General features: G+C 60.4%; 107 protein-coding genes, 1 pseudogene and 1 riboswitch (2 of these 109 running past the window's edge). Of the genes and pseudogenes, 48 read left to right on the plus strand and 60 right to left on the minus strand.

Features of this window, described 5'->3' with window-relative positions:
* The 3 genes from BK665_RS07095 to BK665_RS07105 form a co-directional block, all read right to left on the minus strand.
* Window positions 1–383, minus strand: the 5' end (the start) of a protein-coding gene (locus BK665_RS07095) for a GMC family oxidoreductase (RefSeq protein ID WP_123404137.1). The gene continues 1,213 nt to the left of window position 1, outside the view; 383 of the gene's 1,596 nt are visible here — the first part of the coding sequence; the start codon lies at window positions 381–383; its stop codon lies off the left edge, out of view.
* A gap of 131 nt (window positions 384–514) precedes the next feature.
* The gene (locus BK665_RS07100; protein WP_123404139.1) at window positions 515–1,060 is read right to left on the minus strand and encodes a twin-arginine translocation pathway signal protein; all 546 of its coding nucleotides are present in this window, start codon (window positions 1,058–1,060) and stop codon (window positions 515–517) included.
* Window positions 1,061–1,088: 28 nt separating this feature from the next.
* Window positions 1,089–2,519, minus strand: coding sequence for a coniferyl aldehyde dehydrogenase (locus tag BK665_RS07105; protein ID WP_123404141.1), 1,431 nt, complete (start codon window positions 2,517–2,519; stop codon window positions 1,089–1,091).
* Between the two features lie 137 nt (window positions 2,520–2,656).
* Here BK665_RS07105 and BK665_RS07110 point away from each other — a divergent pair, with 137 nt between their 5' ends.
* Window positions 2,657–3,328 carry a TetR/AcrR family transcriptional regulator gene (locus BK665_RS07110; RefSeq protein ID WP_123404143.1) on the plus strand — a complete coding sequence of 224 codons (672 nt, stop codon included), beginning with the start codon at window positions 2,657–2,659 and terminating at the stop codon, window positions 3,326–3,328.
* A gap of 33 nt (window positions 3,329–3,361) precedes the next feature.
* Window positions 3,362–4,216, plus strand: coding sequence for a sulfurtransferase (locus BK665_RS07115; protein WP_123404145.1), 855 nt, complete (start codon window positions 3,362–3,364; stop codon window positions 4,214–4,216).
* A gap of 166 nt (window positions 4,217–4,382) precedes the next feature.
* Here the strand turns inward: BK665_RS07115 and BK665_RS07120 are convergent, their stop codons facing one another.
* From BK665_RS07120 to BK665_RS07155, 8 genes are all read right to left on the minus strand, one after another.
* Window positions 4,383–5,213, minus strand: coding sequence for an AraC family transcriptional regulator (locus BK665_RS07120; RefSeq protein ID WP_123404147.1), 831 nt, complete (start codon window positions 5,211–5,213; stop codon window positions 4,383–4,385).
* Window positions 5,214–5,216: 3 nt separating this feature from the next.
* Complete coding sequence (locus BK665_RS07125; protein WP_123404149.1) at window positions 5,217–6,215, minus strand: hydrolase; 999 nt, start codon at window positions 6,213–6,215, stop codon at window positions 5,217–5,219.
* Window positions 6,216–6,288: 73 nt separating this feature from the next.
* Window positions 6,289–7,740, minus strand: a complete 1,452-nt coding sequence (locus BK665_RS07130) for a M16 family metallopeptidase (protein ID WP_123404151.1) — start codon at window positions 7,738–7,740, stop codon at window positions 6,289–6,291.
* Window positions 7,733–9,079 (minus strand): M16 family metallopeptidase, encoded by a 1,347-nt coding sequence (locus BK665_RS07135; protein ID WP_123404153.1) that lies wholly within the window; start codon window positions 9,077–9,079, stop codon window positions 7,733–7,735. The genes BK665_RS07130 and BK665_RS07135 overlap by 8 nt, the downstream gene beginning before the upstream one ends.
* A 141-nt stretch (window positions 9,080–9,220) precedes the next feature.
* The gene (locus tag BK665_RS07140; protein ID WP_185076454.1) at window positions 9,221–10,459 is read right to left on the minus strand and encodes a M16 family metallopeptidase; all 1,239 of its coding nucleotides are present in this window, start codon (window positions 10,457–10,459) and stop codon (window positions 9,221–9,223) included.
* A gap of 156 nt (window positions 10,460–10,615) precedes the next feature.
* Complete coding sequence (gene rsmD / locus BK665_RS07145) at window positions 10,616–11,215, minus strand: 16S rRNA (guanine(966)-N(2))-methyltransferase RsmD (RefSeq protein WP_123404157.1); 600 nt, start codon at window positions 11,213–11,215, stop codon at window positions 10,616–10,618.
* Window positions 11,215–12,705 carry a M16 family metallopeptidase gene (locus BK665_RS07150; RefSeq protein ID WP_123404159.1) on the minus strand — a complete coding sequence of 497 codons (1,491 nt, stop codon included), beginning with the start codon at window positions 12,703–12,705 and terminating at the stop codon, window positions 11,215–11,217. Before BK665_RS07150 ends, rsmD begins: the two co-directional genes overlap by 1 nt.
* A complete protein-coding gene (locus tag BK665_RS07155; RefSeq protein ID WP_123404161.1) occupies window positions 12,698–14,053 on the minus strand; it encodes a M16 family metallopeptidase in 1,356 nt (451 codons plus the stop codon). The genes BK665_RS07150 and BK665_RS07155 overlap by 8 nt, the downstream gene beginning before the upstream one ends.
* Before the next feature lie 343 nt (window positions 14,054–14,396).
* Between BK665_RS07155 and ftsY the strand changes: the two genes are divergently transcribed.
* From ftsY to rpoH, 4 genes are all read left to right on the plus strand, one after another.
* Entirely contained in the window at window positions 14,397–15,890 is a 1,494-nt protein-coding gene (ftsY, locus tag BK665_RS07165; protein WP_123404163.1) for a signal recognition particle-docking protein FtsY, read from the plus strand.
* The gene (gene ftsE / locus BK665_RS07170; RefSeq protein WP_054044439.1) at window positions 15,887–16,558 is read left to right on the plus strand and encodes a cell division ATP-binding protein FtsE; all 672 of its coding nucleotides are present in this window, start codon (window positions 15,887–15,889) and stop codon (window positions 16,556–16,558) included. The genes ftsY and ftsE overlap by 4 nt, the downstream gene beginning before the upstream one ends.
* The gene (gene ftsX, locus BK665_RS07175; RefSeq protein WP_123404165.1) at window positions 16,555–17,577 is read left to right on the plus strand and encodes a permease-like cell division protein FtsX; all 1,023 of its coding nucleotides are present in this window, start codon (window positions 16,555–16,557) and stop codon (window positions 17,575–17,577) included. The genes ftsE and ftsX overlap by 4 nt, the downstream gene beginning before the upstream one ends.
* A 113-nt stretch (window positions 17,578–17,690) precedes the next feature.
* Window positions 17,691–18,545 (plus strand): RNA polymerase sigma factor RpoH, encoded by an 855-nt coding sequence (gene rpoH / locus BK665_RS07180; protein WP_003176698.1) that lies wholly within the window; start codon window positions 17,691–17,693, stop codon window positions 18,543–18,545.
* Window positions 18,546–18,726: 181 nt separating this feature from the next.
* Here the strand turns inward: rpoH and mtgA are convergent, their stop codons facing one another.
* Window positions 18,727–19,449 carry a monofunctional biosynthetic peptidoglycan transglycosylase gene (gene mtgA, locus BK665_RS07190; protein ID WP_123404167.1) on the minus strand — a complete coding sequence of 241 codons (723 nt, stop codon included), beginning with the start codon at window positions 19,447–19,449 and terminating at the stop codon, window positions 18,727–18,729.
* Between the two features lie 73 nt (window positions 19,450–19,522).
* Here mtgA and BK665_RS07195 point away from each other — a divergent pair, with 73 nt between their 5' ends.
* The 5 genes from BK665_RS07195 to BK665_RS07215 all read left to right on the plus strand — a co-directional run bounded on the left by BK665_RS07195 (window position 19,523) and on the right by BK665_RS07215 (window position 22,742).
* Window positions 19,523–19,903 (plus strand): DUF423 domain-containing protein, encoded by a 381-nt coding sequence (locus BK665_RS07195; protein WP_123404169.1) that lies wholly within the window; start codon window positions 19,523–19,525, stop codon window positions 19,901–19,903.
* 71 nt (window positions 19,904–19,974) lie between these two features.
* On the plus strand, window positions 19,975–20,175 hold the full coding sequence (thiS, locus tag BK665_RS07200; RefSeq protein ID WP_185076456.1) for a sulfur carrier protein ThiS: 201 nt from the start codon (window positions 19,975–19,977) through the stop codon (window positions 20,173–20,175).
* Window positions 20,176–20,235: 60 nt separating this feature from the next.
* Window positions 20,236–21,030: a thiazole synthase gene (locus tag BK665_RS07205; protein ID WP_008068101.1), complete on the plus strand. Its 795-nt coding sequence runs from the start codon at window positions 20,236–20,238 to the stop codon at window positions 21,028–21,030.
* 9 nt (window positions 21,031–21,039) lie between these two features.
* Window positions 21,040–21,765: a tRNA (guanosine(46)-N7)-methyltransferase TrmB gene (gene trmB, locus BK665_RS07210; RefSeq protein WP_123404171.1), complete on the plus strand. Its 726-nt coding sequence runs from the start codon at window positions 21,040–21,042 to the stop codon at window positions 21,763–21,765.
* Between the two features lie 185 nt (window positions 21,766–21,950).
* Entirely contained in the window at window positions 21,951–22,742 is a 792-nt protein-coding gene (locus BK665_RS07215; RefSeq protein WP_123404173.1) for a hypothetical protein, read from the plus strand.
* A gap of 54 nt (window positions 22,743–22,796) precedes the next feature.
* On the opposite strand, the gene BK665_RS07220 is transcribed toward BK665_RS07215, so the two are convergent.
* The 10 genes from BK665_RS07220 to BK665_RS07265 form a co-directional block, all read right to left on the minus strand.
* Entirely contained in the window at window positions 22,797–23,345 is a 549-nt protein-coding gene (locus BK665_RS07220) for an RNA 2'-phosphotransferase (RefSeq protein WP_123404175.1), read from the minus strand.
* A gap of 110 nt (window positions 23,346–23,455) precedes the next feature.
* Window positions 23,456–23,779: a DUF3392 domain-containing protein gene (locus BK665_RS07225; RefSeq protein WP_054044425.1), complete on the minus strand. Its 324-nt coding sequence runs from the start codon at window positions 23,777–23,779 to the stop codon at window positions 23,456–23,458.
* A 22-nt stretch (window positions 23,780–23,801) separates the two neighbouring features.
* On the minus strand, window positions 23,802–25,007 hold the full coding sequence (gene hemW / locus BK665_RS07230) for a radical SAM family heme chaperone HemW (protein WP_123404177.1): 1,206 nt from the start codon (window positions 25,005–25,007) through the stop codon (window positions 23,802–23,804).
* Window positions 25,004–25,600 carry an RdgB/HAM1 family non-canonical purine NTP pyrophosphatase gene (rdgB, locus tag BK665_RS07235; RefSeq protein WP_123404179.1) on the minus strand — a complete coding sequence of 199 codons (597 nt, stop codon included), beginning with the start codon at window positions 25,598–25,600 and terminating at the stop codon, window positions 25,004–25,006. The genes hemW and rdgB overlap by 4 nt, the downstream gene beginning before the upstream one ends.
* Window positions 25,597–26,031: a DUF4426 domain-containing protein gene (locus tag BK665_RS07240; RefSeq protein WP_123404181.1), complete on the minus strand. Its 435-nt coding sequence runs from the start codon at window positions 26,029–26,031 to the stop codon at window positions 25,597–25,599. The genes rdgB and BK665_RS07240 overlap by 4 nt, the downstream gene beginning before the upstream one ends.
* A 26-nt stretch (window positions 26,032–26,057) precedes the next feature.
* Window positions 26,058–26,678 carry a methionine biosynthesis protein MetW gene (gene metW, locus BK665_RS07245; RefSeq protein WP_123404183.1) on the minus strand — a complete coding sequence of 207 codons (621 nt, stop codon included), beginning with the start codon at window positions 26,676–26,678 and terminating at the stop codon, window positions 26,058–26,060.
* A 7-nt stretch (window positions 26,679–26,685) separates the two neighbouring features.
* A complete protein-coding gene (gene metX / locus BK665_RS07250) occupies window positions 26,686–27,825 on the minus strand; it encodes a homoserine O-succinyltransferase MetX (protein WP_123404184.1) in 1,140 nt (379 codons plus the stop codon).
* Between the two features lie 235 nt (window positions 27,826–28,060).
* The gene (locus BK665_RS07255; protein ID WP_123404186.1) at window positions 28,061–28,648 is read right to left on the minus strand and encodes a YggT family protein; all 588 of its coding nucleotides are present in this window, start codon (window positions 28,646–28,648) and stop codon (window positions 28,061–28,063) included.
* A 24-nt stretch (window positions 28,649–28,672) separates the two neighbouring features.
* Window positions 28,673–29,491: a pyrroline-5-carboxylate reductase gene (gene proC / locus BK665_RS07260; RefSeq protein WP_123404188.1), complete on the minus strand. Its 819-nt coding sequence runs from the start codon at window positions 29,489–29,491 to the stop codon at window positions 28,673–28,675.
* Window positions 29,492–29,526: 35 nt separating this feature from the next.
* Entirely contained in the window at window positions 29,527–30,213 is a 687-nt protein-coding gene (locus BK665_RS07265; protein WP_123404190.1) for a YggS family pyridoxal phosphate-dependent enzyme, read from the minus strand.
* 56 nt (window positions 30,214–30,269) lie between these two features.
* On the opposite strand from BK665_RS07265, the gene BK665_RS07270 reads away from it, so the two are divergent.
* Window positions 30,270–31,304, plus strand: a complete 1,035-nt coding sequence (locus BK665_RS07270) for a type IV pilus twitching motility protein PilT (protein ID WP_123404192.1) — start codon at window positions 30,270–30,272, stop codon at window positions 31,302–31,304.
* A gap of 130 nt (window positions 31,305–31,434) precedes the next feature.
* On the opposite strand, the gene BK665_RS07275 is transcribed toward BK665_RS07270, so the two are convergent.
* Complete coding sequence (locus BK665_RS07275) at window positions 31,435–32,055, minus strand: C40 family peptidase (protein ID WP_123404194.1); 621 nt, start codon at window positions 32,053–32,055, stop codon at window positions 31,435–31,437.
* Between the two features lie 250 nt (window positions 32,056–32,305).
* Here BK665_RS07275 and BK665_RS07280 point away from each other — a divergent pair, with 250 nt between their 5' ends.
* The gene (locus BK665_RS07280; RefSeq protein ID WP_123404196.1) at window positions 32,306–32,740 is read left to right on the plus strand and encodes an NINE protein; all 435 of its coding nucleotides are present in this window, start codon (window positions 32,306–32,308) and stop codon (window positions 32,738–32,740) included.
* Window positions 32,741–32,841: 101 nt separating this feature from the next.
* Here the strand turns inward: BK665_RS07280 and BK665_RS07285 are convergent, their stop codons facing one another.
* The 7 genes from BK665_RS07285 to gshB form a co-directional block, all read right to left on the minus strand.
* On the minus strand, window positions 32,842–34,113 hold the full coding sequence (locus BK665_RS07285) for a dihydroorotase (protein ID WP_123404198.1): 1,272 nt from the start codon (window positions 34,111–34,113) through the stop codon (window positions 32,842–32,844).
* On the minus strand, window positions 34,110–35,114 hold the full coding sequence (locus BK665_RS07290; RefSeq protein WP_053163287.1) for an aspartate carbamoyltransferase catalytic subunit: 1,005 nt from the start codon (window positions 35,112–35,114) through the stop codon (window positions 34,110–34,112). Before BK665_RS07290 ends, BK665_RS07285 begins: the two co-directional genes overlap by 4 nt.
* A 27-nt stretch (window positions 35,115–35,141) precedes the next feature.
* Complete coding sequence (gene pyrR, locus BK665_RS07295) at window positions 35,142–35,648, minus strand: bifunctional pyr operon transcriptional regulator/uracil phosphoribosyltransferase PyrR (protein ID WP_123404200.1); 507 nt, start codon at window positions 35,646–35,648, stop codon at window positions 35,142–35,144.
* A gap of 96 nt (window positions 35,649–35,744) precedes the next feature.
* On the minus strand, window positions 35,745–36,182 hold the full coding sequence (gene ruvX, locus BK665_RS07300) for a Holliday junction resolvase RuvX (protein WP_005792259.1): 438 nt from the start codon (window positions 36,180–36,182) through the stop codon (window positions 35,745–35,747).
* Window positions 36,182–36,754 carry a YqgE/AlgH family protein gene (locus BK665_RS07305; protein ID WP_123404202.1) on the minus strand — a complete coding sequence of 191 codons (573 nt, stop codon included), beginning with the start codon at window positions 36,752–36,754 and terminating at the stop codon, window positions 36,182–36,184. The genes ruvX and BK665_RS07305 overlap by 1 nt, the downstream gene beginning before the upstream one ends.
* A gap of 197 nt (window positions 36,755–36,951) precedes the next feature.
* Entirely contained in the window at window positions 36,952–37,851 is a 900-nt protein-coding gene (locus tag BK665_RS07315) for an energy transducer TonB (RefSeq protein ID WP_123404206.1), read from the minus strand.
* A gap of 77 nt (window positions 37,852–37,928) precedes the next feature.
* Complete coding sequence (gene gshB / locus BK665_RS07320) at window positions 37,929–38,882, minus strand: glutathione synthase (RefSeq protein WP_123404208.1); 954 nt, start codon at window positions 38,880–38,882, stop codon at window positions 37,929–37,931.
* 223 nt (window positions 38,883–39,105) lie between these two features.
* Between gshB and pilG the strand changes: the two genes are divergently transcribed.
* From pilG to BK665_RS07350, 6 genes are all read left to right on the plus strand, one after another.
* A complete protein-coding gene (pilG, locus tag BK665_RS07325; protein ID WP_008152601.1) occupies window positions 39,106–39,510 on the plus strand; it encodes a twitching motility response regulator PilG in 405 nt (134 codons plus the stop codon).
* A 60-nt stretch (window positions 39,511–39,570) separates the two neighbouring features.
* Window positions 39,571–39,936, plus strand: coding sequence for a twitching motility response regulator PilH (gene pilH, locus BK665_RS07330; protein WP_123404350.1), 366 nt, complete (start codon window positions 39,571–39,573; stop codon window positions 39,934–39,936).
* Between the two features lie 10 nt (window positions 39,937–39,946).
* Window positions 39,947–40,501 (plus strand): chemotaxis protein CheW, encoded by a 555-nt coding sequence (locus tag BK665_RS07335; RefSeq protein WP_123404210.1) that lies wholly within the window; start codon window positions 39,947–39,949, stop codon window positions 40,499–40,501.
* A gap of 141 nt (window positions 40,502–40,642) precedes the next feature.
* Window positions 40,643–42,700 (plus strand): methyl-accepting chemotaxis protein, encoded by a 2,058-nt coding sequence (locus tag BK665_RS07340; RefSeq protein ID WP_123404212.1) that lies wholly within the window; start codon window positions 40,643–40,645, stop codon window positions 42,698–42,700.
* A gap of 49 nt (window positions 42,701–42,749) precedes the next feature.
* Window positions 42,750–48,644 carry an Hpt domain-containing protein gene (locus tag BK665_RS07345; RefSeq protein ID WP_123404214.1) on the plus strand — a complete coding sequence of 1,965 codons (5,895 nt, stop codon included), beginning with the start codon at window positions 42,750–42,752 and terminating at the stop codon, window positions 48,642–48,644.
* Window positions 48,637–49,092 (plus strand): chemotaxis protein CheW, encoded by a 456-nt coding sequence (locus BK665_RS07350; RefSeq protein ID WP_123404216.1) that lies wholly within the window; start codon window positions 48,637–48,639, stop codon window positions 49,090–49,092. Before BK665_RS07345 ends, BK665_RS07350 begins: the two co-directional genes overlap by 8 nt.
* A 106-nt stretch (window positions 49,093–49,198) precedes the next feature.
* Here the strand turns inward: BK665_RS07350 and BK665_RS07355 are convergent, their stop codons facing one another.
* Window positions 49,199–49,570: a DUF6124 family protein gene (locus BK665_RS07355; protein WP_123404218.1), complete on the minus strand. Its 372-nt coding sequence runs from the start codon at window positions 49,568–49,570 to the stop codon at window positions 49,199–49,201.
* Window positions 49,571–50,235: 665 nt separating this feature from the next.
* Here BK665_RS07355 and mdcA point away from each other — a divergent pair.
* The 9 genes from mdcA to madM all read left to right on the plus strand — a co-directional run bounded on the left by mdcA (window position 50,236) and on the right by madM (window position 57,449).
* Window positions 50,236–51,906, plus strand: a complete 1,671-nt coding sequence (mdcA, locus tag BK665_RS07360; protein ID WP_123404220.1) for a malonate decarboxylase subunit alpha — start codon at window positions 50,236–50,238, stop codon at window positions 51,904–51,906.
* Entirely contained in the window at window positions 51,907–52,758 is an 852-nt protein-coding gene (locus tag BK665_RS07365; RefSeq protein ID WP_123404222.1) for a triphosphoribosyl-dephospho-CoA synthase, read from the plus strand.
* Window positions 52,758–53,057, plus strand: a complete 300-nt coding sequence (locus BK665_RS07370; protein ID WP_123404225.1) for a malonate decarboxylase subunit delta — start codon at window positions 52,758–52,760, stop codon at window positions 53,055–53,057. Before BK665_RS07365 ends, BK665_RS07370 begins: the two co-directional genes overlap by 1 nt.
* Window positions 53,050–53,892 carry a biotin-independent malonate decarboxylase subunit beta gene (locus BK665_RS07375; protein ID WP_123404227.1) on the plus strand — a complete coding sequence of 281 codons (843 nt, stop codon included), beginning with the start codon at window positions 53,050–53,052 and terminating at the stop codon, window positions 53,890–53,892. The genes BK665_RS07370 and BK665_RS07375 overlap by 8 nt, the downstream gene beginning before the upstream one ends.
* On the plus strand, window positions 53,889–54,677 hold the full coding sequence (mdcE, locus tag BK665_RS07380) for a biotin-independent malonate decarboxylase subunit gamma (protein WP_123404229.1): 789 nt from the start codon (window positions 53,889–53,891) through the stop codon (window positions 54,675–54,677). The genes BK665_RS07375 and mdcE overlap by 4 nt, the downstream gene beginning before the upstream one ends.
* Window positions 54,671–55,291, plus strand: a complete 621-nt coding sequence (locus BK665_RS07385; protein WP_123404231.1) for a malonate decarboxylase holo-ACP synthase — start codon at window positions 54,671–54,673, stop codon at window positions 55,289–55,291. Before mdcE ends, BK665_RS07385 begins: the two co-directional genes overlap by 7 nt.
* Window positions 55,288–56,199 (plus strand): malonate decarboxylase subunit epsilon, encoded by a 912-nt coding sequence (gene mdcH, locus BK665_RS07390; protein ID WP_123404233.1) that lies wholly within the window; start codon window positions 55,288–55,290, stop codon window positions 56,197–56,199. The genes BK665_RS07385 and mdcH overlap by 4 nt, the downstream gene beginning before the upstream one ends.
* A 67-nt stretch (window positions 56,200–56,266) precedes the next feature.
* Window positions 56,267–56,683, plus strand: coding sequence for a malonate transporter subunit MadL (gene madL, locus BK665_RS07395; protein ID WP_123404235.1), 417 nt, complete (start codon window positions 56,267–56,269; stop codon window positions 56,681–56,683).
* A gap of 1 nt (window position 56,684) precedes the next feature.
* Window positions 56,685–57,449, plus strand: a complete 765-nt coding sequence (madM, locus tag BK665_RS07400; RefSeq protein WP_123404237.1) for a malonate transporter subunit MadM — start codon at window positions 56,685–56,687, stop codon at window positions 57,447–57,449.
* Window positions 57,450–57,584: 135 nt separating this feature from the next.
* Here madM and BK665_RS07405 read toward each other — a convergent pair whose 3' ends face one another.
* Entirely contained in the window at window positions 57,585–58,499 is a 915-nt protein-coding gene (locus tag BK665_RS07405) for a LysR family transcriptional regulator (RefSeq protein WP_123404239.1), read from the minus strand.
* Window positions 58,500–58,712: 213 nt separating this feature from the next.
* On the opposite strand from BK665_RS07405, the gene trhA reads away from it, so the two are divergent.
* Window positions 58,713–59,330 (plus strand): PAQR family membrane homeostasis protein TrhA, encoded by a 618-nt coding sequence (trhA, locus tag BK665_RS07410; RefSeq protein ID WP_123404241.1) that lies wholly within the window; start codon window positions 58,713–58,715, stop codon window positions 59,328–59,330.
* Between the two features lie 103 nt (window positions 59,331–59,433).
* On the opposite strand, the gene BK665_RS07415 is transcribed toward trhA, so the two are convergent.
* On the minus strand, window positions 59,434–60,153 hold the full coding sequence (locus BK665_RS07415) for a 16S rRNA (uracil(1498)-N(3))-methyltransferase (protein ID WP_123404243.1): 720 nt from the start codon (window positions 60,151–60,153) through the stop codon (window positions 59,434–59,436).
* Window positions 60,154–60,306: 153 nt separating this feature from the next.
* Complete coding sequence (locus BK665_RS07420; protein WP_123404245.1) at window positions 60,307–61,713, minus strand: adenosylmethionine--8-amino-7-oxononanoate transaminase; 1,407 nt, start codon at window positions 61,711–61,713, stop codon at window positions 60,307–60,309.
* 222 nt (window positions 61,714–61,935) lie between these two features.
* Here BK665_RS07420 and BK665_RS07425 point away from each other — a divergent pair, with 222 nt between their 5' ends.
* From BK665_RS07425 to BK665_RS07435, 3 genes are all read left to right on the plus strand, one after another.
* Window positions 61,936–63,702: a flavin monoamine oxidase family protein gene (locus tag BK665_RS07425; protein WP_123404247.1), complete on the plus strand. Its 1,767-nt coding sequence runs from the start codon at window positions 61,936–61,938 to the stop codon at window positions 63,700–63,702.
* A gap of 267 nt (window positions 63,703–63,969) precedes the next feature.
* Window positions 63,970–64,521, plus strand: coding sequence for a cytochrome b (locus BK665_RS07430; protein ID WP_123404249.1), 552 nt, complete (start codon window positions 63,970–63,972; stop codon window positions 64,519–64,521).
* 31 nt (window positions 64,522–64,552) lie between these two features.
* Entirely contained in the window at window positions 64,553–65,146 is a 594-nt protein-coding gene (locus BK665_RS07435; RefSeq protein WP_123404251.1) for a YceI family protein, read from the plus strand.
* A gap of 662 nt (window positions 65,147–65,808) precedes the next feature.
* Here the strand turns inward: BK665_RS07435 and rhlE2 are convergent.
* The 4 genes from rhlE2 to ahcY all read right to left on the minus strand — a co-directional run bounded on the left by rhlE2 (window position 65,809) and on the right by ahcY (window position 71,380).
* Window positions 65,809–67,692, minus strand: a complete 1,884-nt coding sequence (rhlE2, locus tag BK665_RS07445) for an RNA helicase RhlE2 (RefSeq protein ID WP_123404253.1) — start codon at window positions 67,690–67,692, stop codon at window positions 65,809–65,811.
* A 223-nt stretch (window positions 67,693–67,915) separates the two neighbouring features.
* Window positions 67,916–68,731, minus strand: coding sequence for a substrate-binding periplasmic protein (locus BK665_RS07450; protein ID WP_123404255.1), 816 nt, complete (start codon window positions 68,729–68,731; stop codon window positions 67,916–67,918).
* A 212-nt stretch (window positions 68,732–68,943) separates the two neighbouring features.
* Window positions 68,944–69,789 (minus strand): methylenetetrahydrofolate reductase [NAD(P)H], encoded by an 846-nt coding sequence (gene metF / locus BK665_RS07455; protein ID WP_123404257.1) that lies wholly within the window; start codon window positions 69,787–69,789, stop codon window positions 68,944–68,946.
* Window positions 69,790–69,970: 181 nt separating this feature from the next.
* On the minus strand, window positions 69,971–71,380 hold the full coding sequence (gene ahcY / locus BK665_RS07460; protein WP_123404259.1) for an adenosylhomocysteinase: 1,410 nt from the start codon (window positions 71,378–71,380) through the stop codon (window positions 69,971–69,973).
* Between the two features lie 23 nt (window positions 71,381–71,403).
* Window positions 71,404–71,505: riboswitch (S-adenosyl-L-homocysteine riboswitch) on the minus strand.
* 198 nt (window positions 71,506–71,703) lie between these two features.
* On the opposite strand from ahcY, the gene BK665_RS07465 reads away from it, so the two are divergent.
* Together BK665_RS07465 and BK665_RS07470 are read left to right on the plus strand one after the other, a co-directional pair.
* Window positions 71,704–72,108 (plus strand): acyl-CoA thioesterase, encoded by a 405-nt coding sequence (locus tag BK665_RS07465; protein WP_123404261.1) that lies wholly within the window; start codon window positions 71,704–71,706, stop codon window positions 72,106–72,108.
* Between the two features lie 187 nt (window positions 72,109–72,295).
* A complete protein-coding gene (locus BK665_RS07470; protein ID WP_123404262.1) occupies window positions 72,296–73,183 on the plus strand; it encodes a formate/nitrite transporter family protein in 888 nt (295 codons plus the stop codon).
* Here the strand turns inward: BK665_RS07470 and BK665_RS07475 are convergent, their stop codons facing one another.
* Together BK665_RS07475 and BK665_RS07480 are read right to left on the minus strand one after the other, a co-directional pair.
* Complete coding sequence (locus BK665_RS07475; RefSeq protein ID WP_123404264.1) at window positions 73,184–74,449, minus strand: cation:proton antiporter; 1,266 nt, start codon at window positions 74,447–74,449, stop codon at window positions 73,184–73,186. It abuts the gene before it with no gap.
* Between the two features lie 151 nt (window positions 74,450–74,600).
* Window positions 74,601–75,770 (minus strand): MFS transporter, encoded by a 1,170-nt coding sequence (locus BK665_RS07480; RefSeq protein ID WP_123404266.1) that lies wholly within the window; start codon window positions 75,768–75,770, stop codon window positions 74,601–74,603.
* 285 nt (window positions 75,771–76,055) lie between these two features.
* Here BK665_RS07480 and BK665_RS07485 point away from each other — a divergent pair, with 285 nt between their 5' ends.
* Both BK665_RS07485 and BK665_RS07490 read left to right on the plus strand, forming a co-directional pair.
* The gene (locus tag BK665_RS07485) at window positions 76,056–76,889 is read left to right on the plus strand and encodes an EamA family transporter (protein ID WP_123404268.1); all 834 of its coding nucleotides are present in this window, start codon (window positions 76,056–76,058) and stop codon (window positions 76,887–76,889) included.
* Between the two features lie 41 nt (window positions 76,890–76,930).
* On the plus strand, window positions 76,931–77,314 hold the full coding sequence (locus tag BK665_RS07490; protein WP_123404270.1) for an MAPEG family protein: 384 nt from the start codon (window positions 76,931–76,933) through the stop codon (window positions 77,312–77,314).
* 120 nt (window positions 77,315–77,434) lie between these two features.
* Here the strand turns inward: BK665_RS07490 and mltA are convergent, their stop codons facing one another.
* Window positions 77,435–78,613 (minus strand): murein transglycosylase A, encoded by a 1,179-nt coding sequence (gene mltA / locus BK665_RS07495; protein ID WP_123404272.1) that lies wholly within the window; start codon window positions 78,611–78,613, stop codon window positions 77,435–77,437.
* A 128-nt stretch (window positions 78,614–78,741) separates the two neighbouring features.
* On the opposite strand from mltA, the gene BK665_RS07500 reads away from it, so the two are divergent.
* Complete coding sequence (locus BK665_RS07500; RefSeq protein WP_123404274.1) at window positions 78,742–79,191, plus strand: c-type cytochrome; 450 nt, start codon at window positions 78,742–78,744, stop codon at window positions 79,189–79,191.
* 176 nt (window positions 79,192–79,367) lie between these two features.
* On the opposite strand, the gene BK665_RS07505 is transcribed toward BK665_RS07500, so the two are convergent.
* The 4 genes and pseudogenes from BK665_RS07505 to BK665_RS07520 form a co-directional block, all read right to left on the minus strand.
* Window positions 79,368–79,763, minus strand: coding sequence for a DUF1090 domain-containing protein (locus BK665_RS07505; RefSeq protein ID WP_123404276.1), 396 nt, complete (start codon window positions 79,761–79,763; stop codon window positions 79,368–79,370).
* 98 nt (window positions 79,764–79,861) lie between these two features.
* Window positions 79,862–81,534 (minus strand): annotated as a pseudogene (gene ligB, locus BK665_RS07510) (NAD-dependent DNA ligase LigB).
* A 283-nt stretch (window positions 81,535–81,817) separates the two neighbouring features.
* Window positions 81,818–83,008: a methionine adenosyltransferase gene (gene metK / locus BK665_RS07515; RefSeq protein WP_123404278.1), complete on the minus strand. Its 1,191-nt coding sequence runs from the start codon at window positions 83,006–83,008 to the stop codon at window positions 81,818–81,820.
* 18 nt (window positions 83,009–83,026) lie between these two features.
* Entirely contained in the window at window positions 83,027–84,022 is a 996-nt protein-coding gene (locus BK665_RS07520; protein ID WP_123404280.1) for an ArsR/SmtB family transcription factor, read from the minus strand.
* A gap of 273 nt (window positions 84,023–84,295) precedes the next feature.
* On the opposite strand from BK665_RS07520, the gene tkt reads away from it, so the two are divergent.
* The 6 genes from tkt (at window position 84,296) to fba (ending at window position 90,672) form a co-directional block, all read left to right on the plus strand.
* On the plus strand, window positions 84,296–86,293 hold the full coding sequence (gene tkt, locus BK665_RS07525) for a transketolase (protein WP_123404282.1): 1,998 nt from the start codon (window positions 84,296–84,298) through the stop codon (window positions 86,291–86,293).
* Between the two features lie 150 nt (window positions 86,294–86,443).
* Window positions 86,444–87,508, plus strand: a complete 1,065-nt coding sequence (epd, locus tag BK665_RS07530) for an erythrose-4-phosphate dehydrogenase (RefSeq protein WP_123404284.1) — start codon at window positions 86,444–86,446, stop codon at window positions 87,506–87,508.
* Between the two features lie 17 nt (window positions 87,509–87,525).
* Window positions 87,526–88,689 carry a phosphoglycerate kinase gene (locus tag BK665_RS07535; protein ID WP_123404286.1) on the plus strand — a complete coding sequence of 388 codons (1,164 nt, stop codon included), beginning with the start codon at window positions 87,526–87,528 and terminating at the stop codon, window positions 88,687–88,689.
* Between the two features lie 34 nt (window positions 88,690–88,723).
* Window positions 88,724–88,948, plus strand: coding sequence for a hypothetical protein (locus BK665_RS07540; RefSeq protein ID WP_123404288.1), 225 nt, complete (start codon window positions 88,724–88,726; stop codon window positions 88,946–88,948).
* Window positions 88,949–89,004: 56 nt separating this feature from the next.
* Entirely contained in the window at window positions 89,005–89,337 is a 333-nt protein-coding gene (locus BK665_RS07545; RefSeq protein WP_123404290.1) for an MliC family protein, read from the plus strand.
* 270 nt (window positions 89,338–89,607) lie between these two features.
* Window positions 89,608–90,672 (plus strand): class II fructose-bisphosphate aldolase, encoded by a 1,065-nt coding sequence (gene fba, locus BK665_RS07550; protein ID WP_054044249.1) that lies wholly within the window; start codon window positions 89,608–89,610, stop codon window positions 90,670–90,672.
* 110 nt (window positions 90,673–90,782) lie between these two features.
* On the opposite strand, the gene BK665_RS34225 is transcribed toward fba, so the two are convergent.
* Both BK665_RS34225 and BK665_RS07555 read right to left on the minus strand, forming a co-directional pair.
* Entirely contained in the window at window positions 90,783–91,343 is a 561-nt protein-coding gene (locus BK665_RS34225; protein ID WP_148053197.1) for a hypothetical protein, read from the minus strand.
* A gap of 252 nt (window positions 91,344–91,595) precedes the next feature.
* Window positions 91,596–92,285, minus strand: a complete 690-nt coding sequence (locus BK665_RS07555; RefSeq protein WP_123404292.1) for a transposase — start codon at window positions 92,283–92,285, stop codon at window positions 91,596–91,598.
* 252 nt (window positions 92,286–92,537) lie between these two features.
* Between BK665_RS07555 and BK665_RS07560 the strand changes: the two genes are divergently transcribed.
* Window positions 92,538–92,939: a hypothetical protein gene (locus tag BK665_RS07560; RefSeq protein WP_123404294.1), complete on the plus strand. Its 402-nt coding sequence runs from the start codon at window positions 92,538–92,540 to the stop codon at window positions 92,937–92,939.
* Between the two features lie 86 nt (window positions 92,940–93,025).
* Here BK665_RS07560 and BK665_RS07565 read toward each other — a convergent pair whose 3' ends face one another.
* Both BK665_RS07565 and BK665_RS07570 read right to left on the minus strand, forming a co-directional pair.
* Complete coding sequence (locus BK665_RS07565) at window positions 93,026–93,310, minus strand: fructose-bisphosphate aldolase (protein WP_123404296.1); 285 nt, start codon at window positions 93,308–93,310, stop codon at window positions 93,026–93,028.
* A 647-nt stretch (window positions 93,311–93,957) separates the two neighbouring features.
* On the minus strand, window positions 93,958–94,626 hold the full coding sequence (locus tag BK665_RS07570) for a polysaccharide lyase family 7 protein (RefSeq protein WP_123404352.1): 669 nt from the start codon (window positions 94,624–94,626) through the stop codon (window positions 93,958–93,960).
* A 322-nt stretch (window positions 94,627–94,948) separates the two neighbouring features.
* On the opposite strand from BK665_RS07570, the gene BK665_RS07575 reads away from it, so the two are divergent.
* Genes BK665_RS07575 through BK665_RS07585 form a run of 3 tightly spaced genes read left to right on the plus strand, consistent with a single transcriptional unit; the run spans window position 94,949 to window position 97,917 of the window.
* Entirely contained in the window at window positions 94,949–97,072 is a 2,124-nt protein-coding gene (locus BK665_RS07575) for a putative bifunctional diguanylate cyclase/phosphodiesterase (RefSeq protein WP_123404298.1), read from the plus strand.
* Window positions 97,073–97,117: 45 nt separating this feature from the next.
* On the plus strand, window positions 97,118–97,609 hold the full coding sequence (locus BK665_RS07580) for a M48 metallopeptidase family protein (protein ID WP_123404300.1): 492 nt from the start codon (window positions 97,118–97,120) through the stop codon (window positions 97,607–97,609).
* A gap of 11 nt (window positions 97,610–97,620) precedes the next feature.
* Window positions 97,621–97,917, plus strand: a complete 297-nt coding sequence (locus BK665_RS07585; protein WP_123404302.1) for a winged helix-turn-helix domain-containing protein — start codon at window positions 97,621–97,623, stop codon at window positions 97,915–97,917.
* Between the two features lie 97 nt (window positions 97,918–98,014).
* On the opposite strand, the gene BK665_RS07590 is transcribed toward BK665_RS07585, so the two are convergent.
* A complete protein-coding gene (locus BK665_RS07590) occupies window positions 98,015–98,467 on the minus strand; it encodes a GNAT family N-acetyltransferase (protein WP_123404304.1) in 453 nt (150 codons plus the stop codon).
* 257 nt (window positions 98,468–98,724) lie between these two features.
* Here BK665_RS07590 and BK665_RS07595 point away from each other — a divergent pair, with 257 nt between their 5' ends.
* Window positions 98,725–99,462: a substrate-binding periplasmic protein gene (locus tag BK665_RS07595; RefSeq protein ID WP_123404306.1), complete on the plus strand. Its 738-nt coding sequence runs from the start codon at window positions 98,725–98,727 to the stop codon at window positions 99,460–99,462.
* Window positions 99,463–99,644: 182 nt separating this feature from the next.
* Here BK665_RS07595 and yccS read toward each other — a convergent pair whose 3' ends face one another.
* The 10 genes from yccS to betA all read right to left on the minus strand — a co-directional run.
* Window positions 99,645–101,828 carry a YccS family putative transporter gene (yccS, locus tag BK665_RS07600; RefSeq protein WP_123404308.1) on the minus strand — a complete coding sequence of 728 codons (2,184 nt, stop codon included), beginning with the start codon at window positions 101,826–101,828 and terminating at the stop codon, window positions 99,645–99,647.
* Window positions 101,829–102,186: 358 nt separating this feature from the next.
* Complete coding sequence (locus tag BK665_RS07605) at window positions 102,187–103,365, minus strand: BaiN/RdsA family NAD(P)/FAD-dependent oxidoreductase (protein ID WP_123404309.1); 1,179 nt, start codon at window positions 103,363–103,365, stop codon at window positions 102,187–102,189.
* 152 nt (window positions 103,366–103,517) lie between these two features.
* Window positions 103,518–104,903, minus strand: a complete 1,386-nt coding sequence (gene dbpA, locus BK665_RS07610; RefSeq protein ID WP_123404311.1) for an ATP-dependent RNA helicase DbpA — start codon at window positions 104,901–104,903, stop codon at window positions 103,518–103,520.
* Between the two features lie 187 nt (window positions 104,904–105,090).
* Window positions 105,091–106,518 (minus strand): multidrug transporter subunit MdtD, encoded by a 1,428-nt coding sequence (gene mdtD / locus BK665_RS07615; RefSeq protein WP_123404313.1) that lies wholly within the window; start codon window positions 106,516–106,518, stop codon window positions 105,091–105,093.
* A 155-nt stretch (window positions 106,519–106,673) separates the two neighbouring features.
* Window positions 106,674–108,011, minus strand: coding sequence for a TldD/PmbA family protein (locus BK665_RS07625; protein ID WP_123404314.1), 1,338 nt, complete (start codon window positions 108,009–108,011; stop codon window positions 106,674–106,676).
* Window positions 108,011–109,453 carry a TldD/PmbA family protein gene (locus tag BK665_RS07630; protein ID WP_123404316.1) on the minus strand — a complete coding sequence of 481 codons (1,443 nt, stop codon included), beginning with the start codon at window positions 109,451–109,453 and terminating at the stop codon, window positions 108,011–108,013. The genes BK665_RS07625 and BK665_RS07630 overlap by 1 nt, the downstream gene beginning before the upstream one ends.
* Before the next feature lie 230 nt (window positions 109,454–109,683).
* Window positions 109,684–110,028, minus strand: coding sequence for an AzlD domain-containing protein (locus BK665_RS07635; protein WP_123404319.1), 345 nt, complete (start codon window positions 110,026–110,028; stop codon window positions 109,684–109,686).
* Window positions 110,025–110,747 (minus strand): AzlC family ABC transporter permease, encoded by a 723-nt coding sequence (locus BK665_RS07640; protein WP_123404321.1) that lies wholly within the window; start codon window positions 110,745–110,747, stop codon window positions 110,025–110,027. The genes BK665_RS07635 and BK665_RS07640 overlap by 4 nt, the downstream gene beginning before the upstream one ends.
* A complete protein-coding gene (locus BK665_RS07645; protein ID WP_123404323.1) occupies window positions 110,747–111,739 on the minus strand; it encodes a hypothetical protein in 993 nt (330 codons plus the stop codon). The genes BK665_RS07640 and BK665_RS07645 overlap by 1 nt, the downstream gene beginning before the upstream one ends.
* 183 nt (window positions 111,740–111,922) lie before the next feature.
* Window positions 111,923–113,556: the 3' portion of a choline dehydrogenase gene (gene betA, locus BK665_RS07650; protein ID WP_123404325.1), read on the minus strand. Its footprint extends 70 nt past the window's final position; only the last 1,634 of its 1,704 coding nucleotides appear in the window; the start codon falls outside the window, past its right edge; it ends in the stop codon at window positions 111,923–111,925.

The raw sequence follows: 113,556 nt of genomic DNA on the forward strand, positions 1-113,556 counted from the left end.
TCCTTGGCCCAGTGTTCCAGGGTCGGGTCCGGGGTGCGAAAGCTCGAGGTCCAGTTGATCAGCGTGGTGCCGCCCACTGCGCGGCCCTGGAGGATGGTGATCGCGCCGTCCTTGCTCATGCGGCCGATGCCTTCCTGATAGAGGCTGGCGTAGGCCTGGTCTTCGAGCATCTTGAAGTCGCTGCTGGTCTTGAGCGGGCCTTCTTCGATCAGCAGCACCTTGTAGCCGGCGGCGCTGAGGATTTCGGCGGTGGTGCCACCGCCGGCACCGCTGCCGATGATGGCGACGTCCGTTTCGAGGGTCAGGTCCTGGGTCAACTGCGCGCCGTTGTAGGTTTTCCAGCCACGGGCCAGGCCTTCGCGGAACGGATCGGGTACGGGCATGTTCAGGTTCTCTTGTTATTTTGGATTCGGTGGTGAGGCGGCTGGCGCCTTCGCGGGCAAGCCTCGCTCCTACAGGGGAACGCGCAGCCTTTGTAGGAGCGAGGCTTGCCCGCGAAGGGCGCGACTCGGTCTCAAACCGTAGGCGGCCCGGGATACCCGCAATGCGCCCAGGATTCCGAGCGGCTGTACCACGCCATCATCACCAGTTGCAGCAATGAGCTATGCCCCATGCGCAGCAAGCTCAAGGAACTGTTTGCCCAACGATCAAGGAAGTGCCGGATCTCGTCGGCGGAGGTATTTTCCCAACTGCCCCAGATTCCAGTCAGCGGCCCACGGGTCACGGCCATCCCCAGTACATCGAACAATTGCCGGGTCAGCTTGAGCATTTCCGGGGACAGGTGATTGAGGCCGTTATCCAAAGTTTTCAGGGTGCCATCGACGGCGGACGGCATGTTTGCGGCAGCCACGGCGCCGTCGAGCATCACCGGGATCAGCGCCCGCAAAAACAGCAGGTCGCCGCTGCGCAGAATCGCGAAGCCGTCAGCGGAAATACTGGCGGAACAACCACTGAGGCTGGCGCCCAATCCCGCCGTGGCGAGAAAGGCGCTGGCGCCGAGGCTGAACTTGAGCAGGCCGCGCCGTGACAGCGCGGGGGTATCGGACAGGCTTGGGCTCATTATTGTTATTACCCGACGGTGAGCAGCGTTAACGGATAAACAGCTTCTGGATCAGTTTCTGGATCGTTTTGCCGTAGGGTGGATAGATCAACTTCGCCGCGTTGAAACGTTGTTTGATCAGCACACCCTTGGCTTTACTGAACGTGAGGAAGCCTTCGTGGCCGTGGTAATGGCCCATGCCCGAGGCGCCGATACCGCCGAAGGGCATGTCGTCCTGGGCCACGTGCAGCAGCGTGTCGTTCAGGCACACGCCGCCGGAATGGGTTTCGTGGAGCACGCGGTTTTGCTCGCGTTTGTCGTAGCCGAAGTAGTACAGCGCCAGCGGACGAGGTCGTTGATTGATGTAGGCAAACGCCTGGTCCAGGTCGTTGTACGGCACGATCGGCAGCAGCGGGCCGAAGATTTCGTCCTGCATCACCGTCATGTCGTCGCTGACATTCAACAGCAGGCTATGGCCCATGCGCCGGCCCTGGCCCTGGTCGAACAGCGGAATCAGCAGCGCGCCCTTGCTGGTGGCGTCGCTGAGGTAGCCGTTGAGCCGCGCCAGTTGTCGGTCATTGATGATGGCGGTGTAGTCCGGGTTGTCGGCCAGTGTCGGATAAAACCCGCGAACCGCGTGGCGATAGGCTTCGACGAAGGCGCCGATACGCTCTTCCGGCACCAGCACGTAGTCCGGGGCGACGCAGGTTTGACCGGCGTTGAGGGTCTTGCCGAAGGCGATGCGTTCGGCGGCGTCCTTGAGCGGTACGTCCCGGGAGACGATGGCCGGGGACTTGCCGCCCAGTTCCAGGGTCACCGGGGTCAGGTTCTCCGCCGCTGCGCGCATTACGTGTTTGCCGATACTGGTGGCGCCGGTGAACAGCAAGTGATCGAAACGCAGGCGGGAGAACGCGACGCCGACATCGGCTTCGCCCAGCACCACGCAGACCAGGTCCGCCGGAAAGATCCGCGCCAGCAGTTCCTTGAGCAGCGCCCCGGTGGCGGGGGTGGATTCGCTGAGTTTGAGCATCACCCGATTACCCGCCGCCAACGCCCCCACCAATGGCCCGATGGCCAGGTACAGCGGGTAGTTCCAGGGCACGATCACACCGACCACGCCCAAGGGTTGATAAACCACTTTGGCTGAAGCGGGTTGAAAGGCGATGCCGACCTTGCGCCGCGACGGTTTCATCCAGCCCTTGAGGTGCTGGCTGGCGTAATGAATACCGTGCAGGCTGGGCATCAGCTCGGCGAGCAGGGTTTCATCGGCGCTGCGGTGGCTGAAATCCTGGCTGATGGCGTCGATCAATGCCTGCCGTTCACTGCTCAACAAGTCCCGCAAAGCTTTCAGCCATTGCTGGCGCTGGGCCGCCGGCGGCATCGGGTTGGCGGCGTAGGCAGCCCGTTGTGCCTCGAACAAGGCCTGGAGCTCGTCCAAAGGCTGCTGTAGGTTCTGCAGGTAGGCGATGTCGGCAGTCATGGTCGGCTCCGGATTTATTGTAATGAAAGGCTTTTTAGAGTCTATGCTCTAGAAAGTCAAATGACAGCGTTGTTTTATCCTCCCCCGGATAGGCCGTAAGATGCTCCGTCATCGCACTCTGAATTAAAGCTCAAGCCATGGCCCCACGGATCAAAACCAGCGAGCGCATCGTGCAGAACAGCCTGGAGCTGTTCAATCAGCAGGGTGAACGCAGCATCAGCACCAACCACATCGCTGCCCACATGGAAATTTCCCCGGGCAACCTGTACTACCACTTCCCCAACAAGCAGGCGATCATCGCCGTGTTGTTCAGTGAGTACGAAACCCTGGTAGACAGCTTCCTGCGTCCACCCCAGGGCCGCGCCGCCACCGTTGAAGACAAGCGCTATTACCTTAAAGAGCTGCTGTCGGCGATGTGGCGCTACCGATTCTTGCACCGCGACCTCGAGCACTTGCTGGAAAGCGACCCGGACCTGGCGGCCCGTTACCGACGCTTTTCCCAGCGCTGCGTGATCCAGGGCACCGCGATCTATGTCGGCTTCGTCGAGGCCGGCATCCTCAACATGGATCGCGTGCAGATCGAATCCCTGACCATCAATGCCTGGATCATCCTCACGTCCTGGGTGCGTTTCCTGTGCACCACGCGGGAAAACTCCAATCACCTGAGCGAACAGGCGATCAAGCGTGGCGTGTATCAAGTGCTGGTGCTGGAAGCGGGTTTTGTCACCGATCAGGCGCGGGAAGAGGTGAACGCCCTGTTCGAAGAGTTTTACGTGCCGCTGGCCCAAGCCCTGGAAGAAGTGCAGTAGGATCAGACACCGACTTAAGCACAGGAGCCCGTTATGCCCATTGCGCAACTGATCAGCCCGCAAGCGTTGGACCTGAAAAAGGAGCAGCCGGGGCTGGTGATTCTGGATTGTCGTTTCGCCCTCGAAGACCCGGACTACGGTCAACGCAGCTACTCGGAAGGGCATATCGCCGGGGCAAGTTTTGCTGATCTTGAACGAGATCTCAGCGGGACCGTGGTCAAGGGTGTGACCGGGCGTCATCCGTTGCCGGAACCCGAAGTCTTGATCGAGCGCCTGCAAGCCTGGGGCATCAACCCTGACAGCGAAGTGGTTCTGTACGACGACGGTCCCGGTGCCTTCGCGGCGCGGGCCTGGTGGTTGCTGGCCTGGTTGGGCAAGCGTGATGGCGTGTTTATCCTCGATGGCGGGCTCAAGGCGTGGCACGCGGCGGGGTTACCGTTGAGTCTCGATGCGTCTTCGGTGATTCGTGGCACGTTCAGCGGCACGCCGGATGCTGCGTTGCTGCTCAGCGCCGAACAACTGCAGCAACGTCTCGGCCAACCCGCGCTGACCCTGCTCGACGCCCGCGCGTTGCCACGCTTCAAGGGCGAAGTGGAACCCATCGACCCGATTGCCGGGCACATCCCCGGCGCCCAGTGCGCGGCGTTCACCGACAACCTGGGCAGTGACGGACGTTTCCTGCCGGCCGACCAACTCAAGCAGCGTTTTGCCGCGAAACTGGGTGATCGCTCGCCGACAGAGTTGGTGGCGTATTGCGGCTCCGGCGTGACGGCTTGCCACAACCTGTTTGCGCTGTGCCTGGCGGGGTATCCGTTGGCGGCGTTGTATGCGGGGTCGTGGAGCGAGTGGATTAATGAGCCGGCGCGAGGCATCGCCACCGGCGAATAACCACGATCCAATGACAACCCAATGTGGGAGCGGGCTTGCTCGCGAATGCGGTGTGTCATTCAGCAATGATGTTGACTGACCGCGAATGCGGTGTGTCATTCAGCAATGATGTTGACTGACACACCGCATTCGCGAGCAAGCCCGCTCCCACAAGGGTTATTGGGTGTCAGAACAACCGGGCACTGCGATACGCCCCCGGCCCAACCCCATACACCTGCTTGAACTGCCGGCTCAGATGACTCTGATCGGCAAACCCCAATTGCGTCGCGACTTCCAGCGGCAAGCAGCCACCCTGTAACAAGGCCCGCGCCCGGGCGATGCGTTGTTGCATCAGCCAAGTGTGCGGCGGCATGCCGGTGGCGCGGCGGAACACCCGGGCGAAGTGGAAGGGCGACAGGTTCACCGCGCTGGCCAGTTCTTCCAGTGACGGTGGCGCCGCCAGTTGCGAGTGCAGCAAGTCCTTGGCGAGGGTCACCGCCCGGTGTTCCTTGCCGGGTTTGCCGGCAATCGGTATGGCGGCGTGACGTTGCAGCAGCGACAGCATCATTTCCCGCCACACCGTTTGCTGTTGCAACGCCGTGGACGGGCTCTCCAGCAAACGGTGCAACTGGCAGAAACCCTTCACCAGATCCGCGTCGCGATACAGCGTGGCGCCGAACGCCGGCAATTCATTGGTGGGCAATTCCAGTTCGGCCAAAAGCGAAAGAATCTGCCCGCTATCGGGATAAAACGCCCGGTACAACCAGCCGTCCTCCGTACCTTTATGTCCGGTATGCAGTTCATCAGGGTTGATCAACACCAGGGTGCCGCTGCCCGCCAGGTGTTCGGCGCCGCGATACCGATAGCGCTGGGCGCCGGCCATGATCATGCCGATCACGTAGCCGTCATGCACATGGGGCGCAAAGCGGTGTTCGATGTAGCGCGCCGACAACAACTCGACCCCGGCCAGCGGTGCCGTTTGCCAGAAGCGGATCGACTCGCCTTGATCGACGTCCATGGCCTACTTGCGACCCGCAGCGGCCAGCCATCGGGGAATGCGCCGTTCCAGGTAATAACCCGGTTGCCGGAACGAACCGTCGACGAAACCGACATGCCCGCCCTTGGCCTGCAATTCGAATTGGGTACTGGCGGACAACTCGCTGGCGTCGGGCAGGCTGTGAGGAAAGACGAAGGGGTCGTCGGCGGCCTGGATGATCAAGGTCGGCGTGCGAATTTCCCCGAGGAAATAACGACTCGAAGCGCGACGATAGTAATCCTCGGCGTCGACAAAACCATTCAGCGGTGCGGTGACCCGGCCATCGAAATCCCAGAAGGTGCGCATGTTCTCCAGCGAACCCAACGCCGCCAATGCCGCCAGGCCATCCTCGCGCCCGTCATGCTGGAATTGCCGTTGTTTGTTCTTGATGTAGGCCACCATTTCGCGCATGAAGTGCGCCTGATAGACCTTGGAAAACCCTTTGCCGATCCGGTCGGCGCACTGATCGAGACGAAACGGCACCGACACCGCCACCGCGCCCAGCACACCGCTGGCGCTACCGGTTTCGCCCAAGTGCTTGAGCAGCACGTTGCCGCCCAGGGAATAACCCACGGCATACAGCGGCGCGAGGGGGCGTTTGGCTTTCAGGTGTTTGATGGCTTCGGCCAGGTCTTCACTGGCGCCGGAGTGGTAGCTGCGGGGCAACAGGTTCGGTTCCCCCGAGCAACCGCGCCAGTTCAGCGCGACGCTGGCCCAACCCTGATCGCTGAGGACTTTTTGCAGGCCGGCGACATAGGGCGAATTCGACGAGCCGGTCAGCCCGTGCAGCACCAGCACCAACGGCGCATCGGCGGTGTGCGGGCCGTGCCAGTCGAGGTCGAGGAAGTCGCCATCGTCGAGCCAGAGCCGTTCGCGCGTGCGATCGATGTGCGTGGTTTTACGCCATAGCGGGCCCCACAAGGTTTGCAAGTGCGGGTTGCCGAGGCCGAAGGCCGGGGTGAAGCGTTCGCTGGGCTGGAGCACGGTGGTTCTCTAAAAGGTAAAACGTCGGCGGCGGGGCCGCAAAGCCTGACCCTGCCACCTATGTCCAATGAAACTAACTTGCCACAATCTCCGGCTCGGCGCGACACATGCGCTGAGCCGCGTCGCTGATCGGCAGGGGTAGCGGCTGCTGTTCCACCGTCGGGCCGACGGTCACCACCGACCATTGCTCAGGGTCGAAGTGTCGGTTCATGGCTGCTTTGACTTGCTCAACGGTCAAGCCTTGGGCCTGCTCGACGGAAAAATCCAGGTCCAGCGGCAGGTCGAATTGGTTGATGTTGACCAGTCGCCCCAGAATCTGTGCATTGCTGGCGCTGGTCAGCGCGGCGGTGCTGCGCAGGTGGCGCAGGGCATCATCGAGTTCCTCTTGGGTCGGACCGGTTTGCAAGTAGTCGCGATACATCGACTGCACGAGCTTCACTACACCGTCACTGAACTGCGGGCTGGTTTTCAGTTGAATGATCGCCGTACCGCCGCCCTTCCTGAGCGTGGTCTTCAGTTGTACGGTATAGGTCAGCCCGCGTTTTTCTCTCAACTGCGTCATCAACCGGGAAGAGAGTTTCTGCCCACCGAAAATCTGGTGGCCCACGGTCAGCGCCACGTAATCGGCATGTTGGCGCGACACGCCGAGTTGACCGAGCAGGATGTGCGTCTGGTTCAAGGAGCGCTCGATATGCCGCGACGGCGCATCGCCTGGATGGCGCGCCACAGGAGGCACCGGCACCTGTCGGGAGCCCGGCGGTAGCGCGGCGAACACCTGCACGCTCATGGCCTGGGCTTGTTCCATCGTCAGGTCGCCGACCAGCGTGATTTGCGCATCGGCCGCGGTATAGGCTTGCCGATGAAATGCCTGGACTTGATCGCGAGTGATGGCGGCCACGCTGGTTTCTGTGCCGAAGACCGGTTGGGCGTAGGGATGTCCCGGCATCAGCAAATCATTCATGGCGTGGGCGGATTGCGCTTCAGGGTCTTGTTGTTGGTTCTTGATAATAGCGGCCAGCTCTTTCTTGACGTGGCCCAGCGCGGAGTTGGTCAGCAGGGGTTCGCCGAGTATCTGGGTAAACAGTTGCAGCGCCGGGTCGCTATTTTCACTGACGGCCAGGCTGCGCAAGGAAAACGAAACCTGATCCTGATCGATGTTCATATCGTATTTGGCGCCCAGGCCATCAAAGGTTTCGGTGATCGCCGCCAGGTCCTTGCCCGGCACGCCCTCGTTGAGCAGGCTGAACGTCGCCGCCGCCAGCCCAGGATGTCTGCCGTCCAGCGCGCTGCCGGCGGGGAAGCTGACATGCAGGTCGAACATCGGCAGTTCCGGGGTGCGGATAAACAGCACTTTGCCGCCGGCCGGTGATTTCCAGCCGTGGATATTTAACGCGCGGGCGACTGCCGGCTGCTCCTCCAGCTCGGCCAGAGATTGCAAGCGTGGGGGCTCGGCGCCGGCAAACACCAGGCAACCTTGCAAGCCACTGATCAATAACAACAGCACCGCGCAGGTGAACTTATTCATGGCTTTTCTCCACGTGGACATGGGCAATGCTGAGGCGTTGGCGGGTCAGGTAGGTGATCGCGGCGTTCTGGATATCGGCGGGGGTCACCCGGCTCAGCTCTTGGGTGTCCTGTTCCATCTGGCGCCAGGAAAGCCCGATGCTCTCCAGTGCGCCGAGGTTATCCGCCTGGGTTTCGATGGCGTCGCGGTCGTAAACCTGCCGGGCGATCAATTGAGTGCGGGCGCGCTCCAGCTCGGTGGCCTCGGGCGGTGTGGTCTTGAGCTCATCCAGCAACGCCCAGATGCGCGCCTGGGCTTGATCCAGGGTTTCCGGGCGATGGAGATTGAGCTGGGCAGTAAGGGTGAAAAGGCTGTCGCCGCGATACACAGCGTTGTAGTCGGAGGCGATGGCAGAAAACAGCCGGTCGGTGAATTGCAGGCGTTTCGGCAGGCGTGCGCTGGTGGAGCCGGCCAGCAAGGTGTTTAGCAACCTTAAGGCATGTACCGAACGGCGATCTTCAGCGGAGGCCAGGCTCGGGACGTTGAACGACAGGATCAGCCGGGGGGCCGGGATTGCCTGGTGCAGGGTGATTTTCCGTTCGCCGGGCTCGGCCAGTTCCAGTGGCTGCGTCACGACGGCAAACGACTTGGCCGGCAGCACCCCGAAGTAGCGCTCGGCCAGGGGTTTGACCTTGTCCAGGGTGACGTCGCCGACAATCACCAGCGTAGCGTTACCGGGGGCGTAGCGGGTTTGATACCAATGGCGCAGGTCGTCGGCTTTCAGGCGTTGCAGGTCATGCATCCAGCCAATGACCGGCGCGCCATAACTGCTGGCGGGGTGGGCGATGCGCTTGAGGCGCTCGTGGGCGATCGCATCTGGATCATCGTCGGTGCGCAGTCGGCGTTCCTGCTGGATGACGGCCAGTTCCGGAATGAAATCCTCGGCGCGTAGCGTCGCCGTGGACATCATGTCAGCCATCAGCTCGAAAGCGACCCCCAGTTGGTGGGGTTGCAAGGTCTGGTAGTAGGTGGTCACGTCCCTGTCGGTAAAGGCGTTATGGGTCGCCCCCAGTTTGTCCAGAATGGCCGAGGCTTCACCGGCGCAGGTCTTGCTGCTGCCCTTGTAGAGCATATGTTCCAGGGCATGGGACAGGCCGGATTGTCCCGGCGGCTCGTCGCTGGAACCGACCTTGAACCAGAGTTGCGAGGTCACCACCGGCGCGCGATGGTCCTCGCGAACCACGACCTTGAGGCCATTGTTCAGCGTGAATTCGTGGGTGGGTGGTGTGGAATCTGCGATTGCCAGAATCGGTAGCAACAAGCAGCCAAAAAGCAGCATGGCGCTGCGGGGCGTGTTCATCCTTGAACGTCCTCAGTGGTTTGACGAAAAATCGTTAACCAGGATGAACGTTTGACGAAAGAAAAGTGCGGTAACTATGTACCGCACTTCAAAGGTTCTTTTGCGAGAGGCTGCCAGAGCATCCGCAATCACCTGGCCGTTTTACTTGTCCATCGGGAAAACATGCCCGACGGTGGCCCGCTCACGGGTAAGCCACATCTGCGCGGTCGATTGGATATCGGCCGGGGTAACGTTGCCTAATTGTTCCAGTTCAACGTCCAACAATTGCCGTGGGCAGCCGTTGGTGATCAGTTGGCCGATGGTCCTGGAGGCTCCTTCAAGACGGTCGATACGTTGCCCGGCATTGGCGCTGGCGGTCTGGATCGCGGGCTCGATCTCCTCGGTGGTGAACAACGTGCTTTTCACCTCATCCAGCCACGCCCAGAAATCAGCTTCCGCGGTCTGAGCTTCGCCTTCGAAGTAAAAGGCGAAGCTGAATCGAGAATCGCCGCGCATGAATTGCGGGTGGTTAGCGAAAGTGTGCGCAGGATTGAACCCTGGGGTAACCAGACGTTGCGGCGCTGCGTTAGTCAGCAGCGATGTCATGACCTGCAAGGCCCTGGCGGATTGCACGTCGGTGTTGGTGGCGAGACTCGGCACGTTGAAGACCACTAACATCAGGGGATGTTGAGTTTCCAGTTGCTGAGTAAGTTGGCGATAACCAGGGGCTGGTGGTGTTACGGAGAAATCACGGTATGGGACATCAGCCTGGGTGATCACCCCAAAGTGTTCTTCGGCGAGTGGCTTGACTTCATCCGGCGTAATGTCGCCCGTGACAACCAATACTGCATTGGCGGGCACGTACCAGTCGTTGCGCCACTGTTGGATTTGGTCCAGTGTCAGTTGTTCGAGACTCTGAGTCAGTTCATCCGGGGTAGAGTAATACCGGGTTCCTATTTCGATAAGCGCTTCCAGTTTTGAGCCGAAGGTAACAGCGGAGACAAAGTTTGAAGTTCGCCGGCTTATTGCCAGCTCATTCTCTTGATGCTGCTGGAATACGTCATCTTGCGGTGCTCTCATCATCATCGCGGCCTGGAGCTTGAACGCTGTATCCAGGTGTTCCCGGGGCAGCGATAACTGGTGAGTCATAGAGTCTTCGCCCCAGTGGGTCAGAAAATCGCCACCCAGCTCCTTTACGACTGCTTGCTCGTCGTTATTGAGCAGCGCTTGTGTAACAACGGAACTCAATCCCCGCTCTTGCGGTTCTTCATAAAAAGCGCCTACGCCATAAGTGACGGCGGAGCAAAACGCCGGCTTGCGATGATCCTGGCGTACAACGACTTTCAAGCCATTGTCGAGGGTGAATTCAGTAGTTACAGAGTTGTTAGTTGTAGTATTCATCCGATAAGGGCCCTTTGCGTCCATGCGAGTTAGTTCGCGGAGGCAAGAGTGACTTAATTGTTGGCGGAGGAGCTACAGTTGAAATATTGCTGTATGCAACAAACTTAAAGGACGCCCGGACAAGTGTTAGTTGTCCGGGTACGTTTCAATGAGTTATTAGATGCTGCGCTGCCACAACGCGTAGTAAACCCGCCCGGACTTCTGCTCCCGGTGCAGGCGCCAGTTACCCGGCAAGCCCAGCACCGACGGTGCGTTTTCGCTTTCGGTATAAACCCAGGCGTCATCGGCCAGCCACTGACGCTCTTCGAGCAAAGCGCAAACGCCGGGCAACAGGTTCTGGTTGAACGGTGGGTCGAGGAACACCACGTCGTAGGCCGTCGCTGGCTGGATTTCCAGGTAGCGCAAGGCATCGGCGGTCTGGACCTGGCCGGTGGTGCAGCGCAGGGTGCCCAAATGTTCCTTGATGCTGGACACCGCGATGTTGCTCGCGTCTAGCGCCTGACCCATGGCCGCGCCACGGGACAGTGCTTCGAGGAACAGCGCGCCGCTACCCGCGAACGGGTCCAGCACCTTGGCCCCGGCGATGTACGGCGCGAGCCAGTTGAACAGGGTTTCACGCACCCGGTCCGGGGTCGGGCGCAGGCCCGGCGCGTCAGGGAAGCTCAGCTTACGGCTGCCCCATTCACCGCCGATGATGCGCAATTGATTCACGCCGTTGTGCACGTTGTGAACGGGTTTTTTCGGGCGAGTGGCCATTAATGCTCCGGAACCCCGAGCGGCTGCTCGGCGGGTTTATCAGATGGGGCCGGTAACGGCTTTTGCGGCACGGTCGGGCCAGCGGTGACGATGACCATTTTGTCCGTGCTCAGGTGTTTGTTCAGTGCGTTTTTCACCTGCTCGACCGCCAGGCTCTGGGACTGCTGCATGAAGTCCTCAAGATAGGTCAGCGGCAGGTTGTAGAAACCCATGGCGCCGAGCTGGCCGACGATATCGGCGTTGCTGGCGGTGGACAGCGGGAAGCTGCCGGCCAGCTCACGCTTGGCGTCGTCGAGTTCTTTCTGGGTCGGGCCGGCTTTAAGGTAATCGGCGAGCACGTCCTGCACCAGTTTCAGGGTGCCTTCGCTCATTTCGGCGCGGGTCTGCAGGTTGATCATGAACGGACCGCGAGCCTGCATCGGCGTGAAGCCCGAATAGATGCCGTAAGTCAGACCACGCTTCTCGCGCACTTCACTCATCAGCCGGGTGCCGAAGCCACCGCCGCCAAGGATCTGGTTGCCCATGGACAGTGCCGCGTAATCCGGATCATCACGGTCGATGCCCAGTTGCGCGAGCATCAGGTTGGTCTGCTTGGACGGGAACTCGATGTGGCCAACGCTCGCCTTCGGTTCAACCGGTTGCGGGATCTTCGCCAGGGCCGGGCCTTTCGGTAGGGCGCTGGAGACTTGCGCGGCAATCGCCTCGGCTTCGGCGCGGGACAGATCGCCCACCAGAGCAATCACCACGTTGCCGGCGGCGTAGGCTTTTTCGTGAAAAGCGCGCAATTGGGCGAGGGTGATCGCCGGAACGGTTTTCGCCGTGCCGTCGCTGGAGCTGGCGTAAGGATGATCGCCGTACAGACGCTTCATCAGCTCGATGCCAGCCAGTTTGCCGGGGCTCTGCTTCTGGTATTCGAAACCGGCGAGCATCTGGTTCTTGATCCGTGCGAACGAATCGGCAGGGAAAGTCGGTTTCCCGATGACGTCCGAGAACAGCTTCAAGGCCGGTTCGCGTTTATCCGCGGCGCTCAAACTGCGCAGCGAGGCGATGGCCATGTCCTTATAGGCACCGTTGCCGAAGTCCGCGCCCAGGCCTTCAAAACCCTGGGCGATGGCGCCGACATCTTTGCCCGCCACGCCTTCGTTAAGCATGGCGTTGGTCAGCAGGGCCAGGCCCGGCGCGTTGCCGTCCTGACTGCTGCCGGCGGCAAAGATCAGGCGCATGTCGAACATCGGCAGTTCATGGGCTTCGACAAACATCACCTTGGCGCCTTCGGCGGTGTTCCAGGTCTGCACGTCCATGTTGCGATGGCTCGGGGCCTTGCCGTCGAGTTCGGCCAGGGACTGCAACTTCTGGGTGTCCTTGGCCTTATCGAGGGCTTCGCTGGCCTTGGAGTCGTCGGGGCGCAGCAGGTACACGGTGGCCGAGCCGATCAATGCCACCAGGATCAGTCCGATTAGCGCCAGGCGCGGTTTTTTACGCTCACTCATGAGTCGTCTCCTGTGGCAGTACATGGGCGACGCTGAGACGTTCGCGGGTGAAATACAGCTTGGCGGCTTTCTGGATGTCGTCGGGGGTGACGCTTTCCAGGTCGGCGAGTTCGGTGTCCATCAGCTTCCACGACAGGCCGACGGTTTCCAGTTGGCCGATGGCGGTGGCCTGGCTGGTGATCGAGTCACGCTCGTAGACCAGGCCGGCAATCACCTGGGCCCGCACACGCTCCAGCTCTTCAGCCGATGGCGCGGTGGTTTTCAGTTGTTCGAGCAGCTTCCACAGACCGGCTTCCGCCTGGGCCATGGTTTTCTTTTTCTGGGTGTTCGGGGTGGCCGACAAGGTGAACAGGCTGTCGCCACGGGTGTAGGCGTCGTAGCTCGACGAACCACCGGACACCAGCTCTTCGCCGCGCTCCAGTTGGGTCGGGATACGTCCGCTGTAGCCGCCGTCAAGCAGGGCCGAGATCAGGCGCAAGGCGTTTACCGAACGCTTGTCTTCGGCGGTGGCGATGCTCGGCACGTTGAAGGCCAGCATCAGGCTCGGCAGTTGAGTCTGAACGTGCAGGGTAATCTGCCGTTCCCCGGGCTCGGCCAGTTCCAGCGGGATTTTCGCCGGTGGCACGTCACGCTTGGCGATCGGGCCGAAGTAACGCTGGGCCAAAGCTTTGACTTCATCCGGGGTCACGTCGCCGACCACCACCAGAGTGGCGTTGTTCGGCACGTACCAGGATTTGTACCAGTTGCGCAGTTCCTCGATCTTCATGCGGTCGAGGTCCGCCATCCAGCCGATGGTCGGCGTGTGATAACCGCTGGCTGGGTAAGCCATGGCCTTGAAGCGTTCGTAGGCTTTGGACATCGGCTTGTCGTCGGTACGCAGGCGACGTTCTTCCTTAATAACCTCGATCTCGCGGCTGAACTCGTCGGCCGGCAGTTTCAGGTTGGCCATGCGGTCGGCTTCGAGTTCGAAGGCCACACCCAGGCGATCCCGGGCCAGTACTTGGTAATAGGCGGTGAAGTCGTCGCTGGTGAAGGCGTTCTCTTCGGCGCCGAGGTCGCGCAGGATCAACGACGCTTCGCCGGGGCCGACTTTCTCGCTGCCCTTGAACATCATGTGTTCCAAGGCGTGGGACAGACCGGTCTGGCCTGGGGTCTCGTAGCTGGAGCCGACCTTGTACCAGACCTGGGACACCACCACCGGCGCACGATGGTCTTCGCGCACGACGACCTTCAAGCCGTTGTCGAGGGTGAATTCGTGGGTGGGTTGTGGATCGGCAGCCAGGGCCGAGAGGGGCAGACAAACTGTGCTGAGCAGCAGGCCTGCGGCGCGGCGGGCTAGAGCATTCATACGTTTTTAAACCTGTTGAGCGGCCCGCTTGTTCTTAGCGTCAGCGGGCGAGAGGGTGCTAGGATACTGATCCGTTTTACTGGCGGCCACGCCTGTGAGCCTTTTATCGGTCCGCAGGTTGTATGGGTTCTCGGCAGAAGCTTTGAGTTTGTCAGCTAAACTCTGCGTTTTCGCCGACGATGCCGGTCCAGTCCTTCGTATTAGTCGACCTTTGAGGTGCCGTTGGCACTTCGACAAATTGTTGCGCGTGAACAAGCTGGGTCAATCGCAGTCTGTTCTGCATCGAATATTTATTTGCCGGGGCGCCCTTTGGCGCGTCGCTACCGTGAGATAGCCGTCCTCCATGTTTGGTTCCAACGACGACAAGAAGACCCCAGCTGCGGCTGGCGAGAAGAAAAGCCTGTTCGGATGGCTGCGCAAAAAGCCGCAGGAAACCGTCGTCGAACAGCCACAGCCCACTCCTGAGCCCATTCCCGCACCGGTAATAGAAGAAGAGCCGGCGCCAATTGTCCTGCCGAATGCCGAGCCGGTGTTGCAATCGGTGGTTGAGGCTGAACCTGAAGTCGTGGCCGAGTTGCCGCTGACGCCAGCCGCTGAGCCGTGGCTGACTTTGCCGGTTGCGGAAGAACCGGTGGCGTTGGTTGAAGACGAACAGGCACCGCACGTTACGCCGCCGATTCCAGCGCCGATTGCGTTTACGCCTGAGCCGGTGGTTGAGCCGATGGTCGCGCCCGTTTTCGTGGCCGAGCCTGAGCCGGTTATTGTGCCAGAGCCAGAAGTGCCGGCCTTCATCGCGCCCGTTGCACCGATTGTTCAAGCGCCGGCGCCGGTTGTCGCTCCTGTTGTCGAAGCCCCTGTCGCCCTCGTCGAAACCCCAGCCGAGCCGCCGCGCACCGAAGAAACCAAGGCCGGTTTCTTCGCCCGTCTCAAGCAAGGCCTGTCCAAGACCAGCGCCAGTATCGGCGAAGGCATGGCCAGCCTGTTTCTGGGTCGCAAGACCATCGATGACGAACTGCTCGAAGACATCGAAACCCGCCTGCTGACCGCCGACGTTGGCGTCGAGGCGACTTCGGTGATCATTCAGCGCCTGACCCAGAAAGTTGCGCGCAAAGAACTTGCCGATGCCGACGCACTGTACAAATCCCTGCAAGCGGAATTGGCAGCGATGCTCAAACCCGTCGAGCAGCCGCTGAAAATCACCTCGCAGAACAAGCCTTTTGTGATTCTGGTCGTCGGCGTCAACGGCGCCGGCAAGACCACCACCATCGGCAAACTGGCGAAGAAGCTGCAACTGGAAGGCAAGAAAGTCATGCTCGCCGCCGGTGACACCTTCCGCGCCGCCGCCGTGGAGCAATTGCAAGTCTGGGGTGAGCGCAACAAGATCCCGGTGATCGCCCAGCACACCGGCGCCGATTCGGCTTCGGTAATCTTCGATGCCGTGCAGGCCGCCAAGGCCCGGGGCATCGATGTGCTGATCGCTGACACCGCCGGTCGACTGCACACCAAAGACAACCTGATGGAAGAATTGAAGAAGGTGCGCCGGGTGATCAGCAAGCTCGACGCCGACGCGCCCCACGAAGTGCTGTTGGTGCTCGACGCCGGCACCGGCCAGAACGCCATCAACCAGGCCAAGCAGTTCAACCAGACTGTGCAACTGACGGGCCTGGCGTTGACCAAGCTCGACGGCACCGCCAAGGGTGGGGTGATTTTCGCCCTGGCCAAGCAGTTTGGCCTGCCGATTCGCTACATCGGCGTCGGTGAAGGCATCGACGACTTGCGTACCTTTGAAGCAGAACCCTTTGTCCAGGCATTGTTTGCCGAGCGGGAGCGTTCATGATTCGTTTCGAACAGGTCGGTAAGCGCTACCCGAACGGTCACGTCGGCTTGCATGAGCTGAGCTTTCGAGTCCGTCGGGGCGAATTCTTGTTTGTCACCGGCCATTCCGGCGCCGGTAAAAGCACCTTGTTGCGCCTGTTGCTGGCCATGGAGCGCCCAACCACCGGCAAACTGCTGCTGGCCGGGCAAGACCTGGGCACCATCAGCAACGCGCAAATTCCGTACCTGCGGCGGCAGATTGGCGTGGTGTTCCAGAATCACCAGTTGCTGTTTGATCGCACGGTGTTCAACAACGTTGCGTTGCCGTTGCAGATCCTCGGCCTGTCCAAGCCCGAGATCGCCAAGCGCGTGGATTCGGCCCTGGAGCGCGTGGCGCTCTCGGACAAAACCGATCTGTACCCCGGCGACCTGTCCACCGGTCAGCAACAGCGCGTCGGCATTGCCCGCGCCATCGTCCATCGCCCGGCCCTGCTGCTGGCGGACGAACCGACCGGTAACCTTGACCCGCGCCTGGCGGCCGAAATCATGGGCGTGTTCGAAGACATCAACCGTCTGGGCACCAGCGTACTGATCGCCAGTCACGACCTGGCGCTGATCGCCCGCATGCGCCACCGCATGCTGACCTTGCAACGCGGCCGCTTGATCGGCGACGGGGAGGCTGGCGTATGAGTGCGACACGCAGCCCCAAGGTTTCCGAGCGCGTGGCCCCGAAGGCTGCCGATCCGCAACCGCAAAAGAAAAAGCGCGATGACGACGACGGCCCGGATTTCGCCACGCTGCTGCGCGCCTGGATCGAAAGCCATCGCGCCAGTCTGTTGGACAGCCTGCGCCGATTGGGCAAGCAACCGATCGGCAGCTTCTTCACCTGCATGGTGATGGCGGTGGCCCTGAGTTTGCCGATGGGGCTGTCACTTTTGCTGAATAACGTCGAGCGACTGGGCGGGTCCTGGCAGCGTGCGGCGCAGATTTCCCTTTATCTGCAACTTGACGCCAGCCCGGAGCAGGGTGAGTCGTTGCGTGAACAGATCAAAGGCATGCCCGGCGTTGCTGATGCCGAATATGTCGGTCGCGATCAGGCGCTGGAAGAATTCCAGCAACAGTCCGGTTTGGGCGAGGCGCTCAAGGAGCTGCCGGAAAACCCGCTGCCGGGCGTCGTGCTGGTGACGCCGAAGGAAGTCGACAAGCCGACCCTTGAAGCATTAAGACAAAAACTTTCCGAGCTGCCGAAGGTACAGCAGGCACAACTTGATCTAGTCTGGGTCGAGCGTCTGGCCGCCATCCTCAAGCTGGGTGACCGGTTTGTCTTCGGTCTGACCGTGCTTTTGGTGTCTGCATTACTTTTGGTGATAGGCAATACCATTCGTCTTCATATTGAAAACCGCCGCACAGAGATAGAAGTGATTAAACTCGTCGGCGGCACGGACAGCTATGTGCGCAGGCCCTTTCTGTATATGGGCGCGTTATATGGCTTCGGTGCGGGGATTCTGTCCTGGGGCGTTTTGGCGTTCGGCCTGAACTGGCTGAACGACGCAGTGGTTGGTTTGGCCGGCTTGTACGGCAGTAATTTTGCGCTGGCCGGAGTGCCAGTTGCCGATGGTCTGTCGCTCTTGCTTGGTGCGGTGCTGTTGGGTTATATCGGTGCATGGATTGCAGTCGCTCGTCATCTCAGGGAGTTGGCGCCGAAGTAGTATCTTTTTGCGCGTATTGACCTTTCGGTTTTTATGGGAACTTGTCCAACGGTTTCCGGTCAATTTTCGCAGTGCTGAACTGCACGAGTTATGTAAGTCGGAGGTTTTTTCGTATGACCACTTCTTTGCAACCTGCTTATGCTCTGGTCCCAGGCGCAAACCTGGAGGCGTATGTGCACACGGTGAACAGCATTCCATTGCTGACGCCGGAGCAGGAGCGTGAACTGGCCGAGAGTCTCTATTATGAGCAGGATTTGGGGGCGGCTCGGCAGATGGTGCTCGCCCACCTGCGTTTTGTCGTACACATTGCCCGTAGCTATTCCGGCTACGGCCTGGCCCAGGCTGACCTGATCCAGGAAGGCAACGTCGGCCTGATGAAGGCCGTCAAGCGCTTCAACCCGGAAATGGGTGTGCGCCTGGTTTCGTTCGCTGTGCACTGGATCAAGGCGGAAATCCACGAGTTCATCCTGCGCAACTGGCGCATTGTGAAAGTCGCGACCACCAAGGCCCAGCGCAAGCTGTTCTTCAACCTGCGCAGCCAGAAGAAACGTCTGGCGTGGCTGAACAACGAGGAAGTCCACCGTGTGGCGGAAAGCCTCGGCGTAGAGCCGCGGGAAGTGCGCGAGATGGAAAGTCGCCTGACCGGCCATGACATGGCCTTCGACCCGGCCGCGGAAGCGGACGACGACAGCGCCTTCCAATCGCCGGCCAACTATCTGGAAGACCACCGGTACGACCCGGCCCGTCAACTGGAAGATGCCGACTGGAGTGACAACTCCAACCACAACCTGCACGAAGCGCTGGAAGTGCTGGACGACCGCAGCCGTGACATCCTCTACCAGCGCTGGCTGGCAGAAGAAAAAGCCACGCTGCACGACCTGGCGCAGAAGTACAACGTGTCGGCCGAGCGTATTCGTCAGCTCGAGAAGAGCGCGATGAACAAGCTCAAGTTGTCGATCGCCGCCTAACCGGCGCACCGGCAATAAAAAACGCCCCGATCAGCGATGATCGGGGCGTTTTTGTTTCTATGCTCAGTACATAACCCTGTGGGAGCGGGCTTGCTCGCGAATGCGGTGTGTCAGCCAGCAATGATGTCGACTGACACGGCCCCTTCGCGAGCCAGCCCGCTCCCACAAGGGGTCTTCGGTGTTATTGGGCCCAAGGCGCACGCCGCGAATCGTTGAGGCCAACAAGGTAGCTATCACCTCCGAGCTGGCTCATCTGCTGCCGAATCCACCCGGCCCGCCGCGCTACATAATTAGTCGGATGACTCGCGCTCCAAACCCTCGGATTAGGCAACACCGCCGCCAGCAAGCTCGCCTGTTGCCGCGACAACGACCGGGCGCCGACACCAAAGTGATGCCGCGCCGCCGCTTCCGCGCCAAACACCCCGTCATCCCACTCGACGCTGTTCAGGTACACCTCAAGAATCCGCTGCTTGGGCCACAACACCTCGATCAACCCGGTAAACCACGCTTCCAGGCCTTTGCGCAACCAACTGCGGCCGGACCACAGGAAGAGGTTTTTCGAAACCTGTTGGCTCAACGTGCTGGCGCCGCGGATCGAGCCGCCGCGTTCGTTATGGGCAAACGCTGCTTGAATCGCGCCGAAATCGAAGCCCCAGTGCTCAGAGAACTTCTGGTCTTCGCCGGCAATCACCGCGACTTTCAGGTCATCGGAAATCTGGTCCCAGGGTTGCCAGGTGCGTTGCAGGTCGATGGGTTCGCCGTCGAACCAGGATTCGACCTTGCGCTCGACCATCAGCGCCGTGCCCGGTGGCGGCACTACGCGGAAAATCAAGACCAGCACCACGCTGCCGCCCGCGAACCAGAGCAGGGCCTTTGTGAATCGTCGCAAAAATAAACGCAGCATAGAGATGGCTTGGCCGAACCCGTTGAGCGGGCCATTATACAGACCCTGTTGATCGAGTCTGACTGGAGTTCTCATGCTGCGTGGCTTTCTGATGCTGGCCGCTTTCTTCGGCTTCACCGGCGTGGCCCTTGGCGCGTTCGCGGCCCATGGCTTGAAAAATCGCCTGACCCCGGAATACCTGGCGATTTTCCACACCGGCGTCACCTACCAACTGGTGCATACCCTGGCGTTGCTGGGCGTCGCGCTGCTGGCCACGCAGATTCCGGGGCGCTTGATCACCTGGGCCGGGGCGTCGTTTGCCATCGGCATCCTGTTGTTTTCCGGCAGTTTGTACCTGCTGACCATCACCGGCATCAGCAAGCTCGGCATCATCACGCCGTTCGGTGGCCTGGCGTTCCTGGTCGGCTGGTTCTGCCTCGGCCTCGCCGCATGGCGCTTGCCGCTGACCGCTTGACGCTTGGTGCTGACCTTTAGGTCATGATCGGGCTAGAATGCCTGCCCCTAAAAATGATGGCGGCTTCTTGCATGCGCATTCAGTTGAACGGCGAATCCCTTGAACTGCCCGACGGTGAAACCGTTGCGGCCCTGCTGACCCGTCTGGACCTTACCGGACGCCGGGTGGCGGTGGAACTCAATCTGGATATCGTCCCGCGCAGCCAGCACGCCGACACCAGGCTGAACGACGGCGACAGCGTTGAAGTCGTGCACGCCATCGGCGGCGGCTAGTCGCCCGGCCCGCAAGGGCACAGAATTCTGCAAGAACCTCACCCCTACAGAGGATTTCCCATGAGCATCGTTCGTAGCGACAAGCCCTTCGTCCTGGCCGGTCGTACTTACCAGTCGCGTTTGCTGGTAGGCACCGGCAAGTACCGCGACATGGAAGAAACCCGCCTGGCCATCGAAGCCTCGGGTGCCGAGATCGTCACTTTCGCCGTGCGTCGCACCAACCTGGGCCAGAACCCGGGCGAGCCGAACCTGCTCGAAGTCCTGTCGCCGGATCGCTACACCTTCCTGCCGAACACCGCCGGTTGCTTCGACGCGACCGAGGCCGTGCGCACCTGCCGCCTGGCCCGTGAGCTGCTCGGTGGCCACAATCTGGTGAAGCTGGAAGTGCTGGCCGACCAGAAAACCCTGTTTCCCAACGTGATCGAAACCCTCAAGGCCGCCGAAGTGCTGGTCAAGGAAGGCTTCGACGTGATGGTCTACACCAGCGATGACCCGATCATCGCCCGTCAACTGGCGGAAATCGGCGTGATCGCGGTCATGCCGCTGGCCGGTCTGATCGGTACGGGTCTGGGGATCTGCAACCCGTACAACCTGCAGATCATCCTCGAAGAAGCCAAGATTCCGGTGCTGGTGGATGCCGGTGTCGGCACTGCGTCCGACGCCACCATTGCCATGGAGCTGGGTTGCGAAGCGGTGCTGATGAACTCGGCCATCGCTCACGCTCAGCAGCCGATCATGATGGCTGAAGCCATGAAACACGCCATCGTCGCAGGTCGCCTGGCCTACCTCGCCGGCCGCATGCCGAAAAAACTCTATGCCAGCGCCTCCTCGCCGCTGGATGGTCTGATCAAGTAAGAGCCATTGATGACTGAATCGAACGACACGCCTATCCAGACGGAAGAAGGCGAAGAACGCCAACACCGCCGCATCAAGAGTTTCGTGATGCGCGCCGGGCGAATGACCGAAGGCCAGCAAAAGGGCCTGGAGCAGGGCACGCCGCTGTTCGTCCTGCCATTGGCGGATGCGCCGGTGGACTTCGACCAGGTGTTCGGCCGCTCGGCCCCGCGTTCCCTGGAAATCGGCTTCGGCATGGGCCATTCCCTGCTGGAAATGGCTGCGGCTTCGCCGGAACAGGATTTCATCGGCGTGGAAGTTCACCGTCCGGGTGTCGGCGCGCTGCTTAATGGCGTGCTGACCCAGGGCCTGACCAACCTGCGGGTCTACGATTGCGACGCGATCGAAGTGCTCAACCAATGCATCGCCGACAACAGCCTCGATCGCCTGATGCTGTTTTTCCCGGACCCATGGCACAAGAGCCGTCACCACAAGCGCCGTATCGTTCAGGCATCGTTCGCTGAACTGGTACGCAGCAAGTTGAAGGTCGGCGGCATCCTGCACATGGCCACCGACTGGGAACCCTACGCCGAGTACATGCTGGAAGTGATGAACGTCGCGCCGGGCTACCGCAACCTCGCCGAAGACGGCAAATGCGTCCCGCGCCCGACCGAACGCCCGATCACCAAGTTCGAGCGCCGCGGCGAACGTCTTGGGCATGGCGTGTGGGACCTGAAGTTCGAAAAACAGTCCTAAGCCATAACGCTATAAAAACTGTGGGAGCGGGCTTGCTCGCGAAGGCGTCGTGTCAGTCGATATAAATGTTGACTGATAGACCGCTTTCGCGAGCAAGCCCGCTCTCACATTTGTTTTGTATGGCGTTCAAGATCAGCGTTTAGCCGCCGAAAGCTCTACGTCCCCACTGTAAAGGAAGACAGGTTTTGAAAGTCATCTTCGCCTGCACGCTATTTTTCAGTCTGTTGTTTTCTGCCGCTTGTGAGCGTGTTGTCACTCCCGATGAGTACTTTGCAATCGCCAAGAGAGTAGCCGCAAAGATCCAGCGCGAGGCCGATGAAAGGATCCGGCGGGAAGCCGCCGGGGAACCGGATATCACGTACAGCCCAGAGCAACTGCGCAATGCAGAAGGCGATGTTGCAGCGCTTGCAGACAATCTGAAACGAGCGTCGGATGGTGGCCACACTCTTGCAACGTACTTTCTGGCTAACCTGCAAGACAATCCGATGTTCTCTGAGCGCACGCGCAAAGAGACCTGTGGCCTCTACCAAAAAGCCATGGACCAAGGCTTGTTGGCGGCTGCAATTGGCTATTACCACTTGTGCGACAAGGCATACGAAAGGTTTGAGCTGCACAACGCGGATCACTTGAAGCTCTTGCAGTCGCTGGAACAGATGCTGCGGAAACCCGACGTCCATAGTGATGCTTACCCGTTAGCGGCCAAGCATTCCCTATGTTTTCTGGACGACGCAGAGCCCTTGCCGCAGCAGGGCAGGATGGCGGCCATACGGGCCCGCGCTGTCGCATTGGTCCTGACAGAGGAGCAATATCGGGCCGAGGCCAACTACATTCTGGCGCTGACGCGTGTAAACGCGAATGATCGGCCTGACCGTCAAAATATTGTTTATCTCGATGAAGCTGAAGCGCTGGGTTGCAATGACTTCCATGGGCTAGGCGCCATGATGCGCAACGCAGTCAACGCCTCCTCCAAGCAATAGAGGGCGAACGAATCTGCCAAGCCGTGACGCAATACAAAATAATGTGGGAGCGGGCTAAAGAGTCGTGATGAATTTCACGGGCACTTGTTCCGTCAGCCAGACGCCATTCTCGGCCTGGTAGAACGTGTAGCCTTGCTCCAGCATCTGCAATGCCGCGACCTTCAGAATGACCACCGTCCCATAACGCTGGCCCACGGCGCTGGCGGTTTCGACTTCTTGGGAAAGGTGCACGTGATGCCGTGAGCCCGCAATCAGCCCCTGTTCATTGATTGACGCCATGAACCGAGTCGCGGTGCCGTGATACAGCGTCGCGGGAGGGCGTTTTTCTTCGAATTGCAGGTCGACGGTTTTTGTCGAATGCCCCTGTACGGCGCGGATTCGCTGGCTGTCTTCGGATATCGAAAAGCGTTTCTTGTCACTGCTGTCGACGACTTGCTGGATCAATTGCCGATCCAGGGTTCTACCGTCGCGTGCCGCGCCGCTGATCAGCGCGTCAATATCCGCCCAGCCGTCGGTATCCAGTTCCAGGCCAATGGCCTGCGGTTCGTGACGCAGCACGTAGCTGAGAAATTTGCTTGTCTCGTCCAGCAGCTTTTTACTCATGATCTTCCCTGACTATNNCGAAGGCGTCGTATCAGTCACGATCATCATCGACTGACACGACGCCTTCGCGGGCAAGCCTCGCTCCTACGGGTTTGGTGGTGTGTTTGGGGTCAGCGGCGGTCGGCGACTACGCCAATCAGCACCAATACCACCAGCAACACCGGCGCCAGGCTGTAGTTGTTGAACTGGCTCAGGCCTTTGATGATCCACGGCGTGGCGTAGATCAGTGCGACGCCGCTGCCGACCATGCACAGCAGGGACATTAGCGGGACGCGCAGGGCGCCGGCGATGCCGCCCAGGCGTTGTTCGACCCAGCCTTTGATGTCGGCGCCGAACAGCACCAGCAGACAGCCCACCAGAGCCAGGGAGATTTCCGACAGGTTGCTACGGCTCCAGCGGGACACGGTGGCGAGCAGGTCTAGGATCAGATCCATTGGTTTTCCCTTAAGGCTGAAATCAGCTCAGAAATGTCTGCAGCAAGTCATTGAGAAACAGTTGTCCGCGCTCGGTGGCCGCCAGACGTGACGGTTCGACCTGCAACAAGCCGCTTTGTTCGGCTTCCCGGCGACCTTCGGCGAGGCTTTCCAGGGGCAGGCCAGTGCGCTCCGGATACAGGCGCGATTCCACGCCCTCGGTCAGGCGCAGGGCATTCATCAGGAAATCGAACGGCAACTCATCATTGGTCAGGGCTTTCTCGCCGGCCTTGAAGCTTTTGGCCGGATTGAGGTAATCCTTCGGCAGCCGGGTCTTCCAGGTGCGCACGATGCGCCCGTCCGGGTGACTCAGCTTGCCGTGGGCGCCGGCGCCGATGCCGATGAAGTCGCCGAAACTCCAGTAATTGAGGTTATGCCGCGCCGGACGACCGGGCAGGGCGTAGGCCGAGACTTCGTATTGCGCGTAACCATGTTCGGCGAGCAAGGCCTGGCCAGCCTCTTGAATGTCCCACAACGTGTCGTCTTCCGGCAGCGTCGGCGGCTGGTTCCAGAACACTGTGTTCGGCTCCAGGGTCAGCTGATACCAGGACAAGTGCGTCGGCTTCAGGGCGATGGCCTGGCGCAGGTCGCTGAGGGCGTCGTCCAGAGACTGATCGGGCAAACCGTGCATCAGGTCCAGGTTGAAGTTGTCGAACCCGGCCTGTCGGGCCATGCCGGCGGCGCGCACCGCCTCGTCACCGTTGTGAATTCGGCCCAAGGCCTTGAGTTTCTCTTCCTGGAAGCTCTGGATGCCGATCGACAGGCGATTGATCCCCAACGCCCGGTAGGCGAGGAACTTCTCCTGTTCGAAGGTCCCGGGATTGGCTTCCAGGGTGATTTCGATGTCGCTGGCAAACGGAATCCGCTGTTCCACACCCTTGAGCAAACGGCCCAGGGCCGCGGCGCTGAACAGGCTCGGCGTGCCGCCACCGAAGAAAATCGAGCTCAACTCACGGCCATAGACCGCATGCAAATCCTGATCGAGGTCGGCCAGCAACGCGTCGACGTACTCTTCTTCCGGCAGCACCGGGCTGGCGGTGTGGGAGTTGAAGTCGCAATAAGGGCATTTGCGCACACACCACGGGATGTGGATGTACAGCGCCAGGGGCGGCAGCGTGGGGAGCGCGGCCCGAGGCGATTGGGCGGCGCCGCCGAAGATCAGCGGCGACGCGGATGAGTCGTGGGTCATCTCAAGCCTAGACGCTGGCGCAGCAGATCCATTGCACGGGCGCGGTGGCTGATCAGGTTCTTTTCGCTTGGGCTCAGCTCAGCGCTGGAGCAATCCCGTGACGGCACCCAGAACAGCGGGTCATAGCCAAAACCGTGCTCACCACTGGCGGCGTGCAGGATGCGCCCATGCCACAGGCCTTCGCAAAGGATCGGCAACGGATCATCGGCATGCCGCACCAGCGCCAGGACGCAGACGAACTGCGCGCCACGCTCGGCTTCCGGCACGTCTTTCATGGCGTCGAGCAGCTTGGCGTTGTTCGCCGCATCGCCCTGGCCGTCAGCGTAACGCGCGGAATAAATCCCCGGCGCACCACCAAGGAAATCCACTGCCAGCCCCGAATCGTCGGCCAGCGCCGGCAGACCGGAGATGCGCGCGGCGTTGCGGGCCTTGAGGATCGCGTTCTCGACGAACGACAAGCCGGTTTCCTCAGGCTCGATGTTGCTGAACTCGCCGATCGAGCGCAGTTGCACCGAGGCGCCGAGCATGGCCTGGAGTTCCTTGAGTTTGCCGGCGTTATGGCTGGCCAGTACGAGTTGCGTGAAGTTCATCATTCGCCGGGGAAAAGCTCTTGGTTGAAGTTGATGGTGTTGATTTTATCGCCGTTCTTCACGTTGATCTCGAAGGTACGGGTTTCCTGCTGCTCGACCGGGTATTGCGCGATGTAGTAGACAGCACCTTGTTCCGTGACCTGTTTAAATTTCAACGCGACGCTTTGGCTGGTCAGGTCTTTGACCGTGCCGTTCACTTCAGCGGTCAGGGGCTTGCCATCCTTGAGCACGGAGACATTAATCACACCCTGGTTCTTGCTTCGGGTCAGACCGGCCGCTTTGGCGATGTCCGGTGTCAGGTAGGTGGAATTGAAGGTGTTGTAATGCACCGTCACATCGCCGAATTTTTCCTGTCGGTCACCTTTGATGACGTCGGCGGCCATGGCGGTGACGCTCAGGCAGGCAGTAAGTACAAACAGCGCTAGACGACCCATGATCGTTCTCCTTGGAATGGCGTGGTTCAGACCGCGATTTTGTGGTCTTGCAGCCCTGGGCTGCTGACGCGGTAGATACCGATCTCACCTAACAGGTTAGGCCATAGCTTACTGGCCCACCCGTGTCGGTGCTGTTGATCCACGGCAAGCCGATCAATGACCTTCGCTTCACGTTCGCGGCACAGTTCTTCAAAGTCGCCGAAAGTGCAGAAGTGGATGTTTGGCGTGTTGTACCAGGTGTACGGCAGGAACTCGGAAACCGGCATCCGGCCCTTGCTCGCCAGATACCAGCGACAGCGCCAGTGACCGAAGTTGGGGAAGGTGATGATGCATTGGCGACCGACCCGCAGCATTTCGTCGAGGATCTTGTCCGGGTAGTGCACGGCTTGCAGGGCCTGGGTCATGACCACGATGTCGAAGCTGTTGCTGGCAAAGTTGCCCAGGCCCTTGTCCAGGTCCTGCTCGATCACGTTGATGCCCTTGGCCACGCACTCGGCGATGTTATCCGGGTCGTTTTCCAGGCCATAACCGGTGACTTGCTTGTTGTCCCGCAGCCAGGTCAGCAGTTCACCGTCGCCGCAACCGAGGTCGAGCACGCGGCTACCGGCGGGAATCCATTCCTGGATGATTTCCAGATCAGCTCTCATGGCTTACTCACAACGAAATACGGTTCATGTAATTGCTGAACGCCTGCAAGTAACGCGGGATCGGAATCAGGAAGGCGTCGTGGCCTTGCGGAGCGTCGATCTCGAGGTAGCACACGTCTTTCTTGGCCGCCATCAGCGCGTCCACCAGTTCCCGCGAGCGGGCAGGGGAGAAGCGCCAGTCGGTGGTAAACGACATCACGCAGAACTTTGAAGTGGCGCCGGCGAAGGTTTTCGCCAGGTCATCGTCGAAGTTCGCCGCCGGGTCGAAGTAGTCCAGCGCCTTGGTCATCAGCAGGTAGGTGTTGGCGTCGAAACGCCCGGAGAACTCTTCACCCTGATAACGCAGGTAGCTCTCGACCTGGAACTCGACGCTGTGGAAGTCGTAGTTGAGCTTTTCGCTCTTGAGGCCACGGCCGAATTTCTCGCCCATGGAATCGTCGGACAGGTAGGTGATGTGCCCGACCATCCGCGCCAGCATCAAGCCACGCTTGGGGATCACGCCCGCTTCCTGGAACGAACCTCCGTGGAATTCGGGGTCGGTGAGGATAGCCTGGCGCGCCACTTCGTTGAACGCGATGTTCTGCGCTGACAGCTTGGGTGCCGAGGCGATGGCCAGGCAGTGCCGCACGCGGTCGGGATAGGTGATGGTCCATTGCAAGGCCTGCATGCCGCCGAGGCTGCCGCCGATCACCGCTGCCCATTGGCGGATGCCGAGCAGGTCGGACAGGCGCGCCTGGCTGTGCACCCAGTCTTCCACGGTCAGCACCGGGAAATCGGCGCCGAACGGCTTGCCGGTCTCCGGGTTGAGGCTGCTCGGCCCGGTGGAACCGTTGCAGCCGCCGAGGTTGTTCAGGCTGACCACGAAGAATTTTGTGGTGTCGATCGGCTTGCCGGGGCCGATGCAGCTGTCCCACCAACCGGGTTTACGGTCGTCGGGGCTGTGGAAACCGGCAGCGTGGTGGTGACCGGACAAGGCATGGCAGATCAGCACGGCGTTGCTCGCCGTGGCATTCAACGTGCCATAGGTTTCGTAGATCAGGTCATAAGCTGGGAGCGAACGGCCGCAGGCCAGGGCCAGGGGTTCACTGAAGTGCGCCACTTGCGGCGTCACCAGACCAACAGAATCGGCGGGAAAGGCAGTTGGCATCGACCCTGCTCTCGTTGAAATGAGGCGTAAGTCTAAAGACCGCTGCCCGTAGCAGCAAGCGACTACCCATGATCGTTCCCACGCTCTGCGTGGGAATGCCTCAATGGACGCTCTGCGTCCGCTTCGCTTGGGACGCGGAGCGTCCCGGGCGGCATTCCCACGCAGAGCGTGGGAACGATCACATCCTGTAGGAGCGAGGCTTGCCCGCGAAGAACGATGACACGGTCTGCCGGGGTCAGATCAGACCGAGCAGCCCATTCGGCATCAGCGCGTAGTACGCCAAACGCGGGATCAGCCAGCTCTGCAGCAACTGGATCAGGATAAACGCGAAGATCGGCGAGATATCCAGGCCGCCGAGGTTCGGAATGATCCGGCGGAACGGGGCGAGTACCGGTTCAGTGATTTGAGCGACCAGTTCGGCGCCCGGATTGTGGCTGCCCGGGGCGACCCAGGACAGGATCACGCTGATGATCATCGCGTAGAAAATGACGTTCAGGAACAGCGAGAACAGAGCGATCAGTGCCCACGGCACCAGGAACAGCCAGTCGACCATGAAGCCTTTGAGCAGCAGGATCACCGCGATCAGCAGCATCTGGATGAGCAGCGCCAATACCAGTGACGACATGTCCAGGCCGAACATGCTCGGGATGACCCGGCGCAGCGGCTTGAGCAGCGGTTGGGTGGCTTTCACGATGAACTGGCAGAGCGGGTTGTAGAAGTTCGCCCGGACCAGTTGCAGGATGAAGCGCAACAGCACGATCAGCAGGTACAGGCTGCCCAGGGTTTTGATGATGAAAATGGCAGCGTCATTGAGTCCAAGCATCATTGATTCCTTTGTAAGAGCTGATTAGCGGCCAAGTTGCTCAGCCATTTCGGCGGAGCGGTGCGCGGCGGCGCCGAGTGCGGTTTCGACCAGGGCTTCGAAGCCCCCGGCCTGGAATGACTTGATGGCGGCTTCCGTGGTGCCCGCCGGCGAGGTCACGCGCCGACGCAGTTCCGCCGCGTCGACATCACTGGCGACCGCCATGTGCGCGGCGCCGAGTGCGGTTTGCAGGGTCAGTTGCGCGGCAATGTCCGCCGGCAGGCCGAGTTTCACGCCCGCTGCGGTCATCGCTTCGATCAGCAGGAAGAAGTACGCCGGGCCGCTACCGGAAACAGCGGTGACCGCGTCCAGTTGCTGCTCCTGGTCCAGCCACAGGGCGAGGCCGACGGCGGACAGCAGCTCTTGCGCTTGCTGGCGTTGCTCGGCGTTCACTTCGGCGGTGGCGAACAAGCCGCTCACGCCCTGACGCAGCAGCGCCGGGGTGTTGGGCATGCAACGCACGATCGGCTGGGCGCCGAGCCAGTTGTTCATGCTGGCGCACGTGATGCCGGCGGCGATGGACACCACCAGTTGATGGGGTTTGAGGCTTGGGCGAATGGCTTCGCACACGGCTTTCATCGCCTGGGGTTTGACCGCCAGCACAACGACGTCGGCGTCCTGGATGGCATCGGCGTTGTCGGCAAATACTTCGATGCCGTGTTCAGCGGCCACGCGGGCGCGGGTTTCGGCGCCGGGATCGCTGGCGCGGATGTGGGCCGCGTCCAGACCCTTGGCGCGCAGGCCGCCGATCAGGCTGGCGGCCATGTTGCCGGCACCGATAAAGGCAATACGAGTTTTGCTCATGTCAGGTCCTTATAAAGAGAGGCGTCAGTCATTGATCAGGACTGACCATAGTCGCGGGCGCCAAACAGGGCCGTACCGATACGGACCCACGTAGCGCCTTGGGCGATGGCCGACTCAAGGTCGTGGCTCATGCCCATGGAAAGAGTGTCGAGGGGCAGATCGAGGCTGGCTTGCAGGCTTTGCACCGCAGCAAAAGCGGCGTCCTGGGCGGCGCGATCGTCGGTGGGCTCGGGGATCGCCATCAACCCGCGCAACTTCAGGCGCGGCAATTCGCTGATGGCATTCGCCAGGGCCGGCAGGTCCGCCGGGGTGCAGCCGGACTTGCTGACTTCACCGCTGACGTTGACCTGGATGCAGATGTTCAGCGGCGGCAAATCGGCAGGACGTTGTTCGGACAGGCGTTGTGCGATTTTCAAACGATCCACGGAATGCACCCAAGCGAAGTGCTCGGCGATAGCGCGAGTCTTGTTCGATTGAATGGGGCCGATGAAGTGCCAGATCAAGGGCAGGTCGGCCAATTCGAGCTGTTTGCCCAAGGCTTCCTGCAGATAGTTCTCTCCAAAGTCCCGCAGCCCGGCGGCGTGGGCTTCGCGCAGGGCCTCGGCGGGCTTGGTCTTGCTCACGGCCAGCAACTGAACGCTGTGCTCATCGCGGTGAGCCGCTTGGGTCGCAGCCTGGATACGCGAACTAACCTGAAGAATGTTGTCTGCTATCGTGGACATCAAGAGGCGCCGCCGGTCTGAAGGTTCGCGGCATTCTACTGGAATTGAGGAGCGCTATGGATATCACTGAGCTGCTGGCATTCAGCGCCAAACAGGGCGCGTCCGACTTGCACCTGTCTGCCGGCCTGCCACCGATGATTCGCGTCGATGGCGATGTGCGGCGCATCAACCTGCCGGCCCTGGACCACAAACAGGTGCAGGAACTGATCTACGACATCATGAACGACACCCAGCGGGTGGACTTCGAAAAACACCTGGAAACCGACTTCTCCTTTGAAGTGCCGGGTGTGGCGCGCTTTCGGGTCAACGCGTTTAACCAGAATCGCGGTGCCGGCGCGGTGTTCCGGACCATCCCCTCGAAAGTCCTGAGCATGGATGATCTGGGCATGGGAGAAGTGTTTCGCAAGATTACCGAAGCCCCCCGTGGCCTGGTGTTGGTGACGGGCCCGACCGGTTCCGGCAAATCCACCACCCTGGCGGCGATGATCGATTACCTGAACAACCATCGCCATCACCACATCCTCACCATCGAAGACCCCATCGAGTTTGTTCACGAATCACGCAAATGCCTGATCAATCAGCGCGAAGTTCACCGTGATACCCGTAGTTTCGCCACCGCCCTGCGCTCTGCGCTAAGGGAAGACCCGGACGTGATTCTGGTGGGGGAGATGCGCGATCTGGAGACCATTCGCCTGGCGTTGACTGCCGCCGAGACCGGTCACCTGGTGTTCGGCACCCTGCACACCACGTCGGCGGCGAAAACCATCGACCGGGTGGTGGACGTGTTTCCGGGTGACGAAAAGTCGATGGTGCGCTCGATGCTGTCCGAGTCGTTGCTGGCGGTGGTGTCGCAGACGCTGGTCAAGAAGATCGGCGGCGGGCGGATTGCGGCGCACGAGATCATGCTGGGAACGTCGGCGATCCGTAACCTGATCCGCGAGGACAAAGTGGCGCAGATGTACTCGTCGATCCAGACCGGGGGCAACCTGGGGATGCAAACGCTGGATATGTGCTTGAAGGACTTGGTGACCAAAGGCTTGATCAGCCGCGAACATGCGCGGGAGAAGGCGCGGTCGCCGGATAACTTTTGACAGATCCAGAAACGCCTTCGCGGGCAAGCCTCGCTCCTACAGGATTGAAATGCGCCGTGAACATGGCGCATGACCTGTAGGAGCGAGGCTTGCCCGCGAAGGGGGCCTCAAGAACGACGCAAGCTTCAAATCAGCGCTGTACGACGCGCATCTGCCCCGGCTCTTTCGGCAGAACCCGCTTGGCCACCACGTAGTGGCTTTCCCAATACGGCTTCTTCAACGTATCGATGGACACCGCTTTGCCACGGCGTGGTGCGTGGATGAAGCGGTCGTTGCCCAGGTAGATCGCAACGTGGTTGACCCGGCGGCTTTTGATGTTAAAGAAAATCAGATCGCCCGGCTTCAGATCCGCGCGTTCGACTTTCTGCCCATGACCGCTGGCCATGGCGTTCGAGGTGCGCGGCAGGTCGAACGTAGCGTCGTTAAACGCATATTTCACCAGACCGCTGCAATCGAACCCTTTACTTGGGCTGCTGCCGCCCCAACGGTAAGGAGTGCCGAGGACGTTCACTGCACGGCTCAACACGTTGCTGCTTTGCTTGGTCGCCATCGGCGGCACCAGCTTGCTGTTGGCGGTGGCCAGCGTGGTGGAGTGCTTGGCGTTGTGCTTGTTTTTGCTCGAAGGAGCAGAAACATGGGGTTTAGGGGTGTAACCATTAACGTTGGGAAGACGTTGCTCACGATTGGTGGCGTGGGCGGCCAGTGGCATTAATAGGCAAATGGTTAGCCATGTCTTGAAAAATGGACGCATTAGGCAAGGCTCATATGGGTTAGCGCGCAACTTTATAACAGCTTTTTTGGGCCTTCCGAGGCCGTTGGTCGATTGGACCTGGGGGTCAACGGAACCAAATAAGCGGCAAATTGACGCGATTGTCTGACAGAAGTCAGGTGGTATAAGGCTTTGACGGAAGTGAAGGTAGCATTTGCCATACGTCGGACGCATGTAAAAAAGTCACAAAGAATTCAACAATATTTATCTATCGTGTGATTCGAGGACCTTCATGAACACCTATCAACACCCCTCAACCTATCAAGACACCCACAGCAAACTGATCGGTTACCTGCTGTGGATTTTCGGGTTTACCGGGGCTCATCGCTTCTATTACGGCAAGCCGGTGACCGGGACGATCTGGTTCTTCACCTTCGGTTTGCTGGGGATTGGCTGGCTGATCGACCTGTTCCTGATCCCGGCCATGGACCGTGAAGCCGACCTGCGCTTTACCGCCGGGCCGATCGAATACAGCGTGGCGTGGATTCTGCTGACGTTTCTCGGGGTGTTCGGCGTACACCGGATGTATCAGGGGAAATGGCTCAGCGGGTTGCTGTACCTGGTGACAGGCGGGGTGTTCTTTCTGGGCGTGTTGTTTGACTTCTGGACGCTCAATACCCAGGTGTCCGTGGTGAACACCATCAGTAATCGGGCCGCCACCCGCTAAAGAGGTGCCTGTCAGTCAGCCTTCGCGAGCAAGCCCGCTCCCACATGGGAATACATTTCCCTGTGGGAGCGGGCTCGCTCGCGAATGCAGACGACGCGGTCTTAAGCCTGGTGGCTAATCCGCCCATCCACCAGGGTATATCGCACTACGCCCGGCAAGCTGTGGCCAATAAACGGGCAGTTTTCTCCTTTGGACAGCCAGGTTTCGCCGGCCACGGTCGACGCCGCAGGGTCGAACAGTACGATATCCGCAGCGCCACCCACCGCCAACTTGCCCGCCGGCAGGCGCAATGCCTCGGCAGGGCCGGCACTCAAGCGTGCGAGCAGGGTCGGTAGATCGAGCAGACCGTCTTCTACCAGCGTCATCGCCAACGGCAGCAATAGCTCAACACTGCTGATCCCCGGCTCGGTGGCCCCGAACGGCGCCAGTTTGGCGTCCCGCTCGTGGGGTTGGTGATGGCTGGAGATGGCTGAAACCACGCCAGACTTCACCGCCGCCCGCAGGCCATCACGGTCGGCTCGGGTGCGCAGTGGCGGCTGGACGTGATAAAGGCTGCTGAAGTCGATCAGCGCTTCGTCGGTCAGGATCAGCTGATACAACGCCACATCGGCGGTCACCGGCAATCCACGGGCCTGGGCCTGAGCAATCAGGGCCACGCCGCGCGCGCTGGTGAGCTGGCTGAAGTGCGCGCGCACGCCGCTTTGTTCGACCAGCAGCAGATCCCGGGCCAGGGCTACGGTTTCGGCAGTTTCCGGGATCCCCGGCAAGCCGAGGAAACTCGCGGTCGGGCCTTCATGCGCCAGGCCACCTTCGGCCAGGTCATGATCCTGAGAGTTGAAAATCACCGTCAGGTCGAAGGTCGCCGCGTATTCCAGCGCCCGGCATAGGGTGCGGGTATTGCGGAAGCTCTCCAGACCGTTGCCGAAGGCCACGCAGCCGGCATCGCGCAGTGCCACAAGCTCTGCAAGCTGCTCGCCGTCCAGGCCTTTGCTCAGGGCGCCAATCGGGAACACCTTGGTGTTGCCGGCCTCGCGGGCGCGGTCGAGGATCAATTCGGCGACAGCCGAGGTGTCGAGCACCGGTTTGGTCTTCGGCGGGCAGCACAGGCTGGTCACGCCACCAGCCGCGGCGGCGCGGGTTTCGCTGGCAATCGAACCTTTGCGGCTATAACCCGGCTCGCGCAGGGCAACGTTCAGGTCAACCAGCCCAGGGGCGGCTACCAGGCCTTTGGCGTCGATGGTCTGGACCGGAACAAAACCGGCCGGCGCAGCGCCAAGGGCAACGATCTTGCAGGCTTCAACGTGGATATCGGTAACTTGATCCAGACCCGAGGTTGGATCGATGACGCGGGCGCCGAGAATGCTGAGCTTCACTGGGCGTTCTCCTGCTCGAATTGGCGCTGGGCAGTCTGCCCGCTCATGGCCATGGACAGCACAGCCATACGAATCGCAATACCGTAGGTGACTTGGTTGAGGATCACCGAGTGCGGGCCGTCGGCCACCGCCGACTCAATCTCCACCCCACGGTTGATCGGACCCGGGTGCATGACGATGCAATCGGGCTTGGCCCCGGCCAAACGCGCGGTGGTCAGACCGAACAGGCGATAGAACTCGCCTTCGCTCGGTAGCAAACCACCGGTCATGCGTTCCCGTTGCAGGCGCAACATGATCACCACGTCCACATCTTTCAGGCCTTCAGCCATGTCGGTGTAGACCTTCACGCCGTATTGCTCGATACCGATAGGCAACAGGGTTTTCGGCGCGATCACGCGGATGTCCGGGCAACCGAGGGTTTTCAGCGCCAGCATGTTGGAGCGCGCCACCCGCGAGTGCAGGATGTCGCCGACGATGGCCACCGAGAGGTTTTCGAAACCGCCCTTGTGCCGACGAATCGTCAACATGTCGAGCATGCCCTGGGTCGGGTGCGCGTGACGGCCATCGCCGCCGTTGATGATCGCCACTTGCGGGCACACATGCTCGGCGATGAAGTGCGCCGCGCCGGAGTCACCGTGACGCACGACGAACATGTCGGCGGCCATGGCTTCCAGGTTGCGCAAGGTGTCGAGCAGGGTTTCGCCCTTGCTTGCCGACGATGTCGACACGTTCAACGTGATCACGTCCGCCGACAGGCGCTGGGCCGCCAGTTCGAAGGTGGTGCGTGTACGAGTCGAGTTCTCGAAGAACACGTTGCACACGGTCTTGCCGCGCAGCAACGGGACTTTTTTCACCGCCCGGGCGCCGACTTCGAGGAACGAGTCGGCGGTGTCGAGGATTTCCGTCAGCAGCTCTCGGCGCAAACCGTCGAGCGAGAGGAAGTGGCGCAGCTGGCCCTGATCATTGAGCTGCAGCGGGCGCTTGGTTTCTAGAGGCGTCATCGCGAGGGGGACTCTCAATAGGGCGAATTAAAGGGCGAGGTCTTGCAGTTCGAGCACCAGCGGTGACGGGCCGGACAGCTTCACCCGTTCGTGGGCGGCCAGGGCCAGGGTCGCGCCGACCACGTTCGGACGGATCGGCAGTTCGCCGGCGTCCAAGTCCAGCAGGCACACCAGCGTCACGCTGGCCGGGCGGCCGTAGTCGAACAGTTCGTTCATGGCGGCGCGGATGGTGCGGCCGCTCATCAGCACGTCGTCGATCAACACCAGATGCTGGCCTTCGATCTCGAACGGCAGGGCCGAGGGGCGCACTTGCGGGTGCAGGCCGTTCTGGCTGAAGTCGTCGCGGTAGAAGGAAACGTCCAGGGTGCCGAGGGGCGAATCGCTGCCCAATTCATCGAGCAACGCCTGGGCGACCCAGACGCCGCCGGTGCGAATCCCGATGTAGCGTGGTTCGCTGATGCCACGGTGTTCCAGGTGTGCCTTGAGACGGATCGCCATCTGGCTGATCAGTTCGGCGGGATTGGGCAGGCTCATGGTTGCTCCTTCTTGGGCCCGAGCCGGTGCATGCGGGGTTTGGCTCGGGTTGTCGCTATAGAGAGTCGCTTGCGGCGGCTCTTCAGGATTCGATGCTCAGGATTCAAACAGCGCGGTGTTTTCGTCGAGCCAGCCTTGCAGCAGCAGGGCGGCAGCGATGGCATCGACCGGGTTGTCGCGATAACTGCCTTTTTGCCCGCCACGATCACGCCGCTCACCCTTGGCTTCGAAGGTGGTCAAGCGTTCGTCGTGGGTATAGAAGGGCAGGTTGTAGCGGCCGTTGAGGCGGCGGGCGAACTTCTCGGCCCGCAGGCACATGTCGCTGGGCGTGCCGTCCATATTCAACGGCAGGCCGACCACCACGGCGTCCGGCTTCCATTCCTTGATCAGGGCTTCGACCTGATTCCAGTCGGGAATACCGTTTTGTGCCTTCAAGGTGCACAGCTCGCGGGCCTGGCCGGTAATCACCTGGCCGACCGCAACGCCGATCTGTTTGGTGCCGTAGTCAAAACCCAGGATCAGTCGCAAAGCCATCAGGCGTGGCCCGCCTGGCTGGTCAGCAGGCTGAGGTTGACACCTAAGTGCCGGGCGGCGGCTTCGAGGCGCGATTCGCTGCTGGTATTGAAGAGGATGTCGGCGTTGTACGGGCACGTCAGCCAGGCATTGTCGGCCAGCTCGGCCTCCAGTTGCCCGGCTTCCCAGCCGGCGTAGCCGAGGGTGATCACGCTTTTCGCCGGGCCAACGCCATCGGCGATGGCGAACAGCACATCCTGGGAGGTGGACAAGGACAACTCGCCTTCCAGATCAACGGTCGCCTGAAAGGTTTTCCCCGACGGATGCAGGACAAACCCGCGATCGGTCTGCACCGGCCCGCCGATAAAGATCGGCACGTGCTGACAGAGCACGGGTGGCTCGATGTCAGGGCGCAGTTGCTCGAGGATATCGGCCAGATTCAGTTCTTGCGGACGGTTGACCACCAGCCCCATGGCGCCATTGGCCGTGTGCTCGACGATGTAGGTCAAGGTGTGCGCAAAGTTCGGGTCGGCCATGTGAGGCATGGCGATCAGGAAGTGATGCTTGAGGTAGCTGGGGCTGACGTTCTTCATGAGCGCTAGTGTGGCGTTGGAGGGGCGAACTGACAAGCTGGGGATGTGTAGGAAATGCCTACGCGGGTGTGTTTTTGATCTGTGTTTGCTTGAGGGCCTCTTCGCGGGCAAGCCTCGCTCCTACAGGTACGGTGTTTCGTTTGTAGGAGCGAGGCTTGCCCGCGAAGGCGTCGGCCCGATCACCACAAATCCATCGGTCAGTTGCTGGAGAGCTTGTCGCCCCGGGCAAATTTCCAGGTGCGGATGATTTCCAGCCGGTCGATGTCCGACAAATCCCCGGTAAACGGCGAAAACGGTGCCGCCAGCCGCACAATCCGCTGGGCAGCCTGGTCCAGCAGCGGTTGCCCGGAGGACTCCAACACCAGCACTTCATATAACGAGCCGTCGCGGTTGATCGAGACCATCAAACGCAAGTTGCCGTAGATCTGCTTGCGCCGCGCTTCGTCGGGGTAGTTGAGGTTGCCGATGCGCTCGACCTTCTTGCGCCATTCGTCCTTGTACCAGGCGCCCTTGTCTTTCATGGTCGAGGCCGCGCTCAAGCGGTGGATGCGCGGGCGCTTGGCGTACAGCTGTTGTTCGTTGGCCAGTTCCGCTTCCAGGCTGGCGATGTCGCTGGACAGTTGCGAGCTGTCGAACGTCGGCGCGGCCACGGCAGGCTTGGGCGGGGTCTTGGGTTCTTCGTTTTTGGCCGGGGCTTTTTTCGGCTTCGGCGCGACGGTGGTCACCGCCGCCTTGGGCGCGGCTTCCTGAACTTCAGGCTTGGCCGCCGGCGGTGGCGTGACTTTCTGCACCTTGTTGTCCTGGAACGGCGCGACCTCGGTGGTCTTGGGGATCGCCTTTTTATCCAGGGTGCCGCTGCCTTCCTGATTCTCTTGCGCAAGAAAATCGGCTTTCTTCGGCTTGGTTTCGCTTTTGAAGGTGGCGAGGGTGATTTCCAGGGTTTTGCTGATCTGCTTGGGTTCGACCATGGTAAAGCCAACGCCCAACAGCAAGGCCAGGTGAATCAACGCCGCGAGAAACAGGGTAAAACCGAGGCGATCGGCCGGGCGCACGCCACGATGGGCGAGTTCAGCGGGCAGATCGGACGGGAGCGTCATAACAAGAAAACCAACATCGCGTTTTTCACAGGCCGCGGATGATAACGCAATGTTGGTCGTTTCTCGGCTGTTCTATATCAACGGGCCTTGAGCTTCTGATCGATGGCATCCATCAAGAGGCCGCCGATATCGGTGCCAAACGCATTATCAATCTCGCGAATGCAGGTCGGGCTGGTGACGTTGATTTCGGTCAGGCTTTCGCCGATCACGTCCAGGCCCACGAACAACAGGCCTTTCTCACGCAGGGTCGGGCCGACCTGAGCGGCGATCCAGCGATCCTTGTCGCTCAGCGGACGAGCTTCGCCACGGCCACCGGCAGCGAGGTTGCCACGGGTTTCGCCCGCAGCCGGAATGCGCGCCAGGCAATAATCCACCGGTTCGCCGTCGATCATCAGGATGCGTTTGTCGCCGTCCTTGATCGCCGGCAGGTAGGCCTGGCCCATGATCTGCTGGGTGCCCAGCGCGGTCAGGGTTTCGAGGATCACCGACAGGTTCGGATCGCCCGCACGGTGACGGAAAATCGAAGTGCCGCCCATGCCGTCCAGCGGCTTGAGGATCACATCGCCGTGCCTGGCGGCGAATTCACGCAACACGTCGGCGCGGCGGCTGACCACGGTCGGCGGCGTGCACTGCGGGAACAGCGTGGCGAACAGCTTTTCATTGCAGTCGCGCAGGCTCTGCGGCTTGTTGACCACCAGCACACCCGCGCGCTCGGCTTGCTCCAGCAGGTACGTGGAGTAGACGAATTCCATGTCGAACGGCGGATCCTTGCGCATCAGGATCACGTCCAGATCGCTCAGCAGCGCGTCGGTTTCGGCTTCCAGTTCGAACCATTTTTCCGGGTTGGCGAAGACTTTCAGCGGCCGCATCCGCGCCCGTGCTTCACCTTCGCCCTGGTACAAATCCTTCTGTTCCATATAGAACAGTTCCCAGCCGCGCTTCTGTGCGGCCAGCAGCATGGCCAGCGAGCTATCCTTTTTATAGGAGATGCTGGCGATTGGGTCCATGACAATCCCGACGCGAACGCTCATGGGTGTTTCCTCGAATTTGGGTAGGCACAAGGCCAGAAAAAGTGGCGTCAGAGTGGCGCTGAGTGTGTTCCCGGTCAAGGAAAAACCACTGCGCCGGCCGGCCGATAGATTGGATTTGGAGACTGTGCTAAAAAGGTCGCCATGTCGCGCTGGCCCTTCAGCATCAAGGGTTTGAAGCCGTCAAACGGACAAATTGATTCGCAAAGGCGACGGTAGAGCATTTATGGAACAGCATTCCAGCGCCTTGAAGGTCATGGTGATCGACGATTCGAAGACGATTCGCCGCACCGCCGAAACGCTGCTCAAGAACGTGGGTTGTGAAGTCATCACCGCCATCGACGGTTTCGATGCGCTGGCCAAGATTGCCGACAATCACCCCGGCATTATCTTTGTCGACATCATGATGCCGCGCCTGGATGGTTATCAGACCTGCGCTTTAATCAAGAACAACAGTGCGTTCAAGTCCACGCCAGTGATTATGCTGTCGTCCAAGGACGGGCTGTTCGACAAGGCCAAGGGGCGCATCGTCGGCTCCGACCAGTTTTTGACCAAGCCTTTCAGCAAGGAAGAACTGCTGAACGCGATCCAGGCCCATGTTCCGGGCTTCGCCGCCGTTTTGCCGCAGTAGGACACGCACAGTGACGCTCGGCCAACGGGCCCGGCGTCGACAAGAAGAATGGGGAAGACCATGGCACGTATTCTGATCGTCGATGATTCGCCGACCGAAATGTACAAACTGACCGGCATGCTGGAAAAGCACGGTCATGAAGTGTTGAAAGCCGAAAACGGCGCCGACGGCGTGTCCCTGGCCCGCCAGGAAAAACCCGACGCCGTGCTGATGGATATCGTCATGCCCGGCCTCAACGGTTTCCAGGCCACGCGCCAGTTGACCAAAGATCCGATAACCGCGCACATCCCGGTGATCATCATCACCACCAAGGATCAGGAAACCGACAAGGTCTGGGGCACCCGCCAGGGCGCGAAAGACTACCTGACCAAACCGATCGACGAAGAAACCCTGATCAAGACCCTGAACAACGTGCTGGCCGGTTGATCCTCCGGCCATGACCGAGTCGCTGACGGCTTTCGAACTGCTGCTGCAGATTGACCAGCGTTGTCGCGTGCTGGCGGCGGACTTGCCGTCCCAGCCGACCCGTCAGGACAACTGGAGCGGCATCGGTTTTCGCCTGGGCGAGCACTGGTATGTGGCGCCGATGGGGGAAGTCAGCGAAGTCCTGCATGAACCGCGCTGCACCCAACTGCCGGGGGTCAAGCCTTGGGTCAAGGGTGTGGCCAACTTGCGTGGGCGGTTGCTGCCGATCATGGATGTCTGTGCCTTCTTTTCGGATAAAGAGCTTGGGCATGAGTTGTCGGCGGTGCGCAAGCAACGGCGGGTGCTGGTGGTGGAATACAAAGACGTGTTTGCCGGGTTGATGGTCGATGAAGTCTACGGTTTGCAGCACTTCGCCCAGGACAGCCTGGAAGCGGTGCCGCCGAACGAACTGAGCGGCGCGATGGGGGCGTTCGTCCAGGGCCGGTTCCAGCGTGAACAGAGCTGGCAAGTGTTCAGCCCGTTTGCGTTGGCGCAGTCCCAGGATTTCCTGCATGTCGCGGTGTAGGCACCGCAATCCCGTAGGAGCGAGGCTTGCCCGCGAAGGCGTCGTGTCAGTCGACATAAATGTTGAATGAATAACCGCTTTCGCGGGCAAGCCTCGCTCCTACAGGGGATGGGTTGAATTGGGCAGTACAGGCGAGGACCGATGACAAAAGCAAAAACAGGTGCCCCGGAAGGGTCGCGCAGCCGTTCGCAGATCATCGTGCTGTTTATCGCGCTGATCATCTTCATCATGCTGCTGTTCGCCAACTTCGCTTACCTCAACACCCAGGCCACCTACGACAAACAGTACATCGGCCACGCCGGTGAGCTGCGCGTGCTGTCTCAGCGTATCGCCAAGAACGCCACCGAAGCCGCCGCCGGTAAGGCTGCCGCGTTCAAGTTGCTCAGCGATGCGCGCAACGACTTCGCTCAGCGCTGGGGTTACCTGAAGAAGGGCGACCCGAGCACCGGCCTGCCGCCCGCACCGTCCACCGTGCGCCCGGAAATGCGCGCCGTGCAGTTGGACTGGGAACGCCTGCTGAAAAACACCGACGCCATTCTCTCCAGCGAACAAACCGTGCTGTCCCTGCACCAAGTCGCCGCGACCCTGGCCGAAACCGTGCCGCAGTTGCAGGTCGAGTACGAAAAAGTCGTCGAAATCCTGCTCCAGCGCGGCGCCCCTGCGGCTCAGGTCGCGATGGCCCAGCGTCAGTCGCTGTTGGCGGAACGGATTCTCGGCGCGGTGAACACCGTACTCTCCGGCGATGAAAATTCCCAACAAGCCGCCGACGCCTTCGGCCGCGATGCCGCACGTTTCGGCCAGGTGCTCAACGGCATGCTCCAGGGCAACCCGGCGTTGAAAGTCAGCCAAGTCGAAGACAAGGACGCCCGGGCGCGCCTGACCGAAATCTCCGAACTGTTCGAATTCGTCTCTGGCTCAGTGGATGAAATCCTCGAAACCTCGCCGGAGCTGTTCAAGGTCCGCGAATCAGCCACCAGCATCTTCACCCTGTCGCAAACCCTGCTCGATGAAGCCTCGCACCTGGCCACCGGTTTTGAAAACCTCGCTGGCGGGCGCAACACCGACACCATCGGCGGCTACGTGCTGGGCCTGTTGGCGCTGATGTCGATCATCCTTATTGGCCTGGTGATGGTTCGGGAAACCAACCGCCAGCTCCAGGAAACCGCTGAGAAGAACGAGCGCAACCAGAACGCGATCATGCGCCTGCTCGATGAAATCGAAGACCTGGCCGACGGCGACCTGACCGTGACCGCTTCGGTGACCGAAGACTTCACCGGCACCATCGCCGACTCGATCAACTATTCCGTGGACCAACTGCGCGATCTGGTGGCCACCATCAACCTTACCGCCGGCCAGGTCGCCGCCGCCGTGCAGGAAACCCAGGCCACCGCCATGCACCTGGCCCAGGCCTCGGAGCATCAGGCGCAGCAGATCAGCGAAGCCTCCACGGCGATCAACGACATGGCTCAGTCCATCGATCAGGTCTCGGCCAACGCCGCCGAATCCTCAGCCGTGGCCGAACGCTCGGTGGAAATCGCCAACAAGGGCAACGAGGTGGTGCACAACACCATCCACGGCATGGACAACATCCGTGAACAGATCCAGGACACCGCCAAACGCATCAAGCGTCTGGGTGAGTCTTCCCAGGAAATCGGCGACATCGTCAGCCTGATCGACGACATTGCCGACCAGACCAACATCCTCGCCCTTAACGCCGCGATCCAGGCTTCGATGGCCGGTGATGCCGGGCGCGGTTTTGCCGTGGTTGCTGACGAAGTGCAACGGCTGGCCGAGCGTTCATCTGCCGCGACCCGACAAATTGAAACCTTGGTCCGGGCGATCCAGACTGATACCAATGAAGCGGTGATTTCCATGGAGCAGACCACCACCGAAGTGGTGCGTGGCGCGCGTCTGGCGCAGGATGCCGGGGTGGCCCTGGAAGAAATCGAAGGCGTGTCCAAGACCCTCGCGGCGCTGATCCAGAGCATTTCCAACGCCGCGCAGCAACAGACGTCGTCCGCCGGGCAGATTTCCCTGACGATGAACGTGATCCAGCAGATCACCACGCAGACGTCGTCCGGCTCCACGGCGACCGCCGAAAGCATCGGCAACCTGGCGAAAATGGCCAGCCAGTTGCGGCGCTCGGTGTCGGGTTTCACCCTGCCGACCGAGCCCAAACAGGCCACGGACAACGCTTGAACCGCCTGCGGGCGTGAGCATTGCAGTAAGAATTGAGAGCGGAGTGGTTATGGGTGATCGGCACGACTATGTGGCCCTCGAGTGGGTCAAAGGCGAGATTGCCGAAACGCTGAAGCAGGCTCATCAAGCGTTGGAGCAACTGCTCGATGACCCCCAGGCGACCTACGCGCTGGGCGAGTGCCTGGCGTGTATCCATCAGGTCCACGGCAGTTTGCAGATGGTCGAGTTCTATGGCGCGGCCCTGCTCGCCGAAGAAATGGAGCAACTGACTGCGGCCCTGCAACAAAATCGCGTCAGTCATCGCGATGAAGCCATTCATCTGTTAAGACAGGCCCTGGGGCAACTGCCGATCTACCTCGACCGGGTGCAAGGGGCACGCCGCGACTTGCCGCTGGTGGTATTGCCGCTGATCAACGATCTGCGCAGCGCCCGGGGCGAAAGCCTGCTGTCGGAAACTAGCTTGTTCAGCCCGCAACTGCCGGACTTACCGCCGCTGGATCAAGACGATCTCGCGCTGCTGGAACCACCCGAATTACCCAATGTGCTGCGCAAATTGCGGCAAATGTTACAAATGGCGCTGGTCGGTTTGCTGCGCGAGCAGGATGGCGAAACCAATCTGGATTACCTGACCAAGGTTTTCGCCAAGCTTGAAACCTTGTGTGGTGACGCGCCGCTGAGCCCGTTGTGGCAGGTCGCGTCGGCGCTGGTCGAAGGCCTGCGCAACGGCGCGATTGCCAACAGCCCGGCCCTGCGCAGCCTGTTCAAGGACGCCGACAAGGAACTCAAACGCTTGCTGGAACAGGGCATGGCCGGGGTCAATCAGGCGCCGCCGCCGGAGCTGTTCAAAAGCTTGTTGTTCTACATTGCCAAAGCCGAACATCCCACCGGGCAGATGCTGACCATGAAAGATCGCTACGGACTGGACGATGCGTTGCCTGACAGCGCGATGGTCGACGAAGAACGCGCACGCCTCGCCGGCCCCGACCGCGATGCCATGCGCTCGGTGCTCGCCGCGCTGTGCGAAGAACTGGTGCGGGTCAAGGAGCGCCTGGACCTGTTCGTGCGCAGCGACCGCCAGCACACCTCCGACCTCGAAAGCCTGCTGGCGCCCCTGCGGCAAATCGCTGACACCCTGGCGGTGCTCGGTTTCGGCCAGCCGCGCAAGGTGATCATCGATCAACTGGCGGTGGTGCTGAGCCTTGCGCAAGGCCAACGGGAACCCAACGACGCGATCCTGATGGACGTGGCCGGGGCCTTGCTCTACGTCGAAGCGACCCTGGCCGGGATGGTCGGCACCGTGGAGCCGGAGAGCCAGGAAGAAAGTCGCCTGCCCACCACCGACCTGACCCAGATTCATCAGATCGTGATTCGCGAAGCGCGGATCTGCCTGCAACAAGCCAAGGACATGATCGTCGACTACATCGACGCCGATTGGGACCGCCAGCAACTGCAACCCTTGCCGGCGCTGCTGACCCAGGTGCGCGGCGCCTTGGCGATGATTCCGCTGAACCGTGCCGCGAGCCTGATCGAAGCCTGCAACGGCTTTATCCGCGAACACCTGCTGGTGGACACCGATCATCCTGGCTGGCAACAACTCGACAGCCTGGCCGACGTCATCACCAGCATCGAGTACTACCTCGAACGCCTGAACGACGATCCGCAAGAACTGGGCGAACACCTGCTCGATGTCGCGGAAAACAGCCTCGCCGCCCTCGGGTTTTTCCCCGCCGAAAAACTCGTCCCGGTACTTGAAGACGTACTGAGCCCCAACGAAGCCCAGGTCATGCAAGACCTGCAGGAACTCGACGATCCTGAAACCGTGCAATCCCTGGCCGCGGTGTTGGCCAGCCCGGTATCCGCCGTCAACCCGCCGGCCCTCAACACTCCGGGCAGCCTGTTGCCGCCGCCCGTGGGCGAAGAGCCGGTGGACGATGAGCTGCGGGAAGTTTTCCTCGAAGAAACCGATGAAGTCCTGGAAGTGCTGCGCGAATACCTGCCGCGCTGGTCGGCCAACGTGGGCGACAGCGCTGCGCTGAGCGAATTGCGCCGCGCCTTCCACACCTTGAAAGGCAGTGGCCGAATGGTCCGCGCACTGGTGCTCGGCGAACTGGCCTGGACCGTGGAGAACCTGCTTAACCGCGTGCTGGAACACAGCGTCGAGCCTGGGCCTGCGGTGCAACAACTGCTGACCGACGCTTTGAATCTGCTGCCAGAACTCATCAACGAATTCGCCGCCAACGCCCAGCGTCAGCGCGACGACGTGGACCGCTTGGCCGCCCGGGCTCATGCCTTGGCCAAGGGCGATGCAACGCTGTCCGACGAAGACACCCAAGACGTCGCCGCCCTCGACCCGTTGTTGCTGGAGATCTTCCGCAACGAAGCCGAAACCCACCTCGCCAGTCTCAATCGCTACCTCGATCAAGCCGCCGAGCACGTGCCGCTGCAAGCCAGCGACGAGTTGCAGCGGGCCTTGCACACCCTCAAGGGCAGCGCCTCGATGGCCGGTGTGGTGCCGATTGCCGAACTCGCCGCGCCGCTGGATCAACTGGCCCGTGAGTACAAGGCGCACCTGATCGCCCTCGACCTGGATGAAGTCGAGTTGCTGCTGGAAGCCGAAGGCTTGTTCCGCCTCGGTTTGCGTCAGCTCAAGACCGATCCGCTGGCCGAGATTCCCGGCGCCCGTTCGCTGATCAAGCGCACCCATGAATTGCTGGACGAACGCCTGGAAGCGATCCTCAGCGCGCCGAACCGGGGCCTGCGGATCAAGCGCGACCCGCAACTGATCAACAACTTTCTGGCCCAGGGCATGGACATCCTGCTCGACGCCGAAAGCCTGCTGCGCCGCTGGCAGCAACACCCCGGCGAGCGTCAGGAACTCAGCGCGCTGCTGGACGAATTGACCACCCTCGGCGAGGGCGCGCACCTGGCGGATCTGCACCCGGTGGATGAACTCTGCGAGGCGTTACTCGACCTGTACGGCGCGGTGGAAGAAAGCAGCCTGGCGGTCAGCGACGAGTTTTTCCATGAAGCGCAAAGTGCCCATGAAGCGCTGATCAACATGCTCGACGAACTGGCCGCCGGCCAGGAAGTCAGCCCGCAACCGGAGCGGGTCCGGGCCTTGCGCGGGTTGCTCGATACCAGCCTCGATCCGTCGGCCATGGGCCTGATCCGCAGCGACGGCAGCCGGGCGTTGAGTATTCGCGAACTGGGCACTGCCACCGCTGAGCTGTCACAAACTGCGACGCAAATTGAACACGACGACGAGATCGTTTCGATCTTCCTCGAAGAAGCGGTGGATATCCTCGAAAGCGCCGGCCAGGCCTTGCAGCGCTGGCTGAACGACCCGGACAACGCTGCGCCGCTGTCGTCGTTGCAGCGGGATTTGCACACCCTTAAGGGCGGTGCGCGGATGGCCGAGGTTGAAGCTGTCGGCGACCTGGCCCATGAACTGGAAACGCTTTACGAAGGCCTGGTGGACCGACGTTTCAGCTACAGCGAAGCGCTGGCGCGGTTGCTGCAAACCAGTCACGACCGTTTGGCGGTGTTGCTGGAACAGTTGCAGCAGCAAAAAGCCTTGGGTGATCCGAGCGAGCTGATCGAAGCCATTCGCGAATTCCGCCAGGGCAATGCCGGCACGCCGGAACCGCTCGAACCGGCCCACGAACATGATTCGCCGGGGCATGATCCGGAACTGCTGGAAATCTTCCTCGAAGAAGGTTTCGACATCATCGAAAACTCCGGCGCGGCGCTGGTGCGCTGGCAGGCCGAGCCGTCGAACCGCCAGGAAGTGGAAACCCTGCTGCGGGATTTGCACACGCTGAAGGGCGGTGCGCGGATGGTGGAAATCGCCCCGATTGGCGACCTCGCCCATGAGCTGGAATTTCTCTACGAAGGTCTGTCGGCGGGTGTGCTGCAACCGACGGCGCCGCTGTTCACGCTATTGCAAAGCAGCCACGACCGCTTGGCGCAGATGCTCGACGCCACCCGCGCCGGACAACCTTGCCCACCAGCGGATCGGTTGATCGATGCGATCAAGAACTTCAGTCATCCAGTGGTGCCCGAAGCCCCGGTCGTTGCGCCCGTTACGGTTAAGGTTGAAACACCGGCGCCGGATGCCGGCGCCGATATGGTCAAGGTTTCGGCAGAACTGCTGGACGATCTGGTCAACCTGGCCGGGGAAACCTCGATTTTCCGTGGCCGTATCGAGCAGCAGGTCAACGATGCCCGCGTGGCCCTGAGCGAGATGGAAACCACCATCGAGCGCATGCGCGATCAGTTGCGCCGCCTCGATACCGAAACCCAAGGGCGGATCCTCAGCCGTCAGCAAGTCGAAGCCGAACGCCTGGGCTACGAAGAATTCGATCCGCTGGAAATGGACCGCCACTCGCAATTGCAGCAACTGTCCCGGGCGCTGTTCGAATCCGCCTCCGACTTGCTCGACCTCAAGGAAACCCTCGACCGCACCAATCAGGACGCGGAAAACCTGCTGCAACAGCAGGGCCGCATCAACACCGAATTGCAGGAAGGCCTGATGCGCACGCGCATGGTGCCGTTCGAACGGATGCTGCCGCGCCTGAAACGCATCGTGCGTCAGGTGTCCGGCGAGTTGGGCAAGGACGTGGAATTCGTCGTCGGCAACGCCGAAGGCGAAATGGATCGCAACGTGCTGGAACGCATGGCCGCGCCGCTGGAGCACATGCTGCGCAATGCTGTGGATCATGGTTTGGAATCCGCTGAAGTGCGGATTGCGGCGGGGAAACCGGCACAGGGCAAGATCACGCTGGACCTGTCGCGAGAGGGCGGCGACATCATTTTCGACATCCGCGACGACGGCGCCGGCGTGCCGCTGGACGCGGTGCGGCGCAAGGCGATCAAGCGCGGCATGCTCGCGCCGGACAGCGACATCAGCGACCGCGACGTCCTGCAATTCATCCTGCAACCGGGGTTCTCCACCGCCGAGAAAATCACCCAGATTTCCGGGCGTGGCGTGGGCATGGACGTGGTGCACGAAGAGGTGCGGCAACTCGGCGGCAGCATGAGCATCGACTCGACGGCGGGGCAGGGCGTGCATTTCCGCATTCGCCTGCCGTTCACCGTGTCGGTCAACCGGGCGCTGATGGTGCAGTGCTTCGACGACCAATACGCGATCCCGCTGAACACCATCGACGGCATCGTCCGTGTGCTGCCCAACGAACTCGAAGGGCATTACCGCCTCGATCCGCCGACCTACAAATACGCCGGGCAACACTATGAACTGTGCTACCTCGGCGAACTGCTGAAAACCAGCACCCGCCCGAAACTGCTGGGCCAGAGCCTGCCGTTGCCGGTGCTGCTGGTGCAATGCAACGAACGACACATCGCCGTGCAAGTGGATTCCATGGCCGGCACCCGCGAGATCGTGGTCAAGAGCCTCGGCCCGCAATTTGCGGCGGTGCAGGGGCTGTCCGGGGCGACGATTCTGGGGGATGGCCGGGTGGTGCTGATTCTCGATTTGCTGGCACCGATCCGTGCCATGCAGACCCGCGTGCCGCAGCGGCCGGTGACCCAGGATGTCGAGGCCGAGCCGCACAAGCCGTTGCTGGTGCTGGTGGTGGACGACTCGGTGACCGTGCGCAAGGTCACCAGCCGTTTGCTCGAACGCCACGGCATGAACGTGCTCACCGCCAAGGACGGCGTCGACGCCATGTTGCTGCTCGAAGATCATCTGCCGGACCTGATGCTGCTGGACATCGAAATGCCGCGCATGGACGGTTTCGAAGTCGCCACCCAGGTCCGCGCCGACGAACGCCTGCAACACCTGCCGATCATCATGATCACCTCCCGCACCGGCCAAAAACACCGCGACCGCGCCATGGCCATTGGCGTCAACGACTACCTCGGCAAGCCGTACCAGGAATCGGTGCTGCTCGAAAGCATCGCCCTGTGGAGCAAAACCCATGCTTGAGCATCGCACCAGCAACCTCACCGGGCTCTTGCTGCCCTTGGCGGATCGCAATTTGATCCTGCCCAACGTTGCCGTCGCTGAACTGATTGACTACCAACCGGCGGCGTTCGATCTGGATACGCCTCCGTGGTATCTGGGGCTGGTGACCTGGCGGGACCGGCAGATTCCGTTGCTCAGTTTTGAGTCTGCATGTGGCCAGAAAGTGGTGATTGGCGAGCGCGTGCGGATCGTCATCCTCAATGCCCTGGGCGGGCGGCCGGAGTTGAAGTTTATTGCGCTGCTGGTGCAGGGGATTCCGCGCTCGTACAAGCTCGATAGCCAGTTGAGCTATGTGGATGTGCCGTTGTGTCCGCTGGAACAAGCGGCGGTGCAGGTCGGGGAGCAGGTGGCGAAAGTGCCGGATTTGTTGGCGCTGGAGGAGTTGTTGGTGAGTGCTGGGCTCGTCTGACGGGCCCCTTCGCGGGCAAGCCTCGCTCCTACAAGGGGCAACGTAAATCCTGTAGGAGCGAGGCTTGCCCGCGAAGGCGGCCTTCAATTCACCACAAAATCAACGGCTAAACCTTGCCCGCGGCCAACGCCTCATGGTGATCCAACACCCGCTCCACCAACAACTGCACACCGTCCGTCAAACGGCTGATGCCCAAGGCCAGCGAACGGCGTGTGCCATCCACATCGTCCGCCAAGCCAGCCGCTATCGCGCTGATGGACAGCAAATCTTCTGAAGCATTGGCCAGCAGGGCCTCGGGGTCATCGAGATTCGAGGCGACGGCGAAGAGTTGGTATTTGCGGCGTTTGGATCGTTTTTCTTCAGCCGGGGGGAAGTAGTGAGCGAAGGCGCGGTCGGCGGCTTCTTTCATTTTTATTGCGTCGAGCGCTTCTGGGGAATCGGTGCCGGATCCCGGGGGGTTGGGGGTAGCTTTGAACATAGTGAAGATCCATTTAATGAGTTTTTAGCTGCTCCATTAGGCTTCCAGGCGAAAGGGTGGCAGCTGTACGCGGGCTGGAAACCCGGGGTAAACGGACAAAACCCGGCAGACCCGAAGGTCTCCCGCGCACAGCCGCCATAACGGAGCGCACTCATTAAAGGTGCGCAAGCATACGTTAAGAACAGCGCTTTTGTGTCGTTTACACCTCGGGTTTCCAAGCCCGGCCACTGAGTTTGCAGCGACACCTAAACGATAAAGATCAAAGCAAAACCCCACCAGTCAGCGGGTTCCCCCATTGCTGTAGGCAGTGACGTCAGACCGCGTAGCCGCCAACCCTTCCTGTGCCGCAACTTTTAAACACAAATCCCCATTTAGCCAGCCAAGGTTGGAGAGTCCCAAAAAGGGACTGATCGGTCCTTTTTCCGGACTGATCGAAAACTGCGGTGATTGGTCTGGCCTCTTCGCGGGCAAGCCTCGCTCCTACAGGTTTGTGTCGTTCGCAGGGGTTGTGTACGACGCGACCTTGTAGGAGCGAGGCTTGCCCGCGAAGGCGTCAGCCCGGCCAACCATTACCCTGACCGTAACGATCCGTCGCTCTGCTTGATTGATGCCCACTCCCCAACCCTCCTAAGGTGACCCCACGACAGCGAACCCGTGGAGTGGTCATGACTACAACAATATCCCCCGACGCGCGATGGACGCGGCGGCGCAGCGAGAAGCAGCGACGTCTTGAGTTGGTCAAAGGCTTTGCCGACGGCGTGGTGTTGCCTACCGACAAGATCGTCGCGGCGCTGGAGGCGTTGATTCTGCCCGGCGACCGTGTGGTGCTGGAGGGCAATAACCAGAAGCAAGCGGATTTCCTCTCGCGCTCCCTGGCCAAGGCTGACCCCGCGAAGTTGCATGACCTGCACATGATCATGCCCAGCGTCGGCCGTTCCGAGCATCTGGACCTGTTCGAACGGGGCATCGCCCGCAAGCTCGATTTCTCCTTCGCCGGCACCCAGAGCCTGCGCATCAGCCAGTTGCTGGAAGATGGCCTTCTGGAAATCGGCGCGATTCACACCTACATCGAACTCTACGCACGACTGGTGGTGGACCTGATCCCCAACGTCGTGCTCTCCGCCGGTTTCATGGCTGACCGCGCTGGCAACATCTACACCGGCCCCAGCACCGAAGACACCCCGGCACTGATTGAACCGGCGGCGTTCAGCGATGGCATTGTCATCGTCCAGGTCAACCAATTGGTCGATGACGTGACAGACCTGCCCCGCGTCGATATCCCCGCATCCTGGGTCGATTTCGTCGTGGTGGCGGACAAGCCGTTCTACATCGAACCGCTGTTCACCCGCGACCCACGCCACATCAAGCCTGTGCATGTGTTGATGGCGATGATGGCGATCCGTGGGATCTACGAAAAACACAACGTCCAATCCCTGAACCACGGCATCGGTTTCAACACCGCCGCCATCGAATTGATCCTGCCGACCTACGGCGAATCCCTCGGCCTCAAAGGCAAGATCTGCCGCAACTGGACCCTCAACCCGCACCCGACCCTGATCCCGGCGATTGAAAGCGGCTGGGTCGAAAGCGTGCATTGCTTCGGCACCGAACTGGGGATGGAAAACTACATCGCCGCCCGGCCTGACGTGTTCTTCACTGGGCGCGACGGCTCGCTGCGCTCCAACCGCATGTTCTGCCAATTGGCCGGGCAGTACGCGGTGGACCTGTTTATCGGTGCGACCCTGCAAGTCGATGGCGACGGCCATTCCTCCACCGTAACCCGTGGCCGTTTGGCCGGTTTCGGCGGCGCGCCGAACATGGGCCACGACCCGCGCGGTCGCCGTCACGGCACCCCGGCGTGGCTCGATATGCGCCACGACGATGCGCCGGAAGCCTTGCTCGAACGCGGCAAAAAACTCGTGGTGCAGATGGTCGAGACGTTCCAGGAGGGCGGCAAACCGACCTTCGTCGAAACCCTCGACGCGGTGGAAGTGGCGCGCAAAAGCGGCATGCCGCTGGCGCCGATCATGATCTACGGCGACGACGTCACCCACCTGCTGACCGAAGAAGGCATCGCCTATCTGTACAAGGCGCGCTCGCTGGAAGAACGCCAGGCGATGATCGCGGCGGTCGCGGGCGTCACGGTGATCGGAATGCGTCACAACCCGAAAGACACCGCACGCATGCGCCGCGAAGGCCTGATCGCCTTGCCCGAAGACCTCGGCATCCGCCGCACCGACGCCACCCGCGAATTACTCGCGGCGAAAAGCGTGGCCGATCTGGTGGAGTGGTCCGGTGGCCTCTACAACCCGCCCGCCAAGTTCAGGAGCTGGTAAATGCACGCACTTAACCTGCAACCCAAAACACTGACCCTGGCCGAGCGGCTGGCGGATTTGGCGGTGGACGCGCTGATCGACGAAGCGGACCTTTCGCCGAAACCGGCATTGGTGGATCGTCGCGGCAATGGTGCGCACACCGATTTGCACCTGGGCTTGATGCACGCTTCGGCGTTGTCGTTGTGGCCGGCGTTCAAGGAAATGGCGGACGCGGCCATCGAGTTCGGCGACGTCGGTTTGCCGCTGCGCGAAGCCCTCGGGCGCATTGGTCGGGAAGGGGAGCGAGCGATGCTCGCCACCACCAATGGCGTGAATACCCATCGTGGGGCGATTTGGGCCTTGGGCCTGTTGGTCGCTGCCGCCGCCCTTGAAAACACCAACGCCAGCGCCGTCACGCTGTGCGCCGCACGTTTGGCCTTGCTCGACGACCGTTACGCACCTCGCCCGCTCAGCCACGGCGCCCAAGTCGCGCAACGCTACGGCGCACGCGGTGCTCGCGAAGAAGCGCAACTCGGCTTCCCTTCCGTCCTGCAACGCGCACTGCCACAACTCAAACACAGCCGCGCTCTGGGCCACGGCGAACAAAACGCACGCCTCGACGCCTTGCTCGCGATCATGACCCGACTGGCCGACACCTGCGTGCTCTACCGCGCTGGCGAAACCGGCCTGCAAACCATGCAACTCGGTGCCCAAGCGGTGCTCGACGCGGGCGGCAGTGCCAGCCTCGGCGGTCGCCGTCGATTGCATGAATTGGATGAACAATTAATCGCGTTGAACGCTTCGCCGGGCGGCGCTGCTGATTTGCTCGCCGCGTGCCTGTTCATCGACCGCCTCGAATCCGGAGCTTTCTGATGGAAACCTTATCCTTTGAATTCCCCGCCGGGCAGCCGCCCCGGGGCCGGACGCTGGTGGGCTGCGTTGGCTCGGGCGATCTGGAAGTGCTGATCGAACCGGGTGTGGCCGGCAAGTTGACGATTCAGGTGCAGACCTCGGTGAATGGCGCTGAACAGCGCTGGCAGCATCTGTTTGCGCGGATGTTCGACGGCCAGACACCGCCCGCCATGGCCATCGATATCCACGACTTCGGCGCGACGCCGGGCGTGGTGCGCTTGCGTCTGGAACAAGGCTTTGAGGAGATCGGCCATGACTGATCTCCTTAACAAACACAGCTTCGTCGAACTCGGCGCGCGGCAGCGGGCGAAAGCCTTGCTCGACGCCGGCACCTTCCGCGAATTGCTCGACCCGTTTCAACGAATCATGTCGCCGTGGCTGTCGCGCCAGGGCGTGGTGCCGCAAGCCGATGACGGCGTGGTGATCGCCAAGGGCAGCATCGGTGGTTTGCCGGTGGTGATTGCGGCGATTGAAGGTTCGTTTCAGGGCGGCAGCCTCGGCGAAGTCGGCGGCGCGAAGATGGCCGGTGCGCTGGAATTGGCGGCGGAAGACAACCGCAAAGGCATTCCGACCCGCGCCGTGCTGCTGCTGGAAACCGGTGGCGTGCGCTTGCAGGAAGCCAACCTCGGGCTGGCGGCGATTGCGGATATTCACGCGGCGATTGTCGATTTGCGTCAGTACCAGCCAGTGGTTGGCGTTGTGGCCGGCAGTGTCGGTTGCTTTGGCGGGATGTCGATTGCCGCCGGGTTGTGCAGTTATTTGCTGGTGACCCAGGAAGCACGGCTTGGCCTCAACGGTCCGCAGGTGATTGAGCAGGAAGCGGGGCTTGAGGAATACGACTCGCGGGATCGTCCTTTCATCTGGAGCCTGACCGGCGGCGAGCAGCGGTTTGCCAGTGGTTTGGTGGACCGTTATGCCGCCGATGACGTGGCGCAGATTCAGCAGCAGGTCAGTGAATTGCTGAAGCAAGGTTTGCCGGAGCAGCAACGCAGCCAGCAGGCCGGGTTGTATCTGGAGCGCTTGGCGCGATTGGACGCTGAACCGCAAATCGAACCGTCAGTGGTTCGCGATCTGTATCAAGGAGAGCGCTCATGAGAGGTTTGAACTGGTTCAACGCCTTGAGTACCGGTGCGAAACCGGTCGAAGGTTTGCCTGCTTCGCTGAAGGTTGCTGATGGTGTGTTGGGCGATCAACCGGTGCGGTTTATCGCGGTGGTCACCGATCCCGAAAACCGCTTCGCCCGTGCCCGCAATGGCGAAGTCGGTTTGCTGGAAGGCTGGGGGCTGGCCAAGGCTGTGGATGAAGTCATTGTTGCGGATAAAGACAAACCGCAAAAACGCGCCTTGATCGCCATCGTCGATGTGCCGAGCCAAGCCTACGGCCGCCGCGAAGAAGCCCTCGGTATTCACCAGGCGTTGGCGGGGGCGGCGGACAGTTATGCTCGCGCTCGACTGGCCGGACACGCGGTGATCGGTCTGTTGGTGGGCAAGGCCATGTCCGGGGCATTTCTCGCTCACGGCTATCAAGCCAATCGCCTGATTGCCCTGCGTGATCCGGGCGTGATGGTGCATGCCATGGGCAAGGCTTCAGCCGCGCGAGTGACCTTGCGCAGCGTCGAAGAGTTGGAAGCCTTGGCCGCCAGCGTGCCGCCGATGGCATATGACATTGAAAGCTACGCCAGCCTCGGTTTGCTCTGGGAAACCTTGTCGGTGGATCAGATTGAGCAACCGACGGCGCAGGACCTGACTCGCGTGACGGAATGCCTGAACCTCGCAATCAGCGATGTCGCCGCGACGGGCCGCGACCTGAGCAGCCGCTTGGGCGCCAGCAACCGCGCCGCGTCGAGCAAGGTTCGCGAACTGTTGAGAGCGCAGTGGTGAACACGTTTCTGGCCCACGACTTGCTCTGGGGCATGACCCCGGAGCAGTTGCCTGCCGACGCGCCGTTGTGGGCGATTGAGTCCATTGGCGCTGGCCAACCGGTGGTGGTTCGGCGTGCGTTGAGCGCGGCGGGTCAGATTGCCGTGGGCGTGCGCGGGCCGTTGCGTGAGCAGCGGTTTGCGACGGTGATGGCCGTCGAGGCGATTGAGCGTCGGGTCAAACCGGAAGATCTTTGTCATGTTTCGATTGATCGGGATCTACCCGCATTGCGCGCGCTGACTCAGCTCAGGGCGATGCTCGATGCCTGCGGTTTCGTCTGGGGCATCAGTGGCAGCGCCGGGTTTGAATTGGCCAGCGGAATCGAGGCCTTGCATGAACGCAGCGACCTCGACCTGATCCTGCGCACACCGCAACCCTTGAGCCGTGCCCAGGCCCAAGAGTTGGTGAAGATTTTCGACACCGCCGCCTGCCAGGTGGACATGCAATTGCAGACGCCTTCCGGTGCCGTGGCCCTGCGCGAATGGGCCGGGCCTGCGCGGCGAGTCCTGCTGAAAAACGCCACCCAGGCTTGTCTGGTCATTGATCCATGGAACCCACAGGAGCAAGCGGCGTGAGCAGTTTGCTGGTGTTCCCCGGTCAAGGCGCGCAGCAGCCGGGCATGCTCCATCGTTTGCCTCGGGAAACGGTTGATGAGGCGAGTGACGTCCTGGGTGAAGACGCGTTGCTGCTGGATTCTGCCGAAGCCTTGAAGTCGACGAGGGCGGTGCAGCTTTGCCTGCTGATCGCTGGCGTCGCGGCTTCACGGCAATTGCAGGAGCCGGCGAATTACGTGGCGGGATTGTCCATCGGTGCTTATCCGGCTGCGGTGGTCGCCGGCGCCCTGAGCTTCAGCGATGCCCTGCATCTGGTCAGCCTGCGCGGTGAGTTGATGCAACAGGCTTATCCACAGGGCTATGGCATGACCGCGATCATCGGTCTGGATTTATCCACCGTCGAACAGTTGCTCGCGCAGGTTCACAGCAACGAAACACCGGTGTACCTGGCCAATATCAACGCCGGTAACCAGGTGGTGATTGCCGGCAGCGACGAAGCGATGAAAGCCGTGGCGCAGTTGGCGAAAGGTCACGGCGCAGGTTTGGCTAAACGCTTGGCAGTCAGTGTTCCGTCGCACTGTCCTTTGCTGGAAGCACCTGCAAAAACCCTGGCAGAAGCCTTCGCCAAAGTGACCCTGAAAACCCCAACGATGGGCTACCTGAGCGGCAGTCGCGCCCGGCCCATCGTCAACATCGAAGCCCTGCGCGACGACCTCGCTTTCAATATGTGCCGCGTCGTCGATTGGCGCGGCACGGTGCAAAGCGCCTACGAGCGTGGCGTGCGTCTACACATCGAACTACCGCCCGGTGCGGTGTTAACCGGGCTGGCGCGCCGGGTGTTCGAGCAAGGCACCGTGATTGCCTTCGACGGTGCTCGCCTGGACACCTTGCAAGCGCTGTTGCGTGAGGAGGGAAGCCGCCAACCCTAGAACACCGACTCAGGCTTGCGAAGCACAAAAACAACAACTTCGACGATGCACTTTGAGGACTACAACAATGATTATTTACGGTGTGGCGCTGCTGGCGATCTGTACGCTGGCAGGGGTGATTCTGGGGGATGCCCTGGGCGTGTTGCTGGGCGTGAAGTCCAACGTCGGCGGGGTCGGGATCGCGATGATTCTGTTGATCTGCGCACGGCTGTACATGCAAAAGCGCGGCGGCATGACCAAGGATTGCGAGATGGGCGTCGGCTTCTGGGGCGCGATGTACATTCCAGTCGTCGTGGCGATGGCCGCGCAACAGAACGTCGTGACTGCCTTGCACGGCGGCCCGGTGGCGGTATTGGCGGCCATCGGTTCGGTGGTGATTTGCGGCTGCACCATTGCCCTGATCAGCCGGACCCACAAAGGCGAGCCCCTGCCCGATGAACCGGCGGAAGTCACGCCGGTCGGCACCCCAGTAGGAGGTCGCTGAGATGTGGGAACTCATTGATAAAGGCTTGACCAATAACGGCCTCGTTACCGCGTTCGCCTTCGTCGGCGTGATCATGTGGGTGTCGGTGGTGTTGTCCAAACGCCTGACCTACGGGCGCATTCACGGCTCGGCGATTGCCATCGTCATCGGCCTGGTACTGGCCTGGGTCGGCGGCACCATGACCGGCGGGCAAAAAGGCCTGGCGGATCTGTCGCTGTTTTCGGGTATCGGTTTGATGGGCGGCGCCATGCTGCGGGACTTTGCCATCGTCGCCACGGCGTTCGAAGTGCAAGCCACCGAAGCGAAGAAGGCCGGGTTGATCGGCGCCATTGCGTTGCTGCTGGGCACGATCCTGCCGTTCATTGTCGGCGCGAGCATTGCCTGGGCGTTCGGCTATCGGGATGCAATCAGCATGACCACCATCGGCGCGGGCGCGGTGACGTACATCGTCGGGCCGGTGACCGGGGCGGCGATTGGTGCCAGTTCGGATGTGGTGGCGTTGTCGATTGCCACCGGGTTGATCAAGGCGATCCTGGTGATGGTCGGCACGCCAATGGCGGCGAAATGGATGGGCCTGGACAACCCGCGTTCGGCGATGGTGTTTGGTGGGTTGGCCGGTACGGTCAGCGGCGTGACGGCGGGGTTGGCGGCGACGGATCGGCGGTTGGTGCCTTATGGCGCGTTGACCGCGACGTTCCATACCGGGCTTGGGTGCTTGCTTGGGCCTTCGTTGTTGTACTTCATTGTTCGCGGGATTGTGGGTTAAGTCGGGATTTGTATCGCTTTTTCTGACGCCTTCGCGGGCAAGCCTCGCTCCTACAGGTTTTGTGTTGTGGCCCAATCCATGGCACACCCCAATCCTGTAGGAGCGAGGCTTGCCCGCGAATGGGGCGACACGGTCTCAGGCCTGGCGATTGGCATACATCCGACACTCCGCCAGTAACGCCAACAAATTCGGATCGCGCTCCTTGGCTTTCAAAAACACCACGCCAATGTGCTGCTGCAACCGGTACTTTTCCTGCAACGGGATCAGTTTCACCCGGTTCTCATACACCGCCGCAATCCTGCCCGGCAGCAACGCATAACCCACCCCCGAGCTGACCATGCTCAACAGGGTGAAGATGTCGTTGACCTGCATCGCCACTTTCGGCTCGAACCCCGCCTGCTTGAACACCCGGATCCCGTCCTGGTGCGTGGCGAAGCCCTGGGTCAGGGTGATGAAGGTTTCGTCGCGCACTTCCGCCAGGTCGACTTCCGCCCGTTGGGCAAACTTCGAATCCGCCGGGGTGGCGAGGAAGATGTCGTCGGAGAACAACTGGATGTGCTCGCAATCCGGGTCGTTGACGCTGTCGTCCAGGGACACCAGGATCGCGTCGACTTCCATGTTCTTGAGCTTGTAGAGCAGGTCGATGTTGGAGCCGAGGATCAGGTCGATGTTGAGTTCGCTGCGGCGGATTTTCAGGCCCATGATCAGTTGCGGCACGGTCTTCACCGTCAGCGAATACAGCGAGCCGAGTTTGAAGCGTTCCGCCGAGAACCCGGCAGCTTCCCGGGTCAGGCGCACGCTTTCGACCACGTCCTGAATCAACTTCTGCGCCCGTTCTTCCAGCACATACGCACTTTCCAGTGGGGTCAGGTTGCGCCCTTCGTGCTTGAACAACGGGCAGCGCAGGGCGCTTTCCAGGGAATGGATGGCGCGGTGCACGCTGACGTTGCTGGTCTGCAACTCGGCGGCGGCACGGGCCAGGTTGCCAGTGCGCATGAAGGCCAGGAACACCTCGAGTTTTTTCAGGGTCAACTCTTCGTCGATCAGCATCGTGCGCACTCTTTTTGGAATGACCTGATTGTGCACGTAAGTGGGTTCTTGTAGGAGCTATGTAGGAGCTGTCGAGTGAAACGAGGCTGCGATCTTTTGATCTTGGCGTCTTCAAAGGCGCCGCAGATCAAGGTCAAAAGATCGCAGCCTCGTTTCACTCGACAGCTCCTACGCCTTGCGCCATGTTGTAACGAATATTGAGGAAAGCGATTCATGTATCACGGGGAAAGATTGAACGCCTGGACGCATCTGGTCGGGGCGGTGGCGGCGTTTGTCGGGGTGGTGTGGATGCTGGTGATCGCCAGCCTGGACGGCAGTCCGTGGAAGATCGTCAGCGTAGCGATTTATGGTTTCACCTTACTGGTGCTCTACAGCGCCTCGACCGTGTACCACAGCGTGCGCGGGCGCAAGAAAGAGATCATGCAGAAGGTTGATCACTTTTCGATCTATCTGCTGATCGCCGGCAGCTACACGCCGTTCTGCCTGGTGACCCTGCGCGGGCCGTGGGGCTGGACGTTGTTCGGGATTGTCTGGGGGCTGGCGCTGATCGGCATCCTGCAAGAAATCAAACCGCGTTCGGAAGCGCGGATTCTGTCGATCGTGATCTACGCGGTGATGGGCTGGATCGTGCTGGTGGCGGTCAAGCCGCTGCTCGCGGCGCTGGGCTCTACCGGTTTCGCCTGGTTGGCGTCGGGCGGAGTGTTGTACACCGTGGGGATTATCTTTTTTGCCCTCGACCATCGCCTGCGGCATGCCCATGGGATCTGGCATTTGTTCGTGATTGCGGGGAGTTTGCTGCACTTTGTGGCGATTATGTTTTATGTCTTGTAGACCGAGTCGTGGCCATTCGCGAGCAAGCCCGCTCCCACATTCGACCGCATTCTTCTGATAGGACTCGGTCAACTGTGGGAGCGGGCTTGCTCGCGAAGAGGCCCTAGAAGTCACCCCACAACTGCTGGGCCACCGCCAACGCCACCACCGGCGCGGTCTCGGTGCGCAACACCCGAGGCCCAAGCCGGGCAGCGTGAAAACCGTTAGCCTTGGCCTGATCCACTTCCGCATCCGACAACCCGCCTTCAGGGCCGATCAGAAACGCCAGGGTCGCCGGCTTGGCATGACTCACCAACGGCTCCGCCACCGGATGCAGCACCAGTTTCAATTCAGCCTCGGTCTGCTTCAGCCAGTCCGCCAACACCAGCGGCGGATGAATCACCGGCACCGTCGAGCGCCCGCACTGCTCGCACGCGCTGATCGCCACCTGGCGCCAGTGCAGCAGGCGTTTGTCGGCGCGTTCGTCCTTGAGCCGGACTTCGCAGCGGTCGGTGAAGATCGGAGTGATTTCGGTCACGCCCAGTTCGGTGGCTTTCTGAATCGCCCAATCCATCCGCTCGCCACGGGACAAACCCTGGCCGAGGTGGATTTGCAACGGCGACTCGACCTGGCCGAGAAATCGTTCATCGAGCTGCACCACCACGCGTTTCTTGCCGACTTCCACCAGCGAGCCACGAAACTCATGGCCCGAACCGTCGAACAATTGCACCGCATCACCCTCGGCCATGCGCAGCACGCGGCTGATGTAATGGGCCTGGGCCTCGGGCAACTCGTGCTCGCCGGTGCTCAGGGGGGCGTCGATAAAGAAGCGGGACAGTCTCATCTTGGGTCTCTGGAAAGGGTGTGAATCATTTGGATTGGTGTCGACTTCATTCGCGAGCAAGCCCGCTCCCACATTGGAACGCGGTCAACTGTGGGAGGGGGCTTGCTCGCGAAGGCGGCCGCCCAGTCACCACAGAAGCCCAAGTGGGTTCAATCAGCCCGGATCGCGGAAGCCCGGGTGAAAGTCTTCAGGCACCGACACGCTGACGCTATTACGGGTCGCAATATCGATCCCTTCACTGGCCACTTCCGCCAGGAAATCAATCTGCTCCGGGGTAATTACATACGGCGGCAGGAAGTACACCACGCTGCCCAGCGGACGAAGTAAAGCACCGCGCTCCAACGCATGCTTGAACACTTTCAAGCCACGACGCTCCTGCCAGGGGTAGGCCTCTTTGGTGGCCTTGTCTTTGACCATCTCGATGGCCAGGACCATGCCGGTCTGGCGCACTTCCGCGACGTTCGGGTGATCCACCAGATGCGCGGTGGAGGTGGTCATGCGCTGGGCCAGGGCCTTGTTGTTCTCGATGACGTTGTCTTCTTCGAAGATATCCAGCGTCGCCAAGGCCGCTGCGCACGCCAGCGGGTTGCCGGTGTAGCTGTGGGAATGCAGGAAGGCGCGCAGGGTCGGGTAGTCGTCGTAGAAGGCGCTGTAGACGTCGTCGGTGGTCAGCACCGCCGCCAGTGGCAGGTAGCCGCCGGTCAGGGCCTTGGACAGGCACAGGAAGTCCGGGCGGATGCCGGCCTGTTCACAGGCGAACATCGTCCCGGTGCGGCCGAAGCCGACGGCAATTTCGTCGTGGATCAGGTGCACGCCATAACGGTCGCAGGCTTCGCGCAGCAGTTTCAGGTACACCGGGTGGTACATGCGCATGCCGCCAGCGCCCTGGATCAACGGTTCGAGAATCACCGCAGCGACGGTGTCATGATTCTCGGCCAGGGTCTGTTCCATGGCGACGAACATGTTGCGCGAGTGTTCTTCCCAGCTCATGCCTTCCGGGCGCAGGTAGCAATCCGGGCTCGGCACCTTGATGGTGTCCATCAGCAGGGCTTTGTAGGTTTCGGTGAACAGCGGCACGTCGCCCACCGCCATCGCCGCCATGGTTTCGCCGTGGTAGCCGTTGGTCAGGGTGACGAAGCGCTTCTTGTTCGGCTGGCCGCGGTTGAGCCAATAGTGAAAGCTCATTTTCAGCGCGACTTCGATGCAGGACGAGCCGTTATCGGCGTAGAAACACCGGGTCAGGCCTTCCGGGGTCATCTTCACCAGGCGTTCGGACAGCTCGATCACCGGTTGATGGCTGAAACCGGCGAGGATCACGTGTTCCAGTTGATCGACCTGGTCCTTGATGCGCTGGTTGATCCGCGGGTTGGCGTGGCCGAACACGTTGACCCACCAGGAGCTGACGGCGTCGAGGTAGCGCTTGCCTTCGAAGTCTTCCAGCCAGATGCCTTCACCGCGCTTGATCGGGATCAGCGGCAGCTGTTCGTGGTCTTTCATCTGGGTGCAGGGGTGCCATAACACGGCCAGGTCCCGTTGCATCCACTGATTATTCAGGCCCATTTACAGTCTCCTCGAGGCGATCCGCGGCGGGCGCGGGCAAACAATCGCGCAAGCCTATGCAATGCATCGCGCCGGGACAACCCATTGTGTCGATTGAGCTACTTTGTATGGGGCGATAGACGTCGCTGGCGGCGTTTTGATGGCTAACGTATTCTTCGCGGTTCTTTGAGTCGTCTGACTCGCAAAACTGCTTTTTCCTACCTGATTTCCGGAGTTCGCTGAATGTCTGCTGGTTGGCTGCGCGCCTGTGCGCTGGTGATGTTGGGGCTGTTCAGCGTGTCTGCGCTGGCCAAGGATAAAACGGCGATCGTGATCGGCGGCGGGCTTTCGGGCCTGACCGCGGCTTATGAGCTGCAAAACAAGGGCTGGCAGGTCACCGTGCTGGAAGCCAAGCCAAGCCTGGGCGGTCGCTCCGGCATGGCCACCAGCGAGTGGATCGGCAGCGACAAGGCCCAACCGGTGCTGAACAAGTACGTCTCGACCTTCAAACTCGGCACCACGCCGGCGCCTGAATTCGTGCGTACGCCGGGCTACCTGATCGACGGCGAGTACTTCACCGCCGCCGACCTGGCGACCAAGCAACCGGCGACCGCCGAAGCGCTCAAACGCTACGAAAAGACCCTCGACGACCTGGCGCGCTCGATCACCGACCCGCAAAACCCGGCGGCCAACAGCACGCTGTTCGCCCTGGACCAGATCAACGTGGCCAACTGGCTCGATCGCCTGACCTTGCCAGCCACGGCCCGTCAGCTGGTGAATCAGCAGATTCGTACCCGTTACGACGAACCTTCGCGCCTGTCGCTGCTGTATTTCGCACAACAGAGCCGGGTGTACCAAGGCGTTTCCGACCGTGACCTGCGCGCTTCGCGCCTGATCGGTGGCAGCCCGGTGCTGGCCCAGGCCTTCGTCAAACAACTGAAGACCATCAAGACCAGCTCCCCGGTATCGGCCATCACCCAGGACAAGGACGGCGTGACCGTCAAGGTCGGCAGTGTTGGCTATCAGGCTGACTACGTGGTGGTTGCGGTGCCATTGCGCGCACTGAGCAAGATCGTAATGACCCCGTCGCTGGATGCCCTGCACATGGGCGCGATCAAGGGCACCAACTACGGTTGGCGCGACCAGATCATGCTGAAGTTCAAGACGCCAGTGTGGGAAAGCAAGGCGCGGATGTCCGGCGAGATCTACAGCAACGCCGGTCTGGGCATGTTGTGGGTAGAGCCGGCGCTGAAGGGCGGTGCCAACGTGGTGATCAACCTGTCCGGCGACAATGCACGGGTAATGCAGGCCTTCGGCGACAAGCAGATGGTCGATCAGGTGTTGATTCGCCTGCACGCGTTTTATCCACAGGCTCGCGGTTCGTTCACCGGTTATGAAATCCGCCGCTACAGCACCGACCCGTCGATGGGCGGCGCGTACCTGGCCTTCGGTCCGGGGCAGATCAGCAAGTACTGGCGCCTGTGGGAGCGTCCTCTGCAACGCGTAGCCTTTGCCGGCGAACACACTGACACCTTGTACCCAGGCACCCTGGAAGGCGCATTGCGCACCGGACAGCGTGCGGCCAGTCAGGTTGAAGACCTGGCGGCGGGCAAGTCGTTTGAACCGGTGAAGGTTGTTCCGGCAGCGACCGCAGCAGCGGCCGGCGCCGTGGCGGCGAAGAAAGGTAATTTCTTCACCAACCTGTTTGGCGGTTCGGATGACGACAAGAAACCGGAACCGGTCAAGGCCCCAGAGCCAGTGACCCCGCCAGTACCGACCCCGGCTCCAGTGCCAACCCCGGCGCCTGCGCCAGTGGAAGCACCGAAGCCTGTGGCACCGGTTAAAGCCGAGACAGCGAAAAAGGCGACGACCAAGAAACCGGCCGCCAAAACCGACGCGAAAAAAGCGCCTGCCAAACCGGCAGCCAAAAAGAAAGCTGAACCGGCGAAGAAACCAGCGGCCAAGCCTGCTGCAACGACCCCGGCGGCAACCGATACCAAAGCGCAGTAAGGCTTTGAGTTGAAAAAAAAGCGCGGCAGTGATGCCGCGCTTTTTTTATGCCTGGAGAAAACCATCCACAGCGTCGAATAAACCTTGGGGCGCAGGTGTTCTTGGCTTGGACTCCCTGGTTTTTCGCAGATTGGCGTCTTTAATCTTTCCTTAACGCATCACTAAGAGACTCTTGATCGTATTTCTCGATATTTCAAAGCGAAATTTTCCGCTTTAAATCGATAGATAACTCGATAGTCTTGGGCCAGCACTTACAGGGACTTGGCAATGCAACTACGAAACTCTACTGCTCGTTACGGCTGGGTCAGCATTTTCATGCACTGGGGCGTAGCGCTGGCGGTGTTCGGTATGTTCGCCCTGGGTCTGTGGATGGTCGGTCTCGGCTATTACGACCCTTGGCGCAAGGCAGGGCCGGATATCCACAAGAGTATTGGCCTGATCCTGCTGGCGTTGATGCTGTTTCGTGTGGTGTGGCGCCTTATCAGCCCACCGCCACCGACCCTGAGCAGCTACAGTCGCATGACGCGCCTGGGTGCCAAGTTCGGGCATGCTTTTTTGTATCTCTGTCTGTTCGCTGTGATGATTGCCGGTTACCTGATTTCCACCGCAGAAGGTGTCGGGATTCCGGTGTTTGATTGGTTTGAAGTGCCTGCACTGGTTTCCGGGCTACCGGATCAGGCAGATACCGCCGGTGCGATTCATCTGTACCTGGCGTGGGCGCTGGTAATTTTTTCCGGCCTCCATGCGTTGGCAGCATTGAAGCACCACTTTATCGATCGTGATGTGACCCTCAAGCGAATGCTCGGTCGCAAAGCCTGAAATTCAACCTCGACTTCAAAGGAAATAAAGCATGTTGAAAAAGACTCTCGCCGCTCTGGCAATCGGTTCGGCCCTGCTGTCCGCTAACGTGATGGCTGCCGATTACACCGTCGACAAGGAAGGCCAGCACGCCTTCGTTGACTTCAAGATCAGCCACCTGGGCTACAGCTACATCACCGGTACGTTCAAGGACATCGACGGCAAGTTCAGCTTCGACGCTGCCAAGCCAGAAGACAGCAAGATCGAGTTCAACGTGAACACCGCCAGCGTTTTCACCAACAACGCTGAACGCGACAAGCACATCTCCAGCAAAGACTTCCTGAAAGTAGCTGATTTCCCTAAAGCCACGTTCGTGTCCACCAGCGTTAAAACCACCGGCAAAAACGCCGACGGTAAAGTCACTGCCGACGTGGCTGGCAACCTGACCATTGCTGGTGTCAGCAAACCAGTTGTGGTCAAAGCCACGTTCCTGGGTGAAGGCAAAGATCCATGGGGCGGCTACCGTGCCGGCTTCGAAGGCACCACCAGCATCAAGCGCTCTGATTTCGGCAAGATGATGGACCTGGGTCCACAGTCCGACGCGGTTGATCTGTACATCACCTTTGAAGGTGTGAAAGCGAAGTAACATTCGCCGCTTCAACAAAAACGCCCCCGATCTCACGGTCGGGGGCGTTTTTTATTGCATGTCAAAATCCGCATGACCACCGCATATCCCCTGTGGGAGCGGGCTTGCTCGCGAAGGCGTCGTGTCAGACGACATCTCAGTTAACTGGCAGACTGCTTTCGCGAGCAAGCCCGCTCCCACACTTGATCTTCAGTGAACACAAATACCAGGCACGACGCAGTCCCCCTGTGGGAGCGGGCTTGCCCGCGAAGAGGCCATGCCAGCCGGCATCGATGCTGAATGACCCACCGCCTTCGCGAGCAAGCTCGCTCCCACACTTGATCTTCAGTGAACACAAATACCAGGCACGACGCAGTCCCCCTGTGGGAGCGAGCTTGCTCGCGAAGAGGCCATCACATTCAACATCTCTGCTGACTGAGCCACCGCTATCGCGAGCAAGCCCGCTCCCACACTTGATCTTCAGTGAACACAAATACCAGGCACGACGCAGTCCCCCTGTGGGAGCGGGCTTGCTCGCGAAGAGGCCATGCCAGCCGACATCGATGCTGAATGACCCACCGCCTTCGCGAGCAAGCCCGCTCCCACAGGGGGCGAGGAATGTCTCGGGATACAAAAATGCCCCGAATCTCGCGATCCGGGGCATTTTTTGTTACTGCGTTAAATCAGCGATTGCGGGTCAGCAATGCTGGTTTTTCGCCGCGTGGGCGGCCTGGCAGTTGATCCAGTTGCTCAGGCGTCGGGAACCGATCGGTTTTCGACTCTTTATGGATGATCTTCGGTGCCGGGCCACGCGGGTTTTGCACGGCCGGTTCCGAACGAGGTTGGTCGTCGGTACGGGCCGGGCGGCGGTTGCGGGACTCTTCGCGACGGGCCTGACCGTCACGTGGAGCGCCGTTGCGTGGGCCGCTGCGCTTGGCCGGCGGGGTGCCGGTGGTGGCGCCGTCGCTGCTGCGTGGACCACTTTGGCGACCCTGTGGCTTGCCGCCGGTGCGCGGAGCACCTGCGCCAGTTGCCGCGCCTTGTGCCGGAGCACCCGGACGACGACCACGGCCCTGGGCCGGTTTGGCCTGGGGCACGTAGTCAACGCGGTTACCGAAGTTATCCACATCATCGTCGAGGAACTCGTCCGGAGCACGATCAGCCGCCGCTGCGCGAGGCGCTGGACGTTGCTGTTCGCGGGCCGGGGTGCCTTCGCGTGGCTTGTGTTCACGGGCCGGGCGATCACCACGGCCAGTGGCAGCCGGTGCTTTTTCCTTGCCGCCCTTGTCCTTGCCCTTGTCTTTACGACCGCCGCCACCGCCAGTGCCGTTCGGACCGTCGCCGCGCGGGCCACGTGGGTTGCGCGGGTTACGCACATCCGGACGCTCGCGAACTTCTGGCTTCTCGGCTTCTACAGCGCTGGAGTCGAAGCCCATCAGGTTGCCGTCGGCAATCTTCTGCTTGGTCATGCGCTCAATGCTTTTCAGCAGTTTTTCTTCGTCCGGGGCAACCAGCGAGATCGCCTCGCCCGAACGACCGGCACGGCCAGTACGGCCGATGCGGTGCACGTAGTCTTCGTCGACGTTCGGCAGTTCGAAGTTGACCACGTGGGGCAACTGGTCGATGTCGAGGCCGCGAGCGGCGATGTCGGTGGCGACCAGGATGCGCACTTCACCGGCCTTGAAGTCGGCCAGGGCTTTGGTGCGGGCGTTCTGGCTCTTGTTCCCGTGGATCGCGACGGCGCTCAGGCCGTGTTTGTCCAGGTACTCGGCCAGGCGGTTGGCGCCGTGCTTGGTGCGGGTGAAGACCAGAACCTGTTCCCAGGCGCCGGCGGTAATCAAATGCGCCAGCAGCGAACGCTTGTGGCTCGCGGCCAGGCGGAACACACGCTGTTCGATACGCTCGACCGTGGTGTTCGGCGGCGTGACTTCGATGCGTTCCGGGTTGTGCAGCAGCTTGCCGGCGAGGTCGGTGATGTCTTTGGAGAAGGTCGCCGAGAACAGCAGGTTCTGGCGTTTGCTCGGCAGACGGGCGAGGACCTTTTTCACGTCATGGACAAAGCCCATGTCGAGCATGCGGTCGGCTTCGTCCAGCACGAGGATTTCCACGTGGGACAAATCGACGCTGCCTTGGCCGGCGAGGTCGAGCAGGCGGCCAGGGCAGGCCACTAGCACGTCAACGCCACGGGACATGGCCTGAACCTGTGGGTTCATGCCGACGCCGCCGAAGATGCAGGCGCTGACGAACTTCAGGTCACGGGCATAGACCTTGAAGCTCTCGTGTACTTGAGCCGCGAGTTCGCGGGTAGGGGTCAGGACCAGTACGCGTGGTTGGCGCGGGCCGTGACGCTGGGATTTGTCCGGGTGACCGTTGGGGAACAACCGCTCCAGGATCGGAAGGGCGAAGCCGCCGGTTTTACCAGTACCTGTCTGTGCCGCGACCATCAGGTCGCGACCTTGCAACACGGCGGGGATAGCCCGCTGTTGCACCGGAGTAGGCTCGGTATAGCCCGCTGCCTCGATGGCGCGGACTAAAGCCTCGGAGAGACCGAGGGAAGCAAAGGACATGAGTAATCCTGTTTTAGTTAGGGCTTGGCCCAATGGGAGTCTTGCCTGGCGCGAATGGCGTTTAAGAGGAACGCAATCCCGTCCGGTCCTGCTGGGTTTCGAAGGCTCGTCTGGAGCGCTCGCGCGGGCTGAAAAGCTGCGCTGTAGCGGGGTCGAGATGCCTTGAACGATTCCGAGCGTCCGGGCGTGAGCCTGGCGGGAAGGCCGGAGTATAACAGAGCAATCACTGCGCGCCGCTTTCCTGCTGCTCAACGGTTTTTCCCCGGGCTGCGGTGGTGCCTGTCGCTTTTACATCGGAAGCGGGACTTGCGCCATAACGGGCGCTCAGCTCAGCGTAGGCGGGCTCGCGCTTGAATCGCTTGAGCTCGGCGCCAAAGCGCTGCACCAGCAAATCCATGCCGGCGTTGCGCCGAACCGCCAGGAATTGGCTCTGGTGGCTGATGATTGTCGGGTTTTCGGTGATCTGGTCGCGGATTTTCAGCTCATCCAGCAAGTGCTGGCCGACCCGGCGGTCAGTGATCAACAGGTCGATGCGTCCGCGCAGCAGTTTGCCGAAGTTGGCTTCATGGGTCGGCGCCGGTTCGCGGGTAAACAAAGTCGAGCTGCTGAAATCCTCGCTGTAGAGGTAACCGGGCGAGGTGCCGATGGTCAGGCCTTTCAGGTCATTGAGCGTGCTGAACGGATGGGGCCGCTCGTTGGCGTAGAACATCACGAACTCGACTTCCGAGAGCGGTTCGCTGGGGTAGAGCAGGGTGGCGTCCCGTTCATCGCTGTGAAAGATGTCGAGCGCGCCGTCGGCCTGGCCGGTGTCGAGCATCGACAGGCAGCGCTTCCAGGGCAGGAATTGCCACTCCACTTCGATCCCCAATCGCTTGAAGACGATGGCGGTGGTTTCATAGTCCAGGCCCAGGGCTTTGCCGTTTTCCTCATACACGTACGGCGCCCACGGTTCCGTGACAATGCGCAATTTCTCGCCCCGAGCGGCAAAGCTCAGGCAAGTGAAAAGAAGCACGGTCAGGAGCTGCGTGATCAAAGGCATGGCTTGAGATTACGACGAGAAACCGTAAAGAGCCAGAAACTGGCCGCAGAAGCTCTAACTCAGCGTGTTGCTGCACAATAAAAGGGCGTGAAAGCAAAAGATCGCAGGCTTCGCCAGCTCCTACAGGGGATTGCGTTCACCCTGTAGGAGCTGCCGAAGGCTGCGATCTTTTGATCTTTCTTGACGCTTTCAGCTTGAAGCTTGTAGCTGCTTCAGCGCGGCAACTTCAGGTTGTTCCACACCGCCAGACTCGGCTCAGCCTGGTTCAACGTATAGAAGTGCAACCCTGGAGCGCCACCTTGCAGCAGGCGTTCGCACATTTCGGTGATGACTTGCTCACCAAAGCCTTGAATGCTCTGGGTGTCGTCGCCGTAGGCTTCCAGTTGCTTGCGGATCCAGCGCGGGATTTCCGCACCGCAGGCATCGGAGAAGCGCGCGAGCTTGCTGTAGTTGGTAATCGGCATGATCCCTGGCACGATCGGGATGTTGACGCCCAGTGCCCGTACACGCTCGACGAAGTAGAAGTAGCTGTCGGCGTTGAAGAAGTACTGGGTGATCGCGCTGTCGGCGCCAGCGTTGGCCTTGCGCACGAAGTTGTTCAGATCGTCTTCGAAATTGCGCGCCTGCGGATGCATTTCCGGGTAAGCGGCGACTTCGATGTGGAAATGATCGCCGGTTTCTTCACGAATGAATTCAACCAGGTCGTTAGCGTGGCGCAGTTCACCGCTGGCCATGCCCATGCCCGACGGCAGGTCACCGCGCAGGGCGACGATGCGAGTAATGCCGGCTGCCTTGTATTGCTTCAGCAGGCCACGCAGGTCGTCCTTGCTGTCGCCCACGCAAGACAGATGCGGTGCGGCCGGGACTTTGACTTCGCTTTCGAGCTGCAACACGGTGTTGATGGTGCGATCACGGGTCGAACCGCCAGCGCCATAGGTGCAGGAAAAGAAATCGGGGTTGTACGTTGCCAGCTGACGGGCAGTGGCGAGCAGTTTTTCATGCCCAGCATCGGTCTTCGTAGGGAAGAACTCGAAGCTGTAGCGACGGTCTTGGGACATGGTCATATCCTTGGAAACGCGTAAGCCTTGCTTTTGTAGGAGCAAAGCTTGCTCGCGATGAACGCGCCGCGGTATCCAAGGGAAACCGTGGTGATGCTATCGCGAGCAAGCTTTGCTCCTACAGATTTGCGTGGTTTCTGCATGAGTCCGCCCCTGCGAAAGGGGCGGACAGCAGGACCAATCAGTAGCGGTAAGCGTGCGGCTTGAACGGGCCTTCGACGGTCACGCCGATGTAGTCGGCCTGGGTCTTGGTCAGTTGAGTCACGACGCCGCCGAAACCGCGGACCATTTCCAGGGCCACTTCTTCGTCGAGTTTCTTCGGCAGTACTTCAACAGTCAGGCGCTCGGCTTTCTGGGCTGGCGACAGGTCGGCGTACTTCTGGCCGAACAGGAAGATCTGCGCCAGAACCTGGTTGGCGAACGAACCGTCCATGATGCGGCTTGGGTGACCGGTGGCGTTACCCAGGTTAACCAGACGGCCTTCGGCCAGCAGGATCAGGTAGTCGTCGTTCTGGGCATCGAATGCGCCAGGGCCGGTACGGTGGATCTTGTGAACCTGTGGCTTCACTTCTTCCCATGCCCAGTTCTTGCGCATGAAAGCAGTGTCGATTTCATTGTCGAAGTGGCCGATGTTGCAGACAACAGCGCGCTTCTTCAGGGCTTTGAGCATGTTCGAGTCGCAAACATTGACGTTGCCGGTGGTGGTCACGATCAGGTCGATCTTGCCCAGCAGCGCTTTGTCGATGGAGGCTTCGGTGCCGTCGTTGATGCCGTCGATGAACGGCGAAACCAGCTCGTAGCCGTCCATGCAGGCTTGCATGGCGCAGATCGGGTCAACTTCGGAGACTTTAACGATCATGCCTTCCTGACGCAGGGACTGAGCGGAGCCCTTACCCACGTCACCGTAGCCGATGACCAGCGCTTGCTTGCCGGACAGCAGGTGATCGGTGCCGCGTTTGATGGCGTCGTTCAGGCTGTGACGGCAGCCGTACTTGTTGTCGTTCTTGCTCTTGGTCACCGAGTCGTTGACGTTGATGGCCGGGATTTTCAGCTCGCCCTTGGCCAGCATGTCCAGCAGACGGTGAACGCCGGTGGTGGTCTCTTCGGTGACGCCGTGGACGCGGTCCAAGATCGCCGGGTATTTCTTGTGCAGCAGCTCGGTCAGGTCGCCGCCGTCGTCGAGGATCATGTTGGCATCCCATGGCGCGCCATCCTTCAGGATGGTTTGCTCCAGGCACCACTCGTACTCTTCTTCGGTTTCGCCTTTCCATGCGTAAACCGCGATGCCGGCAGCGGCGATAGCAGCAGCGGCCTGGTCTTGAGTCGAGAAAATGTTGCAGGACGACCAACGCACTTCGGCACCCAGGGCAACCAGGGTTTCGATCAGCACGGCAGTCTGGATGGTCATGTGGATGCAGCCGAGAATCTTGGCGCCCTTGAGCGGCTGCTCACCGGCGTACTTGCGGCGCAGACCCATCAGGGCAGGCATTTCGGATTCGGCGATGATGGTTTCGCGACGGCCCCAGGCAGCCAGGGACATGTCGGCGACTTTGTAATCGGTAAAATCTGCAGGCGTGATAACAGCGCTCATGAAGAGCCTCCATTCGTAATGTATGCGAATGGGCGCCGTTGTGCGTTTAGTGTCCGGTCGATGAGACCAGGCAACGCCCCATCCGAGCCTGACAGGTCGAACCTGCTGCAGCGCCCCTCGGACAGGTGGCGGGAAAACGGTATCAACTGAAGATGACCGTTCTGAAACGGTGGCGATTATAGCGGGCTATTCTTATCTTCCAAAGCCTTTCTGTTGGTCAATGTCCGAACGGTAATCGAGACCATAGTCGATGCGTAATAGAGCTCTAGGTCGGGCTCTGCCATGATGCCCACCATCATTCGGCAAGACGCTCAGGAGTGAACATGAATTTCCACACCCGCAAGTGGGTAAAACCCGAAGACCTCAACCCCAACGGCACGCTGTTCGGCGGCAGCCTGTTGCGCTGGATCGACGAAGAAGCGGCGATCTATGCGATCGTCCAGCTGGGCAACCAGCGCGTGGTCACCAAGTACATTTCCGAAATCAACTTCGTCAGCGCCTCGCGCCAGGGCGACATCATCGAACTGGGCATCACCGCCACCGAGTTCGGCCGCACCTCCATCACCCTGACCTGCGAAGTGCGTAACAAGATCACGCGCAAGAGCATCCTCACGGTTGAGCGGATGGTGTTCGTCAACCTCGGTGAAGATGGTTTGCCGGCGCCCCACGGGCGGACCGAAATCCTGTACGTCAAAGACCAGTTCAAGGATGACGTCGCCAGCGAGTGAGATTTGCGGCGCTCCCTTCGCGAGCAAGCCCGCTCCCACATTGGATTGGTGCCCGTCACAGATCCAATGTGGGAGCGGGCTTGCTCGCGAAGGCGGCCAGACCGGCAATGATGATTTACCGGGTCAGTGAACAGCTCCGAACCCCGCGTGTCGTACCTACATGACACGCCACCGGTTGCGGAGCTCCATGGACACTCAAAAAGACGGCAAGACCCCGAACCTCTCGGCTGAAGAGCAACACGAAGCCGACCGCAACCAACCGCCCCGGGCGGCGGTGCTGCACGAAATCATCCGCACCCAGGGCGATCAGGAGCTGGAGCGTAGCGTCGCCGCGCTCTGGTGGTCGGCCCTGGCCGCCGGCCTGACCATGGGCCTGTCGCTGATGGCCATGGGGTTGCTCAACTCGCGGCTGCCGGACGGCGAAGGCTTCAAGGTGATCGCCAGTTTCGGCTACTGCGCCGGTTTCCTCGCGGTGATCCTGGCACGTCAGCAGTTGTTCACCGAAAACACCCTGACGGCCGTGCTGCCGATCATGACCAAACCCACGCTGAACAATTTCGGGCGGTTGCTGCGCCTGTGGGGCGTCGTGCTGTTCGGCAACCTGTGCGGCACGTTGCTGGTGGCGTACGTGATGCTGCACCTGCCGATCTTCGACACCAAGACCGACCTGGCCTTCCTCGACATCGGGCGCAAGATCATGGAAAACAGCGCCAGTCAGATGTTCGCCAAAGGCATCATTTCCGGCTGGATGATCGCCACCATGGTCTGGATGATTCCGTCCATGGAAAGCGCCAAGATGTGGATCATCATCCTCATCACCTACCTGATGGCGCTGGGGGATTTCACCCACATCGTCGTCGGTTCGGCGGAAGTGTCGTACCTGGTGTTTGCCGGCGAATTGCCGTGGAAGGATTTCTGGCTGGTGTTCGCCGGGCCGACGCTGGCGGGCAACATCATTGGCGGCAGTTTCATCTTTGCCCTGATCAGCCATGCCCAGGTGCGCAGTGAAAGCAGCACGCCGAACAAGGCTGCGGATCAGCCCGGGAGGCTTGACCCGCAGAAGATCAAAAAATGATCAGTGATGTTCAGCCTGTGCCGTTGGCGCGGGCTCATCCTTGGTGACGTGCTTGACCAGTTTGCCGATGCTCAAGCCCTGCAACAGGATCGACGACAACACCACGATGTAGGTGATGCTCAAGATCAGATCCCGCTCCGGGCCCAGCGGCAGGGCCAGGGCCAACGCCACCGACACACCGCCGCGCAAACCACCCCAGGTCAGGATGCGGATCGTCCCGCGCGGCACCGTGCGCCAGCGCCGCAGCAACAGAATGGCCGGGGCCACGGTCAGCAGGCGCGACAGCAGAATAGCTAGCGCGAGCAAACTCGCGGCCAATACGTGCAGCCAGTTGAACGGCAGCAGCAACAGCTCCATGCCGATCAGCGCGAACAGCAGGGCGTTGAGCATGTCGTCGAGCAGTTCCCAGAAACCGTCCAGATACTTTCGCGTCATGTCGTTCATCGCCAGGTTGCGCCCCAGGTTACCGATGATCAGCCCGGCCACCACCATCGCAATCGGTGCGGAAACGTGTAGCTCCGAAGCCATGGCCGAACCGCCGATCACCAGCGCCAGGGTCAGCATCACTTCGATCTGATGCTGCTCGATGCTCTTGATCATCAAATAGACGAGGTAACCAATCAGCCCGCCGAACACCACGCCACCAATGGCTTCATGGGCGAATAGCATGGCCGTGGCGCCGACGGTCGGGGTTTCGCCCAATTGCGCGATGCCCAGCAACACGGTGAACACCACCACCGCCGTGCCGTCATTGAACAGCGACTCGCCGACGATGGTGGTTTTCAGCGGTTTGGACGCATTGGCCGTCCGCAGCACACCGAGTACCGCGATCGGGTCGGTGGGGGAGATCAGTGCGCCGAACAGCAGGCAATAGAGGAAGCTCACGTGCCAGCCGAACAGGGCAAAAATGTACCAGGCGAGGCTGCCGATCACGGCGGTGGCGATCAATACGCCGAAGGTCGCCAGCAAGCCGATGGGCCAGCGGTAACTGCGCAGGTCGTTCAAGTTGACGTGCAGGGCACCGGCGAACAGCAGGAACGACAGCATCCAGTTCATCAGCAGATCACCGAAATCGATCTGGCCGATCAGTTGTTGCACGCGTTCTTCGAGGCCGGGGTAGCCGATGAAGCTCAGGCCTTGCAGCAGCAGGGAAAACATCAGCGCGGTGACCATCACGCCGATGGTCGGCGGCAGGCCGATGAAGCGGAAATTCACATAGGTGAGGAGGGAGGTGAGGCAGATAAACGCAGCGACAAGTTCAAGCATCCGGGGTCCTTGGATGGAGGGGGGGAATTGGGTTCAGGCAGTTGCACCGTGTGAGCTTCTTCGCGAGCAAGCCCGCTCCCACAGGATTTGCGCGATCCCCTGTAGGAGCGAGGCTTGCCCGCGAAGGCATTGTCATGGACGAAGCAGGTGTTCAGCCGGACACATTGACCGCAGCCGCCCCGCGCCGTTGCAGGTAAATATAGAAAAGCGCGGTCAGCACCGTCAGCCCACTGACCAGCGCCCCGGTCCACGGCAAGTCCGCCAGGTCTGCGCCACTGGCCACCACCAGCCCGCCAATCCACGCACCGGCGGCGTTGCCGAGGTTGAACGCGCTCTGATTCAGCGTCGAACCCAGGTTCGGCGCTTCATGGGCCTGATCGATGATCAGCAGTTGCAGGATCGGGCACAGGGCAAACGCAAAGATCCCCCACAGCACCAGCGTAATCGCCGCCGGAATCACCGAATGACTTGTCTGGCTGAACGCCGCCAGCACCAGAACGACTGCCAGGGCCATGCCCACCAGTGAGGGCAGCAAACGACTGTCCGCCAGCCGACCACCGAGCATGCTGCCCGCCGTCAGGCCGACGCCGAACAACAGCAGCATGATGGTCACGCCGTGGGGGCTGACGCCGGTGATGTCTTGCAGGATCGGCGCGATATAGGTGAAGACGCTGAACAGACTGGTGGACGCCAGCACGCTCATGCCCAGAGCCAGCAACACGTTGACCTTGCCCAGCACCTTGAACTCGCTGGCCAGGTTGGCCTTGTCCATGGCGATGTCTTTCGGCAACCAGACCCACTGGGCAATGGCTGCGATCACGCCAATCACCGACACCGCCCAAAAGGTCGAGCGCCATCCCGCGTACTGACCGAGCGCGGTGCCCAACGGCACGCCGAGCACATTGGCCAGGGTCAAACCGGTGAACATCATGGCAATCGCCTGGGCCCGTTTGTTCGGTGCCACCAGACCGGCGGCCACCACCGAGCCGATGCCGAAGAACGCGCCGTGGCACAACGCGGTGACCACCCGGGCGGCCATCAGCGTCGCGTAGTTCGGCGCCAGGGCGCAGAGGATGTTGCCGAGGATGAACATCAGCGTCATGCCCAGCAACGTGGCTTTGCGCGGCATGTTGGCGGTGCCGATCGCCAGGATCGGCGCGCCGAACACGACGCCCAGGGCGTAGCCGGTAATCAACAGGCCAGCGTGGGGAATGCTCACGGCGAGGTCGCGGGCGACATCGGGCAGCAAACCCATGATGACGAATTCAGTGGTGCCGATGCCGAACGCGGCAACAGCGAGGGCAAGCAAGGCGAGTGGCATGCGCAAGGTCTCTGTCAGTAGTCTTGACGCTCGGATCAGGCATACGCAGGCCATCGACCGTTCTCGAGGAGAGCGGGCGGGGGCAGAAATTATTGGAATTAGTCTGTGCGCAACTGAGTGCGGCGTGGTCGCTTGCAGTATAAACAGCTGCGGACATATGGCGAATCAATTCTCCGCCCGCGTTTCGTAGGAGCGAGGCTTGCCCGCGAAGGCGTCCTTGAGATCGCCTTCGCGGGCAAGCCTCGCTCCTACAGGGATGGGGGTGGGCAACAAAAGGAGTGAACCGTGCTTGCAACAGCACTGGTGTTGGTAGCAGCGCTGTTGCACGCGGCGTGGAATACCCTGATCAAATTCAGCGCCGAGCGGCTGCTGGTGGTGGCGTGCATGGATTCGGTGGCGATGCTGTTTGTCGCCGTGATGCTGCCGTTCGTGAACGTACCGCCGATTGAAATCTGGCCGTGGATTCTGGCGTCGGCGGCGTTCGAGTTGCTCTATCGCTATCTGTTGATCCAGGCCTATCGGGTCGGCGACCTGGGTTTGGTCTATCCGCTGATGCGAGGCCTGTCGCCGCTCGTGGTGTTGGCGCTGACGCTGATCTTCGCCGGGGAAGTGCTGACCCATCAGCAGATCTTCGGCATTTTGCTGATTCCGTTCGGCATGCTTTGCCTGCTGTGGCAGGGCGGTGGCGGTGCCCGCTTGCCGTGGTCGATGCTGCCGGTGGTGGCGCTGATTGGCCTGTGCATCGGCTGCTACACCTTTATCGACGGCCAGGCGTTGCGGCGCTGGTCTCATCCGCTGGACTACCTGGTCTGGGTCACGTTGCTCAGTGCCTGGCCGTTCCCGTTGCTGGCGCTGGTGCGCAAGCGGCCGGCGTTCATGCTGTTCTGGCGTGAACAATGGCGACTGGGGTTGGCGGTCGGGTTTTGCGTGTTGTTCAGCTACGCTTTGGTGCTGTGGGCCATGCAACTGGGCTCGATTGCCGAAGCGGCGGCGCTGCGCGAAATCAGCGTAATCCTGGTGGTGCTGTTCGGCATGCGCTACTTGAAAGAACCTTTCGGCCGGCCACGGCTCTTAGCCTGTGGGTTGGTGCTGATCGGCATCCTGGTGATGAAGTTTTGACCGGCCACCGAATTTCTGAAAACTGAAGAAGGGACTGCTTTATGACGGTTGCTCTATGGTGCGTGTTGATCGCGATTTTCCTGCCCTATGTCTGCACGGCCATCGCCAAGGCCAGTGGCAGGTACAACCTGAAAGACAACCATGATCCCCGGGACTTTCTCGAATCCCTGAATGGCTTGGGCCGGCGTGCGCATGCGGCGCAGTTGAACAGTTTTGAAGTGATGCCGGCGTTCGCCGTGGCAGTGCTCGCGGCACATCTGGTGGGCACGGCGCAGTTGGTGACGGTCAACGTGCTGGCGGTGCTGTTTATCACCAGTCGGTTGCTCTACATCATTTGCTACCTGGCGGACTGGGCGATCTTGCGGTCGCTGGTGTGGTTTGTGGGGATGGGGTTGATTGCGAGTTTCTTCTTCGTCTCGATCTGAACGGACAGATTTGGTGTTTGTACTGGCCTCATCGCGAGCAAGCTCGCTCCCACAGGGGAATGCATTCCAAATGTGGGAGCGAGCTTGCTCGCGATGGCGATCTAACTGCCAGCAGATATCCTAAGGCTTCACCGCATCAGCCACCTGCGGCACTTGCGGCAACGCTGCACCTTTAGGCCACAACATCCAGATTTGCCCCTGCTGTTTCATATCCCCGGCCAGTTGCCCGGCCGCTTCGCCAGTGCCCCAGAACAGGTCCGCCCGTACTTCGCCGGCAATCGCGCCGCCAGTGTCCTGGGCCGCTACCGGGCGCACCAGTGCGCTGCCATCCGGTTTGGTGGTGGATAACCACAACAGGCTGCCCAACGGAATCACCTTGCGATCCACCGCCGCGCTATAGCCAGCCGTCAGCGGCACGTTCAGCGAGCCGCGAGGCCCTTCGTTGCTGTCCGGGTTTTGGGTGAAAAACACGTAGCTGGGGTTGCTGCCAAGCAGTTGCGGAATGCGCGACGGATTCGCCTTGGCCCAGGCGCTGATGGCGCCCATGGTCACGTCTTCTTTCTTCAGCTCACCTTGATCCACCAGCCAGCGGCCGATGGGACGATAGGGGTGGCCGTTCTGGTCGGCATAAGCGATGCGCAGTTGGCGACCACTGTCTAGCTGGATGCGCCCGGAGCCCTGGATTTGCAGGAACTGCAGGTTCATCGGATCGGTCAGCCAGGCCACCACTGGCGCCTTGACCCCTTTGCTCTCGATGGTGGCGGCGTCGTCGTACGGTTTGAGCACGCGACCTTCAAGGCGACCGCGCAGACGCTTGCCCTTGAGTTCCGGGTAAATGCTGTCCAGGGACACAATGATCATGTCCTCGGGCACGCCGTACACCGGGACATTTGCCACTTCGGTTTGGGTCAGGCTGCCGGGGTACACCGGTTCGTAGTAGCCGGTGATCAGGCCGTTGGGGTTGTCATTGGCGGCGCGCAGGCCGTAGACATCGAGGTTCTGCTTGAGGAAACCGCGAATTTCGCCGGCGGTCTGGGGAACGTTGGCGGCAGATGCGCAGGTCGAGCCCCAGACCGGGTCGGCCTTGAGTCGGGTGCAGGCGCTGCGCCAGGAACCGAAACCGGCCACCAGATCGGCGTCGGATACCGCCGGCAACGCTTCCCAAGTGGCGCTGGTGTAGGTGGCCAGGGCATGGGTTTTCGGGGTGTTGTTTTCGCCACCGGTGCAGCCCGCGAGCACGGCTACCATCGGAAGGGTCCAGGCCAGGCGGGGACGCCAGGCCATGAAACGGCTGTTCATGGAGTAATTCCTTTGACGGTTGCCTGAGTGCTCCATGCGCTCAGGCAACCCTTATTGATAATAGGGCTATTGGTGTTTAACGATGACGCGAGGATACTGGCCGCCGTTCCCCGTGACCTGAAGCCACCATGACTCTTAAAAGACTTTCTGTTGTATTGCTGGCCTGCCTGACCTTGTCCGCCTGCGGCGGTGTCGACCCCAATTCGCCGCTGGGTCAACGCAAGGCGATCTTCAAGCAGATGCTCAAGACCGGCGAAGACCTGGGTGGCATGTTGCGTGGCCGTATCCCGTTCGATGGCCCGAAATTCGCTGAAGGCGCGGTGAAGCTGGATGCGCTGTCCCATGAACCGTGGAAACATTTCCCGCAGGTGCGTGAAGAAGATCACACCAGCGCCAAGGACGATGTTTGGAAGCAGCAGGCACGTTTCCAGGAAATGGCCCGCAACCTTGAAGGCGCCACCGGTGAATTGGTGATTGCCAGCCAGGTCCAGCCGTACAAGGCCAGCAATCTTGGGCCGGCGGTGCAGAAAGTTGAAGATGCCTGCAGTGCTTGCCATAAACAGTTTCGGGATCATTGATTTGCAGTGTTCTGGCTCTTGTGGCGAGGGAGCTTGCTCCCGCTGGGCTACGAAGTAGCCCCAATGGAATCACCGCGCAGCGTCAGTATTTACACAGTTGCTGATTTGACGACTGCTGCGCAGCCGAGCGGGAGCAAGCTCCCTCGCCACAAAAGCTCCCTGGCAACGCCGAGGTCCTACTTATCCAGTTCATCCAGCGCTTCCTGCAATTCCTTGCGGGATTCGGCGAGTTTGTCTTTGCGTTTGTTGATTTTCTCGGCATCGCCTTTGCTCATGGCCTTGTCGAGATCGGCCTGACGCTTGCTGACTTCATGCTTGGCGTCGAGCACTTTGTTCTCGCGTTCCTTCTTCAAGGAAGCGTCGGTGCAGTGGGCGGTGACTTCGTCCAGAGCGGTCTGAAGACCGGCCTGCTGGTCGGCATTGCCGTGGCTCTTGGCCAGTTCGATCTGGTTGACGATGCCTTGTTTCTTGGCTGCGCAGCCGGTCAATTCCGGGATTTCTTCGGCCGCCATCAGTGGGGTGGCGATTACGCCGCAAAGGAGCAACAGGGCGAAGGGTGAAAGAAGTTTCATAAAAGCTCCATGCGAAAAGCAATCGGATCGATGTGGCAATGGGCTGTTTGAGCGCCGCGCCACCATTGGGTTCCCGGGCCGACGGGCATTGTTGGTCGCTAAAAACCATCTATCCCGGCAACGCGTAGTGTTTCACTCAAGGCCAGGACCTGCGGGTCGCGGAAAAACGCACTTAATTGCGCTGCGCGTCCCGGACCGATGCCGGCTTCGGCCTGCCATTGTTCGTGAGTGCGTTGCGCCAGTGCCTGCCATGAGTCGGCGAGTTGCGCCTGACCGGTCGGCGGCAAGCCCAGGGCTTTTAGCCAGCGGATAAATGGACGCTGCCGGGCACTTTCAAAACTGTTTAAAAGACGAGCGCTGCTGCGCTCGCCCAAGCCGTCAATGTTAGCAAGCTCTTGGGCGTCGAGGGTCAACCAATCCAGCAGGCTGTTAAGACGACCTGTTGCGAGAAGTTTCTCCCAAGTGCCAAGGCCGACGTGGGGCAGCGCCAGCCCTGCTTGCCGCTGAGCCAGGTCAGCCGCGCCAGGAATTGGCTCTCGCAACCGGGCGTCGGCTGCCAGCAGCTCAACGGATGAAAGTCCGCCGCCCGTGGCGCGTCCAATGCCGGGCGTTCGGTGCTGCGCAGTACAACGTCGTCCAGCCGGGGAATGGTCAGGCCTGCGAGACTGATGGCGACCTGATCGCCAGGGCGGATGTCCAGTTGCTCCCAGCGTTGCAGGGAGCTGACGCTCACGCGCTTGATCTGCCGGTCATCGAGCTTCACCGGCGACAGCTCAAGTACCGGCGTGATCCGCCCGGTACGGCCGATCTTGAAATTGACCTTGCGCACCTCGGCCAGCGCCTGGGCGAAAGGGTATTTCCAGGCGACGCTCCAATAAGGTGGTCGCGCCTGCCAGCGCTCGGCGGTCGGGCGTTGATCCTGGCGCAGGACGACGCCGTCGCTGGCAAAGGGCAGGGGCGAGCGATACCAGTGATCGCGCCAGCGTTCTGCATCAGCAAAGCTGCTGATCGATTGGCTGTAGGCGCCGGTAACCGGGAAACCCAGCCTATCCAAAGCGGTGACCCGGGCAGGCCAGCTTCCCGGGCCTTGTGGCCAGTCCCAGACAAACAAGCCGATCCCGGCGGCCTGCTCGCTGCTCATCGATTTGCGCGCCATCAACCCGGCCACGGTAGCGCGGGCGTTGAGGCTGCCGGCCTTGGCTTGTACGTGATCGGTCAGGCGCCAATAGAGTTCACCTTGCACCAGCACGTCCAGCGGTTGTGTCAGTTGTTGGGGGATGGCGGCGATCTGCCGCGCAGCGCTCGTCCAGTCCTGGCCGCTCACGCCGTCACCGCGACTGATCGCCTGTTGCAGCAAACCCTTGCGATAAATCAACGACACCGCCACGCCATCGACCTTGGGTTGAATCCACACGTCCTTGCGATCGCGCAGCCAGTGTTCGACGGCGGGTCCGTCATGGAGTTTTTCCAAACCCGTGTGGACGATGGGATGAGGCACCTTGCCGCCCGCTGTTCGCAACGGTTCAGGAGAGGGGGCCAGGTTGAAGCAGGTGCGCCATTGCTTCAGCCGGGCGCGGGACTGGTCGTAGAGTTCGTCAGCGACCAGGGAGCGGCCATTGCGGTGGTAGCTTTCGTCCCATGCGTTGATTTTATTTTGAACCGCAGCGATTTCGCCCAGGGCGCGGGCGTGGGGCCAGTCGGGGCAGTCGGCGGCGTTGACGGTCAGGGATGTCAGTAGCAGGGCGAAAAACAGGCGCAGGTTGAGGAGCATCGAGAGCGTCCTTGCTCGGGGAGATGCTTGAAGGCTAGGTCAGTATTGGGCGGTGTGAAGGGTGGGTGTTTTGCAGGATGTGGCGGTGGCTGGGCTGGCCTCTTCGCGAGCAAGCCCGCTCCCACAGGGGGGGCTTCGGTGAGCACAAAATTTGTGTACGACGATAATCCCCTGTGGGAGCGGGCTTGCTCGCGAATGCCGCGACTCGGGCCCCAGTGAACGCCCAATAAAAAGCCCCGCACGGCGCGAACCGTGCGGGGCTTTCAGTACCGCTGGAAAAGTCTTACAGGCCGGCAGCCAGACGCAGGTCGTCGGCGCGGTCGGTTTTTTCCCAGGTGAACGTGGTGAAGGTGTCTTCGCCCACGGTCTTGGTTTGCGGGGTGCGACCGAAGTGGCCGTACGCAGCGGTTTCCTGGTACATCGGGTGCAGCAGGTCGAGCATGGTGGTGATTGCGTATGGACGCAGGTCGAACACTTCGCGAACCAGTTTGACGATTTTGTCGTCGCTGATTTTGCCGGTGCCGAAGGTGTTCAACGAGATCGAAGTCGGTTGAGCAACACCGATCGCGTAGGAAACCTGAATCTCGCAACGCTCGGCCAGACCGGCCGCGACGATGTTCTTGGCCACGTAACGACCGGCGTAGGCGGCCGAACGGTCAACCTTCGATGGATCTTTACCGGAGAACGCGCCGCCGCCGTGACGGGCCATGCCGCCGTAGCTGTCGACGATGATCTTGCGACCGGTCAAACCGCAGTCACCCACCGGGCCACCGATGATGAACTGGCCAGTCGGGTTGATGTGGAACTGGGTGTCCTTGGACAGCAATTCGGCAGGCAGCACGTGCTTGACGATCAACTCCATCACGCCTTCGCGCAGGTCTTTGTAGGACACTTCAGGGTTGTGCTGGGTCGACAGAACAACGGCGTCGATACCGACAACCTTGCCGCCTTCGTAACGGCAAGTCACTTGCGACTTGGCGTCCGGGCGCAGCCAAGGCAGCAGGCCGGATTTACGGGCTTCGGCTTGGCGCTGAACCAGTTGGTGCGAGAACGTGATCGGTGCCGGCATCAGCACGTCGGTTTCGTTGCTGGCGTAGCCGAACATCAGGCCCTGGTCGCCGGCGCCCTGATCTTCAGGCTTGGCACGGTCGACACCCTGGTTGATGTCAGGGGATTGCTTGCCGATGATGTTCATCACGCCGCAGGTCGCGCCGTCGAAGCCGACGTCGGAGCTGTTGTAGCCGATATCGAGAATCACGTTACGGACGATGTCTTCCAGATCGACCCAGGCCGAGGTGGTGACTTCACCTGCGATGATGGCTACGCCGGTCTTGACCATGGTTTCGCACGCAACGCGGGCGAACTTGTCTTCAGCAATGATGGCGTCCAGCACCGCATCGGAAATCTGGTCGGCGATTTTGTCCGGATGCCCTTCAGACACGGACTCGGAGGTGAAGAGGGAGTATTCGCTCATCTCGATGTTTTCCTGAATTTACCGATGGTGAGTGTCGCCAGCCGGTCGCTGAAAATGGCGAACCTGGATCTGGAAACCATTGCGTAAGCCTACATAGAGGCTTTCCCCGGGAACGAGTCCCGCAGCGGTGGCCCAACGGGCCAAATCGTCCTGTTCAAACCCCAACCAAAGATCACCGCAGGCCTCCCTGGCCCAACTCTGGTTGTGGCTACATAACTCTGTCACTAACAGGCTACCGCCTGGTTGCAGCAAACCGGCCATGTGCTTGAGCGCTTCGGCCGGCGCGGCGAAATGGTGCAGCACCATGTTCAATACAACGCAATCGGCGGTCAGGCTCACACCGTTAAGTGCATCGGCCAATTGCAGGCTGACATTAGTCAGCGTTTCGCGTTCGCAGACCTGGCGCGCCAGTTCGAGCATCGCCGGGCTGTTGTCCAGCGCCGTCACCTGGGTGAAGCGGCGCGCCAGTTCCGGCAGGAAACCGCCGTCGCCGGGGCCGACTTCAATCGCCGTGGCGCCTGCGCTGAAACTCAGCTTGTCGAGCAGCGCCACCACGCTTTCGCGGTACTGCGGCAGGCCGGCGATCAGGTCTTGCTGGGCGCGAAACTTCTCCGCCACCCGTGAGAAAAAGTCCTGGCTGGCCGCCGCCCGTTGCCCGTGGACCTGAGCGATGCGCGACTGCACATCCGCCGGCAGGGTCAGGTTGTCCACTTCCTCCAGCAGCGCGGCATGCAGCTTGCCGCCCAGCAGGTCGGTGTGGGGCAGGGCGCGACGGTAGAAAATCGCGTTGCCTTCACGGCGGGTCGCCACCAGGTCGGCCTGGGCCAGGACCTTGAGGTGGTGACTCATGCCGGACTGACCGATGCCGAAGATCTGCGCCAGTTCCAGTACGCCAAACGAATCGTTGGCCAGCGCACGCAATACATTCAGGCGCAGAGGATCGCCGCCGGCCTTGCACAGGGCCGCCAGCTCATCGCAATCGTCATGTTGAATGGAAGGCACGCGTAAATTCATAAGGCCAGCAGTCTAGTGAGGGTCGGAAAACCCCGCAAGGGCAATATCAAAAAGTTTTGATATTGCTCGATAGATGGCACTTCTTGAGAAAAGGGTCACTCTACAAACCGTGTGCGGAAAGGTTTCACCGGGCGAATGCGACTTTATCCACCGGAAAAACGCCTCTGGATGACTATCTGTCATTGCCCCGAGGCGGGTGGGTGAGGGAAAATGCTCGCCTTTTTTCCGTTCCGATTTATTCACTCTCGATTCAGAACCCTCAGGAGAACAGCGATGCCAAGCCGTCGTGAGCGTGCCAACGCCATTCGTGCCCTCAGCATGGATGCCGTGCAAAAAGCCAACAGCGGCCATCCGGGTGCCCCGATGGGTATGGCGGATATCGCCGAAGTGCTTTGGCGTGACTACCTCAAGCACAACCCGAGCAATCCATCGTTCGCCGACCGTGACCGCTTCGTGCTGTCCAATGGCCACGGCTCGATGTTGATCTATTCGCTGCTGCACCTGACCGGCTACGACCTGTCGATCGAAGACCTGAAAAACTTCCGCCAACTGCACAGCCGCACCCCGGGTCACCCGGAATTCGGCTACACCCCGGGCGTGGAAACCACCACCGGTCCACTGGGCCAAGGCCTGGCCAACGCCGTGGGTTTTGCCCTGGCAGAAAAAGTCCTGGCGGCGCAGTTCAACCGTCCTGGCCACAACATTGTCGACCACCACACCTACGTGTTCCTGGGTGATGGCTGCATGATGGAAGGCATTTCCCACGAAGTCGGCTCTCTGGCCGGTACGTTGGGCCTGGGCAAACTGATCGCCTTTTACGATGACAACGGCATCTCCATCGATGGCGAAGTCGAAGGCTGGTTCACCGACGACACCCCGAAGCGTTTCGAAGCCTACAACTGGCAAGTGATCCGCAACGTCGACGGTCACGACCCTGAAGAAATCAAGACCGCGATCGAGACCGCACGCAAAAGCGAGCTGCCGACCCTGATCTGCTGCAAGACCACCATCGGTTTCGGTTCGCCGAACAAGCAAGGCAAGGAAGACTGCCACGGCGCCCCGCTGGGTGACGCGGAAATCGCCCTGACCCGCGCTGCGCTGAAATGGAACCACGGCCCGTTCGAAATCCCGGCCGACATCTACGCCGAGTGGGATGCCAAGGAAAAAGGCCGCGCCGCCGAAGCCGAGTGGGACCAGCGTTTTGCCGCTTACTCCGCCGCGTTCCCGACCGAAGCCAACGAACTGATCCGTCGCCTGAGCGGCGAACTGCCAGCCGATTTCGCGGAAAAAGCCTCGGCTTACATCGCTGAAGTCGCGGCCAAGGGCGAAACCATCGCCAGCCGTAAAGCCAGCCAGAACGCCCTGAATGCCTACGGCCCGCTGCTGCCGGAACTGCTGGGCGGCTCCGCTGACCTGGCCGGTTCCAACCTGACCCTGTGGAAAGGTTGCAAAGGTGTCTCGGCTGAAGACGCCAGCGGCAACTACATGTACTACGGCGTTCGCGAGTTCGGCATGAGCGCGATCATGAACGGCGTGTCCCTGCACGGCGGTCTGGTGCCTTACGGCGCGACCTTCCTGATGTTCATGGAATACGCGCGCAACGCGGTCCGCATGGCCTCGCTGATGAAGAAACGCGTGGTGTTTGTCTACACCCACGACTCCATCGGCCTGGGCGAAGACGGCCCGACGCACCAGCCGGTCGAGCAACTGACCAGCCTGCGCAGCACGCCGAACCTCAACACCTGGCGTCCAGCCGATGCTGTTGAGTCGGCGGTTTGCTGGAAACTGGCGATCGAGCGCCAGGACGGCCCTTCGGCGCTGATCTTCTCCCGTCAGAACCTGCAGCACCAGGAACGTGATGCCGGCCAGATTGCCGACGTCGCCCGTGGCGGTTACGTGTTGAAGGACTGCGCAGGCGAGCCTGAGCTGATCCTGATCTCCACCGGTTCGGAAGTGGGCCTGGCGGTTCAGGCGTACGACAAGCTGACTGAACAAGGTCGCAAGGTTCGCGTCGTTTCGATGCCGTGCACCAGCGTGTTCGATGCTCAGGACGCCGGTTACAAACAGGAAGTCCTGCCGTTGCAAGTCAGCGCCCGTATCGCCATCGAAGCCGCCCACGCGGACTACTGGTACAAGTACGTGGGCCTGGAAGGCCGCGTCATCGGCATGACCACCTACGGCGAGTCGGCGCCTGCGCCAGCCTTGTTCGAAGAGTTCGGCTTCACCCTGGAAAACATCCTGGGTCAGGCTGAAGAGCTGCTGGAAGACTGATCCAGAAGTTGCGTCGTCCGGACTGCCGCCTTCGCGAGCAAGCCCGCTCCCACATTGGAATGCACTTCCCTGTGGGAGCGGGCTTGCTCGCGAAAGCGATGGTCCAGGCAATGCTGCAGTAACTGAATCGCTACGGTAATCGAGAACCCCATGCCCCAACCGCGTCCCTACAAAGTTGCACTCAACGGCTACGGCCGGATTGGTCGTTGCGTCTTGCGTGCGTTGTTTGAGCGAGGCGAGAAGGCCGGGTTTGAAATTGTCGCGATCAACGATCTGGCGGACATGGCCAGCATCGAATACCTGACACGCTTCGACTCCACTCACGGGCGTTTCCCCGGCGAAGTGCGGGTAGAGGGCGATTGTCTGCATATTAATGGCGACTGCGTGAAGGTCCTGCGCAGTGCCACCCCCGAAGGCATCGATTGGGCGTCTCTGGGCGTCGATCTGGTGCTGGAGTGCTCCGGCGCTTACCACACCCGTGCCGATGGCCAGCGTTTCCTCGACGCCGGCGCGCCACGGGTGCTGTTTTCCCAGCCGATGGCCAGCGAGGCGGATGTCGACGCCACCATCGTCTACGGCGTGAACCAGGATTGCCTGACCGGCGACGAGCTGCTGGTGTCCAACGCGTCCTGCACCACCAACTGCGGCGTGCCGTTGTTGCGCCTGCTGGATCAGGCCATTGGTCTGGAATACGTGTCGATCACCACCATCCACTCGGCGATGAACGACCAGCCAGTGATCGACGCCTATCATCATGAAGACCTGCGCCGCACCCGTTCGGCGTTCCAGTCGGTGATCCCGGTGTCCACTGGTCTGGCGCGGGGCATCGAACGCCTGCTGCCGGAACTTGCCGGGCGAATTCAGGCCAAAGCCGTACGCGTGCCGACGGTGAACGTGTCGTGCCTCGACATTACGATGCAAACCGTCAGCGACACTGACGCCGTCGAGGTCAACCGGATCCTGCGCGAAGCCGCCACCAGTGGCCCGCTCAAAGGTCTGCTGGCTTACACCGAGCTCCCCCATGCAAGCTGTGATTTTAATCACGACCCACATTCGGCCATCGTCGATGCCAGTCAGACCCGCGTTTCCGGCCCACGGCTGGTGAACATCCTGGCCTGGTTCGACAACGAATGGGGGTTTGCCAACCGAATGCTGGACGTTGCGGAACACTATCTGCAAATAGCCGCTCCACTTTCTGTCACTAAAAAACAGTAACTCAGGAATTGCGACCCATGACCGTGTTGAAGATGACCGACCTCGATCTGCAAGGTAAGCGCGTACTGATCCGCGAAGACCTCAACGTCCCAGTCAAGGACGGTGTTGTCACCAGCGATGCGCGTATCCTGGCTTCGCTGCCGACCATCAAGCTGGCCCTGGAAAAAGGCGCGGCCGTGATGGTCTGCTCGCACCTTGGGCGTCCGACCGAAGGCGAGTTCTCGGCCGAGAACAGCCTCAAGCCAGTCGCTGACTACCTGAGCAAGGCCCTGGGCCGCGAAGTGCCGCTGGTGGCCGATTACCTGGGCGGCGTTGACGTGAAGGCCGGCGACATCGTGCTGTTCGAAAACGTGCGCTTCAACAAAGGCGAGAAAAAGAACGCTGACGAACTGGCCCAGCAATACGCCGCCCTGTGCGACGTGTTCGTGATGGACGCCTTCGGCACCGCTCACCGTGCCGAGGGTTCGACCCACGGCGTCGCCAAGTTCGCCAAAGTCGCCGCCGCTGGCCCGCTGCTGGCTGCTGAACTGGACGCACTGGGCAAAGCCCTCGGCGCCCCGGCCCAGCCAATGGCCGCCATCGTGGCCGGCTCCAAGGTCTCGACCAAACTCGACGTGCTCAACAGCCTGAGCCAGATCTGCAACCAGTTGATCGTTGGTGGCGGCATTGCCAACACCTTCCTGGCCGCAGCCGGTCACCCGGTTGGCAAATCCCTGTACGAACCGGACCTGCTGGACACCGCTCGCGAAATCGCCGCCAAGGTCAGCGTGCCGCTGCCGGTGGACGTTGTAGTCGCCAAGGAATTCGCGGAAAGCGCCACTGCAACGGTCAAGCTGATCGCTGACGTGGCCGACGACGACATGATTCTGGACATCGGCCCACAGACTGCGGCGAATTTCGCCGAGCTGCTGAAGTCGTCCAAGACCATCCTGTGGAACGGCCCGGTGGGTGTGTTCGAATTCGACCAGTTCGGTAACGGCACCAAAGTCCTGGCCCAGGCCATCGCGGAAAGCTCGGCGTTCTCCATCGCCGGCGGCGGCGACACCCTGGCGGCCATCGATAAATATGGCGTTGCCGATCAGATCTCCTACATTTCTACCGGCGGCGGCGCGTTCCTCGAATTCGTCGAAGGCAAGGTACTGCCGGCCGTTGAAGTCCTGGAAAGCCGGGCCAAGGCCTGAGGTACCCAAAATGACCAGGCAAAGGAGTGTTTTTATGGTCAGGACCATCGCGCTGTTGATCGTCGCGTGTGCCTTGGCGGCTTGCGGGAGTAACCCGAAAGCCAAGCCGGAGCCCGCGCCGTCTGCGCCGGCTGATAAGGGCTGTTACCAGGCCGACTGGCAGGCCGAAACCAACCCGGTGCTGAACAAGCGTTCCGGGCCCGATGGCCTGGACAAATACGAGACACAGACACCGGGCAAGGAACATGGCTGCCCTTGATGGGTCTGACTCTTTACTCAAGGCCGGCGGCGTGCGCCGTTGGTCGAGGAACATGGATGAAAGGTTTTATCGCCGTCATGGCGCTGGCACTGCTGGCAGGTTGCTCCAATTTCAACCTGTTCAACACCTCGGCGCCCGCGGACAACTGGACCACCTGGACCTGCGACAGCCAGGCGAAAGTGCTCTGGCGCTACACCGACGACAGCCGCAAGGAAGTCGACGTGCGTCTCGGCGGGGCCGATCAGGTCTATCGCCTGAAGCTTGAACCGGGCGCCGAAGGATCGCTGTACAGCAACGACATGCTGGCGTTTCACGTAAAAGGTGAGGAAGGCCTGGTGTACTGGGTCGCCACCAATGATTTGATTGGCCGCGGTTGTAAAGCCGAGTAATTGACACACCACAGATCCAATGTGGCAGCAGATCCAAATGTGGGAGCGGGCTTGCTCGCGAAAGCGGTGGATCAGCTTGCATCAGTGCTGAATGTTGAACCGCATTCGCGAGCAAGCCCGCTCCCACAAGGGATCTGTGTAGGTACAACAGATTTAGGCAATACCGAATGAGCGGACCGGACCAACCCCCGATCTGCAATAACTTGAATAGCCGCCGCCGCTACGGCAGGCTGGCACGATTAACGACCCAAACCGGGAGAGACACACACAATGGCACTTATCAGCATGCGCCAGATGTTGGACCACGCAGCCGAATTCGGCTACGGCGTTCCAGCCTTCAACGTCAACAACCTTGAGCAGATGCGCGCCATCATGGAAGCCGCTGACAAGACTGACTCCCCGGTGATCGTCCAGGCTTCGGCCGGTGCGCGCAAATACGCAGGCGCCCCGTTCCTGCGTCACCTGATCCTCGCGGCAATCGAAGAATTCCCGCACATCCCGGTGTGCATGCACCAGGACCACGGCACCAGCCCTGACGTCTGCCAGCGCTCCATCCAACTGGGCTTCAGCTCGGTGATGATGGACGGTTCCCTGGGCGAAGACGGCAAGACCCCGACCGACTACGACTACAACATCCGCGTGACCCAACAAACCGTGGCCATGGCTCACGCCTGCGGCGTTTCGGTAGAAGGCGAGCTGGGCTGCCTGGGTTCCCTGGAAACCGGCATGGCCGGTGAAGAAGACGGCATCGGCGCCGAAGGCGTTCTGGATCACAGCCAAATGCTGACCGACCCGGAAGAAGCCGCTGACTTCGTCAAACGCACCCAGGTCGACGCCCTGGCCATCGCCATCGGCACCAGCCACGGCGCGTACAAGTTCACCAAGCCACCAACCGGCGACGTGCTGGCCATCGACCGCATCAAAGAAATCCACAAACGCATCCCCAACACCCACCTGGTGATGCACGGCTCGTCCTCCGTGCCACAAGACTGGCTGGCGATCATCAACCAGTACGGCGGCGACATCAAAGAAACCTACGGCGTGCCGGTTGAAGAAATCGTCGAAGGCATCAAGCACGGCGTGCGCAAGGTCAACATTGACACCGACCTGCGCCTGGCATCCACCGGTGCGATGCGTCGCCTGATGGCTACCAACCCTAGCGAGTTTGACCCGCGTAAGTTCTTCGGCGCGACCGTGACGGCGATGCGTGATGTGTGTATCGCTCGTTATGAAGCGTTTGGTACTGCGGGTAATGCTTCGAAGATCAAACCGATCTCGTTGGAAGCGATGTATCAGCGGTATTTGAAGGGTGAGTTGAACGCTAAGGTTAATTAAGCCTGGGTGTTAAATTGTGTTGAAAAGAAACCCGCCGAGAGGCGGGTTTTTTTGTGCGTAAATAAAGGGATAGAGATAAATAATCTGTCCCTATTTATTCCCTATTGTCGCTACACATTGCGCTCGACAATTTGCAAGGTGACATTAGGGCCGATGTATCCTGCATCTCCGCCCATTGTACAGGTGTATGCTGCCCATTGATTGTTGCCAGTATAATCAGCGTATACTTTTTTGTGGAGCTGTAAGTTCCCGTCCGCGGAATTGAGCTCCAAATTAGTAAAAGTGTTTCCTGCTAGTTGAGCTGGATGAATAAATTGGCCATTTTGGAAAAATGCAAAGTCGCTGCGCTCATTTGATGATTGATAAAGTCCTATGTAACGGGTAGATGTTCTTCCTAGCCAGTAACCGTTGTAGGAACCGGGTTCTCGACTAGCTATGTGATAGATGAAATCTCTTCCGGAATACAGGAAGTACAATAACGGTGATTCGCTTCCTAGGCAGCAATTTGCGCATAAGTACTCTTCCTTCGGAAGTCCAACCGTATATTTAGTCGTCGATCCGTATTGTGTTTTAAGACTTTCTGTTCCATTTTTTATGTATTGAAAGCCTAAATTGCAAGGGAGAGCTTCTCCTGTTATCTGCAGGCGGCCAGTAAATGATAATTCACTCATGATGCACCTCGTTAATTAAGAATCGCTAGGGCTGAAAAGGTCTTTTCATTTTTTGCTTGTTGCGTGTTCAATGGTAGATAGTGTCACTTTTATTAGCACCTGTAAGATATGACAGTTTTTAAGAACGTTTAGTTATGAGTCTCAAAACTAAAAAAACAGGGCGCGGAAATAATGGCAGAAAAGGGGACAGATTTATTTGGCAGAAAAGGGGACAGATTTATTTAATCTATCCCCTCTTCAAAAGTATCAAGTCTATTTCGCCGGTCTGCCTCGCAGTCGTTGTATTATCCGCAATCCGGTAATCGCCTCAATCTCATCGGTAAATCTTGCATCGCCAGTGAGTTGTCCGCGTTGAAGTGCGCCTCTAAGCAATTGCAGTTCTGATGAAGGGGTTTCCTGCTCCATGAAAGAGGCGTAGCGCGCGAGGCGTTCGGTAGGGGTGGTGCCCAGTTCATTGAATCCTGGATTTTCATCCAGCCAGTTATCCACAGAAGATTCATTGAGACGTAAGTGCAGGCTGGACCAAGGGTAGTCCCGTGCACGTTGCACAATCTTCGCTCGCACCGGGTTGAGTTCGATGTATCGGCTACAGGCCAGCAGATAGCTATCGGTTTGTACGACGCTGGATTTGTAGCGGCTTTCCCACAGCGTGCCAGAGCGACCTTCCAGTTTGTTCCGGCGCCGCGTCATACGACCTGCCAAGCCTTTCATCAATTGTCCGAGACCACTCGCAGAGTCACCGGGTGCGAGTAATAAATGGACATGATTAGTCATTAGGCAGAATGCGTACACCTTCACATCGAAGGCCGTTTTGAGTGCTTGCAAGTCAGCCAGGTAGTGTTCGAAATCGGTTGTTTCGGCGAAGACCACTTGCTTGTTGTGACCTCGTTGTACGACGTGATGCGGGTAATTGGGCAATACGATGCGTGCCGTTCTAGGCATATGGCCACCTACTTCCATGTATGTTTTGGAAAGCGTAGCAGAATGATCAGGAAAATAACCTGATGGAATTGTTGTAAGGTTTTATGTCATAACCTAACGTTCTGTTATCGCGAAATTGTATTGCTAACTGTTATTTCTTACAGGTGTTTTGTTGCGGGAGGTTGATTACGGTTAGGGCAAGGAGGATGCATAAATAAATCCGTCCCCTTTTCTACTTGTGCTTAGAGCTCACTTGCTTGCGGGATGAAAAAGATGAAAATTGAAAATAACGTCAATAAAAAAATTGCTGGTAGTCTGGAAGTCAAATTCACACATCAAGACTATGGTGAGCACGAGTTGAAGCTTGAGGAGGAGGGCCTTTTCTCTAGGGATAGCGAGTTCTTTTATATTAGTCCGAAGGATAGAGAGGTAGGCGGGCATAGTTATTATATGGGAATTAAGTTTAGAACGGGCCTTGAGGTTGAAACGACCTACACGCTAAAACGAAATGATGACTCAGTTAGAGCACATTTGGAGATTGATCGTGTTGACGGTGATAAATATGCCAGTGGTACATTTAGTTTGTCTGCGGGTATGCCATATCCCGCGGGGGAATTCGAGCTCTTCGAGGAAGGGGTCTTTAAAGCAAAGGGAAAATTCAAGTCAGTCGCTTGAAAAGTGAGTAGTTGCAGGAAAAGTGCAGGAAAAGGGGACGGATTTATTTAGTCGATAAATAAATCCGTCCCCTTTTTTTGCGATAGTTAAGGCGTATCAAACCCACGCTGCTCAATCACTCTAAATACATCACCTACATCCCGGAGCAGGATTAAGGCGATGTTGGTGACGGTGTTGATGTCGTTTTCGGCGTAGTCCGGCAGGCTGGTGCAGGCCATGAGGTTGAGGTATTTGACGACGGCGTTGAGGCGTTCGCTGACGCAGTTGTGCAATTCGCGGAGCGGGGCGTCGCTGTCGATGAGCAGGACGGGGTAGTCGGTGGCGAATTGGGACATGGGGGTGAAGCGGCGCGGCGGGTTGTTTATTGTCATTAGTAAATCTTCCTTGTGTTCAAAAAGAAGAGCTACTGCCGTTCGCTGCGAATCGAATGGGTGGTAGCTGTGTGCGGGTTCGCAGACCGAGGCACAAGGAACCCGGCAGACCCGAAGGTCTCCCACACACAGCCACCATAAAACGAACTGCGGGCGTTAAAACGACCATCGTTTGTTATGGAGCTTGGTTGCCATTGCGCTGTAGGGCTGCGAAACCCTATCGCCGACTGCTGTCAGCGACGGGGCGAACTATAAGCGGCGACTTTGATGGCTGCAACCGCACCGTAGGACAGCGCATAACCCTTGTGGCGAGGGGGCTTGCCCTCGTTCGGTGGCGCGGCCGCCGCAAAACCGGGCGCTGGAGTGGGACTGTAGGAATGCGCTGGCAGGTGGATGGGGCTGCTTCGCAGCCCGGCGGGAGCAAGCTCCCTCGCCATAAAGGCATTATTCCTACGGGATTTGCGGAAGGCTTGAGGTTGATGGGGGCTGCTGCGCAGCCCAACGGGGGCAAGCCCCCTCGCCACAATGGGTGGTTACTTGCGAGGTTTTCGACGGGAGGATCAAAAGATCGCAGCCTTCGGCAGCTCCTACGGAGGATCGCGCAAATCTGTAGGAGCTGCCGGAGGCTGCGATCTTTTAGGATATGGCTACTTGTCGTGATCAATATCCAGCTTACTGAACGTCACTTTCCCGCCTTCGCTGGTGTACCCGGTGTGGTCCTGCACATACACGCCGGCCTTGAAATACAGCGGTTTGTCGCGCCATGTCGCGCTGATGTTCGAATCCCACTGATAGCCCGCCGCGCTGATGCCCAGTTGTCCGCCAGGGCTCAGGTGCAGGAGGTAGGAAAACTCCTGATCCAGCTTCACGCCGGTCGCGACGGTGATGACCCGGCCTTCGCCGTCATCGGGGTGCATGCGCACTTTGGCGACGATGTTGCCGGATTGGGTGCTGGTCTTGAACTGGTACTCAAGCTTGATCAGGGGTTTCTGGCTTTCATAGGCGTGGATCTGGCCGATCACGATCTTGCCGGAGCTCGGCACCTGGTTCACCGCGAGGGTGGCGCGCAGGGAATTGTCGGCGTCCGGGTAGAGCCAGTTGCGCAGGGTGCCGTTGCTGTAGGTTTCGCGAAGTTCGGTGCGGGGGTATTTGGCGTTTGCGGTTTTGGAACCGGTGACCGGGGACCAGAAGAACAGGGTGCCGGTGTCGGAATGGAAGTATTGGTCCTTGAAACCCTTCACCAGTTTGGCTGTTTCAACGGTGTAAGGCGGATTGCCCACAGGAACACTGAGGTTCCATGTTGCGAGATCGATCATAGACAAAGCTTCCACGAATTCATGCTGCACGCCCGTTCCAGAAGCTCTAGCACGGGCCTTGGAGGGTTGCCTTTATAAGCGTAGTCGCGTGCTTTGTTAATGCCCGCCGGGCAGAAGATTGACGTCAACATCCTGTCAAAAAGCCATCTTTCCCGGTTTCCGGGGGCTGTAGCGCCGACCGTTAGTCGGGTTATGGACGGTTTGGTTACATGATGGCGTGATGACACCTACTGCTTTTTCGGATCCGGGTCTAGAGTGAAGGCGTAGTATTTGTCCGGTTTTCACGAGAAACCGGCCTGTCGCCCCGAACAAGAGAAGCAGCATGGAATGCGCGCAACCCACGCCAAGTGAAGGCAGCTCTGTCCTTTTAATCGTTGATGATTACCCTGAAAACCTGATCAGCATGCGCGCCTTGTTGCAGCGCCAGGACTGGCAGGTCATGACCGCCGCCTCGGGCTTCGAGGCCCTCAGTTTGCTGCTTGAACACGATGTCGACCTGGTGCTGCTGGATGTGCAGATGCCGGGCATGGATGGTTTTGAAGTCGCACGGTTGATGCGCGGCAGTCAGCGCACCCGTTTGACCCCGATCATTTTCCTCACCGCCAACGAACAGTCCCAGGACGCCGTGATCAAGGGCTACGCCAGTGGCGCGGTGGATTACCTGTTCAAACCCTTCGACCCGCAGATTCTCAAGCCCAAGGTCCAGGCGTTGCTGGAGCATCAGCGCAATCGCCGGGCGTTGCAGCGCCTGAGCCACGATCTGGAGGTCGCCCGCGCTTTCAACGCCTCGGTGCTGGATAACGCCGCCGAAGGCATTCTGGTGGTGGGTGAGGACGGTCTGATTCGTTTTGCCAACCCGGCGATGTCGCGGCTGCTCAATGCCACGGTCAAGGATTTGCAGGGCCGGGAGTTTTTGGACTTCCTGCAAAAACCGCACATTCCGATCTGGGCAGATTCCGACCTTTATAACGGCTACAAACGCGGCGAGACCCTGCGCCTGCACGATGCGCTGTTGCGCACAGCACCGGGCCAACAGGTGCCGGTGGCGTTGTCCTGCGCGCCGTTGCCTTCCGAGCAACACGCGATGGTGGTGACGGTGCTGGACATGTCGGTGGTGCGCCATCTGCATCAGCAACTGGAGTTTCAGGCGGTCACCGATCCGCTGACCGGGCTGCTCAACCGCCGGGGTTTCCACCAGACCGTGGAAAACCTGCTGCTGCGCGGCGAACGTTCCGACAGCGCCTGGGTGTTGCTTTACCTGGATCTGGATGGCTTCAAGCGGGTCAATGATTCCCTCGGCCACGATGCCGGTGACCGGGTGCTGCGTTGGGTGTCCGAGCAGTTGAAGGCTTGCCTGCGGCCCTTCGACATTCTGGCGCGCATGGGCGGTGATGAGTTCACGGCGCTGCTGGACCTGGAATTTCCCGAGCAAGCGGCGAAGATTGCCGAGAAGTTGATCGAACGGGTGTCGATCTGTCAGCAAATCGAAGGCCTGGACATTGCCCTCGGCGCCAGCATCGGCATCGCCACCTATCCGGATTGCGGTTCCAACCTTGACGGTTTGCTGCGCGCATCCGACATCGCGATGTACGAGGCCAAGCGCGCCGGGCGTCAGCAATACCGCTTTTACGATCACGAAATGAACGGCCGGGCGCGCTCGCGGTTGATGCTCGAAGAGAGCGTGCGCACGGCCATTGAGAACCGTGATTTCAATCTGGTGTATCAGCCGCAAGTGGCGATCAATGGCGGGCAGATTCGCGGTTTCGAGGCGTTGCTGCGCTGGCAGCATCCGAGTGTCGGCGATGTGCCGCCGGGGCTGTTTTTGCCGTTGCTGGAAGAGGCGCGATTGATCAGTCGCCTGGGCAGCTGGATTTACCATCGCAGCGCCAAGCAGCGCAAAGCCTGGGAAACCTTGTTTGCCGAGGATCTTGTACTGGGGGTGAGTTTGAGCAGTACTCAGTTCAGCATGCCTAACCTGGTCACTGAATTGCGCCAAACCCTGGAACGCCATCACTTGCAGCCACGGCAGATCGAGGTCGAAGTCACCGAGGAAGCCTTGACCCTTAACCCCGATGAAACCCGCAAGCAACTGCGCTTGCTGCGCAATCTGGGGGTGCGGGTGGCGCTGGATGACTTTGGCTCCGGGCCGTGTTCGCTGGCGCACCTGCGGGATCTTGAGCTGGACACCCTCAAGCTCGACCGCCACCTGATTGCGCGATTGCCGGAGTCAACCCGGGATGCTTCGCTGGTGCGCACGGTGATCGACCTGTGCAAGCAATACGGTCTGCTGGTGATCGCCGAAGGCGTGGAAACCGTGGCGCAATTCGACTGGCTGCAGGCCAATGGCTGCGAGTTCGTACAAGGGTTTTTGGTGGCGCGACCGATGACTTCCGAGGACGCCGCCGAGTTTGTCCAGCCCTTTGACTGGAGCGCGCTGTCCCGCTGAATTCGCTACACTGGCGACCTTTCCGTGATTCGTGTTGCCCGCCCAATGACCGCGTTGAAATACCTCCAGGCCTATCCCGTTGCGTTGCAGGACCAGGTGCGCCAGTTGATCGCCGACGGTCGGCTGGGCGACTACCTGGATCAGCGTTACCCGCAAAAGCACGTCGTGCAAAGCGACAAGGCGTTGTACACCTACGCCCTGGACCTGAAGCAGGAATACCTGCGCAACGCCCCGGCCATCGACAAGGTGTTGTTCGACAACCGCCTGGACCTGACCCACCGCGCCCTCGGCCTGCACACCACGATTTCCCGGGTGCAGGGCGGCAAGCTCAAGTCCAAGAAGGAAATCCGCGTGGCGTCGCTGTTCAAAGAAGCGCCGTCGGAGTTCCTGAAAATGATCGTGGTGCATGAGCTGGCGCATTTCAAAGAGTCGGATCACAACAAGGCGTTCTACAAGCTGTGCGAACACATGTTGCCGGGGTATCACCAGGTGGAGTTTGATCTGCGGGTGTATCTGACGTGGCGGGATATGCAATAAGGAGTGTCCGGATGGACGTCAGCAAGACCAAAAGCAGCTTCTACCGCCGGTTGTACGTGGCGTACTTGATCGACAGCGGGCTAGCCAGCAGCGTCCCGACCCTGACCGAAGTCACCGGCATGCCCCGGCGCACGGCCCAGGACACCATTGCGGCGCTGGCGGATCTGGATATTGTCTGCGAGTTCGAACAGGAAGACGGTGCGCGCAACCATGCCGGGCGTTATCGGATTCGGGAGTGGGGGGCGATTGATCGGGGGTGGATCGAGCGCAATTTGCGGCAGATTAAAGCGGTGTTGGAATATCCCTGAGATTTGCTGCGTCTGGGCTGACGCCTTCGCGGGCAAGCCTCGCTCCTACAGGATATGCGCTGTCCTTGTGGGAGCGGGCTTGCTCGCGAAGAGGCCCTCAAGAACGCCGCATCCCGATATGCGGAATGTCATCCTCCAAATATTCCTCCCCAACCACGACAAACCCATACCGCCCGTAATACCCCTGCAAATGCGCCTGGGCCGACAGATAAATCGGCACGCCAGGCCAGCGTTTCTCAGTCTGCCTCAGCGCCTGTTCCATCATTTCATGCCCCAGACCCTGGCCCCGGCCTTCAGGCGCGGTCACCACCCGACCGATCACCACGTCGCCACCTTGCAGTTCCGGGTCGAGCAAGCGCAGGTACGCCAGCAGCGCATCCCCGTTCCAGCCCATCAAATGGCAGGTGTCACCCTCCAGGTCCTGACCGTCGACATCCTGATACGCACAGCGCTGCTCGACGACAAACACCTCGGCGCGCAACTTCAAAATGGCATACAGCTGCTCTTTACCCAGATCGCTGTGATGTTTGCAGACCCACTCGATTGTCATCTTCACATTCCTTGAACAACGTTCTCCCGATACTAAGCGTGCGCAGGAAAGAAGTCTCGATGGCTGAGAAATCTGTGACAAAGGCCAAAATGCCATCATTCATTTGTCGCGGCGCTGTCTTCTTTGTGTAATCTGCAAGTCAGCGCTGTGCAGTGGCTTCAATGAGCTAAGGTTTAGTACCGCTACGCCGGTATTCGAGTCTTGGAGTTTTGGCTGAAAAACACGTCGGGCAACCCGCCCGCTAAGGATTTTCTAGCATGCCGCGATTGCATCGAGCTCTTGCTTTGATTGGATTGCTGTTGCTGACTCAGAACGCGGCGGCGGAAAAGCTGCGTCTGGTGGCCGATGCCTGGCCGCCGTTTACCGACGCCACGCTGGTCAATGGTGGCTTGGCCACGGACATCGTCAGCACCGCGCTGGCCCGGGCCGGTTATGCCAGCGATTTCGAGCAAGTGCCTTGGGCACGCGCCTTGCTGGGCGTGGGTGAGGGTCGCTACGACGTATTGGTCAACGCCTGGTACAACGACGAACGCACCAAGCTCGGGCAGTTTTCCTCCGAGTACCTGCTCAATCGCGTGCGCTTCATCAAGCGCAAAGACGCGCCCATCGAATACAACAACCTGCAGCAACTGCACACCTACCCGATTGCGGTGGTGCGTGGGTACGCCTACTCGCCGGAATTCGATGAGGATGCCGCGCTGCAGAAAATCCCGGTGCATAACTTCGCCATGGCCGTGCGCATGCTCGCGGCCGATCGGGTCAAGCTGACCCTGGAAGATGAATTCGTCGCCCGTTATTACCTGGCCCGGGAGTCATCCAAAGTCCGCAACTCCGTGGAGTTCCTGCCCAAGCCCTTGAGCGAGAACAGCCTGCACATTCTGGTCAGCCTGAAGAACCCGGAGCATGAGCAGATCGTGGCGAGTTTTGACCGGGAGATTGCGGCGATGAAGGCGGATGGGAGTTATGAGCGGTTGATGAAGCAGCATGGGATGTAGAGGGGCAGCGGCAAGCTTCAAGTTTTGAGCCGCAAGTTGTTTGGTGGTGTGGCGGATGCCGCCTTCGCGAGCAAGCCCGCTCCCACAGGGGATATGTGGTGTGTCCTGAATTGCAGACCCACCATCAATCCAATGTGGGAGCGGGCTTGCTCGCGAAGAGGCCCTCCGAGCCGCCGCAAATCCTAGACCTCGCTGGTGTCTTTAATCAGATGCGCCGCAAGGGTCCGCAACGGCCCCAACTGCCGGCAAATCAACGCCAACTGCGTCTGCACCAGCCGCTGCCCTTCATCAATCTCATCCGGCATCTGTTCCAGCTCATTGGCCAGCTCTTCTTCCGCATCGCTTTGAATCGCAATCGGCAGTTTGCTCGCCAGACCCTGGGCGATTTCGTCGATGCTGGCCGCCAGGCTCACGCCGGCGCCGTCGATCAAATGCTCGCGCACGTCTGGCGGTAATTGCTTTTCCCGGTGCGCGCCGAGCCCTGACAAGTAGCTGAGCAACGTGTGGGACAACACCAGGAAGCGGAAACCGACGTCCGCTTCCTTCCGGAAATGCCCCGGCTCCATCAGCATGTTCGCCAACGTGGTCGACAGCGCTGCATCGGCGTTGTGCGCGTTGCGTCGGGCCAGGCGATAAGCCAGGTCATCGCTTTTGCCGGCGGCGTATTGCTGCATGATTTGGCGCAGGTAGATGCTGTTGCAGGTCAGGGTGTTGGCCAGCACTTTGTTCAAGCGTCGGCCCTGCCAGTCCGGCAGGAACAGGAACACCGCGAGCCCGGCGATCAGGCTGCCGAGCAAGGTATCGAACAGGCGCGGCAGGAACAGCCCGTAACCGTCGCCAACCTGGTTGAAGCAGAACAACACCATCAGGGTGATCGCCGCCGTCGCCAGGGTGTAGCGGGTGGTACGGTTGATAAAGAACACCACCCCGGCGGCGATGGCGAAGCACGACTGGATCAGCGGGTTCGGGAACAGGTCGAACAGCGCCCAGGCCAGGGTCAGGCCGATGGCGGTGCCGATGATCCGCTGGCCGAGTTTGCGTCGGGTGGCGCCGTAGTTCGGTTGGCAGACGAACAGCGTGGTGAGGATGATCCAGTAACCCTGGGACGGGTGGATCAAATGCACCGTGGCGTAGCCGATGCTCAGCGCCAGGGGCAAACGCAGGGCGTGGCGGAACAGCAGCGAGGTCGGCGTCAATTGGGTGCGCAAGCGCAGCCACACATCCTTGAGGTTGCGCGGCGAACGGTCGAGCAAGCTGCTGTCGGTGGCGTCGGCGAGGGCGTCGGGGTTGCTCGCGTCGCTGAGCAAACGGTCGAGTGTGCCGAGGTTGGCCGCCAGTGCGCGCAATGAACGCAGCAGTCCGCGCCAGGCCGGGTTGCTCTGGACGCGCAGGTGTTCGAGGGAGGCGTGCAGGTCGCCCAGGGCCTCGGCGAAGCTGGCGTCGTAGACGAAGGGCTGGCGCATCTGGATCGATTCGGCCAGGGCGCGGCAGGCCTTGCCTTGCTGACGCAGCAGGCGTTGGCAGCGGAACATCACGTCGCTGTGGAAGAAGGCGTCAGCCAGGGCGTTGTAAGGGTAGTGCGAGGAACTGGCGCGCTCGTGGATGTCCTGGGCGAGGAAGTACAGCTTGAGGTAGCGGCTGACCTTCGAACCGGGGCGACCGTTGCCGACCCGGTGCAGGATGATTTCCTTGGCGACGTTCAGGGCGGCGACCACCCGACCGTTTTGCTGGGCCAGTTCCAGGCGTCGCGCTTCCACGTCCATTTGCCGGATCGGCTCGAACAGCGATGATTTGAGTTTCAGGTACAACCCCAATTCCCGGAACAACCGCGCCAGGCTCTGCTGCACCGGCTGATTGGAAAACATCGCCTGCCACAACACCGAGAGCAAGCCGTACCAGGCGGCGCCGGCCACCAGCAGCACCGGTTCGTGCCAGAAATCGGTCACCGCGCCGCCGCGCTGGTCCACGCCGATCATGGTGTAGACCGACAGGATCAACGTCGCCGAGGCAATCGCGCCATAGCGTTCGCCCAGCGCCCCGAGCATGGTCAGGCCGAACGCGGCAAGGGCCAGGGCGATGATAAAAATGATGGGGTAGGGGAAGAGCAATTCGACGGAGAACGCGGCGATGCTGAAACACACCAGCGTGACCGCCAGGGCGTTGAGGCGGCCCTGCCAACTGTCGTCGGTCTCGGCCAGGGCGCTGGCGATGATGCCCAGGAACAACGGGATCAACAGCCCCATTTCATCCTGATACCAACAAACGGCCATGCTGCCGGTCAGGGCGATGAACACCCGCACGCTGTAGCTGAATTTATCCAGCGCCCAGAGGCGGCGTAGAGACTGACTAAAAGGGGTCGATGACATGAAGTGCGAGGGCCTTCCGAGGCGATGACGCTAAATTGAGCCAGTAATGACGCCGACGCAATGGCGCCGATCACATCTGACAGCAAAATCTGTTCCTTTAGACATCCACACATCCCCAATGTGGGAGCGGGCTTGCTCGCGAAGAGGCCGGTACATTCAACATTAGTGTTGGCTGTCAGGCCGCCTTCGCGAGCAAGCCCGCTCCCACACTGGAACTGTGTCGATCACAATGTTGTGGCTCTCCCAAAACCCTGTGGGAGCGGGCTTGCTCGCGAAAGGGCCGGTGCATTCAACATTTTTGTCGACTGTCAGGCCGCTTTCGCGAGCAAGCCCGCTCCCACATTTGGTTTTGTGTAGGTCAGGCGTATTGTGCGGCGGCGTAACCCGAAGCCCACGCCCACTGGAAGTTGAACCCCCCCAGGTGCCCGGTGACGTCCAGCACTTCACCGATGAAGTACAACCCAGGGCTTTTCAGCGATTCCATGGTCTTGGACGACACTTCATGGGTATCGACCCCGCCCAAAGTCACTTCGGCGGTGCGGTAGCCTTCGGTGCCGGCGGGCACGACTTTCCAGCTCGCCAGTTTTTCGGCGATGTCGGCGATTTCCGCATGGGTGTATTGCTTCATCGGTTTGGAGACAAACCAGTTGTCCGCCAGCAGGTTGGCCATCTTCTTGGTGAAGATTTCCCCCAGCAGGGTTTTCAACTCGCTATTCGGGCGTTCGGCCTGTTGCTGTTGCAGCCAGCTCGGTACGTCGTGGTCCGGCATCAGGTTGATTTCAACCGTGTCGCCGGATTCCCAGAAGGAGGAAATCTGCAAAATCGCCGGGCCGCTGAGGCCACGGTGAGTGAACAGGATGTTCTCGCGGAAGCTCTGCTCGTTGCAGCTCACCAGGCAATCCACCGAGGTGCCGGACAGCTCGGTGCACAGTTCTTTGAGCTGATCGGTGATGGTGAACGGTACCAGGCCGGCGCGGGTCGGCAGCAACTCGTGGCCGAATTGCTTGGCCACTTGATAACCGAAACCGGTGGCGCCCAGGGTTGGAATCGACAGGCCGCCGGTGGCGATCACCAGGGATTCGCAGGTCAACTGACCGAGGGTGGTGTCCAGCAGGTAACCGGTTTCGAGCTTCTCGATGGTCTGGATCGAGGTGTCCAGGTGCAGGCTGACGCCGACCTGATCGCACTCGTTGAGCAGCATTTCGAGGATGTCGCTGGATTTGTTATCGCAGAACAACTGGCCGAGTTTCTTCTCGTGGTACGGCACGCCGTGCTTGGCGACCATGCCGATGAAATCCCACTGGGTGTAGCGCGCCAGTGCGGATTTGCAGAAGTGTTCGTTCTGCGAGAGGAAATTGCCCGGTTCGGTGTACATGTTGGTGAAATTGCAGCGGCCACCGCCCGACATCAGGATTTTCTTGCCGGCCTTGTTCGCATGGTCGAGCAACATCACCTTGCGCCCGCGCCCGGCGGCGGTCAGCGCACACATCAACCCTGCGGCGCCAGCGCCAATGATCACGACTTCGGTAGAGCGCAAAACGGTGTCCTCTTGATGTGTCACCACAAAACTAACTGTGGGAGCGGGCTTGCTCGCGAAAGCAGTGTGTCAGGCAACTTAATGCAAACTGACACTCCCTCTTCGCGAGCAAGCCCGCTCCCACATTTGATCTCTGTCAGCCAGAAGATCTCTTACAAAATGCGCACGCGCAACGAGCGGCCCTTGATCTTGCCGTCGTTCAGGCGCTGCAGGGCTTGTTTGGCGATGCCACGCTCAACCGCTACAAACGCCTGGAAGTCGAAGATTGCAATCTTGCCGACCTGGGCGCCCGGGATGCCGGCGTCGCCGGTCAGTGCGCCGAGGATGTCGCCCGGACGCACCTTGTCTTTACGGCCAGCGCCGATGCACAGGGTGCTCATCACCGGCAGCAGCGGTGCGCCGCCCTGGGAGGTGAGGTTGTCGATCTGATCCCAGTTCAACGGCGACTGCTGCAGTTTCTCGATGGCTTGGGCGCGGATGGCTTCGGACGGCGCCACCAGGCTGATCGCGATGCCTTTCTCACCGGCACGACCGGTACGGCCGACACGGTGGATGTGGATTTCCGAGTCGCGGGCCAGTTCGACGTTGATCACCATGTCCAGCGCATCGATGTCCAGGCCGCGAGCGGCGACGTCGGTGGCGACCAGTACCGACGTACTGCGGTTGGAGAACATGGCCAACACCTGATCGCGGTCACGCTGTTCCAGATCGCCGTGCAGGCCGACGGCGGAGATGCCTTTGGAGGTCAGGTGATCGACGGTTTCCTGCACCTGCTGCTTGGTGAAGCAGAAGGCCACGGTGGACGCCGGGCGGAAGTGGCCGAGGACCTTGGTCACCGCGCTCATGCGCTCTTCCGGGGAGATTTCGTAGAAGCGCTGCTCGATCTGCGTGTCGTCGTGGAAGGCTTCGGCCTTGACGATCTGCGGGTTGCGCATGAACTTCGCGGCCAGTTGCTTGATGCCCGTCGGGTACGTGGCGGAGAACAGCAGGGTCTGGCGGCGTTCCGGGGTCTGGGCAATGATTTCTTCGATGGAATCGTAGAAGCCCATGTCGAGCATGCGGTCGGCTTCGTCGAGGATCAGGGTGTTCAGGCCATGCAGGATCAGCGAACCCTTGCGCAGGTGCTGCTGGATCCGGCCCGGGGTGCCGACGATGATGTGCGCGCCGTGCTCCAGGGAGCCGATCTGCGGGCCTAGGGACACGCCGCCGCACAGGGTCAGGACCTTGATGTTGTCTTCGGCGCGGGCCAGACGACGGATTTCCTTGGCCACCTGGTCCGCCAGCTCGCGGGTCGGGCAGATGATCAGCGCCTGGCAACCGAAGAAGCGCGGATTGATCGGGTTCAGCAGGCCGATGCCGAAGGCGGCGGTCTTGCCGCTGCCGGTCTTGGCTTGGGCGATCAGGTCCATCCCTTTGAGGATCACCGGCAAGCTTTGCGCCTGGATCGGCGTCATCTCGGCATAACCCAAAGAGTCGAGGTTAGCCAGCATGGCGGCGGACAGCGGCAAAGTATTAAAAGCGGTGGCGATGGTGGTCACGGGACTGGCCTGCAAAACAAAATGTCGCGCAGTGTATCAGGCCTGCGCACGGCACCTGCAAATTCTGGACGAGTAGCGTCGTTGTAGCAGCTGCCGAGGCACGAGGCTGCGTCGGGTTGCGAAGCGGCCCCCGAGGGCGGTCCTGCGGACACGCAACGCAGCCTCGTGCCTCGGCAGCTGCTACGGGTCAGTGTTCTATGTCGTGTTCGCGGCTGACCACCCGTCGGCCATCATTGGGTGATAGTTGCGAGAAGATCGTTGCGGCCAGCATCGCCATGACGCCGACGGTCACGAAGGTCAGTTGGAACGCACCCAGAATGGTCTCCACGCCATCGTTTCCAACCTCCGCCGTGAAGCCACCCAGCAGGGCGCCAGCGCAGGCCACGCCCAGGCTCAGGGACAATTGCGCCACCACCGACAATAAGCTGTTGCCGCTGCTGGCGCTGGCGTCGTCGAGGTCGATCAGGGTCACGGTGTTCATCGCGGTGAACTGCAACGAGTTGATCGCACCGGCAATCGCCAGCATCACCAGCAGCAGCCAGTACGGCGTTTGCTCGCTGACCAGGCCCATGGCCGCCAGCATGATGCCCAGCGCCAGGGTGTTGCCGGTCAGGATGATGCGATAACCGAAGCGTTCGATCAGTGGTCGCGCCACGGACTTGGCGAACATCGCCGCAGCAGCCAGTGGCAGCATGCTCATCCCGGCCTGGGACGGCGAATACCCCAGCGCCACTTGCAGCAGCAACGGCACGAGGAAGGGCAGGGCGCCGCTGCCCAGGCGGGCGAACAGATTGCCGAGGATGCCGACGGCAAAGGTACGGGTCTTGAACAGCGACGGCGCGAACAGCGGATTATCGATGCGTCCGGCCCGCAGCCAGTAAGCCGCCAGGCACGCCAGGCCGCCGAACAGCAGCAACATCACCCGCAGGTGCGGCAGGTGCAATTCGCCGAGGCCCTCCATGGCGATGGTAATCAGCACCATTGCCGCGCCAAACAATAAAAAGCCCCAGCTATCGAACCGCGTGCGTTCACTACCGCGCAGGTCGGGAATGAATTTCCACACGGCGTAGCAACCGATCACGCCCACCGGCAGGTTGATCAAAAAGATCCAGTGCCACGACAAGTACTGCACCATCCAGCCGCCGGTGGTCGGGCCGAGCAACGGGCCGAGCAGACCGGGAATGGTGATGAAGCCCATGATCCGCACCAGTTCCGAGCGTGGGTAGGCCCGCAGTACCACCAGCCTGCCCACCGGCAGCATCAAGGCACCGCCCAAGCCTTGAATGATCCGGGCGCCGATCAGCATGGTCAGGGTGCTCGATAACGAGCAAAGCAACGAGCCGATGCTGAACAACAGGATCGCGCCGAAGAAAATCTTCTTGGTGCCGAAACGGTCGGCGATCCAGCCCGAGGCGGGGATCAGCAGGGCGACGGTGAGCATGTAGGCGATGATCACGCCTTGCATGCGCAACGGGTTTTCCGCCAGGTCCAGGGCCATGGCCGGCAGGGCGGTGTTGAGGATGGTCCCGTCGAGGGACTGCATGAAGAAGGCAATGGCAACGACCCACGGCAGCCAGCGGGCGGTGACGGGGTCGAGAGCTGGGCGGTTGGGCATGGGACCTCTTGTGGGAAAAGGGTTAATGCAATGTCAGGGTGGGACGCGGCCCCTGTGGGAGCGGGCTTGCTCGCGAAAGCGGTGGATCAGTCAACATTGATGTTGAAGGTGATGGCCTCTTCGCGAGCAAGCCCGCTCCCACAGGGTTTTTGTGTTTACAGGGTCAAGGTCAATCGGCTGACGAGCGCCCCAGGCAACAATGCCGATGCCGTCGCTCGCTGACTGTAAGTACTCGCCGACAGCAACAACTCGCGCTCCTGGGTCAAGGCCTCCAGTTGCGAACCGAGCAAACTGTAGGCGCTGTCATCGAAACGCATGGTGCTCACCGGCGCCTGGATCTCGCCGTTCTCGACCCAGAACGTCGCAAACCGGGTCATGCCGGTCAGGCGTGCGGCGGGTTGGTCGGAGTAGTTCAAGTACCAGAGGTTGCTGATGTACAGCCCCGTGCCCAGTTGCTTGAGAATCTCCGCTTGCGGCAAGGCGCCGGCCGCCATGTTCAACGCACTGGGCATTTCACCGCCTCCAGCACCGTTGGCCTCCAGGCCATATTCCGCCGCACTCCGCGAGCTGACCATTTGCGCGCCGGCCTTGCCTGCGACGATCAAGGCCAGGTCACTGCGCGGATAGCCTTCACCGGAAAACGCCGGGCTCAGGGAGCCGCTGACTTTTTCATCCAGCGACACCAATGGGCTGAACGCATGATCCCCCGCGTAGAGCTTCTGCAATGGGCTGTTCTTGCTGGCAATCGACTGCGCGGAAAAACCGCCCCAGCCGAGCATGTCCATGATTTCTTCCATGGCCGCTGGCGCCAGGTAAGCGCGGTACTGACCCGGTGCCAAGGTGCGCAATGGCCGGCCGAGAAACGCCAGTTGTTCGCGGGCCAGGGCAACGCGCTTGGCAAAACCTTCGCTGCTCCAGTCGTGCCCCGCATAACTGGCTTTCACCGCTTGGCCATTTTCGTGGAACAGGCTGAAGTCGAAGTTAAAACTGTTGGCCTGATGCCAGCCAAACGCGCCCGAGGAACTGGCGAAACCACGACTGATCGGCCCAGCCGCATAGAACCCCACCAAGTCCAGCCCTTCGGCAGCCTGGGTGATTTCGGCCACGACCTGCTCGGTATCCGGCAGCGGATGGTCCTGCAGGTTCTTGCTCTGCCAGCCGTTGTGGTTGAGCAGCAAGTACGGATCTGCCGGTAGCAGCGGCAAGGTCTCGCGCAGTTGTTGCAGGCCTTCCTCCAGGCGCTGGATATCGGTTTCGGCATCACCGGACAGGGTGATGTGCAGGTCGGCGTGGCGTCCTTCGTTGATCAGTTTGAAACCGACGCTCGCCTGCTGCACCTGCCCGGCCTGACGCACCTTGGCATGGTTGAAGCGCACGAAGGCCGAGGACTCGGCGGCGTAGCTGAGGGTGAATTGTTCCGGCTCGCGAATCGCCCTGCGCAGCCAGGTGACCAGGGCCTTGAACGACTCGACCTGATTTTTTGCAGTGCTCATCAGGCATCTCCCCCAAACACATCCACATTGCTGAACACGCACGCGGGCGACGCATGGCCGACGCGGATCACTTGGTTCGGCTCGCCCTTGCCGCAGTTCGGCGTGCCCAGGACCTTGAAGGTATTGGCGTCGCCGACGGCGCTGAGGCTTTTCCAGAATTGCGCGGAAATCGCCCGGTAATTCGGGTTCTTGACCACGCCTTTGAGTTCGCCGTTTTCGATCAACTGGCCCCACTCGCAACCGAACTGGAATTTGTTGCGCGCATCGTCGATGGACCAGGAACGGTTGGTGCGCATCAAAATGCCGTTTTCGATATTGCCGATCATCTGCTCCAGCGGTTGATCGCCGGGCTCGATGTTCAGGTTGGCCATGCGGTCGATCGGTGGGCGGTTCCAGCCGCAGGCGCGGCTGTTGGCCACGCCGTCCATGCCGGCACGGAATTGCGACAGCGCGCCGCCCAATGGCCGCAGCAACAGACCTTCCTTGATCAGGAATTGTTTGCTCGCGGCGGTGCCGTCGTCGTCATGGCCGTAGCTGGCGAGCTGTTCGGGGATGTCCGGGTCGAAGGTCACGTTGAGCAGTTTGGAGCCGTATTGCAGGCTGCCGAAGTCTTCAGCCTTGACGAAACTGGTGCCGGCGTAATTGCGCTCATCACCGAGGATGCGGTCCAGTTCCAGCGGGTGACCGATGGACTCGTGGATTTGCAGCATCATTTGGTCCGGCATCAACAGCAGGTCACGCGGGCCTTGCGGAGTGTTGGGTGCCAGGAGCAATTGCAGGGCCTGATCGGCGATTTTCGGCCCGGCGCCGACCAGGCCGCAGCGGCTGATCACATCGAAACCGCCCTGTTGGCCAAAGTTCTCGCGGCCCAGGGTGCGGATCTGGCTGTCGTTGCCGTCGTAGGCGGTGACTTCCAGGCTCGGATAGACAAATCGCTGGGCCTGGCGCAGTTCGGCACCGGCACTGCTGAGGTAAATCTGTTCAACGTTGGTGATGCCGATGCTCACCTGCCAGTTCACCAGGCGTTCGTCCTTGGGCACGGCGGCGGATTCCGCGCCGAGCAGTTGGTAGCAATCGCTCAAGGAAGGGAAGGGCTGGTCGAGGTTCGGCGACAGGTAGTCGGCGCGGTCGCTGGAAACGATCTGCGCGCTCAGGTCGAGCAAGGCGTGGGGCTTGAGGCGACGGGCTTGTTGCTCGGCCTTCTCCAGCGCGGCTTGCAGGCCTTGTTGCGACAGGTCATTGGTCGCGGCGTAGGCTTCGACACCGTTGACCCGCACGGTCAGCATCGCGCCTTCGTCACGGCTCAGGCTTGGCGGTTCGGCGACATTCTTGCGCACCGACAGGTACTGGCCGGACTCACGTACATAACGCAGCGAAAAGAATTCAGCGCCCGTGCGCAAGGCAGCGAAGCGCTGCTTGAGCTGGGGGTGGAAATCGAACATTCGAAAACCTCCTTGGTCTGGAGAAGCGGCGTATCGGTACAGCGAGGGGGGTGAAACGTTTGCGTGGCGCTAGATTAGGCCTGGGCGGGGGGTAGGATCAAGCGTGAAGCGGTGTAGGAAAGGATTACCGGTGTGCGTAGGCGCACGATGATTTGGCTGATGGTTGAAGTTCGCGAGCAGCCTGTTGCGGGTTGCTCGCGATCTGTTCTTCTGTCAGGCAAAAAGCGGGTTCAACTGTTGAGATAGGCGAACGCAGCCAGATAAATGCATAAGCTTGCAAAGAAACTGGGCAGGATGCTTTTTGTTTTCGCGACGGCGATGAAGGTTCCCACAAGCAACAAGAGCTTCAGCGCGTCCAGCGTTTGAAATTGCAGTATCAGCGTTAGCGCATCTCTTTTGTTGAACGCGGTGTCGTAAATAATGACTCCCAGCATCGCCTGTGCGCTGTAGCTGATAAACCGATAAAAAGAACCTTGGGTTTGAGTTAGCGCTGCACTGTTTTTGAAGGCAAAAGGCAGCGCTCGAAATGCAAAGGCTGTAAGGGCGGAAAATGCAATAAGAAGCCAGATTGTCATGAAGCAACGCTGCCCTGTTTTTTGGTATTTTCAATCAGCACGACCAGTCCGCCGATGATAAAAGGCGTGCAGAGCAAGCTGTAGTCCTTGAATAGATAGACGAGCAGCGGGGCACCGACGAAGCCCAGCCAGTAACTCGATACTTCCGCGTAGTGAGGCCAGTGCTTGCCGGCCAAGGCGGTAAATTGAAGCGGCAACAGAATGGTCATGAGTGCATAAATAGCCGGCGAAGCCAACTCTGCACCAGCGACGAAACCAATATAGGTGCAGATGATCGATACACCAAATATCGGAAGTCCAAGACCAATCAAGTAAGTGAAGGGGTGGTCGGTTCGCCGCTTGAATCGAGTGACACAACCCGTAAATATCGAGGGTGTAATCAGAATCAAGGACGCCAGGATTTTCGCAGTTGAGGTGTTCCTGATATAGGGCGCAAGTGTCGCAGATAGCAGTACGAAGCGAGCGTTGAGTGCGATGATGATGGGGATTAATATCCAGCCATCGTTATAGTTTTGTATCAGTAGAAACTGCAATGGGGTGGAGAATATTAACAAGGTTGTTGCAAGCGCCTGACCCAAAGATAATGATTGTGTCGCGCTCAGGATGCCAATCGATAAGTACAGGAATATAAATGCGACGCCAAACGTGATTGCGTCACGAACGCCTTCCATAATGACGTTCGCAGTTGAAGTTTGGGCGGGCGTGTTTGAGGTAACCATCAGTTGGCTATCCGTGTGCAGGTTGTTTCGTTCAGTGGGTAGTAATGTTTTCTAGGACCTTTACTTCGGAACAGTAACCGGGGCGTTGTACTGAGCGTCGAGTGATTCGCTTGTCTGCCAGCCTCGCTGGGATCGATATTCAGCATCGGGCGTGCATGCAATATTTTGCGATTGGCCACGATCAGGAACGTACCGGTCTCAGCCGTAGAGACATGATTTTTTGCGTTTCGCAGGCTGTCCCGGATTTTATCCAGCACGTGTTGACCTCCATGCACGGCACGCATTCGTTCACCCCTGTGGGAATCAATGCGAAAGTCCAACGCAAATTGAAAGCCGTAGAGATCGGAAAACTCAACTACATGGCGAATCCGCTCTTTTAGACCGCAGACGTTTTTCCCCGAGATAAATGTAGCTTGAGTAGTCAGTAATTCGCCGAGATCTTCATCGTTCAATGCGCAAAGCAAGTCGCTCGGAAAATAGTAGGCAGTAGGGGTGTTTGTAGTGTCGCGGCAAACCGTCAAGGCCAGATAATCTACATTCAGGTTTTCATACAGATCATCGGAGTGCGGCGTGATATCACCGTGACCGTTGCCCCATTCCCGATATTTTTCTGCAGAAGGCTTCAGGTACAAAGCTTTATGTTCTTCGTATTCGTACTTTATATCAGTGAGGTGAAAAAGGTCGGCCAAGGCCTCATGTACTGTTAAAGCAAGTTTTGGTGAGTCCAGGCTGAATATATTTTTTATGCAAATAGCAGCGCTTCCATTTGCCAACCCTACTTTGTCAAAGTGGAAAGCATCTTCGGTGTGCAAGTAAGTCAGAAATAGATTAATCAATTGTGTCTTTAAAATGTGGATATCTTGGCTGTTGTTTCTTTTCCACCAAGACTCAATGACACCGTTTAAATAACTGAAGTCCAGAATGGTCGTTCTTTCTTCAGCTATTTTTTTTCGAAACAAATCCACGTCTTTCGTCGGGCTGGTGTCAAGCATATCCTTGTGCTCCACAAAATTTATTGGCGGCGATTAAATCCGGGCGCGAATAATAGTGGAGATTTTAAAAATCGCGAAAGTGCAAGTGTTACCAGTTTTGTTTGATGTGATCCATTTGCGTCAGACAGAAAAAAACCGCCAGCCTTACAGGATGACGGTTATGTTCGAAACAAGGTCCAACTGTTACTGAGCAGTAGGACTCACATCCCGCATCGGCTTGCCACGCACCGGTGCATCACCGGCCACGAAGTAGGCGGCGGTGCTGCGCGGCAATGGCTGGCGGCCACGGATCTTGTCGGCGATTTTCTCGGCGATCATGATCGTTGGGGCGTTCAGGTTGCCGGTGGTGATGATCGGCATGATCGAGGCATCGACCACCCGCAGGCTCTGCATGCCGTGCACGCGACCTTCAGCATCAACCACGGCCATTTCGTCGGTGCCCATTTTGCAGGAGCAGGACGGGTGGAACGCGGTTTCGGCGTGTTCGCGGATGAACTTGTCGAGCTGTTCATCGGTTTGCACGTCGATGCCCGGGCTGATTTCGCGGCCACGGAAAGCGTCCAGTGCAGGTTGCTGCATGATTTCACGGGTCAGGCGGATGCCGTCGCGGAATTCCTGCCAGTCCTGCTCGGTGGCCATGTAGTTGAAGAGGATGCTCGGGTACTCGCGCGGATCCTTCGACTTGGCCTGGACGCGACCGCGGCTTGGCGAACGCATGGAACCCATGTGCGCCTGGAAGCCGTGCTCTTTCACGCCGTTGCTGCCGTTGTAGTTAATCGCGACCGGCAGGAAGTGGTACTGGATGTTCGGCCAATCGAATTCTTCACGGGTACGGATGAAACCGCCGGCTTCGAACTGGTTGCTGGCGCCGATGCCGGTGCCGTTGAACAGCCACTCGGCACCGATGGCTGGCTGGTTGTACCAGAGCAGCGACGGGTACAGCGAAACCGGTTGGGTGCACGCATATTGCAGGTACAGCTCAAGGTGATCCTGCAGGTTTTCGCCGACGCCTGGCAGGTCGTGGACCACCGGGATGTCGAGCTTGTTCAGCAGTTCGGCCGGGCCGACGCCGGAGCGTTGCAGGATTTGCGGCGAGGCGATGGCGCCGGAGCACAGCAGCACTTCTTTGCGCGCCTTGGCTTCAACCCGCTCTTCAGCGGCGCCGATCAGGTAACGCACGCCGACCGCACGCTTGCCTTCGAACAGGATCTTGTCGGTCAGGGCGTGGGTGACGATGGTCAGGGTCGAACGCTTCTTGGCGATGTCCAGGTAACCGCGAGCGGTGCTGGCGCGACGGCCGTTCGGCGTCACGGTACGGTCCATCGGGCCGAAACCTTCTTGCTGGTAGCCGTTCAAGTCTTCGGTGCGCGGGTAACCGGCCTGTACGCCTGCTTCAACCATCGCGTGGAACAGCGGGTTGTTGCCGGCCTTCGGCGTGGTCACGCTGACCGGACCGTCGCCACCGTGGTAGTCGTTCGGGCCGATGTCGCGGGTTTCCGCCTTGCGGAAGTACGGCAGGCAGTCGAGGTAAGTCCAGTCTTCCAGACCTGGCAATTTCGACCAGTTGTCGTAGTCCATCGCGTTGCCACGGATGTAGCACATGCCGTTGATCAGCGAGGAACCGCCGAGGCCTTTGCCGCGACCGCATTCCATCCGGCGACCGTCCATGTGTGGCTCTGGATCGGTTTCGTAGGCCCAGTTGTAGCGACGGCCTTGCAGCGGGAACGCCAGGGCGGCCGGCATTTGCGTGCGGAAGTCGAAACGGTAATCCGGGCCGCCCGCTTCGAGCAGCAGGACGGTGACGCCTTCGTCTTCAG

Source organism: Pseudomonas frederiksbergensis (genome assembly GCF_003732665.1).
In the GTDB taxonomy this organism is placed as follows: Bacteria; Pseudomonadota; Gammaproteobacteria; order Pseudomonadales; family Pseudomonadaceae; genus Aquipseudomonas; species Aquipseudomonas frederiksbergensis_G.

Bases quoted from the DNA above. Each gene is read 5' to 3' on its own strand.
- BK665_RS07590 (WP_123404304.1), bottom strand. From the start codon at position 98,467: ATGACAATCGAGTGGGTCTGCAAACATCACAGCGATCTGGGTAAAGAG.
- BK665_RS34225 (WP_148053197.1), bottom strand. From the start codon at position 91,343: ATGAGTGAATTATCATTTACTGGCCGCCTGCAGATAACAGGAGAAGCT.
- tkt (WP_123404282.1), top strand. From the start codon at position 84,296: ATGCCAAGCCGTCGTGAGCGTGCCAACGCCATTCGTGCCCTCAGCATG.
- BK665_RS07435 (WP_123404251.1), top strand. From the start codon at position 64,553: ATGTTGAAAAAGACTCTCGCCGCTCTGGCAATCGGTTCGGCCCTGCTG.
- fba (WP_054044249.1), top strand. From the start codon at position 89,608: ATGGCACTTATCAGCATGCGCCAGATGTTGGACCACGCAGCCGAATTC.
- metK (WP_123404278.1), bottom strand. From the start codon at position 83,008: ATGAGCGAATACTCCCTCTTCACCTCCGAGTCCGTGTCTGAAGGGCAT.
- metX (WP_123404184.1), bottom strand. From the start codon at position 27,825: ATGCCAACTGCCTTTCCCGCCGATTCTGTTGGTCTGGTGACGCCGCAA.
- BK665_RS07135 (WP_123404153.1), bottom strand. From the start codon at position 9,079: ATGAACACGCCCCGCAGCGCCATGCTGCTTTTTGGCTGCTTGTTGCTA.
- BK665_RS07120 (WP_123404147.1), bottom strand. From the start codon at position 5,213: ATGGACGTCGATCAAGGCGAGTCGATCCGCTTCTGGCAAACGGCACCG.
- BK665_RS07405 (WP_123404239.1), bottom strand. From the start codon at position 58,499: ATGCTGATCGACGAAGAGTTGACCCTGAAAAAACTCGAGGTGTTCCTG.
- BK665_RS07565 (WP_123404296.1), bottom strand. From the start codon at position 93,310: ATGACAATAAACAACCCGCCGCGCCGCTTCACCCCCATGTCCCAATTC.
- BK665_RS07315 (WP_123404206.1), bottom strand. From the start codon at position 37,851: ATGACGCTCCCGTCCGATCTGCCCGCTGAACTCGCCCATCGTGGCGTG.
- BK665_RS07155 (WP_123404161.1), bottom strand. From the start codon at position 14,053: ATGAATGCTCTAGCCCGCCGCGCCGCAGGCCTGCTGCTCAGCACAGTT.
- epd (WP_123404284.1), top strand. From the start codon at position 86,444: ATGCCCCAACCGCGTCCCTACAAAGTTGCACTCAACGGCTACGGCCGG.
- BK665_RS07225 (WP_054044425.1), bottom strand. From the start codon at position 23,779: ATGGATCTGATCCTAGACCTGCTCGCCACCGTGTCCCGCTGGAGCCGT.
- BK665_RS07365 (WP_123404222.1), top strand. From the start codon at position 51,907: ATGCACGCACTTAACCTGCAACCCAAAACACTGACCCTGGCCGAGCGG.
- BK665_RS07545 (WP_123404290.1), top strand. From the start codon at position 89,005: ATGAAAGGTTTTATCGCCGTCATGGCGCTGGCACTGCTGGCAGGTTGC.
- BK665_RS07195 (WP_123404169.1), top strand. From the start codon at position 19,523: ATGCTGCGTGGCTTTCTGATGCTGGCCGCTTTCTTCGGCTTCACCGGC.
- BK665_RS07240 (WP_123404181.1), bottom strand. From the start codon at position 26,031: ATGGGTCGTCTAGCGCTGTTTGTACTTACTGCCTGCCTGAGCGTCACC.
- BK665_RS07450 (WP_123404255.1), bottom strand. From the start codon at position 68,731: ATGCCTTTGATCACGCAGCTCCTGACCGTGCTTCTTTTCACTTGCCTG.
- BK665_RS07420 (WP_123404245.1), bottom strand. From the start codon at position 61,713: ATGGGCCTGAATAATCAGTGGATGCAACGGGACCTGGCCGTGTTATGG.
- BK665_RS07290 (WP_053163287.1), bottom strand. From the start codon at position 35,114: ATGACGCCTCTAGAAACCAAGCGCCCGCTGCAGCTCAATGATCAGGGC.
- BK665_RS07535 (WP_123404286.1), top strand. From the start codon at position 87,526: ATGACCGTGTTGAAGATGACCGACCTCGATCTGCAAGGTAAGCGCGTA.
- BK665_RS07645 (WP_123404323.1), bottom strand. From the start codon at position 111,739: ATGCTTGACACCAGCCCGACGAAAGACGTGGATTTGTTTCGAAAAAAA.
- BK665_RS07585 (WP_123404302.1), top strand. From the start codon at position 97,621: ATGGACGTCAGCAAGACCAAAAGCAGCTTCTACCGCCGGTTGTACGTG.
- BK665_RS07480 (WP_123404266.1), bottom strand. From the start codon at position 75,770: ATGCCACTCGCCTTGCTTGCCCTCGCTGTTGCCGCGTTCGGCATCGGC.
- BK665_RS07465 (WP_123404261.1), top strand. From the start codon at position 71,704: ATGAATTTCCACACCCGCAAGTGGGTAAAACCCGAAGACCTCAACCCC.
- BK665_RS07580 (WP_123404300.1), top strand. From the start codon at position 97,118: ATGACCGCGTTGAAATACCTCCAGGCCTATCCCGTTGCGTTGCAGGAC.
- BK665_RS07255 (WP_123404186.1), bottom strand. From the start codon at position 28,648: ATGCTTGGACTCAATGACGCTGCCATTTTCATCATCAAAACCCTGGGC.
- BK665_RS07110 (WP_123404143.1), top strand. From the start codon at position 2,657: ATGGCCCCACGGATCAAAACCAGCGAGCGCATCGTGCAGAACAGCCTG.
- gshB (WP_123404208.1), bottom strand. From the start codon at position 38,882: ATGAGCGTTCGCGTCGGGATTGTCATGGACCCAATCGCCAGCATCTCC.
- BK665_RS07105 (WP_123404141.1), bottom strand. From the start codon at position 2,519: ATGACTGCCGACATCGCCTACCTGCAGAACCTACAGCAGCCTTTGGAC.
- BK665_RS07635 (WP_123404319.1), bottom strand. From the start codon at position 110,028: ATGACAATCTGGCTTCTTATTGCATTTTCCGCCCTTACAGCCTTTGCA.
- mdcA (WP_123404220.1), top strand. From the start codon at position 50,236: ATGACTACAACAATATCCCCCGACGCGCGATGGACGCGGCGGCGCAGC.
- madM (WP_123404237.1), top strand. From the start codon at position 56,685: ATGTGGGAACTCATTGATAAAGGCTTGACCAATAACGGCCTCGTTACC.
- BK665_RS07280 (WP_123404196.1), top strand. From the start codon at position 32,306: ATGAACACCTATCAACACCCCTCAACCTATCAAGACACCCACAGCAAA.
- yccS (WP_123404308.1), bottom strand. From the start codon at position 101,828: ATGTCATCGACCCCTTTTAGTCAGTCTCTACGCCGCCTCTGGGCGCTG.
- metF (WP_123404257.1), bottom strand. From the start codon at position 69,789: ATGTCCCAAGACCGTCGCTACAGCTTCGAGTTCTTCCCTACGAAGACC.
- pilG (WP_008152601.1), top strand. From the start codon at position 39,106: ATGGAACAGCATTCCAGCGCCTTGAAGGTCATGGTGATCGACGATTCG.
- BK665_RS07640 (WP_123404321.1), bottom strand. From the start codon at position 110,747: ATGGTTACCTCAAACACGCCCGCCCAAACTTCAACTGCGAACGTCATT.
- BK665_RS07115 (WP_123404145.1), top strand. From the start codon at position 3,362: ATGCCCATTGCGCAACTGATCAGCCCGCAAGCGTTGGACCTGAAAAAG.
- BK665_RS07625 (WP_123404314.1), bottom strand. From the start codon at position 108,011: ATGAGCACTGCAAAAAATCAGGTCGAGTCGTTCAAGGCCCTGGTCACC.
- BK665_RS07345 (WP_123404214.1), top strand. From the start codon at position 42,750: ATGGGTGATCGGCACGACTATGTGGCCCTCGAGTGGGTCAAAGGCGAG.
- BK665_RS07575 (WP_123404298.1), top strand. From the start codon at position 94,949: ATGGAATGCGCGCAACCCACGCCAAGTGAAGGCAGCTCTGTCCTTTTA.
- mdcE (WP_123404229.1), top strand. From the start codon at position 53,889: ATGAGAGGTTTGAACTGGTTCAACGCCTTGAGTACCGGTGCGAAACCG.
- BK665_RS07560 (WP_123404294.1), top strand. From the start codon at position 92,538: ATGAAAATTGAAAATAACGTCAATAAAAAAATTGCTGGTAGTCTGGAA.
- ruvX (WP_005792259.1), bottom strand. From the start codon at position 36,182: ATGGCTTTGCGACTGATCCTGGGTTTTGACTACGGCACCAAACAGATC.
- BK665_RS07355 (WP_123404218.1), bottom strand. From the start codon at position 49,570: ATGTTCAAAGCTACCCCCAACCCCCCGGGATCCGGCACCGATTCCCCA.
- rhlE2 (WP_123404253.1), bottom strand. From the start codon at position 67,692: ATGTCCTTTGCTTCCCTCGGTCTCTCCGAGGCTTTAGTCCGCGCCATC.
- BK665_RS07335 (WP_123404210.1), top strand. From the start codon at position 39,947: ATGACCGAGTCGCTGACGGCTTTCGAACTGCTGCTGCAGATTGACCAG.
- BK665_RS07520 (WP_123404280.1), bottom strand. From the start codon at position 84,022: ATGAATTTACGCGTGCCTTCCATTCAACATGACGATTGCGATGAGCTG.
- BK665_RS07475 (WP_123404264.1), bottom strand. From the start codon at position 74,449: ATGCTTGAACTTGTCGCTGCGTTTATCTGCCTCACCTCCCTCCTCACC.
- proC (WP_123404188.1), bottom strand. From the start codon at position 29,491: ATGAGCAAAACTCGTATTGCCTTTATCGGTGCCGGCAACATGGCCGCC.
- BK665_RS07470 (WP_123404262.1), top strand. From the start codon at position 72,296: ATGGACACTCAAAAAGACGGCAAGACCCCGAACCTCTCGGCTGAAGAG.
- BK665_RS07430 (WP_123404249.1), top strand. From the start codon at position 63,970: ATGCAACTACGAAACTCTACTGCTCGTTACGGCTGGGTCAGCATTTTC.
- BK665_RS07555 (WP_123404292.1), bottom strand. From the start codon at position 92,285: ATGCCTAGAACGGCACGCATCGTATTGCCCAATTACCCGCATCACGTC.
- BK665_RS07130 (WP_123404151.1), bottom strand. From the start codon at position 7,740: ATGAATAAGTTCACCTGCGCGGTGCTGTTGTTATTGATCAGTGGCTTG.
- trmB (WP_123404171.1), top strand. From the start codon at position 21,040: ATGACTGAATCGAACGACACGCCTATCCAGACGGAAGAAGGCGAAGAA.
- BK665_RS07540 (WP_123404288.1), top strand. From the start codon at position 88,724: ATGGTCAGGACCATCGCGCTGTTGATCGTCGCGTGTGCCTTGGCGGCT.
- rdgB (WP_123404179.1), bottom strand. From the start codon at position 25,600: ATGATGAACTTCACGCAACTCGTACTGGCCAGCCATAACGCCGGCAAA.
- BK665_RS07270 (WP_123404192.1), top strand. From the start codon at position 30,270: ATGGATATCACTGAGCTGCTGGCATTCAGCGCCAAACAGGGCGCGTCC.
- ahcY (WP_123404259.1), bottom strand. From the start codon at position 71,380: ATGAGCGCTGTTATCACGCCTGCAGATTTTACCGATTACAAAGTCGCC.
- hemW (WP_123404177.1), bottom strand. From the start codon at position 25,007: ATGACCCACGACTCATCCGCGTCGCCGCTGATCTTCGGCGGCGCCGCC.
- mltA (WP_123404272.1), bottom strand. From the start codon at position 78,613: ATGAACAGCCGTTTCATGGCCTGGCGTCCCCGCCTGGCCTGGACCCTT.
- BK665_RS07275 (WP_123404194.1), bottom strand. From the start codon at position 32,055: ATGCGTCCATTTTTCAAGACATGGCTAACCATTTGCCTATTAATGCCA.
- BK665_RS07265 (WP_123404190.1), bottom strand. From the start codon at position 30,213: ATGTCCACGATAGCAGACAACATTCTTCAGGTTAGTTCGCGTATCCAG.
- BK665_RS07305 (WP_123404202.1), bottom strand. From the start codon at position 36,754: ATGAAGAACGTCAGCCCCAGCTACCTCAAGCATCACTTCCTGATCGCC.
- BK665_RS07500 (WP_123404274.1), top strand. From the start codon at position 78,742: ATGACTCTTAAAAGACTTTCTGTTGTATTGCTGGCCTGCCTGACCTTG.
- trhA (WP_123404241.1), top strand. From the start codon at position 58,713: ATGTATCACGGGGAAAGATTGAACGCCTGGACGCATCTGGTCGGGGCG.
- BK665_RS07150 (WP_123404159.1), bottom strand. From the start codon at position 12,705: ATGAGTGAGCGTAAAAAACCGCGCCTGGCGCTAATCGGACTGATCCTG.
- mdtD (WP_123404313.1), bottom strand. From the start codon at position 106,518: ATGCCCAACCGCCCAGCTCTCGACCCCGTCACCGCCCGCTGGCTGCCG.
- BK665_RS07140 (WP_185076454.1), bottom strand. From the start codon at position 10,459: ATGAATACTACAACTAACAACTCTGTAACTACTGAATTCACCCTCGAC.
- pyrR (WP_123404200.1), bottom strand. From the start codon at position 35,648: ATGAGCCTGCCCAATCCCGCCGAACTGATCAGCCAGATGGCGATCCGT.
- BK665_RS07570 (WP_123404352.1), bottom strand. From the start codon at position 94,626: ATGATCGATCTCGCAACATGGAACCTCAGTGTTCCTGTGGGCAATCCG.
- BK665_RS07490 (WP_123404270.1), top strand. From the start codon at position 76,931: ATGACGGTTGCTCTATGGTGCGTGTTGATCGCGATTTTCCTGCCCTAT.
- BK665_RS07350 (WP_123404216.1), top strand. From the start codon at position 48,637: ATGCTTGAGCATCGCACCAGCAACCTCACCGGGCTCTTGCTGCCCTTG.
- pilH (WP_123404350.1), top strand. From the start codon at position 39,571: ATGGCACGTATTCTGATCGTCGATGATTCGCCGACCGAAATGTACAAA.
- madL (WP_123404235.1), top strand. From the start codon at position 56,267: ATGATTATTTACGGTGTGGCGCTGCTGGCGATCTGTACGCTGGCAGGG.
- BK665_RS07220 (WP_123404175.1), bottom strand. From the start codon at position 23,345: ATGAGTAAAAAGCTGCTGGACGAGACAAGCAAATTTCTCAGCTACGTG.
- rsmD (WP_123404157.1), bottom strand. From the start codon at position 11,215: ATGGCCACTCGCCCGAAAAAACCCGTTCACAACGTGCACAACGGCGTG.
- BK665_RS07595 (WP_123404306.1), top strand. From the start codon at position 98,725: ATGCCGCGATTGCATCGAGCTCTTGCTTTGATTGGATTGCTGTTGCTG.
- BK665_RS07425 (WP_123404247.1), top strand. From the start codon at position 61,936: ATGTCTGCTGGTTGGCTGCGCGCCTGTGCGCTGGTGATGTTGGGGCTG.
- BK665_RS07505 (WP_123404276.1), bottom strand. From the start codon at position 79,763: ATGAAACTTCTTTCACCCTTCGCCCTGTTGCTCCTTTGCGGCGTAATC.
- metW (WP_123404183.1), bottom strand. From the start codon at position 26,678: ATGAGAGCTGATCTGGAAATCATCCAGGAATGGATTCCCGCCGGTAGC.
- mtgA (WP_123404167.1), bottom strand. From the start codon at position 19,449: ATGCTGCGTTTATTTTTGCGACGATTCACAAAGGCCCTGCTCTGGTTC.
- BK665_RS07375 (WP_123404227.1), top strand. From the start codon at position 53,050: ATGACTGATCTCCTTAACAAACACAGCTTCGTCGAACTCGGCGCGCGG.
- BK665_RS07340 (WP_123404212.1), top strand. From the start codon at position 40,643: ATGACAAAAGCAAAAACAGGTGCCCCGGAAGGGTCGCGCAGCCGTTCG.
- rpoH (WP_003176698.1), top strand. From the start codon at position 17,691: ATGACCACTTCTTTGCAACCTGCTTATGCTCTGGTCCCAGGCGCAAAC.
- BK665_RS07415 (WP_123404243.1), bottom strand. From the start codon at position 60,153: ATGAGACTGTCCCGCTTCTTTATCGACGCCCCCCTGAGCACCGGCGAG.
- ftsE (WP_054044439.1), top strand. From the start codon at position 15,887: ATGATTCGTTTCGAACAGGTCGGTAAGCGCTACCCGAACGGTCACGTC.
- BK665_RS07100 (WP_123404139.1), bottom strand. From the start codon at position 1,060: ATGAGCCCAAGCCTGTCCGATACCCCCGCGCTGTCACGGCGCGGCCTG.
- thiS (WP_185076456.1), top strand. From the start codon at position 19,975: ATGCGCATTCAGTTGAACGGCGAATCCCTTGAACTGCCCGACGGTGAA.
- BK665_RS07370 (WP_123404225.1), top strand. From the start codon at position 52,758: ATGGAAACCTTATCCTTTGAATTCCCCGCCGGGCAGCCGCCCCGGGGC.
- BK665_RS07630 (WP_123404316.1), bottom strand. From the start codon at position 109,453: ATGTTCGATTTCCACCCCCAGCTCAAGCAGCGCTTCGCTGCCTTGCGC.
- ftsX (WP_123404165.1), top strand. From the start codon at position 16,555: ATGAGTGCGACACGCAGCCCCAAGGTTTCCGAGCGCGTGGCCCCGAAG.
- ftsY (WP_123404163.1), top strand. From the start codon at position 14,397: ATGTTTGGTTCCAACGACGACAAGAAGACCCCAGCTGCGGCTGGCGAG.
- BK665_RS07205 (WP_008068101.1), top strand. From the start codon at position 20,236: ATGAGCATCGTTCGTAGCGACAAGCCCTTCGTCCTGGCCGGTCGTACT.